The organism is Allorhizobium sp. DMC15, from assembly GCF_056314065.1.
Genome location: NZ_JBQUZB010000001.1, coordinates 1,065,142 through 1,175,720, shown reverse-complemented (window position 1 = coordinate 1,175,720; position 110,579 = coordinate 1,065,142). Strand labels below are relative to the sequence as shown.

The 110,579-nt window shown below is 61.3% G+C and carries 112 protein-coding genes, 2 tRNA genes and 1 pseudogene (1 of these 115 running past the window's edge); 59 read left to right on the top strand and 56 right to left on the bottom strand.

Going from position 1 to position 110,579, the window contains the following annotated elements:
- The first annotated feature begins 194 nt into the window (after window positions 1-194).
- From ACT53S_RS05720 to ACT53S_RS05710, 3 genes are all read left to right on the top strand, one after another.
- Window positions 195-404, top strand: coding sequence for a cold-shock protein (locus ACT53S_RS05720; RefSeq protein ID WP_062275478.1), 210 nt, complete (start codon window positions 195-197; stop codon window positions 402-404).
- A 238-nt stretch (window positions 405-642) separates the two neighbouring features.
- Window positions 643-888 (top strand): 30S ribosomal protein S21, encoded by a 246-nt coding sequence (gene rpsU / locus ACT53S_RS05715; protein ID WP_113379579.1) that lies wholly within the window; start codon window positions 643-645, stop codon window positions 886-888.
- A gap of 119 nt (window positions 889-1,007) precedes the next feature.
- Complete coding sequence (locus tag ACT53S_RS05710; protein WP_476066238.1) at window positions 1,008-1,238, top strand: hypothetical protein; 231 nt, start codon at window positions 1,008-1,010, stop codon at window positions 1,236-1,238.
- 137 nt (window positions 1,239-1,375) lie between these two features.
- Here ACT53S_RS05710 and ACT53S_RS05705 read toward each other — a convergent pair whose 3' ends face one another.
- From ACT53S_RS05705 to ACT53S_RS05690, 4 genes are all read right to left on the bottom strand, one after another.
- Window positions 1,376-1,936, bottom strand: coding sequence for a histidine phosphatase family protein (locus ACT53S_RS05705; RefSeq protein ID WP_476066237.1), 561 nt, complete (start codon window positions 1,934-1,936; stop codon window positions 1,376-1,378).
- Window positions 1,937-2,050: 114 nt separating this feature from the next.
- The gene (locus ACT53S_RS05700) at window positions 2,051-2,827 is read right to left on the bottom strand and encodes a VOC family protein (RefSeq protein ID WP_476066236.1); all 777 of its coding nucleotides are present in this window, start codon (window positions 2,825-2,827) and stop codon (window positions 2,051-2,053) included.
- A 32-nt stretch (window positions 2,828-2,859) separates the two neighbouring features.
- Window positions 2,860-3,345 (bottom strand): DUF1579 domain-containing protein, encoded by a 486-nt coding sequence (locus tag ACT53S_RS05695; protein ID WP_476066235.1) that lies wholly within the window; start codon window positions 3,343-3,345, stop codon window positions 2,860-2,862.
- A gap of 17 nt (window positions 3,346-3,362) precedes the next feature.
- A complete protein-coding gene (locus tag ACT53S_RS05690) occupies window positions 3,363-4,094 on the bottom strand; it encodes a DUF899 domain-containing protein (RefSeq protein WP_113379500.1) in 732 nt (243 codons plus the stop codon).
- Between the two features lie 50 nt (window positions 4,095-4,144).
- Here ACT53S_RS05690 and ACT53S_RS05685 point away from each other — a divergent pair, with 50 nt between their 5' ends.
- Both ACT53S_RS05685 and ACT53S_RS05680 read left to right on the top strand, forming a co-directional pair.
- On the top strand, window positions 4,145-4,591 hold the full coding sequence (locus tag ACT53S_RS05685) for a MarR family transcriptional regulator (RefSeq protein WP_476066234.1): 447 nt from the start codon (window positions 4,145-4,147) through the stop codon (window positions 4,589-4,591).
- A 66-nt stretch (window positions 4,592-4,657) separates the two neighbouring features.
- The gene (locus ACT53S_RS05680) at window positions 4,658-5,296 is read left to right on the top strand and encodes a glutathione S-transferase family protein (RefSeq protein WP_476066233.1); all 639 of its coding nucleotides are present in this window, start codon (window positions 4,658-4,660) and stop codon (window positions 5,294-5,296) included.
- Between the two features lie 112 nt (window positions 5,297-5,408).
- On the opposite strand, the gene ACT53S_RS05675 is transcribed toward ACT53S_RS05680, so the two are convergent.
- A complete protein-coding gene (locus ACT53S_RS05675; RefSeq protein WP_476066232.1) occupies window positions 5,409-6,365 on the bottom strand; it encodes a bifunctional helix-turn-helix transcriptional regulator/GNAT family N-acetyltransferase in 957 nt (318 codons plus the stop codon).
- A gap of 148 nt (window positions 6,366-6,513) precedes the next feature.
- Between ACT53S_RS05675 and ACT53S_RS05670 the strand changes: the two genes are divergently transcribed.
- A complete protein-coding gene (locus tag ACT53S_RS05670) occupies window positions 6,514-7,167 on the top strand; it encodes a pyridoxamine 5'-phosphate oxidase family protein (protein ID WP_476066231.1) in 654 nt (217 codons plus the stop codon).
- 122 nt (window positions 7,168-7,289) lie between these two features.
- Here the strand turns inward: ACT53S_RS05670 and ACT53S_RS05665 are convergent, their stop codons facing one another.
- Window positions 7,290-7,712 (bottom strand): organic hydroperoxide resistance protein, encoded by a 423-nt coding sequence (locus ACT53S_RS05665; protein WP_113379490.1) that lies wholly within the window; start codon window positions 7,710-7,712, stop codon window positions 7,290-7,292.
- A gap of 142 nt (window positions 7,713-7,854) precedes the next feature.
- Between ACT53S_RS05665 and ACT53S_RS05660 the strand changes: the two genes are divergently transcribed.
- The 4 genes from ACT53S_RS05660 to ACT53S_RS05645 all read left to right on the top strand — a co-directional run bounded on the left by ACT53S_RS05660 (window position 7,855) and on the right by ACT53S_RS05645 (window position 11,067).
- A complete protein-coding gene (locus tag ACT53S_RS05660; RefSeq protein ID WP_113379489.1) occupies window positions 7,855-8,313 on the top strand; it encodes a MarR family transcriptional regulator in 459 nt (152 codons plus the stop codon).
- A gap of 109 nt (window positions 8,314-8,422) precedes the next feature.
- Entirely contained in the window at window positions 8,423-9,304 is an 882-nt protein-coding gene (gene bla, locus ACT53S_RS05655) for a class A beta-lactamase (RefSeq protein WP_476066648.1), read from the top strand.
- Window positions 9,301-9,690: a hypothetical protein gene (locus ACT53S_RS05650; RefSeq protein WP_476066230.1), complete on the top strand. Its 390-nt coding sequence runs from the start codon at window positions 9,301-9,303 to the stop codon at window positions 9,688-9,690. Before bla ends, ACT53S_RS05650 begins: the two co-directional genes overlap by 4 nt.
- Window positions 9,691-9,759: 69 nt before the next feature.
- On the top strand, window positions 9,760-11,067 hold the full coding sequence (locus tag ACT53S_RS05645) for a DUF2254 domain-containing protein (RefSeq protein ID WP_476066229.1): 1,308 nt from the start codon (window positions 9,760-9,762) through the stop codon (window positions 11,065-11,067).
- A gap of 80 nt (window positions 11,068-11,147) precedes the next feature.
- Here the strand turns inward: ACT53S_RS05645 and ACT53S_RS05640 are convergent, their stop codons facing one another.
- From ACT53S_RS05640 to ACT53S_RS05625, 4 genes are all read right to left on the bottom strand, one after another.
- Entirely contained in the window at window positions 11,148-11,855 is a 708-nt protein-coding gene (locus ACT53S_RS05640; RefSeq protein WP_113379485.1) for a L,D-transpeptidase, read from the bottom strand.
- A gap of 157 nt (window positions 11,856-12,012) precedes the next feature.
- The gene (locus ACT53S_RS05635; RefSeq protein ID WP_113379484.1) at window positions 12,013-12,795 is read right to left on the bottom strand and encodes a L,D-transpeptidase; all 783 of its coding nucleotides are present in this window, start codon (window positions 12,793-12,795) and stop codon (window positions 12,013-12,015) included.
- 134 nt (window positions 12,796-12,929) lie between these two features.
- Window positions 12,930-13,187, bottom strand: coding sequence for a cysteine rich repeat-containing protein (locus tag ACT53S_RS05630; protein WP_476066228.1), 258 nt, complete (start codon window positions 13,185-13,187; stop codon window positions 12,930-12,932).
- 74 nt (window positions 13,188-13,261) lie between these two features.
- Window positions 13,262-13,564, bottom strand: a complete 303-nt coding sequence (locus tag ACT53S_RS05625) for a hypothetical protein (protein ID WP_476066227.1) — start codon at window positions 13,562-13,564, stop codon at window positions 13,262-13,264.
- A gap of 190 nt (window positions 13,565-13,754) precedes the next feature.
- Between ACT53S_RS05625 and ACT53S_RS05620 the strand changes: the two genes are divergently transcribed.
- The 3 genes from ACT53S_RS05620 to ACT53S_RS05610 all read left to right on the top strand — a co-directional run bounded on the left by ACT53S_RS05620 (window position 13,755) and on the right by ACT53S_RS05610 (window position 18,221).
- Window positions 13,755-14,474, top strand: coding sequence for a response regulator transcription factor (locus tag ACT53S_RS05620; RefSeq protein WP_113379482.1), 720 nt, complete (start codon window positions 13,755-13,757; stop codon window positions 14,472-14,474).
- Window positions 14,474-15,841 (top strand): sensor histidine kinase, encoded by a 1,368-nt coding sequence (locus ACT53S_RS05615; protein WP_476066226.1) that lies wholly within the window; start codon window positions 14,474-14,476, stop codon window positions 15,839-15,841. Before ACT53S_RS05620 ends, ACT53S_RS05615 begins: the two co-directional genes overlap by 1 nt.
- Window positions 15,842-16,094: 253 nt before the next feature.
- Window positions 16,095-18,221 (top strand): methyl-accepting chemotaxis protein, encoded by a 2,127-nt coding sequence (locus tag ACT53S_RS05610; RefSeq protein ID WP_476066225.1) that lies wholly within the window; start codon window positions 16,095-16,097, stop codon window positions 18,219-18,221.
- A gap of 80 nt (window positions 18,222-18,301) precedes the next feature.
- Here ACT53S_RS05610 and ACT53S_RS05605 read toward each other — a convergent pair whose 3' ends face one another.
- Window positions 18,302-19,897 (bottom strand): MDR family MFS transporter, encoded by a 1,596-nt coding sequence (locus tag ACT53S_RS05605; protein ID WP_476066224.1) that lies wholly within the window; start codon window positions 19,895-19,897, stop codon window positions 18,302-18,304.
- A 120-nt stretch (window positions 19,898-20,017) separates the two neighbouring features.
- Here ACT53S_RS05605 and ACT53S_RS05600 point away from each other — a divergent pair, with 120 nt between their 5' ends.
- The gene (locus ACT53S_RS05600; protein ID WP_476066223.1) at window positions 20,018-20,560 is read left to right on the top strand and encodes a MarR family winged helix-turn-helix transcriptional regulator; all 543 of its coding nucleotides are present in this window, start codon (window positions 20,018-20,020) and stop codon (window positions 20,558-20,560) included.
- A gap of 279 nt (window positions 20,561-20,839) precedes the next feature.
- Here the strand turns inward: ACT53S_RS05600 and ACT53S_RS05595 are convergent, their stop codons facing one another.
- The gene (locus ACT53S_RS05595) at window positions 20,840-21,043 is read right to left on the bottom strand and encodes a hypothetical protein (RefSeq protein WP_113379478.1); all 204 of its coding nucleotides are present in this window, start codon (window positions 21,041-21,043) and stop codon (window positions 20,840-20,842) included.
- A gap of 223 nt (window positions 21,044-21,266) precedes the next feature.
- The gene (locus ACT53S_RS05590; RefSeq protein WP_476066222.1) at window positions 21,267-24,542 is read right to left on the bottom strand and encodes an Ig-like domain-containing protein; all 3,276 of its coding nucleotides are present in this window, start codon (window positions 24,540-24,542) and stop codon (window positions 21,267-21,269) included.
- 304 nt (window positions 24,543-24,846) lie between these two features.
- On the opposite strand from ACT53S_RS05590, the gene ACT53S_RS05585 reads away from it, so the two are divergent.
- Window positions 24,847-26,229, top strand: a complete 1,383-nt coding sequence (locus tag ACT53S_RS05585; protein ID WP_476066221.1) for a TIGR03808 family TAT-translocated repetitive protein — start codon at window positions 24,847-24,849, stop codon at window positions 26,227-26,229.
- A 205-nt stretch (window positions 26,230-26,434) separates the two neighbouring features.
- Window positions 26,435-28,276: a putative bifunctional diguanylate cyclase/phosphodiesterase gene (locus ACT53S_RS05580; protein WP_476066647.1), complete on the top strand. Its 1,842-nt coding sequence runs from the start codon at window positions 26,435-26,437 to the stop codon at window positions 28,274-28,276.
- Window positions 28,277-28,340: 64 nt separating this feature from the next.
- On the opposite strand, the gene ACT53S_RS05575 is transcribed toward ACT53S_RS05580, so the two are convergent.
- Window positions 28,341-28,901 carry a DUF2087 domain-containing protein gene (locus ACT53S_RS05575; protein ID WP_113379476.1) on the bottom strand — a complete coding sequence of 187 codons (561 nt, stop codon included), beginning with the start codon at window positions 28,899-28,901 and terminating at the stop codon, window positions 28,341-28,343.
- A gap of 303 nt (window positions 28,902-29,204) precedes the next feature.
- Between ACT53S_RS05575 and ACT53S_RS05570 the strand changes: the two genes are divergently transcribed.
- Window positions 29,205-29,864, top strand: coding sequence for a glutathione S-transferase family protein (locus tag ACT53S_RS05570; protein ID WP_113379475.1), 660 nt, complete (start codon window positions 29,205-29,207; stop codon window positions 29,862-29,864).
- Between the two features lie 82 nt (window positions 29,865-29,946).
- Here the strand turns inward: ACT53S_RS05570 and ACT53S_RS05565 are convergent, their stop codons facing one another.
- Window positions 29,947-30,303: a DUF4406 domain-containing protein gene (locus ACT53S_RS05565; RefSeq protein WP_476066220.1), complete on the bottom strand. Its 357-nt coding sequence runs from the start codon at window positions 30,301-30,303 to the stop codon at window positions 29,947-29,949.
- Between the two features lie 118 nt (window positions 30,304-30,421).
- Between ACT53S_RS05565 and ACT53S_RS05560 the strand changes: the two genes are divergently transcribed.
- Window positions 30,422-31,177 carry a DeoR/GlpR family DNA-binding transcription regulator gene (locus ACT53S_RS05560; protein WP_476066219.1) on the top strand — a complete coding sequence of 252 codons (756 nt, stop codon included), beginning with the start codon at window positions 30,422-30,424 and terminating at the stop codon, window positions 31,175-31,177.
- A 12-nt stretch (window positions 31,178-31,189) separates the two neighbouring features.
- Here the strand turns inward: ACT53S_RS05560 and ACT53S_RS05555 are convergent, their stop codons facing one another.
- The 3 genes from ACT53S_RS05555 to ACT53S_RS05545 all read right to left on the bottom strand — a co-directional run bounded on the left by ACT53S_RS05555 (window position 31,190) and on the right by ACT53S_RS05545 (window position 34,948).
- Complete coding sequence (locus tag ACT53S_RS05555; RefSeq protein WP_476066218.1) at window positions 31,190-32,527, bottom strand: lipopolysaccharide biosynthesis protein; 1,338 nt, start codon at window positions 32,525-32,527, stop codon at window positions 31,190-31,192.
- Entirely contained in the window at window positions 32,524-33,819 is a 1,296-nt protein-coding gene (locus tag ACT53S_RS05550) for a GNAT family N-acetyltransferase (protein WP_476066217.1), read from the bottom strand. Before ACT53S_RS05550 ends, ACT53S_RS05555 begins: the two co-directional genes overlap by 4 nt.
- 121 nt (window positions 33,820-33,940) lie before the next feature.
- Window positions 33,941-34,948 (bottom strand): asparaginase, encoded by a 1,008-nt coding sequence (locus tag ACT53S_RS05545; RefSeq protein WP_476066216.1) that lies wholly within the window; start codon window positions 34,946-34,948, stop codon window positions 33,941-33,943.
- 72 nt (window positions 34,949-35,020) lie between these two features.
- Between ACT53S_RS05545 and ACT53S_RS05540 the strand changes: the two genes are divergently transcribed.
- The 4 genes from ACT53S_RS05540 (at window position 35,021) to ACT53S_RS05525 (ending at window position 39,613) form a co-directional block, all read left to right on the top strand.
- Window positions 35,021-35,755 carry a DUF3750 domain-containing protein gene (locus tag ACT53S_RS05540; protein ID WP_476066215.1) on the top strand — a complete coding sequence of 245 codons (735 nt, stop codon included), beginning with the start codon at window positions 35,021-35,023 and terminating at the stop codon, window positions 35,753-35,755.
- A gap of 574 nt (window positions 35,756-36,329) precedes the next feature.
- Complete coding sequence (locus tag ACT53S_RS05535) at window positions 36,330-38,660, top strand: right-handed parallel beta-helix repeat-containing protein (protein WP_476066214.1); 2,331 nt, start codon at window positions 36,330-36,332, stop codon at window positions 38,658-38,660.
- Window positions 38,661-38,790: 130 nt separating this feature from the next.
- Window positions 38,791-39,096, top strand: coding sequence for a hypothetical protein (locus ACT53S_RS05530; protein WP_476066213.1), 306 nt, complete (start codon window positions 38,791-38,793; stop codon window positions 39,094-39,096).
- A 136-nt stretch (window positions 39,097-39,232) separates the two neighbouring features.
- The gene (locus tag ACT53S_RS05525; protein WP_476066212.1) at window positions 39,233-39,613 is read left to right on the top strand and encodes a VOC family protein; all 381 of its coding nucleotides are present in this window, start codon (window positions 39,233-39,235) and stop codon (window positions 39,611-39,613) included.
- 24 nt (window positions 39,614-39,637) lie between these two features.
- Here ACT53S_RS05525 and ACT53S_RS05520 read toward each other — a convergent pair whose 3' ends face one another.
- From ACT53S_RS05520 to ACT53S_RS05510, 3 genes are all read right to left on the bottom strand, one after another.
- Entirely contained in the window at window positions 39,638-40,378 is a 741-nt protein-coding gene (locus ACT53S_RS05520; protein ID WP_476066646.1) for a COG3904 family protein, read from the bottom strand.
- A gap of 62 nt (window positions 40,379-40,440) precedes the next feature.
- Window positions 40,441-41,748 carry a hypothetical protein gene (locus ACT53S_RS05515; RefSeq protein WP_476066211.1) on the bottom strand — a complete coding sequence of 436 codons (1,308 nt, stop codon included), beginning with the start codon at window positions 41,746-41,748 and terminating at the stop codon, window positions 40,441-40,443.
- A gap of 135 nt (window positions 41,749-41,883) precedes the next feature.
- Complete coding sequence (locus ACT53S_RS05510; RefSeq protein WP_476066210.1) at window positions 41,884-42,495, bottom strand: DUF1349 domain-containing protein; 612 nt, start codon at window positions 42,493-42,495, stop codon at window positions 41,884-41,886.
- Between the two features lie 275 nt (window positions 42,496-42,770).
- Here ACT53S_RS05510 and ACT53S_RS05505 point away from each other — a divergent pair, with 275 nt between their 5' ends.
- Entirely contained in the window at window positions 42,771-43,928 is a 1,158-nt protein-coding gene (locus ACT53S_RS05505) for a diguanylate cyclase domain-containing protein (protein ID WP_476066209.1), read from the top strand.
- Between the two features lie 42 nt (window positions 43,929-43,970).
- Here the strand turns inward: ACT53S_RS05505 and ACT53S_RS05500 are convergent, their stop codons facing one another.
- From ACT53S_RS05500 to ACT53S_RS05480, 5 genes are all read right to left on the bottom strand, one after another.
- A complete protein-coding gene (locus tag ACT53S_RS05500) occupies window positions 43,971-44,990 on the bottom strand; it encodes an NAD(P)H-quinone oxidoreductase (RefSeq protein ID WP_476066208.1) in 1,020 nt (339 codons plus the stop codon).
- A 112-nt stretch (window positions 44,991-45,102) separates the two neighbouring features.
- Window positions 45,103-45,588 (bottom strand): GNAT family N-acetyltransferase, encoded by a 486-nt coding sequence (locus ACT53S_RS05495; RefSeq protein WP_476066207.1) that lies wholly within the window; start codon window positions 45,586-45,588, stop codon window positions 45,103-45,105.
- Between the two features lie 20 nt (window positions 45,589-45,608).
- Window positions 45,609-45,998 (bottom strand): hypothetical protein, encoded by a 390-nt coding sequence (locus ACT53S_RS05490; RefSeq protein WP_113379327.1) that lies wholly within the window; start codon window positions 45,996-45,998, stop codon window positions 45,609-45,611.
- Window positions 45,999-46,119: 121 nt separating this feature from the next.
- A complete protein-coding gene (locus tag ACT53S_RS05485; RefSeq protein WP_476066206.1) occupies window positions 46,120-47,922 on the bottom strand; it encodes a bifunctional diguanylate cyclase/phosphodiesterase in 1,803 nt (600 codons plus the stop codon).
- Between the two features lie 116 nt (window positions 47,923-48,038).
- Window positions 48,039-48,836 (bottom strand): pYEATS domain-containing protein, encoded by a 798-nt coding sequence (locus ACT53S_RS05480; RefSeq protein WP_142070181.1) that lies wholly within the window; start codon window positions 48,834-48,836, stop codon window positions 48,039-48,041.
- 127 nt (window positions 48,837-48,963) lie between these two features.
- On the opposite strand from ACT53S_RS05480, the gene betI reads away from it, so the two are divergent.
- The 3 genes from betI (at window position 48,964) to betA (ending at window position 53,055) form a co-directional block, all read left to right on the top strand.
- Complete coding sequence (gene betI, locus ACT53S_RS05475; RefSeq protein ID WP_476066205.1) at window positions 48,964-49,596, top strand: transcriptional regulator BetI; 633 nt, start codon at window positions 48,964-48,966, stop codon at window positions 49,594-49,596.
- Between the two features lie 112 nt (window positions 49,597-49,708).
- Window positions 49,709-51,172, top strand: a complete 1,464-nt coding sequence (gene betB, locus ACT53S_RS05470; protein WP_476066204.1) for a betaine-aldehyde dehydrogenase — start codon at window positions 49,709-49,711, stop codon at window positions 51,170-51,172.
- Between the two features lie 230 nt (window positions 51,173-51,402).
- Window positions 51,403-53,055 carry a choline dehydrogenase gene (gene betA / locus ACT53S_RS05465; protein WP_476066203.1) on the top strand — a complete coding sequence of 551 codons (1,653 nt, stop codon included), beginning with the start codon at window positions 51,403-51,405 and terminating at the stop codon, window positions 53,053-53,055.
- A gap of 4 nt (window positions 53,056-53,059) precedes the next feature.
- Here the strand turns inward: betA and ACT53S_RS05460 are convergent, their stop codons facing one another.
- From ACT53S_RS05460 to ACT53S_RS05440, 5 genes are all read right to left on the bottom strand, one after another.
- Window positions 53,060-53,359 (bottom strand): type II toxin-antitoxin system RelE/ParE family toxin, encoded by a 300-nt coding sequence (locus ACT53S_RS05460; RefSeq protein WP_142070187.1) that lies wholly within the window; start codon window positions 53,357-53,359, stop codon window positions 53,060-53,062.
- On the bottom strand, window positions 53,356-53,628 hold the full coding sequence (locus ACT53S_RS05455) for a prevent-host-death protein (protein ID WP_142070189.1): 273 nt from the start codon (window positions 53,626-53,628) through the stop codon (window positions 53,356-53,358). The genes ACT53S_RS05460 and ACT53S_RS05455 overlap by 4 nt, the downstream gene beginning before the upstream one ends.
- 63 nt (window positions 53,629-53,691) lie before the next feature.
- A complete protein-coding gene (locus ACT53S_RS05450; protein ID WP_476066202.1) occupies window positions 53,692-55,038 on the bottom strand; it encodes a virulence factor family protein in 1,347 nt (448 codons plus the stop codon).
- A 113-nt stretch (window positions 55,039-55,151) separates the two neighbouring features.
- A complete protein-coding gene (locus ACT53S_RS05445; RefSeq protein WP_476066201.1) occupies window positions 55,152-56,456 on the bottom strand; it encodes a phosphatidylglycerol lysyltransferase domain-containing protein in 1,305 nt (434 codons plus the stop codon).
- Window positions 56,457-56,687: 231 nt separating this feature from the next.
- The gene (locus tag ACT53S_RS05440; RefSeq protein WP_476066200.1) at window positions 56,688-57,827 is read right to left on the bottom strand and encodes an alpha/beta hydrolase; all 1,140 of its coding nucleotides are present in this window, start codon (window positions 57,825-57,827) and stop codon (window positions 56,688-56,690) included.
- A 355-nt stretch (window positions 57,828-58,182) separates the two neighbouring features.
- Here ACT53S_RS05440 and ACT53S_RS05435 point away from each other — a divergent pair, with 355 nt between their 5' ends.
- From ACT53S_RS05435 to ACT53S_RS05425, 3 genes are all read left to right on the top strand, one after another.
- Window positions 58,183-59,217: a TRAP transporter substrate-binding protein gene (locus tag ACT53S_RS05435; protein WP_142070195.1), complete on the top strand. Its 1,035-nt coding sequence runs from the start codon at window positions 58,183-58,185 to the stop codon at window positions 59,215-59,217.
- 71 nt (window positions 59,218-59,288) lie between these two features.
- Entirely contained in the window at window positions 59,289-59,828 is a 540-nt protein-coding gene (locus ACT53S_RS05430; RefSeq protein WP_113456197.1) for a TRAP transporter small permease, read from the top strand.
- Window positions 59,828-61,138 (top strand): TRAP transporter large permease, encoded by a 1,311-nt coding sequence (locus ACT53S_RS05425; RefSeq protein ID WP_476066199.1) that lies wholly within the window; start codon window positions 59,828-59,830, stop codon window positions 61,136-61,138. Before ACT53S_RS05430 ends, ACT53S_RS05425 begins: the two co-directional genes overlap by 1 nt.
- 17 nt (window positions 61,139-61,155) lie before the next feature.
- Here the strand turns inward: ACT53S_RS05425 and ACT53S_RS05420 are convergent, their stop codons facing one another.
- On the bottom strand, window positions 61,156-61,398 hold the full coding sequence (locus ACT53S_RS05420) for an Ada metal-binding domain-containing protein (RefSeq protein ID WP_113456195.1): 243 nt from the start codon (window positions 61,396-61,398) through the stop codon (window positions 61,156-61,158).
- 152 nt (window positions 61,399-61,550) lie between these two features.
- On the opposite strand from ACT53S_RS05420, the gene ACT53S_RS05415 reads away from it, so the two are divergent.
- Complete coding sequence (locus ACT53S_RS05415; RefSeq protein ID WP_476066198.1) at window positions 61,551-62,231, top strand: DUF2161 domain-containing phosphodiesterase; 681 nt, start codon at window positions 61,551-61,553, stop codon at window positions 62,229-62,231.
- Here ACT53S_RS05415 and ACT53S_RS05410 read toward each other — a convergent pair.
- Complete coding sequence (locus ACT53S_RS05410; RefSeq protein WP_113379340.1) at window positions 62,215-62,586, bottom strand: heme-copper oxidase family protein; 372 nt, start codon at window positions 62,584-62,586, stop codon at window positions 62,215-62,217. The two genes, ACT53S_RS05415 and ACT53S_RS05410, sit on opposite strands and share 17 nt — an antisense overlap.
- A gap of 450 nt (window positions 62,587-63,036) precedes the next feature.
- On the opposite strand from ACT53S_RS05410, the gene ACT53S_RS05405 reads away from it, so the two are divergent.
- The 10 genes from ACT53S_RS05405 (at window position 63,037) to ACT53S_RS05360 (ending at window position 71,388) form a co-directional block, all read left to right on the top strand.
- Window positions 63,037-63,276 carry a hypothetical protein gene (locus ACT53S_RS05405; RefSeq protein WP_113376690.1) on the top strand — a complete coding sequence of 80 codons (240 nt, stop codon included), beginning with the start codon at window positions 63,037-63,039 and terminating at the stop codon, window positions 63,274-63,276.
- Window positions 63,277-63,375: 99 nt separating this feature from the next.
- Window positions 63,376-63,624, top strand: a complete 249-nt coding sequence (locus ACT53S_RS05400; RefSeq protein ID WP_476066197.1) for a hypothetical protein — start codon at window positions 63,376-63,378, stop codon at window positions 63,622-63,624.
- A 102-nt stretch (window positions 63,625-63,726) separates the two neighbouring features.
- Window positions 63,727-63,975 (top strand): hypothetical protein, encoded by a 249-nt coding sequence (locus ACT53S_RS05395; protein WP_142068321.1) that lies wholly within the window; start codon window positions 63,727-63,729, stop codon window positions 63,973-63,975.
- A 102-nt stretch (window positions 63,976-64,077) separates the two neighbouring features.
- Window positions 64,078-64,326 carry a hypothetical protein gene (locus tag ACT53S_RS05390; RefSeq protein WP_476066196.1) on the top strand — a complete coding sequence of 83 codons (249 nt, stop codon included), beginning with the start codon at window positions 64,078-64,080 and terminating at the stop codon, window positions 64,324-64,326.
- Between the two features lie 116 nt (window positions 64,327-64,442).
- Entirely contained in the window at window positions 64,443-64,691 is a 249-nt protein-coding gene (locus tag ACT53S_RS05385; RefSeq protein WP_476066195.1) for a hypothetical protein, read from the top strand.
- 373 nt (window positions 64,692-65,064) lie between these two features.
- A complete protein-coding gene (locus ACT53S_RS05380; protein ID WP_162750446.1) occupies window positions 65,065-65,811 on the top strand; it encodes a phosphoadenylyl-sulfate reductase in 747 nt (248 codons plus the stop codon).
- Window positions 65,812-66,009: 198 nt separating this feature from the next.
- Entirely contained in the window at window positions 66,010-66,966 is a 957-nt protein-coding gene (cysD, locus tag ACT53S_RS05375) for a sulfate adenylyltransferase subunit CysD (RefSeq protein WP_113375595.1), read from the top strand.
- Between the two features lies 1 nt (window position 66,967).
- The gene (cysN, locus tag ACT53S_RS05370; protein WP_113375596.1) at window positions 66,968-68,446 is read left to right on the top strand and encodes a sulfate adenylyltransferase subunit CysN; all 1,479 of its coding nucleotides are present in this window, start codon (window positions 66,968-66,970) and stop codon (window positions 68,444-68,446) included.
- 146 nt (window positions 68,447-68,592) lie between these two features.
- Window positions 68,593-69,486: a MerR family transcriptional regulator gene (locus tag ACT53S_RS05365; RefSeq protein WP_476066194.1), complete on the top strand. Its 894-nt coding sequence runs from the start codon at window positions 68,593-68,595 to the stop codon at window positions 69,484-69,486.
- Window positions 69,487-69,681: 195 nt separating this feature from the next.
- The gene (locus tag ACT53S_RS05360) at window positions 69,682-71,388 is read left to right on the top strand and encodes a methyl-accepting chemotaxis protein (RefSeq protein WP_476066193.1); all 1,707 of its coding nucleotides are present in this window, start codon (window positions 69,682-69,684) and stop codon (window positions 71,386-71,388) included.
- A gap of 54 nt (window positions 71,389-71,442) precedes the next feature.
- On the opposite strand, the gene ACT53S_RS05355 is transcribed toward ACT53S_RS05360, so the two are convergent.
- Window positions 71,443-72,501: a LacI family DNA-binding transcriptional regulator gene (locus tag ACT53S_RS05355; RefSeq protein ID WP_476066192.1), complete on the bottom strand. Its 1,059-nt coding sequence runs from the start codon at window positions 72,499-72,501 to the stop codon at window positions 71,443-71,445.
- Between the two features lie 317 nt (window positions 72,502-72,818).
- Window positions 72,819-72,895: transfer RNA gene (locus ACT53S_RS05350), tRNA-Pro, on the bottom strand.
- Between the two features lie 426 nt (window positions 72,896-73,321).
- Between ACT53S_RS05350 and ACT53S_RS05345 the strand changes: the two genes are divergently transcribed.
- The 11 genes from ACT53S_RS05345 to ACT53S_RS05295 all read left to right on the top strand — a co-directional run bounded on the left by ACT53S_RS05345 (window position 73,322) and on the right by ACT53S_RS05295 (window position 84,172).
- A complete protein-coding gene (locus tag ACT53S_RS05345) occupies window positions 73,322-73,738 on the top strand; it encodes a hypothetical protein (protein WP_142070216.1) in 417 nt (138 codons plus the stop codon).
- A gap of 421 nt (window positions 73,739-74,159) precedes the next feature.
- Window positions 74,160-74,438: a hypothetical protein gene (locus ACT53S_RS05340; protein ID WP_476066191.1), complete on the top strand. Its 279-nt coding sequence runs from the start codon at window positions 74,160-74,162 to the stop codon at window positions 74,436-74,438.
- 438 nt (window positions 74,439-74,876) lie between these two features.
- Window positions 74,877-75,443, top strand: coding sequence for a sugar transferase (locus tag ACT53S_RS05335; RefSeq protein WP_476066190.1), 567 nt, complete (start codon window positions 74,877-74,879; stop codon window positions 75,441-75,443).
- An 86-nt stretch (window positions 75,444-75,529) separates the two neighbouring features.
- Complete coding sequence (locus tag ACT53S_RS05330; RefSeq protein ID WP_476066189.1) at window positions 75,530-76,447, top strand: NAD-dependent epimerase/dehydratase family protein; 918 nt, start codon at window positions 75,530-75,532, stop codon at window positions 76,445-76,447.
- An 84-nt stretch (window positions 76,448-76,531) separates the two neighbouring features.
- Window positions 76,532-77,431, top strand: coding sequence for a hypothetical protein (locus tag ACT53S_RS05325; protein WP_476066188.1), 900 nt, complete (start codon window positions 76,532-76,534; stop codon window positions 77,429-77,431).
- 385 nt (window positions 77,432-77,816) lie between these two features.
- Window positions 77,817-78,905: a polysaccharide biosynthesis protein gene (locus ACT53S_RS05320; protein WP_476066187.1), complete on the top strand. Its 1,089-nt coding sequence runs from the start codon at window positions 77,817-77,819 to the stop codon at window positions 78,903-78,905.
- Complete coding sequence (locus ACT53S_RS05315) at window positions 78,892-79,815, top strand: glycosyltransferase family 52 (protein WP_476066186.1); 924 nt, start codon at window positions 78,892-78,894, stop codon at window positions 79,813-79,815. The genes ACT53S_RS05320 and ACT53S_RS05315 overlap by 14 nt, the downstream gene beginning before the upstream one ends.
- Window positions 79,799-80,626, top strand: coding sequence for a glycosyltransferase (locus tag ACT53S_RS05310; RefSeq protein ID WP_476066185.1), 828 nt, complete (start codon window positions 79,799-79,801; stop codon window positions 80,624-80,626). Before ACT53S_RS05315 ends, ACT53S_RS05310 begins: the two co-directional genes overlap by 17 nt.
- Before the next feature lie 288 nt (window positions 80,627-80,914).
- The gene (locus ACT53S_RS05305) at window positions 80,915-82,060 is read left to right on the top strand and encodes a hypothetical protein (protein ID WP_476066184.1); all 1,146 of its coding nucleotides are present in this window, start codon (window positions 80,915-80,917) and stop codon (window positions 82,058-82,060) included.
- Window positions 82,060-82,917 carry a sugar nucleotide-binding protein gene (locus ACT53S_RS05300; protein ID WP_476066183.1) on the top strand — a complete coding sequence of 286 codons (858 nt, stop codon included), beginning with the start codon at window positions 82,060-82,062 and terminating at the stop codon, window positions 82,915-82,917. Before ACT53S_RS05305 ends, ACT53S_RS05300 begins: the two co-directional genes overlap by 1 nt.
- An 85-nt stretch (window positions 82,918-83,002) precedes the next feature.
- The gene (locus ACT53S_RS05295) at window positions 83,003-84,172 is read left to right on the top strand and encodes a polysaccharide biosynthesis protein (RefSeq protein ID WP_476066182.1); all 1,170 of its coding nucleotides are present in this window, start codon (window positions 83,003-83,005) and stop codon (window positions 84,170-84,172) included.
- A gap of 228 nt (window positions 84,173-84,400) precedes the next feature.
- On the opposite strand, the pseudogene ACT53S_RS05290 reads toward ACT53S_RS05295, so the two are convergent.
- The 11 genes and pseudogenes from ACT53S_RS05290 to ACT53S_RS05240 form a co-directional block, all read right to left on the bottom strand.
- Window positions 84,401-85,542 (bottom strand): annotated as a pseudogene (locus ACT53S_RS05290) (IS3 family transposase).
- 490 nt (window positions 85,543-86,032) lie between these two features.
- Window positions 86,033-86,737 carry an acylneuraminate cytidylyltransferase family protein gene (locus tag ACT53S_RS05285; protein WP_476066181.1) on the bottom strand — a complete coding sequence of 235 codons (705 nt, stop codon included), beginning with the start codon at window positions 86,735-86,737 and terminating at the stop codon, window positions 86,033-86,035.
- A complete protein-coding gene (locus ACT53S_RS05280; RefSeq protein ID WP_476066645.1) occupies window positions 86,734-87,789 on the bottom strand; it encodes a nucleotidyltransferase family protein in 1,056 nt (351 codons plus the stop codon). Before ACT53S_RS05280 ends, ACT53S_RS05285 begins: the two co-directional genes overlap by 4 nt.
- A gap of 25 nt (window positions 87,790-87,814) precedes the next feature.
- Window positions 87,815-88,429, bottom strand: coding sequence for an acetyltransferase (locus ACT53S_RS05275; protein ID WP_476066644.1), 615 nt, complete (start codon window positions 88,427-88,429; stop codon window positions 87,815-87,817).
- Window positions 88,430-88,461: 32 nt separating this feature from the next.
- Window positions 88,462-89,535: an N-acetylneuraminate synthase gene (gene neuB, locus ACT53S_RS05270; protein WP_476066180.1), complete on the bottom strand. Its 1,074-nt coding sequence runs from the start codon at window positions 89,533-89,535 to the stop codon at window positions 88,462-88,464.
- The gene (locus tag ACT53S_RS05265) at window positions 89,532-90,218 is read right to left on the bottom strand and encodes a PIG-L deacetylase family protein (protein WP_476066179.1); all 687 of its coding nucleotides are present in this window, start codon (window positions 90,216-90,218) and stop codon (window positions 89,532-89,534) included. The genes neuB and ACT53S_RS05265 overlap by 4 nt, the downstream gene beginning before the upstream one ends.
- On the bottom strand, window positions 90,215-91,120 hold the full coding sequence (locus ACT53S_RS05260) for a methionyl-tRNA formyltransferase (protein ID WP_476066178.1): 906 nt from the start codon (window positions 91,118-91,120) through the stop codon (window positions 90,215-90,217). The genes ACT53S_RS05265 and ACT53S_RS05260 overlap by 4 nt, the downstream gene beginning before the upstream one ends.
- Before the next feature lie 5 nt (window positions 91,121-91,125).
- On the bottom strand, window positions 91,126-92,277 hold the full coding sequence (neuC, locus tag ACT53S_RS05255; RefSeq protein WP_476066177.1) for a UDP-N-acetylglucosamine 2-epimerase: 1,152 nt from the start codon (window positions 92,275-92,277) through the stop codon (window positions 91,126-91,128).
- Window positions 92,274-93,440 (bottom strand): LegC family aminotransferase, encoded by a 1,167-nt coding sequence (locus tag ACT53S_RS05250; RefSeq protein WP_476066176.1) that lies wholly within the window; start codon window positions 93,438-93,440, stop codon window positions 92,274-92,276. The genes neuC and ACT53S_RS05250 overlap by 4 nt, the downstream gene beginning before the upstream one ends.
- A gap of 37 nt (window positions 93,441-93,477) precedes the next feature.
- On the bottom strand, window positions 93,478-94,476 hold the full coding sequence (locus ACT53S_RS05245; RefSeq protein WP_476066643.1) for an NAD-dependent 4,6-dehydratase LegB: 999 nt from the start codon (window positions 94,474-94,476) through the stop codon (window positions 93,478-93,480).
- 1,578 nt (window positions 94,477-96,054) lie between these two features.
- A tRNA-Gln gene (locus ACT53S_RS05240) sits at window positions 96,055-96,129 on the bottom strand.
- 170 nt (window positions 96,130-96,299) lie between these two features.
- Here ACT53S_RS05240 and ACT53S_RS05235 point away from each other — a divergent pair.
- A complete protein-coding gene (locus ACT53S_RS05235) occupies window positions 96,300-96,860 on the top strand; it encodes a type 1 glutamine amidotransferase domain-containing protein (protein ID WP_476066175.1) in 561 nt (186 codons plus the stop codon).
- 221 nt (window positions 96,861-97,081) lie between these two features.
- On the opposite strand, the gene ACT53S_RS05230 is transcribed toward ACT53S_RS05235, so the two are convergent.
- Window positions 97,082-97,405 carry a hypothetical protein gene (locus ACT53S_RS05230; RefSeq protein WP_476066174.1) on the bottom strand — a complete coding sequence of 108 codons (324 nt, stop codon included), beginning with the start codon at window positions 97,403-97,405 and terminating at the stop codon, window positions 97,082-97,084.
- 101 nt (window positions 97,406-97,506) lie between these two features.
- Between ACT53S_RS05230 and ACT53S_RS05225 the strand changes: the two genes are divergently transcribed.
- The gene (locus tag ACT53S_RS05225; RefSeq protein WP_476066173.1) at window positions 97,507-98,493 is read left to right on the top strand and encodes a hypothetical protein; all 987 of its coding nucleotides are present in this window, start codon (window positions 97,507-97,509) and stop codon (window positions 98,491-98,493) included.
- A 276-nt stretch (window positions 98,494-98,769) separates the two neighbouring features.
- Entirely contained in the window at window positions 98,770-100,614 is a 1,845-nt protein-coding gene (locus ACT53S_RS05220; protein WP_476066172.1) for a flagellin N-terminal helical domain-containing protein, read from the top strand.
- Here ACT53S_RS05220 and ACT53S_RS05215 read toward each other — a convergent pair.
- A complete protein-coding gene (locus ACT53S_RS05215; protein WP_476066171.1) occupies window positions 100,607-101,299 on the bottom strand; it encodes a helix-turn-helix domain-containing protein in 693 nt (230 codons plus the stop codon). The genes ACT53S_RS05220 and ACT53S_RS05215 overlap by 8 nt on opposite strands.
- Window positions 101,300-101,513: 214 nt before the next feature.
- Between ACT53S_RS05215 and ACT53S_RS05210 the strand changes: the two genes are divergently transcribed.
- Window positions 101,514-102,467 carry a DUF1499 domain-containing protein gene (locus ACT53S_RS05210; protein WP_476066170.1) on the top strand — a complete coding sequence of 318 codons (954 nt, stop codon included), beginning with the start codon at window positions 101,514-101,516 and terminating at the stop codon, window positions 102,465-102,467.
- 102 nt (window positions 102,468-102,569) lie between these two features.
- Here the strand turns inward: ACT53S_RS05210 and ACT53S_RS05205 are convergent, their stop codons facing one another.
- From ACT53S_RS05205 to ACT53S_RS05195, 3 genes are all read right to left on the bottom strand, one after another.
- Window positions 102,570-103,496 carry an MBL fold metallo-hydrolase gene (locus ACT53S_RS05205; RefSeq protein ID WP_476066169.1) on the bottom strand — a complete coding sequence of 309 codons (927 nt, stop codon included), beginning with the start codon at window positions 103,494-103,496 and terminating at the stop codon, window positions 102,570-102,572.
- A complete protein-coding gene (locus tag ACT53S_RS05200) occupies window positions 103,493-103,789 on the bottom strand; it encodes a cupin domain-containing protein (RefSeq protein ID WP_476066168.1) in 297 nt (98 codons plus the stop codon). Before ACT53S_RS05200 ends, ACT53S_RS05205 begins: the two co-directional genes overlap by 4 nt.
- Window positions 103,790-103,895: 106 nt before the next feature.
- Window positions 103,896-104,636 carry an SDR family oxidoreductase gene (locus tag ACT53S_RS05195; RefSeq protein WP_476066167.1) on the bottom strand — a complete coding sequence of 247 codons (741 nt, stop codon included), beginning with the start codon at window positions 104,634-104,636 and terminating at the stop codon, window positions 103,896-103,898.
- Between the two features lie 99 nt (window positions 104,637-104,735).
- Here ACT53S_RS05195 and ACT53S_RS05190 point away from each other — a divergent pair, with 99 nt between their 5' ends.
- Complete coding sequence (locus ACT53S_RS05190) at window positions 104,736-105,641, top strand: AraC family transcriptional regulator (RefSeq protein ID WP_476066166.1); 906 nt, start codon at window positions 104,736-104,738, stop codon at window positions 105,639-105,641.
- Between the two features lie 21 nt (window positions 105,642-105,662).
- On the opposite strand, the gene ACT53S_RS05185 is transcribed toward ACT53S_RS05190, so the two are convergent.
- Window positions 105,663-106,580, bottom strand: coding sequence for a helix-turn-helix transcriptional regulator (locus tag ACT53S_RS05185; protein ID WP_476066165.1), 918 nt, complete (start codon window positions 106,578-106,580; stop codon window positions 105,663-105,665).
- 98 nt (window positions 106,581-106,678) lie between these two features.
- Between ACT53S_RS05185 and ACT53S_RS05180 the strand changes: the two genes are divergently transcribed.
- The 3 genes from ACT53S_RS05180 (at window position 106,679) to ACT53S_RS05170 (ending at window position 108,476) form a co-directional block, all read left to right on the top strand.
- Window positions 106,679-107,428 carry an SDR family oxidoreductase gene (locus ACT53S_RS05180; protein WP_476066164.1) on the top strand — a complete coding sequence of 250 codons (750 nt, stop codon included), beginning with the start codon at window positions 106,679-106,681 and terminating at the stop codon, window positions 107,426-107,428.
- Between the two features lie 141 nt (window positions 107,429-107,569).
- The gene (locus ACT53S_RS05175; RefSeq protein WP_476066163.1) at window positions 107,570-108,022 is read left to right on the top strand and encodes a MarR family winged helix-turn-helix transcriptional regulator; all 453 of its coding nucleotides are present in this window, start codon (window positions 107,570-107,572) and stop codon (window positions 108,020-108,022) included.
- A 52-nt stretch (window positions 108,023-108,074) separates the two neighbouring features.
- Window positions 108,075-108,476 carry a DUF1398 domain-containing protein gene (locus tag ACT53S_RS05170; RefSeq protein WP_476066162.1) on the top strand — a complete coding sequence of 134 codons (402 nt, stop codon included), beginning with the start codon at window positions 108,075-108,077 and terminating at the stop codon, window positions 108,474-108,476.
- A gap of 18 nt (window positions 108,477-108,494) precedes the next feature.
- On the opposite strand, the gene ACT53S_RS05165 is transcribed toward ACT53S_RS05170, so the two are convergent.
- From ACT53S_RS05165 to ppdK, 4 genes are all read right to left on the bottom strand, one after another.
- Window positions 108,495-109,355 (bottom strand): sigma-70 family RNA polymerase sigma factor, encoded by an 861-nt coding sequence (locus tag ACT53S_RS05165; RefSeq protein ID WP_476066161.1) that lies wholly within the window; start codon window positions 109,353-109,355, stop codon window positions 108,495-108,497.
- Window positions 109,355-109,822 carry a carboxymuconolactone decarboxylase family protein gene (locus tag ACT53S_RS05160; protein WP_476066160.1) on the bottom strand — a complete coding sequence of 156 codons (468 nt, stop codon included), beginning with the start codon at window positions 109,820-109,822 and terminating at the stop codon, window positions 109,355-109,357. Before ACT53S_RS05160 ends, ACT53S_RS05165 begins: the two co-directional genes overlap by 1 nt.
- A 97-nt stretch (window positions 109,823-109,919) precedes the next feature.
- Window positions 109,920-110,180: an addiction module antidote protein gene (locus ACT53S_RS05155; RefSeq protein WP_476066159.1), complete on the bottom strand. Its 261-nt coding sequence runs from the start codon at window positions 110,178-110,180 to the stop codon at window positions 109,920-109,922.
- Window positions 110,181-110,184: 4 nt separating this feature from the next.
- A protein-coding gene (ppdK, locus tag ACT53S_RS05150) for a pyruvate, phosphate dikinase (RefSeq protein ID WP_476066158.1) crosses the window boundary here: on the bottom strand, window positions 110,185-110,579 show its end. The gene runs 2,272 nt beyond the window's last position; 395 of the gene's 2,667 nt are visible here — the last part of the coding sequence; its start codon lies beyond the right edge, outside the window; its stop codon occupies window positions 110,185-110,187.

Sequence of the window (110,579 nt, the reverse complement as noted above, 5' to 3'; positions counted from 1 at the left end):
ACTGCCGGATCGGCGAACCGGCCGGTGGCGGATTTCCGCTTGTCACCACGGGGCTTAGTCCCTATATTGCTGGCATCGAAGATTGCGAGTGACTTTGTCTACGCGCCTCAAGCGCACGCCAGATTTCCTTCAACGTCGATATACCGCCGGTCGAATGTCTCGCCGGCAAGCCCAACGATTGAAAGGAAATCGTTATGAACACAGGTACCGTCAAGTGGTTCAACAGCACCAAGGGTTTTGGTTTCATCCAGCCGGATGAAGGCTCTGCCGACGTGTTCGTCCACATCTCCGCAGTTCAGCGCGCCGGCATGCGCGATCTGGTCGAAGGCCAGAAGATCTCTTACGATCTGGTTCAGGACAAGCGTTCGGGCAAGAGCTCGGCCGACAACCTGCGCGCCGCTTAAGGATTTGTCGCTCGTCTCTGGAACCGTCTTTCAGTCGGTGGTCGGGGTTGAGTGACGAGGAAAGGTCGGGTGTTGCCCGACCTTTTTTGTTTTGTCGATGGCCTCGCTGAAGGTCGTCGGGCAGCCCATTCCTCCCGATTTTTTCGGGATCTTCGCCGGGGCCTGGCGCGTTTGCCTTTCGTACCCCTCCTCCGAAACTCGAGATAAATCGGGCCCCAAGCCCGGAAAGGAAACGATCGTGCAAGTTCTCGTTCGTGACAACAATGTCGACCAGGCACTCCGCGTGCTGAAGAAGAAGATGCAGCGCGAAGGCCTGTTCCGCGAAATGAAGGCGCGCAGCGCATTCGAAAAGCCGTCGGAAAAGCGCGTTCGCGAAAAGGCGGAAGCCGTTCGCCGTCAGCGCAAGCTGGCGCGCAAGAAGATGCAGCGCGAAGGCCTGCTGCCGGCCCCGAAGAAGGCCGTCATGCGCGGCGGCGCTCGTTAAGCTTTCCAATTCATCCGTGCGCCCTCGGGCGCGCGGGTCATTCCCGCCCCTGATCCGTCTTGTCGGGGCACGCCATCGCCGGATGGCCGCTATGCACACGGCTGCAGGAAGAACAGGACATGACCGCCACCAAAGATACGTTTTTCAAGCCCGAGAAGGTTTCGCCGCAGGACAAGGCGGCGACAACCGACAGCGTCGCCCGTTCGCTGATCGAGGCTGAAGCCGTGGCGCGCGAAAAGAAGACCGAAGCGCTCCGGGCTCTTAGAATGGAGCGCGAGGCACTCGAAGCCGAGAACGCCCCGCCGCCGAAGAAGCGCGCCGTGAAGAAGGCTGCCGTCAAGCGCGGATGAGCGCTTCGCCAAGGGTATCCAAGCCTGACCATGCGACGGAGGCCGTCGCGCACCTCCGATCCATGCCGGCCGACCCAACGCTGCATTGCCGCGCGCTCTGCGCTGTTGCTTCTGCGTGGCACCACCTCACTTGATCTTCAAGTCGTGGCGTCTCTGCCGATGACTGTTACGCCCCCGGCCGAATCGAGCGACACCAAGACCAGTTCACCACTTTGCGGCACGACCGCGGTCAGGCCGGTCACGTTCACCTGGTGGGTGACGAGCACCAACGGCGCCGTGGTCGGCAGACTGGTCAGCCAGTCGCGCAGTCGCATCGTCTGCTCGCGACCGTCTTCCGGGGCGCCGAAAAAGGAGTTGAGCAAGGGCTGCTCCGTCACTTGTCCCAGCGCCAGTCCGGTCGCGGTATCGAGACACCGACACCACTGGCTGGAATAGATCCGCGCCGCAGCGACACCGTTTTGCCGAAACAGATCCCCGATCCGGCGCGCTTGCGCCCGGCCTTCCTCCGACAGGTTTCGTTGCGTGTCGCAGGCGCCCAGGCGGAAGCCTGGCGGATCCCCGGCTCCAGGCGCCGAGGCATGACGGAGAAGGACCATCGCCTGCCCGTCGCGCAAGGCGCCCCAGGGATTCGTGGCTGCGTGCGCCCGAGTGGCGAGCGCCAAGGCGGCAATGGCGAGGACGTGGCGGCGTAGAAGCATAGAGATATCCTGCCTGGTGTCGTGGGAAACACGCTACCCTTACGCGCGCAGGAGATGTCGTGGATCAAGGCTGCCGACCACGGTTGCGTGATCGGCAAGGCCTGATGATGCGCGTTACCGCGCGGCGGAGGTCAGGTTGAAATAGGCACCCTGCGGATCCTGGCAGGCGGCGATCCAGGAGCCGCCGGGGACCTGGTGGGGGCCCATGAGGATCTCACCGCCGAGCGCCTTTACCCGGTCGATCGCCGCATCGATGGCCGGCACGATGAAATAGAAGCCCCAATAGGGCATGGGCATTTCCGGGCGTTTGGTCATCATGCCGCCTATGCCGCGATCCCCCAGCTTGAAGGTCTGGTAGATGCCCATGGCATCCATGTCGACGGCCATGTCCTTTTCCCAGCCGAAGCGGGCGGCGTAGAAGTCCCAGACTTTTTCCCAGTCACCGGCCATCAGCTCGTTCCAGCCGACCGTGCCGTTGCTGCCGGGGGTCGGCCAGCTGCCGGTTTCGCCATCCGGCATTTGCGGTGTCATGATGCAGACGACCGCGCCCTGGGGATCGGCGACCACGGCGAAACGTCCAATGCCGGGGATATCCTCCGGTGCGCGGTGGATCGCGCCGCCTTCGGCTTCGTATTGGGCGGCTGTCTGATCGACGTCATCGACGGCGATGTAACCGGTCCAGTTGGGTGGCAGGCCTCCCGCCGCCATTTCGGATGTCAGTTCCATCATGCCGGCCACACCGGAGGGGAAGCCCGGAACGGCAAAGGTGGTGTAGGTGAAGCCCGGCATCTCCATGTCGGTCGGCTCCCAGCCGAGCAGCGGGCCATAAAAGGCCTTGGCCGCAGCCGGATCGGGTGTCATCAGTTCATGCCAGATGAATGCGCCATGCATATGCAGTCCCTCTCGTTTCATCCTGCCCGGCATCAGCCGATGCGTTTTGCTTCGCTGCTCATGAAGGTCTTGAACGTGCCGTCCGGCTGGCGGACGCTGCCGGAGAACGTTCTCCTGTCATCATCGATGAAGTGGATGACATCGCGGTAAAGCTCGGTGCGGGACGGATCCTGCATGCTCGGGCCTTCGGCCTCCAGAACGAGGGTCTGGCCGTCGTCCTCCAGCCAGCCCTTGTAGACCCAGAACTTGTCCATCATCGAGCCGATCCAGCTGCCGACGTAGTGGCCAAGGCGCGGGTCGTAACCGAGGGTCATGATCATGGTGGCCGTGTCGTCCCCCATGCCCCCCTGTCCTTCGGCGACGACCCAGAGGCCGCCGACGGAGCGGACCGTCTCGGTCCAGCGCTTGAGGGTATCCTCTGGATCATAGCCCTCCATGCCCGTCGAGGTGATGTAGAGCCATTCGCCGACGAGACGATCGAGCACGCGATGATGCTCCGTAGGCTTCGGAAATTCCATGGTTTGTCCTCCCTAAGTTAGTGGCAGCAACCGGATTTTTCCGCGGCCTTTGGTGCATATTCGTCCTTGCGCTTGACGAAACTCAAGGTGCCGGTCTCGTTGCGTCCAAGCGGCGCGTGGTCGAGGATCATCAGGGTGCCGAGCGCCTCCTCGCCGCCACGGGCATATTGGGAATAGGTGTGAAAGATCTCGCCCTTGTCGTTGCGGTAGAAGGCCGACAGGCCGGGCAGTTCGTCGAAGGCCTGTTCGCTCGGAGTCTGGCGGAAATTGTAGTTCACCGAACCAGAGGCGAGCTGCTCTTTCGTGAAGGAGACGTGGAAGTCGTAGTTGAAATCGCTGCCTGCGGACGAAACCCAGGGGAAGTGCCAGTTCATCCGGCGCTTATAGGCTTCGATCTTCTCAAGCGGCGCGCGGGACACGGTGACGAAGGTGACATCGTGATTGTTCAGATGTGGCAGCATGCCGTCGATGTGATCGGCGAAGAATGAGCAGCCCTCGCAGCCGGCGTCCCAGTCGGGATGGAACATGAAATGGTTGATCATCAGCTGGCTGCGGCCATCGAAGAGATCGGCAAGCGAGACTTCGCCCTGCGGAGACCGAAAGCGATACTCCTTCTCCACCCGCACCCAGGGGAGCGCCAGGCGCTCGGCATTGACGCGATCACGCTGGCGGGTGAGTTCCTTCTCCTTTGCCAGTAAGGCCTTGCGGGCCTCGAGCCACTCCTCCCGCGAAACAACGGAATATTCCATTTTTTTGATCCTCCTCTTGACATATAGGTTGATATCAACATATTTACCCCATGTCAAATGGGCCACTGATTCCCTACTCCACCACCCTTCACGTGCGCGATACGTGCCTGTGCCTGCATGCCCAGCGGGCGGCGCGGGCGCTGGCGCGCCGCTTCGACGCGGCCCTGAAGCCCACCGGCCTGACGAACCAGCAGTTTTCCCTGATGATGGCACTGAACCGGCCGGAACCGCCGAGCATGGGCCCTGTTGCCAGGCTTCTGGCCATGGATCGCACCACCTTGACCGCCGCGCTGAAGCCACTTGCCGCCCGGGGATGGGTGACGGCGGAACCGGATCCGAAGGACAAGCGGGGCAAGAGGCTGAGCCTCACGGCTGCGGGTGCTGCCGCCTTGTCGAGTGCCGTGCCGATCTGGAAACAGGTCCATGGCGAGATAGAAGCGGGCATGACAGGGGATCCGCAGGCACTGCGCCTCGGACTGCTGGAGGTGAGTGCCTGACCGCCCGCCGCCTGGCAGCACGGGAGAGACGCAAGGAAACCGGGCGATGCGCCCAGAGAGGATCTCATGACAGCGATCACCCTGACGACTTACGACTGGGTCCCGGACCTGCCGCGCGGCTATGTGCGTGACCTCAGGATTCGCTGGGCGCTGGAGGAAGCCGGTCTGCCCTACACAGTGGCCAGTACCCCGTTTCGCGACCGCGATGCGCAACACCTCGCGCACCAGCCCTTCGCACAAGTTCCCTGGCTCTTTGACGACGGCATATCGATCTTCGAGAGCGGTGCCATCCTGCATCATCTCGGCACGAAGAGCGACCGGCTGATGCCGAGCGCCCCGGCGGATCGGGCAAAGGTGACCGCGTGGTTGTTTGCGGCGCTCAATTCCGTCGAGGCGGCAAGCCTGCCGTGGTCGATCCTGACGTTTTCGCCACCGGAAGGAGGCATTCCATCCTCGATCACCGGATTTTTGACGGCGCGGCTTTCGCGGATGGAGGCGGTTCTCCGCCCCGGCGCGTGGCTGGCCGGGTCGTTCTCCGTAGCCGACATTGCCATGGCGGATGTGCTCAGGCTCGTGGATCGTCTGGGTGGCCTCGCCGACCACCCCGCCTGCCGGGCCTATGTCGCCCGCGCCGTGGCGCGACCTGCGTTCCAGAAGGCGCATGCCGACCAGATGGCGCATTTCGCTGCAGCGGATCGGGGGTGACGGGGGCGCTCGATCGCCCCGCAACCGCGCCCCGTTGACGATGAAGGTCGTCAGCGCGACCTACGGCAGACGGCGATCCGCCCCCGCTGCCGAAGCCCCCGAAGCAACAGGTCTAGGCTGTCGAATGCGCCCCTGCCCCCAGCCTGACAAACCTTTGCTCCAGAACCTCGCTGCCCCATTGTGCGCCGCGGCGCTCCTCCGCGAGGCGGAAACCGTGCGCTTCGTAGAGATGGCGGGCGGCGCTCAGTCCGTCGAAGGTCCAGAGATGCGTTTCTCCAAAGCCGCATCTATCGACGAAGGCGAGCGCCTGAGCCAGCAAGCGGCGGCCGAAACCGGTGCCGCGAAGGCGGTCGTCGAGAATGAACCAGCGGAGATGCGCCAACCCGGACCCGAGATCCTGGCCGTCGATGGCAATCGAACCAAGAATGTAATCGGCGCGCGTGACGGTCCAGATCTCATTGAGTGGATGTTCTAGCCGGTTGCAGAAGTCCGAGAGGCCGCCGGCCACGACTGCCTCGAACGATCGGCCGAAGCCGGCGGTGCGTGCGTAATAGTCGATGTGCAGACCGGTGACCCCGGCGATCAAACCCGGACGATAGCCGGCAACGATCTCGACGCTGCCCTTGGCGTCGCCCTGCCCCGGTGCCAGCGCCTGTGCGTAGAACGAGAGACCATCGAGCACGGTGCGGTGATGCTGCGGATCCAGCCGGTCGAGAGCGCCGGCCACCTGGGCGCGCGCGAAGGCGTGGATTGCTGCGACGCGGCGACTGCCCTCCTCCGTCAATACCAACCGCTTGCTGCGCCTATCTGCCAGATCTGGGGTCTCGCGCAGATCGCCCGAGAGCACGAGTTTGCGCAACAGCCGGCTGACACTGGACTTGTCGAGGCGCAACAGATCGCAGAGCGCGGCAGCAGTGAGGCCCGGCTGCGATTCGATCTCGATCAGGGCATGCACGGAGGATGGCGGCAGGTCGGTGCCGGCAAGGGCGCCGCTCATAAAGCCGAGGGCGCGCACAAGTTTTCGCGATTCTGCGCGGATGTCATCGATCAGGACGGTTGAGATCGACATACAATGTCCTTTTGTTGCATGATGCAACTATATACTTCTGCGGCAGATCTTCCAACCCTGCCTCACGTGCGGTTGATGCAGAGGCACAGGCGTGTTAATGCTGAACATGAGGTACGTACCTCAGGAATAGCAAGGGGGGAGCGGTCGCATGGCAGAGGGTTATCAGGTACAACCGGATCACGCCGTCAGGGATGAGGCCCGGCTCAGGGCACTGTTCGAACCGACGCATGCGCTGGCGGTCACCAAGTGCCAGAACCGGCTCGGCGTGCATTCAGAGGCATTTATCCGCCGCTCGCCGTTCGTCTGCATTGGCACACAAAGCCCTGAGGGCAAGGCCGATGTCAGCCCGCGCGGCGACCCGCCGGGGTTCGTCGAAATCCTTGATGCGCGAACCATCGCCATTCCCGACCGGCCGGGAAACAACCGGCTCGACACGCTTTCCAACATCGTCGCCAATCCGTCGGTTGGACTGCTGTTTGTCATTCCCGGCTTCGACGACACGCTCAGGCTGAACGGTCGCGCGACGCTCAGCACAGAGCCTTCGCTTCTCGCGCGTATGGCGGTCAACGGAAAGCTGCCCAAGCTTGCGATCGTGGTTCATATCGACGAGGTCTTTCTGCATTGCGCCAAGGCCTTTCGTCGCTCACAGCTTTGGGACCCGGCCGCACAGCAGGACCGCCGGGAACTGCCGTCGCTGATGAAGTTCATTCTCGACGAAACGAGCGGAGCGCCGGAGGATGCAGACGAGATGCGCAAGCTCGACGAGGGCCTGGAGCAGGCGTATCAGAGCTCGATGTATTGAGGCGCATGCCATCAATCCGTGGGCGGACCGGACGCCCAGCCGCTGACGTTTCCCGACGCAAAAAGGCCGGCACAGTGGCCGGCCTTTCGCGGTGGATCATGTCTTTGCGTGTGCCCTGAGGCTTAGCGGACCGAGACCGGCACTTCGGTCGAGGTGCGCATGGCGTGGCTGTAGGGGCAGACGATATGGGCTGCCGCTGCGAGGCGCTCAACGGTCTCGCGGTCAAGGCCCGGGACTTCGACGGTGAGCTTCACTTCAATGCCGAAGCCGGTGCCGTCTTCGCGCGGGCCGATGCCGACATCGGCATGAACCTTGGCGTCTTCCGGGATTTTCACCTTTTCCTTGCCGGCGACGAACTTCAGTGCGCCCAGGAAGCAAGCGGAATAGCCGACCGCAAACAGCTGCTCGGGATTGGTGCCGGTCGCGCCGTCGCCGCCGAGTTCCTTCGGGGTGGTCAGCGTGACGTCGAGAACGCCGTTGTCGGTGACGCCGTGGCCGGAGCGGCCGCCAGTGGCATGGGCATGTGCGGTGTACAGGATTGCCATTTCGATGTTCTCCTTGTTTGCGAGGCGATGGTTACTTATATAGTCCACAATTCGATTGTGCGCAATTTATTTTTGCGCATTGCATGTCGGAAGGCTTTTCGCCATTGTCGTCAACACTCTATCGTCTGGAAGTGACCTTACCATGACCAGTGATCTGGACCTGGAAAAAGAGCTCAGGCTCGACAAACAACTCTGTTTTGCGCTTTACGGCGCAGCGCATGCCTTTACCCGTGCCTACAAGCCGCTGCTTTCGCCGCTTGGTCTCACCTATCCGCAATATGTGGTGATGATGGCGCTCTGGGAGCAGGATGACTTGCCGGTGAAGGGGCTCGGGGAAAAGGTCGGGCTGGATTCGGGCACGCTCTCTCCGCTCCTCAAACGGCTGGAGCAGATCGGCTATGTCTCGCGCCGGCGGGACGAGGCCGACGAACGCCAGGTCTTCATTACGCTGACTGCAGAAGGCCGTGCGCTGAAAGCGCGGGCGGTCGACGTGCTGCGCGCCATCGGCGGCCAGACCGGCTGCGACATCTCCGAGATCGAGACCCTGCGCGATAGCCTGAAGCGGCTGAAGATGCAGCTTGAGGTGATCGACGCGCCGTAAGGTTCCGAGCGCAGGGGCTGCACGATACTGTGGACGGTCACAATCTCGCCTGCTCTGCGTCGGCTTTGCGGTGCATGGGATCAGGCTCACAGCCTGGAGATTGCCGATGATGCCGCCGCCCCCTCGCCCGCGATTTTCCCTGACCGTCGCCCTTGTCCTCGCGGCGGCGACAGCCCTGGTGCAGCCCCTTGCTGCACGCTCCGCCGAAGACCCTGTCACGGCCGCCGCGCTAGGGATCGAGGCAAAGCTCGGCGCGCGACTGGGGCTTATGGTGGTGGATACCGAGACGGGCCGCCAGTGGCAGCACCGTTCCCGCGAGCGCTTCGCGATGGCCAGTACATTCAAGGCGCTGGCCTGTGCGGCTCTTCTTGATGCGGGCGAGACGGTGCAATCAAGGTCGATGACCATTGAGAAGCAGGATCTGCAGGACTATTCCCCCGTCACCGATCAAAGGGTCGGTTCGCAGATGACGGCGGCCGAGCTCTGCGCTACGACCTTGCGCACCAGCGACAACACGGCTGCGAACCTCGTCCTCGCCGCCTTGGGCGGGCCGAAGCGGGTGACATCCTTCCTGCGCTCCATCGGCGACACGGTCACGCGGCTCGACCGCACGGAGCCCATGGTCAACGAAGCGAGGCCGGGCGATCCGCGCGACACGACGACGCCCGAATCCATGGCGCAGAGCATCGGTGACCTGGTGCTGGGTGACGCCCTGAGCGCCGATGCACGCCGCCAGCTCACCCGATGGATGGAGGCCAATGACGTGGCCGACAGGCTGTTGCGGGCGGGTGTTCCGCAGGACTGGCGGATCGCTGACCGCACAGGCGCCGGCGGACACGGAACGCGTGGGATCGTCGCCGTGATGTGGCCACCGCAGCGCAAGCCGGTGATCGCTGCGATCTATCTCACTGAAACGGACGCTTCCCTGGCTGAGCGGGACGCGGCCATTGCCGAGATCGGACGGGCGATTGCGGCCGAGGTGGCGCGATGAGGGGCGGCAGTGACCCGGTGAACGGCAGCATCGGCCGGGCCGTCCGGCTGGCGGTGGCGCTGGCGTTGGGCCTTGTGGCGGTCACGGCCGCCCGGGCGGAAGACGAGGCCGGGGAGACACCGTCCACGCGTTCGGCCTGGCAGGTCGAAAAGTGCGAGGTCTTTCGGCAGGCTTTCACCGAGATCGTCGAACATGTCGGACGAGAGGGCGTGTCGGCATCGTTTCTCGAGCGCAATACCGAATTCATTGACAGCGGATGCCTTGCCGCCGTCGACGCCTGTCCGCAGACCGACAAAGACATCGAGATCGCCAATGGTCTGACGATCGCGACGATGAATGCGGGTGCGGCGAGTTCCTTCAGTCCGTTTCGCTGTCGTTCAAAATGAGGCTGCGCGACGCTTGCCCCCTCTCTCTCCGCAGCCGGATCGATTGCCGGACTGGCGCGTTGTGGAACAATGGACAAGACCCGCAATTTCCTCGCCCTGATGAAGGGCAAGCTATGGCTTATGCCGCTGATCCTCACCGCAGGATCCGCCCTCCTGGCGGTGATCCTGATCCTCTACGGCAACCGCCTCGCCTCCCCCGGCGAGGGAAAGCTGTGGTGGCTCTATAACGGCGATGCCGAGACGGGGCGGCAATTGCTGAACAGTCTCCTCTCCGGCCTGATGACCATGACCTCGCTGGTCATATCCGTCACCTTTGTGATCCTGACGCTCGCGGCAAACCAGCTGGGGCCACGGCTGATCTCGCGCTTCATGGCCGACCGGCAGATCCAGACGGTGCTCGGCCTGTTCATCGGCACGATCCTCTACTTGATCCTGGTTCTGCGCAGCGTCACTGATACGCTCGGCGCCGAAGGGGTGCCGCATCTGGCGATCACCACCGGCAGCGTGCTCACCGTGCTGTGCCTGTTGGCCCTTCTGTTCTACGTGCATAAAGTCGCGCGCTCGATCATTGCCGACAACATGGTGAACGCGCTCTACAGCGACATGCTGGAGACAATGGATAGCGTCCTACCACCGAGGGATAGGCCAAAACACGAGCCGCCCCTCGCCCGTTTTTCGGGTCCCGCGCACGCGATTTCGCTTGGAACAGTCGGGTATGTACAAGTGGTCGACTACGACGGACTGCTCGACCTTGCGGTTCGCCACGATCTCCGCATCGCTGTGCATGTACGGGCGGGACAATATCTGCTGGCGAAGGGCGAACACGTCAGCGTCTTCGCGGCCGAGGCACCGGAGGAGGATATTCTGACGGCCATGCGTTCGGCCTTCACCATCGGGTCCGAACGGACACCGGCGCAGGATCTCGAATTCGGCATCCGACAACTGACGGAAATTGCGGTCCGGGCGCTTTCGCCGGGGATCAACGATCCGTTCACGGCCCTTGCAGTCATCGATCGGATCAGCGCCATCATCGAAAGCCAGATCGGCAGGGCTGTACAGCCGACCGAATATCACGACGAGGAGGACACGCTGCGACTGATCGTCAGCCGGACCGATCTCCGGCGCTTGATGGATGCCGGACTTCGGCCCATCCGTCAGGCCGGTGCGGACCATCCGGCGATCCTCACGCGCATGGCGATCCGGCTCGCCGATCTTGCCGGTTCCGTCCGCATCGAGGCCGAGCGCACGGCGCTCGCCGCGCAGGTCGAGGCACTGGCCCAGGCTGGCGAGGCCTGCACCTGCATTGCCATGGACCGGGACGAAATCCGCGAGCATGTCCAGACAGCACGCAGCCGCATTGCCGATCGCCAGACATGACAAAGGCCCTGCCAGCGAAGGCAGGGCCTTGAAATATCCATCCATCACCGGCGTGAGGCCGTGTGCGGGACAGTCACCGACTACTGCCGGACGACGATCTTCGCCTTGGTCGGCACGCGTTCGTAGAGATCGATGATGTCGTGGTTCAGCAGGCGCACGCAGCCTGACGAGACGGCCTTGCCAATCGAGTTCCATTCCGGATTGCCGTGCAGGCGGTAGAGCGTGTCCTGGCCGTTCTGGAAAATGTAGAGCGCGCGGGCGCCGAGCGGGTTCATCAGGCCCGGCGGCATGCCGCCATTGCGCGAGGAATACTGCTCGAGTTCCGGCTGACGGGCGATCATTTCATCCGGCGGGGTCCATTTCGGCCACTTCTGCCGCCACTGGATGACGCCGGCGCCGCCCCAGGCGAAACCTTCTCGGCCGATGCCAACGCCGTAGCGCATGGCCGTGCCACCCGGCTCGACCAGATAGAGGAAGCGGCCGGGGGTGTCGACGACGACGGTGCCGGGGGCCTCACCCGTGGGGTCGATGACCTGCTGGCGGTAGAATCGCGACGGGATCTTCCAATAGGGAACCGCCGGAATGACATAACCGCCGTCGTAGATCTCGCCATACATGGCATCGAGTTCGGGGGTGCGGCCTGCGGGGGCTGCCGGAATGACCGGGCCATCAAGGCGGACACCAGGCGGGAGCGGTCTGGAGGTGGAGCAGCTGGCGAGCAGGCTCGCGGCGCCGAGACCCGTCAGGGACAACAGGGAACGGCGCGTCAGGGGATGTGCGGGGGACATGGGGTCAAAGATTTCCTGTGGCAAAGCGGCGGACATAAGACGCCGGGGGCGACGCTTTGTTCCGCGATGGTGCGATGCAAACAGGAAAGGAGCCGTTAACGCAACCGCCTGCCCCCTTCACGTTTTGGAGAGAGGGGAAGGTCGCAAATGAGTGTCGCTAAATGACAACAATCGGCGTGCGGTCCGGCACGCGGTCGAACAGATCGATGACATCCTGGTTGAACATGCGCACGCAGCCCGAGGACGTGGCCTTGCCGACCGACTGCCAGTCGGGCGTTCCGTGGACGCGGTAGAGCGTGTCCTTGCCATCCTGGTAGATATAGAGCGCGCGCGCGCCAAGGGGATTGTTCAGACCGGCAACCAGGCCGCCGCGCTCGGCGGAGACGGTCTTCAAACCCGGCTGACGCTCGACCATCTCGTCCGACGGCGTCCAATGCGGCCATTTCTGCTTGCGCTGGATGACGCCCCTGCCCGACCAGGCAAAACCGGCCTTGCCGAGACCGACACCATAGCGGATCGCCTTGCCGCCCGGTTTGACCAGATAGAGGTAGTGCGCCTTGGTATCGACGACGATGGTGCCCGGCGCTTCCGCAGTCTCGTAGGAAACCTCACTGCGCAGCATGCTCGCATTGACACGATCAAGCGGGATCGCCGGCAGCGTGTGGCCGTCGTCGGACATCACGCCATACATGACCCGGTGCAACGGGTTGGAGACCGGCAGTCCATAGGTCTGGTGGAACTGGGTCTGATAGAGGTCGCGCTTGCGCGGTGCCGTCTGATCGGCGGCCGGTGGGGTGCGGGCCGGATCGTACCAGACCGGGGCCACCTCGTCCTGGAAGACGTCGATGTTCATGCGGCTGGTATCCTGCACCAGAATGCAGCCAGACAGCGACGCCGTCAGCGCCGTGCCAAGACCGAGCGCCAGAGCACGTCGCGCCATCGAAGACTGCGGCCGCGCTGAAGAAGAGCTGGAAAGCTTGGACATGCTGCACCCGATCACATGGAAGTCGTTGGCCGCACCCTGTCAGGCGCGGCTGGCGCGAAGCTTATGTCGGGGTGCTGTCAGAACCGGGATCAGGGCTGGCGTGCAGCCTCGAGCGTCGTGCGGCATTCCGGCTTCAGGTCTGCGCGGTGGTCCGAGAGGCAGAGAAAGATGCGGCCCTCGCCGCGTTTCACATTCGCGCAGAAGCGTTCGATATCCGGGCGACAAAGGCGGGCGGCCTCCATCAGCTTGGCGCGGCCCTCGGGCGTGAGGGTCAGACCCTGCTGGGCAGCTGCGGACGCGGCCGTGGCGGCAAGAAACAAGAGGGCGGCGGGGATGAATGACGGCATGGGGGTCTCCAGAGAACGGGAACAGAGAGACCGGACGGCAAACTTGGGGAGAGAGCCGTCCGGCCGGGGCAGCATCAGCGGTGAACGCTGCCCGTGACGGTGGCGGATCCGCCGTTGGAGCCGCTGTAGATCTTGGTGCGGGTGCAGTTCTGGCGGTTTGGGTCGCAGGTTACCGTCGTGTTGGCATTGAGGCTTGCGCCTTTGGGCCCGGTGCGCACGGCACTGCGCGTGCAGACGCCACCACTGCAATTGCCGGAGGCGCTGAAATGCGAGGAGCCGTGAGGCGTGGTGACAGTGCGGTTGCGGCTCCAGGCTGCGGCTTCGGAGACGAAAGCGAGGCTCATCAGGGCGGAAAGCAGAAGAGCGGTCTTGGTCATGGAATCAGTCCTCGTTGCAGGTGAACGACGCGGCGGGGGCGCAGGGTGCGGGGCGGTGGGGTATAAGCGCCGCGTCGTCGAGGATGAGAATGCGGGCGGTATTTTTCCCGCCGATGAACCGAATGTAGCAATTTGTATCAAGGCGGCGTCGTGGCTTGATTTCAGCCAGAGGCGCCAGCATGCTTTGCCCATGTCGCACCCCGCCGCCTCCATTCTGCTCGTCGATGACGACCCTGACATCCGCGAACTCGTCGGCGCCCTGTTGGCACGCGAAGGTTTTACCGTGATCCCGGCCGAGAACGGCCAAGCCATGGATGCCTCTCTCACCCGCGGCCTGCCGGACCTCGTCATTCTCGATCTGATGCTGCCGGGAGAAGACGGGCTATCCATCTGCCGGCGGCTGCGCGCGACCTCGGCGGTTCCAATCCTGATGCTGACGGCAAAGAGCGACGAGACGGACCGGGTGGTCGGGCTGGAACTCGGGGCGGACGATTATCTGAGCAAGCCTTTCGGGCCACGCGAACTCCTGGCGCGCGTGCGGGCGTTGATCCGGCGGGCCGGACTGAACCGCGTGCTGCAGCAAACCAAAGTCCGGCGCTTCGCGTTCGACCGTTTCATCCTCGACCTCGATGCCCGCATCGTCACCTTCGAGGACCAGCCGGCGGGGCTGACAAGCGCCGAATTCGACCTGCTCGCCTGTTTCGTCGAGCATCCGCGCCGGGTGCTGTCGCGCGACCAGATTCTCGATTACACCCATGGCCGACAGTCCGATCCGCTCGACCGGACCGTGGACATCCTGGTGTCGCGGCTGCGGCGCAAGCTGGAGACGCTCGATCCGGAGAGCCGGTTGATCACCACCGTGCGCAATGGCGGCTATCTGATGACGGCCACGGTGCGGCAGGTGCCCTGATGGAACGGTTTGGCCTTTCCGCCCGATTGGTCGCGATCGGCGTCAGCGCGCTTCTCGTCCTCTGGCTGGTCGTGCTCGCCATTTCCTATCGCGGCAATGCGGAGAGCAGCCCGAACCCGACGCCGGAGCGACTTGCGGCGCTGGTGACTCTGCTGTCACGGACAGAGCCTTCCGCGCGTGACATGGTGCTGGCCGCCGCCGGAGGACCGCAACTGGCACTCTCGCTGCACCCAGCCGCGCAGACGGATGCACCGGCGGATGCACCGGCGGGCGAAGGCCGCGACGTGACCGCACGCGCCGACCTCGCCGCCTATCGCCAAGCCTTGGGGCCGGACCTTGTCTCAATCCGCATCGCCGACCTGCCAGACAACCGGCCGCGGCTTCTGAAGGTCTTCCGACGCGATCCCCTGCCGCTTTCCTTCGATATTCGCCTCTCCGACGGCACGATCCTGACGGCGGAGGGGCGGATGCCGCCGGGACTGACACTCTACGGACTGCCCGTCGGGCTGGGCGCGGGCCTTCTCGGCACCGTGCTGGCGCTGGTGGTGCTGGTTCTCGTGCAAAGGGAGATCCGGCCGCTGGTCACGCTGGCCAGGGCAGCGGACCGCATGGATCCGGGCGGGCCACCCGTCCCGCTTCCTTCGACGGCAGGCCGCAACCCGGATGTGCGCCGGCTGATCCTGGCCTTCGGGCGACTACAGGATCGGCTGCAGGCTCTGATGAAGACGCGGCTTGCTCTCATTTCCGGCGTGCAGCACGACGTCCGCTCCTTTGCGACGCGGCTTCGGCTGCGGGTCGAGGCGATCCCCGAGGCGCGCGATCGGGATAGGGCCATCCGCGACATCGAGGACATGATACGACTGCTCGATGACGCGCTGCTCAGCGCGCGCAGTGCGCAGGGAAGCCTCGACGAGGAACTGATCGACCTTGTGGAGTTCCTGAAGGGCGACGTGGGCGACATGCAGCGCAGCGGATTGCCGGTTACGCTTCTTTCTCTGCCGTCTGGCGAAGTGACGGTGCTCGCGGACCGGCTGGCGCTGCGGCGCATGGTCGGCAATCTCGTCGACAATGCGGTGAAATACGGCGAGCGCGCAGAGGTCGGCCTGTCTGTTGACGGTGCTTGGGCGGTGATTGCGGTTACCGACGAGGGGCCCGGCATGGAGCCCGGTCGAAGTCTCGAACTGATGGAACCCTTCGCCCGGGGCGAACCCTCCCGCGCACGACAGACAGGAGGAGCAGGGCTCGGCCTCTCGATCGTGCGGACGCTGGTGGAGGCGCATGGAGGCTCGTTGACGATGGAAAGTCCACATTCGCGCTCCGGGCGCGGCACCATCGCATGCCTGCGACTACAAGTTTTTGCAGTGTGACTTTTCGCAATGGAATTCGCCCATAGGTAGACGAAACCGGCTGAAACCCAAAAAAGATCAAGGTTCTCCGGCGAGAAACCTTCAAATTTTAAGTAAATCTTAGTCGTGAAATATGAAATTTGAGCATCGACTCAACCTGGGGGTAAGTTTGACGATGCTCAACAATGTGAAAATTGGCCATAAGATATTTGGCGGATTTGGTGTGGTCCTTTCGGTGCTCTGCGTTGTGGCAGGAAGCGGGATCTATGCCAACATGACCAACAAGGCGATGTTCGGTGACTACCGGAGCGCGGCGAAGCTGACGAACGGCGCAAGCACCGTTCAATCCGCGATGCTGGAAGCACGCCTCTCCTTTCGCAAGTATCGCGCGGCTCCTTCTGCCGAACTGGCAAAGGAAGTGTCGTCGGATCTCGACACGACGAAAGCTTCCGTCGACGCCTTGTCAGCGCTGTCAACCGATCCGGCTATGAAAACCTCCGTGGCGGCACTTCTGCCGCTGGTCGACACCTACAGAACAGCCTTCGGGCAGGTCGTCGACCTTCAGGCTCAGCGTGACGGCCTCGTCGACGACACACTCAACGTAATCGGGCCGGAAATGGCCGACAAGCTGGGTCAGGTTGGTGCAGCGCTCGAAAAGAGTGGCGATCTAACAACCGCAGACATCGTGGCGGATGCACGATACGCCGTCGCGACCATGCGGCTGGGGACGAACAAGTATCTGCTGAAAAACGACCCGGCGATCCACGATGAAGCGCTGAAAACGTCGAAGGCCGCAGAAACCGCCCTGGACCAAGCTGCCTCCTCGGTGAAGTCCGACGCGGATCGCAATGCAATCAACGCTTTGATCGCGAAGTTTGACGACTATTATGGCGCTCTGGACAAGATCGATGATGTCATTGCCAGCCGAAACGATCTTATCGACAACACGATGAATCCCGCCGGCGAAAGCCTCTCCACTGCCCTTGAGCAGATGAAGGCCGAGTTCAAGAAGGAACAGGATACACTCGGTCCGGAAATCCAGGCCACCATGGAAAATGGCGTGACGACCGGTGTCGTGCTCGGCGCGCTGGGTCTGATCCTGGCCAGCACCATCGCCTTCGTCATCGCTCGCGGCATTACCGGACCGATCGGCGCGATCACCAATGCCATGGGCGCGCTTGCCGACAACAAGCTGGATACCGAAATCCCCGGCCTCGATCACCGGAGCGAAATCGGTCTGATGGCAAAGGCTGTCGACATCTTCAAGCAGAATGCGATCAAGATCCGCCAGCTGGCAGCCCAGGAAGCGGCGCTGCAGGAAAAGAATGCCGACCTGCAGTCGAACATCGCGACCGTGGTCAATGCCGCCGTCGCGGGCGACTTCTCGCGCCGGATCACCAAGCGTTACGACAATCCGGATCTCGACGCCTTCGCAGCCAATGTGAATACGCTGGTGGAATCGGTTGATACCGGGATCGCCGAGACCGGCCGGGTGATCAATGCCCTGTCGCAGGGCGACCTCACCGAAAGCATGGAAGGCCAGTATCAGGGTGTGTTCGCCGAGCTGCAGAGCAATGTGAACGAAACCATGGCCACCCTGCGCCGCCTGATGGAAGAGGTGCGCCAGTCGTCGGATGCGATCAATGGCGGGGCGGACGAAATCCGCGATGCCTCGAACGATCTCTCCAAGCGCACCGAGACCCAGGCCGCCTCGCTGGAGGAAACCTCCTCGGCGCTGGAAGAAATCACGGTTGCCGTGAAGACCTCCACCGAACGGGCGCAGGAATCGAGCCGCATGGTGGCCGATGCCCGCCAGTTCGCCGAGCGCTCCGCGGGCGTGGTGGAAGACGCGACGGCGGCTATGGCCCGGATCGAACAGGCCTCGAACGAGATCACGCAGATCATCAACGTGATCGACGAGATCGCCTTCCAGACCAACCTCCTGGCACTCAACGCCGGTGTCGAAGCCGCACGTGCCGGTGAAGCCGGCAAGGGTTTTGCGGTCGTTGCCCAGGAAGTGCGTGAACTTGCCCAGCGGTCTGCAACGGCGGCCAAGGACATCAAGGCGCTGATCAACAAGTCTGGCGAGGAAGTGCAGACCGGCGTTCGCCTCGTCACCACGACGGGCGACGCGCTGCGCGAGATCCAGACGCGGGTCATCGGCATTGCCGGCCAGGTCACTTCGATTGCGACCGCGGCCCAGGAACAGTCGACCGGGTTGCATGAAATCAGCACGGCGGTGAACCAGATGGACCAGATGACCCAGCAGAACGCCGCGATGGTGGAAGAGGCTGCGGCCAGCACCAACCGTCTGGCCGACGAGACGGCGCATCTGAAGGCGCTGATCTCACGCTTCAAGGTTCACAAGGCCGGCATGGCTGCGAGCCGCCGCGCAGCCTAACGCTTGGTCATCCCCCCCATGGCAGAAGGCCCCCGCTCGTGACCGAGCGGGGGCCTTCTGCGTTGGGTGCTTCCTGAACTTCAGGCCTTTTTCTCACCCGCCGTCGGCAGGCGGACATTCGGCAGGAGCAGTGCTGCGATCAATCCGATGACCATCATGCCGGAGGCGGCGAGGAAGAGCGGCACGAAGGCGTCGGAATAGGCATTGGCGACGAGCGCGCGCGTGGCGTCCGGCAGGGTCGACAGGATTTCCGGCGTCAGGTTGCGGAAGTCCTGTCCATCCGGCAGTTGGATCGCGACATTGGACAGGCTTGTGCCGATGATCGCGCCGTAGATCGAAATCGCGATGGCAGCACCTCCCATGCGGCTGAGCGTCACCGTGCCGGTCGCGGCCCCGACATCGGATTTGGAGGCAGCATTCTGCACGCCGATGACGGGGACCTGCTGGCCAATGCCGACGCCGATGCCCTGCAGCAGCATGACCAGACCAATCAGGATCACGGGGGTTCCTGCATGGATGAACGAGAAGATGCCAAGGCTCACCACGCCGAGAGCGGTCGAGGCAATGCTGAACGGCTTGTAGCGGCCGGATTTCGCAATCAGGCGACCGGACGCCAGCGAGCCCACGGCGATGCCGCCGGTCGTGGCGATGAAGAGCAGACCGGCCATGGACGGTGACAGGCCGGTCGTGGTCTGCAGGAACAGCGCAATGTAATTGACCGAGCCGATGCCGATGGCGCCCGAGACGAGGGAGATGATCAGCAGCAGGTTGATCGTCGGCTTGGAAAACAGCGAGAGCGGCACGACGGGTTCCGGCGCGCGGCGTTCGACCAGCACCCAGCCGATGGCGCAGAGTGCACCGAAGGCGATCACGCCGAGGCTTTGCGGGGCGATGAGCGAGCCGAAGATCTGCGGGGTATCGGCCCAGAAGACGACCGAGGCGACGGCACCGGCAAGCAGGATGGCACCGGCATAGTCGATCTTGGGCTTCCGATGCGGCTTGCGATAGGGCAACAGGACCGCGAGACCGATCAGGACGGCGATGCCGATGGGCAGATTGACGAGGAAGATCGAGCGCCAGCCGAAGAGATCCGACAGCGTGCCGCCAAGAACCGGGCCGATGGCGCCTGAGATCATCAAGACGAGGCTGGCATAACTCTGGTAGCGGGCGCGTTCGCGTGGCTCGAAGAGATCGGCATTGATCGAGAAGATCGAGACCATGATGCCGCCACCGCCCAGCGCCTGCAGCACACGGGCGGCGATCAGCGTGTTCATCGAGACAGCAAGGCCGCAGACCAGAGAACCAAGGGTGAAGATGGCGATGGCGGCCATGATGACGTATTTGCGGCCGAAGAGATCGCCCAGCTTGCCGTAGAGCGGCATGACGGCACTGGTCGTCAGCAAATAGGCGGAACCGACCCAGCCGAAGCGTTCGAGATCTCCGAATTCGCCGACGATGGTGGGAAGTGCTGTCGAGACGATCTGGTTGTCGAGGGTTGCCATGAACATGGCCGACATCAGGAGCAGGTAGACGAAAAGGCGGAGCCGGGGATCGGTGACCAGCGGCCCCTCCCCGGCGGTGGCCGATGTGGGTGTGACGGTGGCGGGATGCGGCTCAAGCCGGGGGTGTGGGCCGGCAAGCGGGGCGGCGGATGGGGGATTGGTGCGGTTGTCCATGGATCGGGGGCTCCTGTCTACCGGCAAAATGTGCCTGCCGCATTTATATGTCAATAGCATATATCTGCTGAAAGCATGGATTTTGCTTGTCCCCGGGGCCGAAGCTGCTAATATGGGGCCATGCAGAACACACGTCCCTCACCTTCCACCGGCGAAAACCCAATCCAGGCACCCCTGGCGGCCTCGTCCCGGAGCGCGCTCGGCCTTGTCGGCCAGGCGATGACGCGGATGCGGCTCCTGATCGGCCGGCGCTTCATCGGCCGGATGGCGCTGAAGCGCATGGGGACCGGCCTGGAACTCTCCGATATCGACGCAATCGGGGTGATCAAACGGATCGGCAGCCAGGAAGAGGCGACCGTAGGGGCGATTGCCGAGCAGATGCGGATCGACCCGTCACGCGGCAGCCGCATCGTCGCGGATCTCGTGCGCCAGGGCCTGCTCGAACGGGCGGCCTCGCAGCAGGACGGACGCCGCAGCCTGGTCAGGATCACCGATGCGGGCCGCGGCGTGCTCGACCAGATCGAGGCGATCAAACGCGAGATGATCCTTGAGGCGACCGCAGGCTGGACCGCTGACGAGATCGACAGCTTCGCCCGGCTCTACCTCCGGTTCACCGAAGGGCTCGAGGCGCAATACGACAGGTTCGAACGGGACGAGGCTTAGGAGTTCTCCGCATTGTCCGGCCAGACGCGATCATGCTTCGGCGGGACATGCTGCAGCGTCTCCGGCTGCAAGGGTGCGCGGCTCCCGCAGAGCGGGCGACGGCGCGCACGGACGGTTGGTCGAGCACTAAGGTGTCGGCATGGTCCTGACAAAAACGACCCGGCCGGCATCTCCTCCCCCGAGAAAATGCCGGCCGGTCGTCACGGGGCTGGTTTCCACCGCCGATCCCGTTCCGCCAGGACAGGAACGGTCTTGCACCCCGCGCCGAAGAGAAGCCGGTCAGACCGCCTTTGGCCCCTGAAGGGCATTGTAGATGCGGCGCGCAAGCACCGCCGCGATCGGGACCGCAATGACGAGACCCGCAGCAAAGGCCGCCGCGATCTGCCAGCCGTGACGCATGTCGAGTGTCAGAACCGCGATGACCGCCGCGCCACCCGTCGCGCTGGCGACCAGGATGTAAAGAACAGCAGCAAGACGTAGCATGATCCGACCCTCCAAGATGTCTCCGGACGCTCCGGTGCAGGCTTGGCTGTCCGGCGTCCTTCGAGGATGAGAATAGCCGCCCGGCCGGCGAATTCCTTGATCTGGCGCAAATCGCCGGGGCTTCGGCATTAGACGATGGGCGAAGAAGACGGCGCAACGAAGAAAGGCGGACCAAAACCGGCCCGCCCATCCCGATGCTCGTTTTATCTGCAGGTCCGCGAGCTCAGAACCTGACGCGCAGGCCGAGATTGGCGCCGAGCGACTGGCTTCCGCCGCTCTCGACGGAATAGAGCAGCCTGGCGTCAAGGTTCCAGGTGCCGTCGGTGAGGCCGAGGCCAGCGGAGACCGAACCGAACAGACCGTTGCCGTCCAGCGCGGCGTAACCGAGTTTGACGCCAGCGGATGGCGACAGGGTCAGCCCGTTCGAAAGCTCAACCTCGCGGGCGAGGTCGAGCCCGAGATTGGCACGCAGTTGGCGCTCATGGAAGCCGTCGATGCCGAGGACACTTCCGACACCATCGGAGATCTCGTAGTCATCGACGGTTTCGTCGAAATAGACGACCCGCATGGCCGGGGTGAGGACGGTATCCGGCGCGATCTGCCAGTCCCCGCTCAGCGCCATGTCGGCCATCCAGCGGCGGGTATCGAAATCGCCGGTCCAGTCACCGGCTTCGATGTCGTTCGCCGATCCGCCATAACGAAGACTGGTGTCGAGGAAGATGTCGCGGGCGATTTCCACCGAGGCGTAAGGGCCGGCAAGCCAGCCGAGGCCTGTCAGCCGCTCGTCCTCGTCGGTCGGATCGCTCATGCGGTCGACATGCAGCGACAGGCCGAGGAGCAGCTTGTCGGAGACGAGGTAATCGGCGCCGAGGTTGAGCAGTCCGAAGGTGCCCCAGTCGCCGGTGCCGTCATCGCGATAGAGCGAGACACTGCCATCGAGCCAGATGTTGAAGTCGTCTCCGAGACCGGCCGTGGCACGGTCTTCGCCTGCCGCAATGCGACGCGCGGAGTCGACCGCCGCCAGGCTGGTGGCAAAGCCGAAGGTGGCGGCGCCCGTGGCATCGGTACCGTTGGCGGTGACCGTCACCGGCTCCGTCGCCTGGGCCATGCGCCGACGGTCTTTCAGGCTCGGCACATGGATCTGGTTGGCAAGCAGGCTCTGGCGCTTCCCGACGAAATCGCGCACGGCGCCGTCGACCGCGTTCGCAACCTGCTGGTCGTCCGCGGTGAGCGTATAGGTCACTGTGCCGTTGGCGACACCGATGGCGCTCGAGAGCTTGTAGGTCACGCGGGCATTGCCGGTGAAATAGATGCTGGGGGTGAAGCGCAGGTAATAACCGACGGGGGTGGAGGAGGACGTGGAGGCAAGTTCGCCTCTGACAATCTCGGCCGTGCCGGCGCCGGCCGGTTCGACGCTGACGACCCCGGCATCGGTGAAGGGACCGCCGGTTGCCTTGTTGTTCAAGTAGAGATCGGGTGGGCTCGCCCCCTCTGCCACGGTCACAGTTGTATCGGTGATGGTGACAGCGCGTTCGACGACGGACAGGGTGAAGTTGGCGGACCCCGTTTCGCCGCGGCTGTCGGTCGCCGTCAGGGTGAAGGCGTAGTCGCCGACCGTCGCGCCCTCCGAGAGCGGACCCGTGAGTGCACCGGTGGAGACGTTGAGGGTCAGACCGTCCGGTAGACGGCCGGATGTCAGGGTGTAGACGAGGCTGCCGGTGCCGCCAGAGGCGGAGATGAACTGGCTGTAGGCTTCGCCGGCCATGGCCCGATCGAGCGCGCCGCCATTCGGTATGAAGGTGATCGCCTCGGCGGTCGAGGTCACGGTGATCGAGACCGTGGCCGGCTGCGAAGTGCCGGCGGCGTTTGTGGCGGTGTAGGTGAAGCTGTCGGTGCCGATATAGCCTGATGTCGGCGTATAGAGGATCGTCGTGCCGGAGGCAGTGGCCGTGCCATGACTCGGGGCACTGGCGACCCCTACGCTGTCGGCCGCACCGCCGTCGAGCGAGAGCGTGATGGCGTTGTTGCTCGAGCCTTCTGCGACAGATGCGGAAACGTCCTGAGCCACCGGTTCGTCCGGCAATACGGTCAGGGTCAGGTCGACCTGGCCAAGGGCGCCGAGGGAATCGGTAGCCGTGACGCTGACGGTGAAGTCGCCGGTTACGGTCGGGGTGCCGGAGAGCGTGCCGTCTTCCGACAAGGTCAGGCCATCCGGCAGGCCCGTTGCCGTGAAGGTATAGGGCGCGGTCCCGAGCGTTGCGGACAGGGTCTCGCTGTAGGACGAGCCGACCTGGGCCTGCGAGAGGGTCTGGGGCGCGATCGCCAGTGTTGGCGCCGTAACCGTAATCGAGACGAGTGCCTGGCCGTAGCCGCCATCATTGAAGGCGCGGTAGGACAGGCTGTCGGAGCCGGAATAACCGGCGGTCGGAGTGTAGGTGATCGCAGTGCCCGAAACGGAGGCCGTACCATGCGCCGGCTGAGTGATCAGGTAGATGCGGTCGATGGGCCCGTTGTCCGACAGATCCAGCACAACTCCGCTGCCATTGGCCGCGACAGTCGCGCTGGTATCGGCAAGATCCGGGCGCGGCGGCGTCACGTTGATGGTGATCCGGGCGGGATTGGACGTGCCGTAGTCGTTGTAGACAACGTAGTCGATCGTGTCGGAGCCGTAGAAACCGGCACTCGGCGTGTAAAGGATCGAGGTGCCAGAAACGCGGGCGTTGCCGTGGTTCGGCCCGGAAATGATCCTGCCCCCCGTCGGCGAATGGGAACCGTAGAGCGTCAGCACATGGTCGGTCGCATTTGCAGGCACCGTGGTCGAATAGGTGCCCGCCGAGGGAATGGGCGCCGGAATGGTGATGCTGACGGTGGCTGGCGACGATGTGCTGCCGTTCTTCGTCGCCGTATAAGTGAAGCTGTCGGAGCCGTAATAGCCGGGATCGGGCGTGTAGACGAAATAGTGGGAGTCCACTGTCACTGTTCCGTGGGCGGGTTGCGACGCCACGGAAAGCGTCGCGCCGCTCTCCACCTGGGGATTGGCGATGTTGCCACGGCTGTCGGCCTCGTAGGTGACGCTGAAATCGGACACGGCGGGCGGGGCCGGAAGGACGGTGACTTCCCAAGTCCAGGTATCGGTGCCGGCATTGGTCCAGTATTCGCTGCCATCGAAGTCTACGAAAAGTTCCCTGTAGTCGTGGCGTATCGTTCCCGTATAGGTGCCCGGCGTCGTCGGCGTTCCGTACAATATCACGACCAGCCGCGGGCCGCTCTGCGTGACCGAGATCACGTCCAATCCCGGCACGGATCCGCTGAAGGCCGGTCCGGTCATGACATAATCGCTGTGCTTGTTCTGAATGTTGAATGCCTGACGGCCGGCAACGCCCGCCTGAAACGTGAGCGACACATCCGCTGCAGACGCCATGCTTACGGACGAAACGAGGGCTGCGAGCGACAGGACCAGCAGAATGAAGAACTGCTTGAGACGGAGCGAATGCGGCATGACAAGGAACCTGGGAAAGGACGTGACCGACCCAGCCTCTACTCATGCATCTCTACCCATCCCAGCCGGTCCGTCCGGCCAAAACTGGGACGGCCTCTGCGTCCGCACGCTTCGCAGATGCGGCCGAGATCTGCGAGCAGAATTCCTAAGCGATTGTTTCGAAATTGCGATTTCCAGATCACCCCAACCAGATTCACCATGAATGCGGATGGAATTGCGGTCCGGCTTGTCCCTTCCCAACCTATCCGCCAAATTTGGGCACATCCCGCCATGACGGCGCGGAGGCTGAAGGGCATCCTCATTCATGACCTTACTGGGCAGACGTCAGATGCTATCCGGGCTTGCGGCCGTCACCTTTGCGTCCACGCACGGGCTGTTGCGCCCTCAGACCGCCTCCGCCCAGACGCTCGCCTTGGCCGAGCTTAGAGGCGGTTTCGATGCGGCGGAGGCCGGCATCCTTCCCGGCGCCGAGGACGATCAGAGCCGCAAGCTTCAGGCCTTGATCGACAAGGCGGCGAAGGCGGGGCAACCGGTGTTCCTGCCCGCGGGGACCTACGAGGTCTCGAACCTGGAATTGCGGGAGGGAACGCGACTCTCCGGGGTTCCGGGCCTGACGCGGCTCACCTATCGCGGCGACGGGCACCTCATCGCGGCACAGGACGTCAAGCATGTGAGCCTTTCCGGCATCACCTTCGATGGCACCAATCGCTGGCTTGCCGATTACACCGAAGCCCTTTTGGCGTTTCGCAATGTCGGCTCGGTGGTGATCGAGGATTGCGCGGTGACCGGCAGCCGCAAATACGGGCTGCATCTCGCGCAATGCGGCGGGCGGATCGAACACTGTCTTGTGAGCGGCGCCGCCCTTGCCGCGATCTGGGCGATCGAGGGCCAGGCTTTCACGATCCGCAACAACGAGATCGCCGACTGCGGCAATGGTGGCATCCTGGTGCATCGCTGGACCAAGGGCGAGGATGGCACGGTCATCTCCGGCAATCGCGTGGCGCGGATCGGAGCGGCCGAGGGTGGCACCGGGCAGAACGGCAACGGCATCAACCTTTTCCGCGCCGACAATGTGATCATTGCCGCCAACCACGTGTCGGACTGCGCCTTCTCCGCCATCCGCGCCAATTCCGCTTCGAACGTCTCGATCACCGGCAACCAGTGTTTTCGCTCCGGCGAGACCGCGATCTATGCGGAGTTCGCATTCGAAGGGGCATTGATCGCCGACAACATGATCGACGGGGCGGCAAACGGCATCTGTGTGGTGAACTTCGACCAAGGCGGGCGACTTGCCACCGTATCGGGCAATGTGATCCGTCGTCTCGTCGACAAGGGCCCCTACCCCCAGGAGGTCGGTGGCTTCGGCTTCGGCATTTCCGTGGAGGCGGATACGATTGTGTCGGGCAATGTCATCGAAGACGCCGCGACCGCCGGCATGATGCTCGGTTGGGGTCCCTTTCTTCGCAATCTGACGGTTTCCGGCAATATCGTGCGCAAGGCACGCGTCGGCATGCGGGTGAGCGTTGTGGAAGGGTCCGGCAACGCCGTGATCACCGGCAATGTGCTCGACGACGTCGCGGAGGGGGCGATCCTCGGCTATCGCTGGGCGGATCGCTCCACCGGCGATCTGATCGAGGGCGGTGGCGGCTTCTCCCATCTGGCGATCTCGAACAACCGGACGATCTAGGGTCTGGGCCGGGCGCAAGGGCCTGGGCGGCACTGGCCTCTGGTCGCTATCCGCGGCAAAGAGCGCTGAAGGGCGGTTCAAAGCGGGGCATATTTACCGCTCCGCGTTAAGTCCGCGCAAACCAGTATTAGAATTGAAGTATCTTCGTAAGTGACGATTAAGTGTTATGCGCGTTAATGGCGGCAGTCCAAACCTTATGGTCGCCATGCTGTTGCAGTTGCAAAACACCATTCTCGAGAAGATTGCGACCGGACAGTCGCTGGCGGAGACAATCGATTATCTTTGTCGTGAAGTGGAAGCGCAGGCGCATGACGTCGTGTCGTCCGTCCTGCTGCTGGATGGCGACTTCCGCCTGCGCCACCTTGCCGGGCCCTCGCTCCCGCTCGAATATACCGATGCGATCGATGGCATCGAAATCGGACCGGGCCTCGGTTCCTGCGGCACAGCCGCCTTCACCGGACGGCCGGTGCTGGTCGACGACATCGAAACCCATCCCTATTGGGAGGCCTTCAAGGGTCTTGCCCTGCCGCTCGGACTGAAGGCGTGCTGGTCGACGCCGATCATCGCCGGAAACAGGGTGCTCGGGACCTTTGCTTTTTACTACCGCACCGCACGCGGACCGTCGGACCTCGAACAGGACATCGTGCGCGCCTGTGTTCATCTCTCCGCCATCGCGATCGAACGCGACCAGCGGATCGCAGAGCGCCGGCGCCTTGCCGAAACGGATGCTCTGACCGGGCTACCCAATCGCAGCCGCTTCAATGAGATGCTGGTTCGTGTGGCACAGCGACCGCAGGTCTGGAGCCTTGTGCTCATCGACCTCGACAATCTCAAGATGGTCAACGACACCTTTGGCCACGCCGCTGGCGACGATCTGATCCGGGTTGCGGGACACCGGATCAAGGAAACCGCGCCGGAGGGCATGGCGTTTCGCCTCGGCGGCGACGAATTCGCCGTCATCGTTCCCTGTATCGACACGCTCCGCCCGAGCGATCTCGCCGCGCAGATCATCGCTCGCATCAAGGAGCCGGCTGATTGCGACGGTCACCTGATCTACCCTGCCGCCACGCTGGGCGGCGCCGTGGTGATGCCCGGTGAAGCGCACGATCAGGTTCGGCAGAACGCCGATTATGCGCTCTACCACGCCAAGGACCGGGCACGCGGGCAGTATGTGCAATATCATAGCGCGCTCGACACGGCGATCGTCGAACGCTTCCGCTCGGTGCAGGAGGTTAGCCTGGCGCTGCGCGAGGACCGGATCGACGCGCATTACCAGCCGGTCGTGGAACTGGCGACCGGGCGCATCATGGGCTTTGAGTCCCTCTGCCGCATGACGACGCGCGATGGCGAGATCATTCCGGCAGCCCAGTTTCACGAGGCGATGAAGGATGCTCATGTCGGGCTCGACATCACCGAACGCATGCTGGAACGAATTGCCGCCGATTGCAGCCGCTGGCGGGGGATGGGCCTGCATGTCGCACGCGTCGGCTTTAACCTCACGGCTGCCGATTTCCATCGCGGCGGCCTGACGCGGCGCATTACCGATGCCTTTGCGCGCCATGGACTGCCGCCGGCCACGATCGTGGCCGAGGTGGCGGAGACCGTCTACCTCTCCCAGAAGGGCACCGTCGTCGCGGACGAGATCCATGCCATGCGGGATGCCGGCATCAAGGTGGCGCTCGACGATTTCGGCACCGGCTTCGCCTCGCTGACACAGCTGCTCACCGTGCCCATCGACATCATCAAGATCGACAAATACTTCGTGCGGCGCCTCTCGGAAGCGCATGCAGGCGCCATCATCACCCGGGGCCTGCTGGAAATCGCAAGAGGTCTCGGGATCTGGGTGGTCGCCGAGGGTATTGAAGAGCGCAGCCAGGCGGAACAACTTCTCTCGCTCGATTGCAAGGCCGGCCAGGGCTATTACTTCGCCCGCCCGATGGACCGGCATGCCGTGGAGGCCCTGATTGGCATCGACAATCACATTCCGTCCTGGAGCAGCCTGCTGTCCGATGACGACGAGAACCAGCCGCTGAGCGCGACTGGCTGACTTTGCCTCCCCTTGAGAACCGGCCGCCGGGCACGGCACCGCGCACCCGGCGAGGTCATGATCGTCAGTGCCGTACCTCGCTTCGACCCGACGTTACCAAACGGATCAGGGCCCGCGCCTCCGGCGGCGGACGCTTCTCGACGCGCCGGTACAGCCGGCAGTCCCGCGTGCGTGTCAGGAGCCCCATATTGACCAGTTCACGGCGGAGCAGAACGTGGTCGCCGAAATCATTGTGGCGCATCAGCACAGCATTGACCTCCTTCTCCACCAGATCCTGGCTTGCCGGCAGATAAGACCACATGACCCAGAGGGCCAGTTGCTGCTGGTTGAGCTTGCCCGGCCAGCGGATGAGCCGGTCGGTTCCGGCGAAGCACCGCGCCGTCAACTCGACGCGGCGGAAATCGACAGCCGGCTCCGCTTCGATCACGGGCGGGTTCGCCAGACGGTCTTCTGCGGCCCGGCTCGCCTTGAAATGCTGGTAATTGCGAAAGCCGACGGCGCGGGTCAGCATGTTCAACAGCTCGACATGGCCGGGCAATTGCGTCCGGGCTTCCAGTTCGCGCTTCAGGTTTTTGGCCAGCGCCGACAGATCGGGCGCAGAAAAGGCATGTGTCGTCTTCGACATCTCAATTCTCCTGGTCGTGCCCGGTCATCAAGGACCAACAGGGCCGGTGGTCACCGACTTCCGACGGGGCACGGGAAAACGAGCTTTCGTCGATCAGAAGAAGAAGCAGGTTTAGCTCCCCTCGTCGGGGCGGTGACGCCTGGGTGAACTGCAGACCCTGGAGCCGCAGAGATACGCGCGACCGGGGGGCGCTGTCAATCGCCCCATAAGATCAGCAAATTTCATCGGTCCGATCAGGCCAAACGGCTTTTCCCGCCGATGGCTCCGCGCTAGCCTCCGGCACATCACTCGAGGGAGAGCTGCATGCTGAAGATCTACGGCGTCTACAAGTCGCGCGCCACGCGCATTCTCTGGCTGATGGAGGAACTGGGGACGCCCTTCGAACTGGTGCCGGTTCTGCAGGCCTACAAGCTGAAGGATCCGATGGCCCCGGATGCACGTCTTAACACCCGGTCGCCGGAATTCCTTGCCGTCAATCCGATGGGCAGCATTCCGACGATCGAGGATGACGGGCTGGTTCTCAACGAGTCGCTTGCCCAAACGCTTTATGTGGCCAAGAAGAACGGTGGACCGATCGGCCCGCGCGATCTCCAGGAAGAAGCACAGATGCTGCAATGGTCGCTGTTTGCCGCGACCTCGATCGAGACGGACGCGCTGAAGATCTCGATGGCGAATGCCGAGGGGCGGCTGTCGACCGAGGCGGGCCAACAGGAAGCCAAGGTGATCGCCCGCATTCTCGCTCGTCCCTTCGGCGTTCTGGAGAAGCATTTTGCCCACAACGACTATGCCGTTGGCGGCCGTTTCACCGTGGCCGACATCAACCTGGCGGAAATCGTGCGTTACGCCCAGGCCTATCAGCCTCTGTTCGACGCCCATCCGAAGCTTGCCGCGTGGCTTGCGCATGTCCAGGCGCGGCCCGGCTTCAAGGCAATGTGGGAGAAGCGGATCAACGAGGTGGAGTGAGAGCGACGGTCGCGCTCACCCACGCTTCTTCGGCCGCCTGCCCTTGGCGCTTTAGATGCACGACCGGGTGCCGGCCTGCGCCTCAGCTGCAACCCGGCACGTCCTCCAGCCGGTACCAGACCGGGATGCCGCGTTCGGTGGCGATGCGCACGTCGTTGTCGGCACCTTTGGAGGCACCGGGAAGGCGCAGCACGCCGTCGCAGAGCTGCAGCAGCCGGCCGGCAACGGGGTGGAAGATCTCCTCGTAAAGCGCATCGCCGATCGCCTTGCCACCGGCGGCATGCCAGACCGGCAGCGCCACCCATTCGCCGATCATCGGCACGTGTCCCGCCTGGAACAAGGTATAGGACGGCGCTTCGAGCGCCTTCAGATTGGCGGCCATCTTTTCCGGGTCATCGCCCGTACCGGACCGGTAGGGGCCGGCGATCAAAATCAACATGTCATTCTTCCTTTTCGTTCGCTTGAGGCGGAAACATGCACATATCCGCATGATTCTGCTGGATTGTCGAATCTATTTCGATATTATCACGCAATATCGTGAACAAACGGGCGAAACCATGCTGACAGAACAGAGACGACGGCTCATCCTCGACGTGCTCACCCGCGACGGGCGGGCCGTGGCGGCGGAACTGGCGCGGCTGTGGGAGGTCTCGGAAGATACCATCAGGCGCGACATGCGCGACATGGCATCCGCGGGTCTGCTGAAGCGGGTGCATGGGGGCGCGCTGCCGGTCGCCGCCCCTTTGCCCGACCTGTCCACCCGCCGGGGACTGGCGACCGACGAGAAGCGGCGGCTGGCGGCAGCCGCCGTGCGGCTGATCTCGCCCGGACAGGTGGTCTTTCTCGATGGCGGTACGACGACGGCGGAAATCGTGCGCCAGATCCCGATCGATATGCCGCTCACCATCATAACCCATGCGCCGACGATCGCCGCCGAACTGGAGCGGCATTCAGCGATCGAAGTCGTGCTGATCGGTGGGCGGCTCTACCGGCATTCGATGGTCGCTGTCGGGCCGACGGCGCTTTCAGCCATCGAACGGATCCGGCCGGATGTGTTCATCCTCGGGGCGACGGCGGCCCATCCGACCGATGGGCTGTCGACGGGCGACCATGAGGAGGCCGCGATCAAGCGGCGGATCGTGGAGCGCAGTCGGGCGGTCTATTGTCCGCTGACGCAGGACAAGCTCGATCGGATCTCTCCGTTTGTCATCGCCTCCTTGAGCGATGTTACGGGACTGATCGTGACAGACGATACACCGGAGCAGACGCTCGATGCCTATCGCGCCTGCGGCGCGCAATTGATCCCGGCATGAGGCCGGCGCCGTTCAGCCCATGGCCGGAATGCGCGTAAACGGTCGCACCAGCACCCAGTAGCCGGTGTGCTGCCGGACGAGCCACGTCACCAGGACGAGCCGGATCGTCTGGACGAGGACCATGGCGGCAGCGGCACCGGTGATGCCGAATACAGGCACGAGCACGAGCATCAGCAGCAGGCAGATCACGACCGAGAGTGAGACGATGACGAGGCTCAGGCGATAACGGCCCTGAACGACGAGCAGCTCGGCCGCCTGGCCGGTCGCCGCACGAATGACATGGGCGAGCCCGAGCAGAACGATGCAGGGATAGGCCGAGACGAAGGCCGGACCAAACAGGTGCAGCAACGGATAACCGGCAACAATGGTCAGCGCCACCGACGGAATCGTCAGCCAGAAGGTGGCGTTGGTGGAGCGGGTTATGCTAGCCTGCAGTCCTGCCCTGTCGGCGGCAGCGAGCGAGAGCGAGAAGCCGCGGGCAGCGACGAGCATGAAGCCATATTGGACAAAGGCCGCCAGCGACAGGGACCGCTGGGCTGCGAAGTAGAGAGAGGCCTGATCCGGCGGGAGAAGGAAACCGAGGAGAAGCACGTCGATCCAGACGAAGAGTTCCTCCGCCGCCATGGCCGGCATCATGAGCACAGAGGCCAGAAGCCAGAAGCGACGCCGTCCGGCTGTGCTTGACCTGAGGTTCGTCTTTGGCAAGCGCGCGCGCAAAAGACCGGCCTGAAGCACGAGGATCGCGGTCGATGCGAGGACCACGAGGCAGAGAACCGTGACCGCATCGAGCGTGAACCCCATGGAGACGGCAAGGCCGACCCCCAGCATGACAAGCACGGGTCGCAGGATGAAGCCCGGCACGGTGGAAAGGGCATACCAGCCAAAGGCACGGGCGATCCCGGTCAGGTAGGTTTCAAGCGAGAGCACCGGAAAGCCGAGCGCGAGCACCGCGAGCGGCAGCAGGAAATCCGGCGACACGAGGTTGGGCAGAGCGAGGAGAAAGGCCATGGCCGCGACCGCCAGCAGGCCGGAGCCGAGCAGGACAGCCCAAAAACCGGTCGCGAGAAAGCCGGCAAGATGGGCCTGTTTGTCCCGCCGGCCATAGCGCGGAATGAAGCGCGCGGCGGAATCGTAGAAGCCGAGAACACCAACCTGACCCACGACACTGACCCAGGTCCACAGGATCACATAGACCCCGTATTCCGGCAGCGCCATGACGCGGGCGAGCACGATCTGCAGGCATAACCCGACACAGGCGGCGGCGATGCGCACGACGATACCGACGAGCGCGCTGCGCAGTCCGGTGTCACGCCAGAGATCGAAGACCCTTCGCCGGATCGTCGCGATCATGGCATTGCACAGAACACGAGACTGAGGGGACCGGCATTGCGTCCGATGAGCTGGTTGATGCTGCGCATGGCGGAAACCATGTGCTTGCGGATTTCCGGCCCGACCCCGTGAAAGATGGCCCGCAGACGCGGCCGCAGACCAAGCTTCCAGTGACGGCAGTAGAGGTGACCGAGACTGGTCAGCGGGAGATAGCAGGTGACGAGCGGTTCCGTGGTGTTGGTCCAGCTCGATTTGTAGGTGGAGGGATCGTTGAGGAAATCGAAGCGGCGGATTCCAGTCTCGATCGCCCAGCGCTGGGCGCTTTCCATCTGGACCTTGCCGGGGGAGTGTTTCTGCAGGGCCAGATCGATGGCGCCCAGGAAGCAATAATAGTCCTGGCGGAAGCGCATGCCGATCTCCAGCGCGATCGGCGTGTCGTCCAACAACAGGGCATGGAGGAAGACGCGCCCTTCCTCCTCGCCTCGATCATGGCCGAGTGCTGCCAGAAAGGCGGCAAAGCGCGGGTCGAAGACATCGCTACCGAAGCGGCCGGTGTCTCGCAACCAGTCCTGTTTCAGGGCGAGGCAGAGAGCCAGGTAGGCGTCATAGTCGGCCTCGCCGGGTACGAGCACCCGATAGTCCAGGCGACCCAGCTTTTCCAGACGGTTGCGGCGGCTGTTGCGCTGGAGGCGCTGTTTCTTCGGCAGGGTCCGGTGGTGGCTGTCCCAATCGGAAATGCCTGTGAGATCCATGATCGAGGATTGCTGCGCGGTGCCGGGCGTATAACCCCGTCCAGCGAGCAGGCGTCCGAGCAGGCCGTTCTGCGGCACGTGATCGAAGCAGACCGCATCCTGACCGCCGTGGCGACAGATCGCGTCGAATACCGTCCGCGCCAGCGAAAGATCGACGCAAGCGGCATCGTATAGCACGGTCGTGTACTGGTTCATCGGGGCCGTGAGCGGCAGGAGCACCGTCAGCGAACCGCCGGCGCGGCGCTTCATCAGCGGCCAGAGCATGACGCAGTCAGCGCCCTGCCACAGCATGTAGACCATGGGCACAGCTGCGCCATCGCCCTCTTTGGTCAGAAAGCTGCGGCACCAGGTCATGCACCAGTCGAAGCTCTGGAAATAGCCGAAGGGATCGGGTGAGCGCTTCTCCAGCGCCCGCCAGGCCGCTTCAAGCCCTGCAAGCTCGCCGAGCGTTTCGAAGCAGACGAGCTCGAGCGAGCGGCCGTTCGCATCGATGGTGGTCCGCCACGGACGTCGACCAGCGATACCGGCCGTTCGGTCTGGTTGCCTGCTCGAAAGATCCATGAAATGCGGCCTCGTCGTTTGTGCGCGATGGGTCGAGCGACAAGTCTACCACGACAAGGGTTAAACCTCCATTGAGGCAAAACGGGTTCGCGGCAACCTTGCCTTGCGCTTCGAGGACCGCTCAGGCGAAGAGCACGTCCGTCACCCGTACCTGGCCGACCTCGATGCCGTTCCAGTTGCGCATACCAAAGCTCGACAGCCGCAACAGCGCGGCCTGCTCGGCGCTGTCGCGCTCGAAGTGGCGCGCCAGAAGGGCCGCGATCATGGCTTCGGCGGCGCGGGTGGCGCCATCTTCCGCCTTGACGGCAAAGGAGAGGCCCTTCTCCGGCAGCACGGCGCAGAAGACACCCTCGGCGCCGGTCTTGGCGAAGATTTTTCCAGGAGCCACCTGCATCAGCCTGGTGCAGAAACGCCTGGTGCCGGCGACGTAGAAGGGCTCGGCCATGCAGGCTTCGATGAGCCGGCGTGCCGCGGCGGCGCGGATTGGGGCGAGCCCTTGGCCCATGCCGAGCTTGGCGAAGCCCTGGGCCAGTCCTCTCAGGGGCACGGCATAGGTCGGGATGGAGCAGCCGTCGGTGCCGCAATTGTCGGGGCCGAGGACTGCGCCCGTCAGGTCCTCCATGATCGCGCGGATCGAATGCTGCAGCGGATGGTCGTAGGTCGAATAGCCCTTCGGGTCTTCGCCCATATGGGCGCAGGTGCAGACGAAACCGGAGTGCTTGCCGGAACAGTTGTTGTGCAGGGCGGTGGGATGCGTGAGGGTGCGGGCCTGGGCAATGATGGTCTGCTGATCGAAGGACCAGTGGGCGCCACATTCGAGATCGGCTTCGCCGCGACCGGCAGCCTTCAACATTGATGCGGCGGTTGCGACATGCTCCGGCTCGCCGGAGTGGGACGAACAGGCGAGAGCCAGTTCGCGATCACCGAACCCGAAAGCATCCGCGGCGCCGCTTTCGACCAGCGGCAGCGCCTGCATGGCCTTGCAGGCGGAGCGCGGGAAAACCGCGGCCTCGATATCGCCGGCGGAAAAGACGACCTGCCCTTCCGCATCCACGACGACCGCCAGACCGCGATGGCGGCTCTCGACGAGTTGACCGCGCGTGACCTCGACCGTGACGGGATTGTTCATGACCTGCCTCAAATTGCCAATATTGTCTGCTGCTTCTTAAAGCATGCATCATCATCCTGTTCGAGGTCGGGGTTGAAAATTCTGCTGCGCGCCGCCGCCGTCATCCTGCTCGTGTTCGTGTTGCCGACGCTCGTCTCCGCCGGCCTCTGGGCAACGCGAGAGCATCCGCAAGGCTGGAGTTCGGCCAAATGGAGCTCGTCCGGTCTGTTGCCGTCAGCCGAGGACAGCCCGGAGGCGGCGATCTACGTATTCTCCGCCATGACCGGGGGCCTGAAGGGCGCGATTGCCAGCCATGCCTGGATCGTGACCAAGGAGAAGGGTGGCGCCTATCAGCGCTACGACAAGGTGGGCTGGGGTTCGCCGATCCGGCGCAACCACCGTGCCCCCGACGCCTTCTGGTATTCCAACCCGCCCAGGCTGGTCGTGGAGATCAAAGGCGAGAGGGCCGAGCGGCTGATCCCGGCGGTGGAGGCGGCGATCGAGGACTACCCTTATGGCCAGCCCGGCGGCTACCGGATTTATCCGGGGCCGAACTCGAACACCTTTGTCGCGCATGTGCTGCGCGAGGTGCCGGAACTCGGTGCCGTGCTGCCACCGGACGCGGTTGGGCGGGATTATCTCGGCAGCGGCACCTTCTACGCGCTGGACGAGGACGGGCGCGACCTGCATGTGAGCCTTGGCGGTCTCGCCGGCTTTTCGGTGGGAGCCCGCAGCGGGCTGGAGGTGAATTTCCTCGGCCTCGTGGCCGGCGTCGATCTCGGGCGGCCAGCGCTGAAAGTGCCGGGCTTCGGGGCGGTCGGCTTCTGATTGTCGAACGCCCGGAATCAAAAGAGCCACCCGCGAAGGTGGCTCCCATGAGTTTTAGTCCTTGTTCGGACCCGGATGGAAAACCATCCTGAGGAAGGCTGGATCAGGCCGAGGGCTGCCCCGTCAAAACCGCACCCTTTCCAAAGTCACAAACGCAGACCGAAATCTCACTAGACATTGGATCACCTTCCTTTCGTTACGTTGCCGATGAATGAAAGGTAGGGTGCGCACAGGGATTCGACAAGGCACGTTATGTGACGTTTTGTTTGGATAATTGTGTTGCGTTGCGGCGGGATGAGAGCATAATTCGCGCGCCGGTGATCCTCTGATCCTGCTGCTCCACGATCTGCTTTCGCAACATTTGAAATTGATACCGGCTGCATCGCGTTTTGCAGCTCCGGATCGCCACTCCAAATGCCAATGGTCGCGAGCCTTCCGCGACATGCTCCCTTGAAAAGACGTAATATTCGCCGCTTTTGGGCCCAAAGTTGGACCATTGGATGCGGCTCCATTCTTTCTTACACGTCATGCCCTCAGCACGGCTTTGCCGATCTTCCCGCCGGGGCGAACAAACATGACGCGCGCAACTACCCTCTTGTACAAAAGCCGGACGGCGGTGCTTCTTGCTTCGGCATCCCTGTGGGCGACCGGATCCGGTGCGTGGGCGGAAGATGTTTTCGCCAAGCGCTGGGACCCGTGGATCGAGACGGGTGCACAGGTCAGTTCGGCGCGCACAATCGGCGACGCCAACCTCTTCATGCCGCTCGCGCAGGATAGCGACACCCTGTTCTTCGCCGATATCAGAGGCATGTTCGACAGCCAGGATGCCGCCGAAGGGAACTTCGGTCTCGGCCTGCGCCAGATGCTGCCTTCCGGCTGGAATATCGGTGCCTACGGTTATTTCGACCTTCGCCGCTCCTCCTATGGCAACACGTTTCAGCAGGTGACGCTGGGTGCCGAGGCGCTGAGCGAGCAGTTCGATCTGCGCACCAACGTGTATCTCCCGGTCGGGCCGAGCGAGGTCTACATGGGCGGGGGGACCTCGACGTCGGTGGGTCCGTGGGTCTCCGATGCCGTGGTCAGCGGCGGGACGCTGGCGATCCGGCACCAGGCGGTCCAGACCACCACGACGCGCTACGAAGTGGAGAAGGCGCTGGCTGGTGTCGATGCAGAAGTGGGCGTACGGCTTCCGGTCTTCGAACCCGGCTCCGGCTTCGATCTCAGGGCCTTTGCCGGCGGCTATTATTTCGACGGGTCGGACGTCGACCCGATCGCCGGACCACGGGCGCGGCTGGAACTTGTGGCGGACGACCTGGCCGGGCTGCCGGGCGTCAAGCTGACCGGGGGCGTGGTCTACCAGCATGATGATGTGCGCGGCGATCAATGGATCGCTCAGGCGCGGCTGCGCGTACCACTCCAGCCACCCTCCGAACCGCGCGACAGAGGCGACGTGATGGAGCGACGCATGACCGATGCCATCGTGCGCGATGTCGACATCGTGTCGAACACGGCCGACGCAACGCGGGCGACGGACGAGACGCTGACCACGACAGAGGCCGCCATCAGCGACTGGAACGGTGCGTCTGTCACGACCTTCACCCAGATCGACGGTGTGACCCAGACCGGCAGCGATTTGCAGGCGGCCCTCGATGCCGCCGGGACCGGTGGGGTCATCCTGATCAACGGAACGGTTTCAACCGCGGCAGGCATTACGCTGAATGCGGGACAGACGGTGCTGGGCGGCGGAACGGTGCTGAGGCTCAGGGGTGCGAGCAGCGGCACGGAGGTGGACTGGACGGCCGGTGGCGGTTCGGGCGGCATCAGCGGCTCCAGCAGCACGCTTGTCCAGCTGGGGCAAGACAGCTTCCTGGGCGGTGTTGCCGTGGAAAACCTTTCAACCGCCGGCGGCTCGGTTGCCGTGAACGCGGCCAATGGCGCCGTGCTTCAGAACGTGGACGTGACGTCGGAGACAAGCGGCATCCGGGTCTCGGGTGTTACCGGATTTACCGTCGACGGCGGATCCGTCACGGCTGGTGGCGGCCATGCGCTGGACCTTTCGTCAAGTTCCGGCCTCGACATCCAGAACATCGAGATCGTGCAGAACGGAAACCGGGCGCTCGGCATTCGCGCAGACAATGTCAGCGGCCTGATCAAGGGCAACAGGGTCACGACCAATGGCGACGGTGACAGCAGTTATGTCGACACGGATGCGCAGGCGCGGTCGGCCCATGCGTTCTCAATCAACAACAGCGCCGGCCTTACCGTGGCCGACAACACGATCACGACCAATGGCGTTCAGGCCAACGGCTTCTACATTACCAACAGCGGCGGCATCGAGATCTCTGGCAATACGGTGACGACCAATGGCTACATGTCGCGCGGCATCAACCTGATCACCAGCGATGGCGCGGTGATCTCCGACAACGTGATCAAGACCAACACGACCAATGATGCCAACTGGTATGTCGGAACGATCGCCTTCGGGGTCCTCGTCGACCACAGCAGCAATCTGACGATCTCCGGCAACGACATCACGACGCAGATGCGGGGCGCAGCGGGCATCAATCTGCGCTATGGCGCCAACAATACAATCAGCGACAACCTCGTTACGACGAATGGCTCCAGCGCCAGTGCGGTCTATTTCGTTCGCTCGACCGACGCGGTCATCCGCGGCAACACATTGACGGCGACCAATCTCAGCGGCTCTTCCGGGATCTCCTTCGGCATCTATTCCCATCGCGGTCTTGCGGAGAATAACACCATTACCTCGCCGGGAGGCGCCGGCGTCAGCCTCACCTACGCAGACGATGTGACGGTTCGAAACAACCAAATTGTCGGTCAGGGCAATTCGGGCGTCTATACCTCGGACTCAAACAACACGACGGTCTCGGGAAATACGCCGTGAGCCTTGAGCGTGCTGCGGACGGGTGATCATCCGAGGGCACGCACGAATGTCGGACGGTCTGCGGACACGATAAGTGTTGACCAGCCCGTTACCGGCGACGACACTCCTTTCACAACGGGAGGAGAACACCATGGAAGACACCATCCGCTGGCGCAACATGCAATCGGCGCCGAGGGACGGCAGCCGTATTCTGGTGACGATCCGGCCGTCCGAACAGGGGCCGGGTGCGGTCGATCTCGTCTACTGGTCGAATGGCGACCGGTATGGCAGCGATGGCTGGCGCTCCTCGGATTCGACGCCGGGCGCGATTATCGCCTATGCGGAACCGGAATTGAAATGCTGGATGCCCCTGCCCGGCGCCGATCCGGACGCCATGACCCGCCCGCCGGCCTGGGAGGGCGAAGACGAGGCGGAACTGGACGGATCGGGGATCTGAGTTTTCGCCACACCCCAACCGTCGCCAGTCCTGCCACAAGACAACGCCTCGGATCGGCCCGTAACAAACCCGAACCCTGCGGCAGGCGGGGCGGTTGCGGATCGCATAATTGAGCCCCTTTGCCGCGGAGACCAGCATGTTCACCCATATCATGATCGGCAGCAACGACCTCGAGCGATCGAAGCGCTTTTACGACGCCACCTTCGCGGCGCTGGGCGGAGAACCGGGGGATATAGATGCGCGAGGCCGTCTGATCTACAGCCATAAGGGCGGGCGGCTGATGATCACGACACCGATCGACGGCAAGCCGGCAACGGCGGCCAATGGCGGGACGATCGGCATTCTGGCCGATAGCCCCGAACACGTGCGCGCCTGGCACGACGCCGGGGTGGAGACTGGCGGCAGATCGATCGAAAGCCCGCCGACGCTCAGGCCGAACGGCCAGTTCGTCGCCTATCTGCGTGACCCGGATGGCAACAAGCTCACTGCCCGGTCCCTGCCCGCTGAGAAGGCGTGAGCTGCTGCACGCCTTGCGCGGCACTCATTTTTTCACCGTCTTCTTGGCTGTGGCGACGGGGGTCGTGACCAGCTTGAAATCGGCCATTTCCTGCGGCGTCAGGTAGTAGAGCCGGTCGGGCGGCGTTTCCAGCGCGTGGATCCAGAGGCCGTCGGCGATGCCCATCTCGTCGAGATGGCGGGCGATACGGGCGGTGGTGCGCTGTGCTTCCGACATGGCCTGTTCCGGCGAGGGTCGCTGATCGCCGTTGCCGTTGAACACCTGATGCACGCCGAGGATGGCATTTTCCGCCGCCTCGCGGGCGACGCCGCCGGCAAAGACCAGCGGGCAGGAGGAGGCACAGAGCGCCTTGGTCGCCACGCGGGTGTCGAGGCCCTTTTCGCGGATCAGCTTCGACATGGCGAGCGCATCCTGCACCGAGCCACCGGGAGAATTGAGCGAGACGGCCTTCACATATTCGCCGCGCGCGGCAATCTCGGCGGCGAAGCGATCGGCAGCGCCGAGATCGATCGAACCCTCGGCCTTCAAAAGCCCGCCGGGCTGCAGGTCGAAGCGCATGGGCTGGCGCAGCACCTCGGGCGCGCTTTCCGGCTCGACCGGTGGCGCCTGGGGCACGCCGTCCGTCAGCGCCGGCGGCAGCACGGGTGCGTCCGTGGTCATCGGGTCATGGCCGGGAAGGCTTGCGTTTTCGAGGCTCATTTCCCTGATATCGACGACGAGAAAGGCCCCGGCGGCCGCCAGCAGGCCGAAGAAGGCGCCGCGCATCAAGAGGCCGTCATCCGCCCGCAAAAAGGCGTCCCTCAGCCGCGGAAAGAGAGCGGCGGGTCTCACGCGGGCGGCCCCTTGCGCGGCGTCTTCGCCGCCATGTCGAGGCTGGTGATGTTGGGCGCCGTGCGCTCCCGCTCCTCCTCAGCCTCGGCCGCATCAAGAGCCTGCTCCACATCGATCCCCCGGCTGCTCAGCGCGCGCTGGACTTCGAGCGCTTCCAGAAGCTCGGCGGCGGTGATGCGCTGGGCGAAGGGCAAGCGCTCTTCCTGCCGACGGATCGCGCCATGCACGACGGCGAGGATGAAGACGAGAACGGCGGGCAGAAGATCGATGGAGATCGCGCCGGCCCAGGCGGGGATGAAATCGGCGGCATAGCGCAACACGGCCTCGGCCGAGGACAGCGGCACGAAGCGGCGCTCGGCGACCGGTTCGCGCGCCAGAATATCGTCCGCCGCCTGCGACAGGACCTGCGACTGGGCAGTGACGGAGGCGCGGATGGTCTGCATCACCTGATCCTGGCGGTTCGCGAGATCCGCCGCCTGGCCATCGGCGACCGGGGCGATGAAGCCGAGCGAGAGGTCTTCCGCCGCGCGCTTGACCGAGGGAGCGATCGAGGTCTGTTCCAGCGAGGTGATGACGCCCGAGAGCGCCACGACTTCAGCTGAAAATTCGTCGCTGCGGGGTGCAATGGCACCGGGGGCGGAGACGAGCTTGCGCATGGTTTCGAGGTGGCCGCGGCCCTGATCGAAGAGGGTCGTGACCCGTTCGCGCGAGGCGGTGATGCCGGTTTCCAGTTCCTTCAGCTGGGCGGACATCTGGGTGAGCAGCTGCACGACGCTGCCGGAGCCGGTGGTGCCGGTCAACGCGCCGTTCTGGCGCTCGTCTTCGGCGAGCCGGGCGAAGCGTTCGGAGGTGCGCTGGATATCGGGCAGCAGACTTTGCGCCGCAAGCGCGTTCTGATGGGCTTGGTCGAGGTCGGCGGTGTAATCCTCCACCGTTTCGGCGAGATGCTGTTCGAGTGCTGCCGAACCGGCAAGGGCCGCCGCATTCAGCCAGCTCGACATGGCGATGATCATGGCGCAGCCGAGCGCCATGACGCCGAGCATGGCCCCGCGCGCTGCCGGGCCCGTCACATGCGGATAAAAGCGCGCCATGTAGGACCAGAAGGCATAGATGGCGACCGAAACCGAGGCCGAGTAGATGATCGCGGCGAAGAAGACAGCTGTGGCGGAGCCGTCGAGAATGCTGCGCACGCCGAGATAGGTATAGACGCCGGAGGCCAGCGCCAGCACGGCGAGCGCAAAACGGGTCATGGTTTCGACGGCTAAGACGCCATCCTGCAAACGATGCGAAGCGCCAAGCGCCATGAAGACCTCCAGCCGATAAGAAGCGTTAACAAGCGCTTAAGAAGGGGGCGGAATCAAGGCTGATGGACGTGCGGGCCAGGCTGACAAAAGAGGACGGCAATCCGGCCGCAAACACATCAAGCCGCGCATGAAGAGCTAACTTAGATCGTGGAGGTCTTTTCCCAGTGCCGGGCCGAGGTGCCATTCTGTAAAGCGCACCTGCAAACCGGCCCGTTCCGGCGTACAGCACATCGGGCCAACAAGATATTTCTCGGATTTCGGGAACGGGCTCAGACGCACCAGTGGCCAGGCTTTGCCGTCGCTGGATGCCTGTATTCTCAATACTCCGGCCTGGACCGTTACCCTTACCCAGAAATCCGATGGATCGCCTGTGAACTGCCCCGTCGCCCAGTCCGATGCCCCATCGGTCAATACGCTCCCGAGCAGTCCATGACCGTCGGAAAACTCGATCCCCGTCTTGACCCAGCGACTTTCGTCGATCCGCACCATGAGACCGGCTTGGTCGTAGAGGTGCTGGAATTGCGCTTGAACGCGGACCTGGGCAGTGAAGCCATCGGCGGACTCGAAGGCGTAGAAATGCCCGGTATCGCGGACAAAACCATAGTGTGTCTCGCGCCAGAAATCGGTGTTCGCGCCGGTCGTGATGCACAGCTCGTCATCCGTAACCGAGACGCTTGGCGGTCTGTTCAGCCAATGGCCATTTTTCAAATTTTGCACGTGCAGCTCCTGATGAGGTCGGGGTGACATACTGATGGAGAATGTCGCGTCAGGATAGCGGAGGTTGCGTCCTTCCGGCCGCCATCCTCAACACAAACTTCGCGCACATTGTCCATCCGCGGGCATGTCTCCACCATCCGGTCGAAGACCAAACCCGCATGCACAATCGGGGCGGCGCCATCGGGGAAGCAGGCCAAAGCGCGTCCCTCAGTGAAGCGAAGTGCCTCAACATACCAGATTTCGTCGTCCGGCCTGACCGAATCTTAAGCTCCCTCGCCTACTCTCCGCTCAGTTCCGGGGCCTCGATGGCCCCCACTCATCCGCGTGAGGGTTTTGGCGTGCGCTACAGAGAGACGGACGAGGTGTTCAAGACGCTCGTGTCGGAGCTGCACTCGACGCTGACCCCGACGACGATCATGGGGATCACGATCCTTGCTGTTGGGCTGTTCGCCCACCAGAGTCTTGGCAATACGCCCCTGTTGATCGCCACCATCGGTGGGGCCATAGCCTCGCTTGGTAAGATCGCGGTTTCCCTGGCTCATCGACGCGCGGATGCCAGGAAACGCTCGACGGTTGCGGATGCGGCCTACTGGGAAAAGCTGCAGGGGTTTTTCATCTTTGTCATTGCGGCCTGCGTGGGGATGATCGCCACCATAGCCTTTTCCTACCCGGACCTCGCGGTCCACATGCTGGCCGCCGTGCTGACCTTCGGATACTGCGCCGGGGTGACGGTGAGGATTTCCGTAAGGCCGATGATCGCGGCGACCGCGATCCTGCTTGCCGCTTTGCCCACCTCCGCGGCGATCATCGTATTCGGCGATACGGCCCACTGGATCATGGGTCTGCTGGCGGTGATCTTTTTGGTCGCTGCCATGCAGAGCATGCTGCATGTCTATCGGACGACCGTCAGGCAAATCCGCCTGTTTCTCGACATGGAGCACCAGGCCCGGCGCGATCCGCTGACAGGGCTCTTGAACCGCACGGCACTGAGCGAGGCCTATCTGGCCCTCGGCAGGGCCGACGATGTGCTCACCTGCGTGCACTGCTTCGACCTCGACGGTTTCAAGGACATCAATGATCGCTTCGGGCACGCGGTGGGCGATGCCTTGCTGAGAGGGATTGCAGAGCGGCTGCGGGACACTCTGGAGCATCCCGATATCGCGGTGCGGATCGGCGGGGACGAGTTCGTCGTCCTTCAACCCGATGTGCGCGACCCCGCCCATGCCGACGCTCTGGCGCGCCGGATCGTGGCTCTTCTCGGCGTGCCCTACCCGCTTGCCGATACGGAGATCCGCATCGGCATCAGCCTGGGTTATACGATGGCCCTTAGCGGATCTATGGATCTGGACCAGATGATGGTCACGGCGGACAAGGCGTCCTACCGCGCCAAGCGAAACGGCGGCGGGATCGACCGCGAGATGCCGGCGACGGCGGAGCTGGGGAAGTTCTCCGTCGCGGCATGACTGCGCGGGTCAAGCGACCGGCGGTCTGCAGCGCCGCGCGCCTTACCCCAGTTTCAAGACGATCTTGCCGATATGGGCCGAGCTTTCCATAAGCCGGTGCGCCTCAACGACCTCTTCGAAGGGCAGGACCGCGTGGATGACCGGGGCCACCTCGCCGCCTTCGACCAGCGGCCAGACTTCCGCCAGCAGTTCATCCCGGATGGCGCGCTTTTCCTCCGCCGTGCGTGGACGCATGGTGGAGCCGGTGACGGTGAGACGCTTGACCATGATCGGGGCAAGATTGGCTTTGTCGACCGTCGACCCGCCAAGGAAGGCGATGATGGAGAGGCAGCCGTCCTTGGCGAGGACCTGCAGGTTGCGGTCGAAATAGGAAGCCCCGATCATGTCGAGCACGACGTCGACGCCCTTGCCGGCGGTCTCTTCCTTGACGATCTCGACGAAATCCTCGGCCTTGTAGTTGATGGCCCTTGCCGCGCCGAGATCCATGCAGGCGGCGCATTTTTCCGCCGAGCCTGCGGTGGTGTAGACCGTGGCGCCGAAAGCCTTGGCCAGCTGGATGGCGGTGGTGCCGATGCCCGAGGAGCCGCCATGGATGAGCACGGTCTCGCCTTCGGTGAGGCCCGCCATCTGGAAGAGATTGGCCCAGACGGTGAAGAAGGTTTCCGGCAGGGCCGCCGCCTTCACGGCGTCATAGCCCTTGGGGACGCTCAGCGCCTGGGTGGCGGGGACCGTGCAATACTCGGCATAGCCGCCGCCGTTCGCCAGCGCGCAGACATGGTCGCCGATCCGGACATCGGTCACACCCTCGCCGAGCGCGACGACTTCGCCTGCGATTTCGAGCCCGAGAATCGGGCTCGCATCCTTCGGTGGCGGATAGGTGCCCTGGCGCTGGGCGACATCCGGCCGGTTGACGCCCGCCGCTTCGACCCGGACCAGGATTTCACCGGACCGCGGCTGCGGCAGGGGGCCGGTCGCGAGCCGCATCACCTCGGGGCCGCCATGAGTGGGCAGATCGACGTAACGCATGGTGGACGGCAGAGAGGGGGTCGCGGGCTGGGACATGATCGGCACTCCTGGGAGAGATGGCAGAGGCTGGATGGGTCCGGCATAGAGCCTCTCAATTGCGATGAAAAGGAGGCCCTTTGCCGCCCGCGACAAATGGTGGCGATCGGGGTCAGTCCGGCTGCGGCGCGATGGTGCATTCCATGAAGGTGGCGATCGGGGTCTGTTCGTAGCGGCCGAAGGGGCTGCGATTGCGGAAGCCCGCGCGCTCGTAAAGGCAGCGTGCCTCGACATTGCGGACGCCGACTTCGAGAAGCACGGCGCGGAGGTTCCGCTCCCAGGCGGATTGGAGAATGGTGGAGACGAGATGGCGGCCGACGCCCTGCCCGGCATGATCAGGGTCGACAATCATGCGCTTGAGTTCGGCGGTGCCATCGCCCAGATCGAGAAGGGCCGCACAGCCGAGAGCCCGGCCGGTATCATCGCGGGCGACGAAGAGGGTGATGCCGGGTCGGGACAGGGTGGCGGGGTTCAGGGGCTGGCGGAAGGCACCGGGATAGAGGCGGGCCGCGACGGCGTCAGATATCTGAAGCAAAGTCGCAATGGCGGGCTGGTCGGGTGGTTCGATGGCGACGGTGATCGCCAGCGGCTTGCCCATTCCGGACGAAGGTGCGCCGCTCAGCTTAGCCCCCTGACGGCCTTCAGCTCGGGATAGGGGTAATAGCGCAGGCGGGGATCGCGGCAGCGGGGATCGTTGACCTTCGCACCGAGAAGTCGGTTGTTGCCGAAGGAGAAACCGACCACGTCCGGATGCCGCTTACGCTCGGTATGCCAGGCACGAACGCAAAACGCGTAGGTCTTGGCTTTCGGATCGAGCAGGACAACGCTGGAAATCTGCGGATCGACGAAGTTCCCAATCGTGCCAACGCTCTCCCTGATAACGCGGACGAGTTCGCTTTTTACGCTCGCCGAGGGCGGCACCTGAGAATCGGCAACGGACTGGGACAGCTCCGTCTGGCAACCGGCAAGCAGGATGAGCGCCGAGAGAGTGGCAAATCGCTTGGTCATGGCAAAATTGTTCCGTGTTGAGACCACTCAATCTTGCGCATCTTTAACGCGAAAGCAAACCCCTTTTCAATCGCCATTCTGACGCCAGCAGGCTCGACATGCCCGCGTCGCCCCTCTCCGATCAGCCTTCCCCGAAGACCCCGATCACCAAGCCTTCCGCACTTTCCTTCGCCTGCTTCTTCAGCTCGGCAATCGCCGCGCTGATGCGATTCACGTCGTCGATGACAAGGCCCGGGGGGAGTTCGATGACGCCGATCGAGCAGCGCATCAATGGGAAATCGCGCACTAAGCCCTGGCGATCGAGGCCCTTGATGCGGCCGGCCTGGCGGTCGGCTTCGGAATAGAGGTCGACAACGTCGTCGTGGAAATCCGAGAGCAGGCGATCGAGGATCTCGTTGAGTTCGGCGCGCGTCCAGTCGGTTACGCCGATGAAAAAGTCATCGCCGCCGACATGGCCGAGGAAATCGCCTTCCGAGAAGAAGTAGCGGCGCAGGAGCGCGGCAAAAAGCGAGATGGCATGGTCGCCGTGGTGAAAGCCATAGTGATCGTTGAACGGCTTGAAGTGGTCGAAATCGCAGTAACAGAAGAACCTCGGCGTGTCGCCGTCACGGGCTGCGTCCTGCATGAAATCGCCGATGGCGCGGTTGCCCGGAAGTCCCGTCAGCGGGTTCTGGTCCTGGGCGGTCTTCAACTGCTTTTCGTTGATGATGCGGATCAGCGAGGCGGCGGAGACGACACCGGCATAGCGCATGTTCTCCGTCAGGATGACGCAGTCAGATCCTTCCATATTGGCAAAAATCGCCATCAGCCGCTCGGCATCGGCATCCAGGCCGACAATTGGGGCGCGATCAACAAAATGGGAGATCGAGCGCTCGTAAACCTTGTTCTTCAGCAAATCGCGGCCGAAGGGCTGGTAGATATATTCCTTCAGATGGCGCTCGTTGATGATGCCACGCGGCTCGCCATTGGCGTTCAGGACGGGAAAGAAGGATTGGCCGGGATTGCGGCGGAAGAGATCGAAGACATTGTCGATGTTCTCATGCTCGAACACCGTCGGCAGAGTTTCGATCTGGCGGCGGATGAGGATCTCGTCGAGTGACTGGCTGGAGCGACGGACCTTTCCGACATCCTGGAGATGCGGAAAAGCGGCTTTCAGCTCTGTGGTGAGTGTCGTCGGGCGGGCGATGAACCAGCCCTGGACGAGATCGACGCCGAACTCCCGGCAGGCGATGAATTCGCCTTCGGTCTCGATGCCCTCAGCGATGACGCGTACGCCCAGCACGTGGCAGAAGTTGACGATGTTTTTGACCAAGTGACGCTTGCGCGGATTGCTGTCGAGGCCTTCGATGAAATGGCGGTCGATCTTGACGTAGTCGACGGGAAAATCGCAGAGCAGCTTCATCTCGCCGTGCCCCACACCGAAATCATCGATGGCGAGCTTGAAGCCGGAGCGACGCAGACGGTCTACGAGAGCGGAGAATTCCGGCACGCGGGTGTTGTCGAAGCGCTCGGAGAGTTCGAAGCAGACGGAAGACGGCGGGATCTGCGCCTTGCGCAATTGGTCGAGCAGCGTATCGACAAGCGCATTGCCGTCGGGGATCAGGCGGACATCGAGATTGAGGAAGAGTGTCGAACCGGCGCGATCGGGCAAGGTGGCGAACTTGGCCAGCGCGCGGCTTGCAACCATCTGTTCCAGCGGCAGGAGGTGGCCAGTTTCGGCCGCCTTGTCGAGCAGGTCCAGCGGACTTTGAAAGCCCAACCGATCGTGCCCGCGCAGCAGGCTCTCATAGCCGAAGACGGCACCAGTTCCGACTTCGACGATCGGCTGCAGGGCGTTTTCGACGACGAGCTTGGCTAGCGTCAGCAGCTGATCATTGGCGAACCGGCGCACAACAGCGCCTTCCTCGACCGCCCCCAATGCCATGATCTTCTCCAATATACCTTTGTTTTTTATGGCAAGATCGTGGCAAGCAATCGTCAAAAAAGCCTTTCCCGGATGTGACAGTTCGATGAAACTTGCAGTGCCGCCAAGCCGCCGCGCTAGAGCTCGCGGATGATGCGGGGCGCGCCCTCGAGGCGCGACAAATCCAGCTCCAGCAGGGTTTTTGTGCCTTCCACCCAGGCGCCGACGGTGAAGCCGCCATAGGCCAGGGTATCCAGAGCGGCGACACCGTCGACCGGGTTTACCGTTAACTCCGGACTGGGGAATGTCGGGTGGAGGAAGAAGCGAACCTTCTGTGTGAGGGGGCGGTCGATCCCATAGACGGCGAGTTTGACGTTGACGAGCCTCGCCTCCTCGGAGCCTACAAATTCGGCGGCCAGCTTGAACCCGTCCTTCTCGTCCCGTCCGCCAAAGCGGCCCTTGTTGGGATCGTCGCGCTGCGTGACCGGCTTCAGCTCCGGCATCGGAAGCGGGGCGATGCGCAGGCTCTTCTTGGACTGGGTCTCCGGCGGGGCGATGCGGTTCAGTGTTTCCTTGACGCGCTCCAGCTCCTCCCGGAGTGCCGCGACATCGGCCGTCGCCTTCATCATCGCATCGGCAACGACCTTGGTCTCAGCGAATTCGACTTCGACGCCGTAGAACTTGCCCTTGAGCAAAGGACCGACGCGCGAGAGGAGCAAAGCGACGAAGGCGGCACCCAGATATTTCAGGTAGATATCGACGACCTTGCCGTCGCCGCTGCCCTCACCGCCGAGGAAGCGAGAGCCTACATCCAGCGCAAGAAGCGCAATCGGGATCAGCGCCAGAGCGATCATGCCGCGACGCCACAGCCTGTCCATCCCGGTTTCCGGGGTCCTAATCTGCTGGGGGCCCTGCCCGCCCGGCTGTCTGCTCATCTCACCATCCCCGTTGAACGAAGCAGGATGCCAGAAATCCCCGTTTGAAAAACCCGCAAAAACGAAGGATTTTTTATTGATTGATCAGTCAATCAAAATTATCATCCGGCAAGACAGGGGAAAAGACATGCCGAAAGTGGGAATGGAGCCAGTGCGCCGTAAGGCGCTTGTCGATGCCGCGTTGAAGACGATCGGCCATCACGGCTCGCTGACTGTCACCATGTCGGAGATCGCCCGCGAGGCGGGTGTGTCGGCAGCACTCGCGCATCACTATTTCGGCTCGAAAGATCAGCTGCTGATCGAGACGATCCGTTCGCTGCTGCGCCAATTGCGCGCCGATGCGGGGGCGGCTCTGGCGGCGGCACAAACGCCGCGAGCGCGGATTTCGGCGGTCATCCGCGTTTCCTTCCAGGCGGACCAGTTCGATCCTCAGGTGGTTGCCGCCTGGCTTGCCTTCTACTCTGAAGCACAGCGTTCGGAAGAGGTGCGCCGGCTGCTCGCGCTTTATGCGCGGCGGCTGCATTCGAACCTGATGTCCGGGCTGAAGCCGCTGTGCGGTGCAGCCGACGCGCGGCGGATTGCCGATGGCGCAGCGGCGATGATCGACGGGCTCTATATCCGGCAATCTCTCAAAGCCGCACCGCTGTCGATTGATGCCTCTGTCGCATTGGTCGAGGATTATGTGGCGGGGCAGCTCGCCGCCCACCCTCCCCTTGAGGGGGAGGGTCGGACCGCAGGTCCGGGGTGGGGTGAGCCATGAGCGCCGACGACCGAACGAATCGACATCAGAAGATCACCCCCACCCGCCGCTTTGCGGCGACCTCCCCCCTCAAGGGGGAGGTGGAGAGAAACCACCCGTCTGGAGACAGGACATGAAAGCCCAACCGCAAGCCTCCCACTTCATCGACGGGGAATATGTCGAAGATACCGACGGTACCGTCATCGAGAGCATCTATCCAGCAACCGGCGAGGTGATCGCCAGGCTGCATGCGGCCACACCTCAGATCATCGAAAAGGCGATTGCCACTGCCAAGCGGGCGCAGAAGGAATGGGCGTCGTGGAGCCCGGCAGCGCGCGGTCGCGTTTTGAAGAAGGCGGCCGAGATCATGCGGGCGAAGAACCGCGAGTTGTCGGAGCTGGAGACGCTCGATACCGGCAAGCCGATCCAGGAAACGATCGTTGCCGACCCGACATCGGGCGCCGACAGTTTCGAATTCTTCGGCGGCATCATCGCGACTGCGATGAACGGCAGCCAGATCCCACTCGGCGGCGACTGGGCCTATACCAAGCGCGTTCCGCTCGGCGTCGTCGTCGGCATCGGCGCCTGGAACTATCCGCAGCAGATCGCCTGCTGGAAGGGTGCACCGGCGCTTGCCGCCGGCAATGCGATCGTGTTCAAGCCGTCAGAAGTGACGCCACTCGGCGTCTTGAAGATCGCCGAGATCCTGATCGAGGCCGGCGCACCGAAGGGCGTCTACAATGTCATCCAGGGGGATCGCGAGACCGGCCCGCTGCTCGTGTCGCATCCCGATGTCGCCAAGGTGTCGCTGACCGGCTCCGTGCCCACGGGGCGCAAGGTGGCGGGGGCGGCTGCTAGCCAACTGAAGCATGTGACCATGGAACTCGGCGGCAAGTCGCCGATCGTCGTTTTCGACGATGCCGATATCGACAGCGCGATTTCGGGCGCCATGCTCGGCAATTTCTATTCGACTGGCCAGGTCTGCTCGAACGGCACCCGCGTCTTCGTGCACACGGCGATCAAGGAAACCTTCCTTGCCCGCCTCAAGGCCCGCACCGAAGCGATCCTGATCGGCGATCCGCAGGACGAGGCGACGCAGATGGGGCCGATGGTCTCCTATGCGCAGCGCGAAAAAGTACTTGGCTATATCGAGAAGGGCAAGGCCGAGGGTGCAAGGCTCATCACCGGCGGCGGCATTCCCAACACGGTTTCGGGTGAAGGCTACTTCATCCAGCCGACGGTGTTTGCCGATGTCACCGATGACATGACCATCGCCCGCGAAGAGATCTTCGGGCCGGTCATGTGCGTGCTGGACTTCGACAACGAGGCGGAGGTGATCGAGCGCGCGAACGCCACGGAATTCGGTCTCTCGGCCGGTGTGTTCACCGCCGATTTCTCCCGCGCCCACCGCGTGGTCGATCAGTTGGAAGCCGGCACGCTCTGGATCAACACCTACAATCTCTGCCCGGTCGAAATTCCGTTCGGCGGGTCCAAGCAGTCCGGCTTTGGCCGCGAAAATTCGGCAGCGGCGCTGGAGCATTATTCCGAGCTGAAGACAGTATATGTCGGCATGGGCAAGTGCGAGGCGCCGTATTGAGTTTTCACCTCCCTCTTGAGGGGGGAGGTCGCGTGGCACGCGCGGGTGGGGGTGACGGTTATGAGGTTATCCATTTCTAGGGATCACCCCACCCCGGCACTGCGTGCCGACCCTCCCCCTCAAGGGGAGGGTGTTTGAGACGCCGCCGTCGCGCGGTCAGCTCTCCTCCTCAGGGGACCATGGCGAGAGCTGAACAGGTGCACTAGGGCTAGATTGTTTTGGGGATAGGCATGAAAAGCGCAGATTTCGTCATCATCGGTTCCGGCTCCGCGGGCGCGGCCATGGCTTACCGGCTTTCGGAAGACGGCAAGAACACCGTCATCGTGCTGGAATTCGGCGGGTCGGACATCGGGCCCTTCGTGCAGATGCCGGCGGCGCTGGCCTATCCGATGAACATGGACCGCTACAACTGGGGCTATATGACCGAGCCGGAGCCGCATCTCAACAATCGCCGGATGATTGCGCCGCGCGGCAAGGTGATGGGCGGGTCCTCGTCGATCAACGGCATGGTCTATGTGCGCGGGCATGCAGAGGACTTCAACCGCTGGGAGGAGCTCGGTGCGACCGGCTGGGCCTATGCGGATGTGCTGCCCTATTTCAAGCGGCAGGAGACTTCGCATGGCGGCGAAGAGGGCTGGCGCGGCACCGACGGACCGCTGCATGTACGTCGCGGCGAGGTCAAGAACCCGCTTTACCGTGCCTTCATCGAGGCCGGACGGCAAGCGGGCTTCCCGGTCACGGAGGACTATAACGGCCGGCAGCAGGAGGGATTCGGCCTGATGGAGCAGACGAGCTGGCAGGGGCGGCGCTGGTCGACGGCGAACGCTTACCTCAAGCCCGCGCTGAAACGGCCGAATGTCTCGCTGATCCGCTGCTATGCCCGCAAGGTCGTGATGGAAGGCACCCGCGCCGTTGGCGTCGAGGTCGAGATCGGCGGGAAGATCGAAGTGGTGAGGGCGAACCGCGAGGTGATCGTTGCGGCATCGGCCTTCAACTCGCCAAAAATCCTGATGTTGTCAGGCATCGGCCCCGCCGCGCATCTCAAGGAGATGGGCATTCCCGTCGTGGCGGATCGTCCGGGCGTCGGGCAGAACCTGCAGGATCACCTAGAATACTACCACCAGTTCAAGTCGAAGCTGCCGATCACGCTGCATTCCAAGAACAACTGGTTCTGGATGGGGATCGTCGGCGCGCAATGGCTGTTCTTCAAGAAGGGCTTGGGCACCTCCAACCAGTTCGAGGCGGCAGCCTTCATCCGCTCGGCGGCGGGCGTCAAATGGCCCGACATCCAGTATCACTTCCTGCCGATCGCGATTTCCTATGACGGCAAGTCGGCCGTCGGCGGCCACGGTTTCCAGGCGCATGTCGGCTACAACATGTCGAAGTCGCGCGGCTCGGTGACGCTGCGCTCGCCCGATGTGAAGGACGCGCCGGTGCTGCGCTTCAACTATATGAGCGATCCGGAAGACTGGGTGAAGTTCCGCCATGCGGTGCGCGTCACCCGCGAGATTTTCGCCCAGAAGGCCTTCGATCCCTATCGCGAGGCGGAGATTGCGCCGGGGCCGAATGTGCAGTCGGACGAGGAAATCGATGCCTATCTGCGGGAGCATCTGGAAGGTGCATACCATCCCTGCGGAACCTGCAAGATGGGTCGCACGGACGATCCGATGGCCGTTGTGGACCCGACTACGAAGGTGATCGGCGTCGAGGGACTGCGCGTGGCGGATTCTTCGATCTTCCCGCATGTGACCTATGGCAACCTCAACGGCCCGTCGATCATGACGGGCGAGAAGGCGGCGGATCATATTCTCGGAAAGCAGCCCCTGCCCCGCAGCAATCAGGAGCCTTGGGTCAACCCGCGCTGGGAGACGAGCGACCGGTAAGGGTTTATCGGTAGTCGTCTTCGCGCTGGTGGCGGATGGCGAGGATTTGAACGTCACCGTTTTCCGCGAGCTGATATAGCGCGACATAACCGGCGCGTCCGAATGCTATCGGTAGTTCTCTTAGCTGCTGGCCATCGTGCTCAATCTTCCGGCCCGTGTTGGGAAAATCGACCAGACCCGCGACACCGCTGACAATCGCATTCAACGCGCGCTCTGCGGCTTTCACGTCTCGGTCGAGCAGGAAGTCGTAAAGCCTGTTGAGGTCCGCCCGAGCCTTGGCATTGTAGCGGACCTTGCGGCTCATTGGTTCAGCTGTGCCTTTTTCTTTTCGAGCTTTGCACGGAGTTCGGCATGCACTTCGTCAGCGTCATACCAGATGCCTGTCCGTTGGGCCTCTTCCAGGCCTGCCAGCCCCCCCGCAATGAACTCCGCCTGTTCCCGCCGATACTCCACCTCCGCCCGTGCCGAGCGATCGATGAGGTCGGCGACGGTTTCGCCTTCGCGCAGCACGCTTTCGGCGGCGGCGTGGAACTCCGCGTCGTCGAGGACGGATGGCTTGACGGTCTCGTTCATGGCTGAACTCCCTGATCTCAAGCCATCATAACGCGAAAAGGCCGATGTGATAAGGCGTGGAGGTCAGGGGGCGACGATGCGAGCCACGATATGGTCGGCGATCAGCTCGTAATTCTCATCGAAGTGATGGCCGCCGGGGCGGGCGATAAGGTCGATACCGTCCTTGACGCGCGGCGAAAGCGCCGGGCAGGCAGTGTCCTTTTCCTCCAGTCCGTAGACGCACTGGATCCTAGTGGGCTCGACCGCAGCGAGGTGATAGACGGGGTCGCCGTGCTCGCCCGATCCGGCAGCACCGAGCCAGCCGGAGACGGCGATTTCAAAATCCGCCTGGTGCGACAAGGCGAGCAGCGAGAGGAGTGTCACGGACTTGCGCTCCTGATCGGGCAGCAGGCCATAGACCTTCGGCAGGATATTGGCGCCGAAGGAATAGCCGATCAGCACGACCTTTGAGACGCCCAGGCGCTTGCGGTAATGGGCGATGATTTTGGAGAGGTCGGCGGCAGTCTCTTCCGGCGTCTTCTCGCTCCAGAAATAGCGCAACGCGTCGACACCGATGACCGGCACACCCTCTTCGTTGAGGCGGGCTGACATCCGCTGATCGATCTCGCGCCAGCCGCCATCGCCGGAATAGAAGATCGCGGCGGTGTCATGTTTCGGTGTGACGATGTCTTCGACAAGCGGCAGGTCGAGGGCCGCGTCATCCGGTGTCAGCCGGTCGACAAGGGCGGCGACTTCCAAAGCCAGCACACTTGCCGGACCTGCTGCGTCAGACCTCAGGAGGATCTCGGCATTCGCAGCCTTGAGGCTTCGGGCATGGACACTGCCGGAGGGATCAGCAGACGCGGACAGCACGATGCGCACCGGATTGGGCAAGGCGCCATCGCCGAGGTCGTAAGCGTAGCCACCCGCAGTCTCACGATAGGTCGCGGAAGTGCAGAGCCGCTTCGGCAGAGCCACCGCTTCCTTGGGATCGATTGCCAACGTCTCGCCAATTGTCTCGGCAAAGCTTGCGTTGGGCGTTTGGGCGGCGATCGCCAGTGCCAGCGTTGCGCCTTCACCGAAGCCGACGATCCGCGGAGGTCGATAGAAGGCGGCATCGTGACGACGGTGGAGTTCTCGTGCCAGACGCTCGATGTCGGCGGGCAGGAAGAGACATTCGCGCTCCGTCTCTCGCGACAGGGCCGCCCGCCACGTGCGCAGGTCGACGCCGATCCCAATTGCACCGCCGAGCGCTGCCGCATCGAGTGCCGTCTGTTCCATGACATCCCAGCCATCGGCATCGGAGATCACGAAAACCACACCGATGAACCGGTCGTCGTCCGGCATCAGGATGTTGTGCTGCGGGAGGCTGACAACGTCATCCGTCGCAAGGCCGGTCCGCACTTCAATGGCGGCAAGCGCAAGGAGCATGACAGTGGCAAAACGCAGGAAGGTCGCTACTGTGTGCGAGGTCCTATGTCCGGCGCGGAATTTCCGGCGGCAAGGCCAAAGGTGGTGCGCAGTCGCACAGAATGCCACGGCGCTCATCTTCGCCACAGGCCCTTTGCACCGCCGCCGATCAGCAGCGTCACATCAATGACCGAGGCCAAAGGAAAGCCCTGCCCGGCAACAGCGATGTAGCGCGGGCGCCATTCGGGGTCGAACTTCTCCTTGAAGGTGCGCACGCCGCGGAAATTGTAGAAGCGCTCGCCATGCTCGAAAACCTGCCGGGCAAGGTGGTTCCAGGCCGGGGCGCGATCATGGACAGAAAGACCGGCAAGGGGTGCCATGCCAAGGTTGAGGGAGCGGAATCCTTGATCCTTCAAGGTTTCCATGATCCTCACGAAGAGCAGGTCCATCATGCCGCGATGCACGCCCGGCACATGGCGCATGAGGTCGATGAAGGCGTTGTCGCCAGAGGCCTCGATCATGACGCTCGCAAAGGCAACGATGCGCCCCTGCAGGCGAATAACGGCAATCGGGCTGGCGGCGAGGTAGTCGGGATCGAAGATGCCGAGTGAAAACCCCTTTTCCGCTGCCTGATGGGCCGACAGCCAATTGTCGGATACGGCCCGCAATTCGTCCATGGCAAGGTCCAGGCTCCCAGGCGCGAACCATTCGAAAGTGAGGCCATCGCGTTCGGCACGGTTGATCGAGCGTCGCAATTTCAGCCATGTACCGCCGGCAAGCGAGAAGCGGGAGAGATCCACCACCGCCTGTTCACCCAGCTTCAAAGCCTGGAGATGCATCTCGACGGCGATCGGCAGAAAATCGGCTGAAACCTGGTAAAAGACCGGACGGCAACGGCGGCGCCTCGCCTCAGCGACGAAGGCGGCGACAAGTGGCGCCCAGAGCTGCTTTGGCCCGACGGGGTCGAACAGCGCGATCAGCGAGCGTCCCTGGCGGGCATACATCAGAAAAGCCTCGCCGCAATCGGAAACCAATACCTGCTTGTCGCCTAATCGAACCAGGCCCGCTGCTGCTTCCGGCTGACGCGGGAGAATGGCAATCGCACGGTCGATGTCCCTGGCGTTCCCCACTTTCGGTCCGCGGTCGGGCCGTCGGATGAAGCCCCGCGAGGCGATGACGCCAAAGAGCAGCGACAGACCCAGCGTTCCCTCCGTTGCACCAATGCCATGGCGCGCCAACACCAGATGCCAGCCGAAATTGAGTAAACCCTCATCGAACACGAGCGGTGAGATCAGCGCGAGGCCTGCACCCGCCACGAGCCAAAGACCGGCACGCGGTGCGCGCAACGCGAGGCGGCACAAGAGAGACAGGCCAATGGCGGTCAGCGGTTTGGTGCGCGAACGTGCCGCTGGAGCAGCCGCCAATTCAACGTCGGACATGGAAGAAGTCATTCAAGGGACCAGGACTGGATGGAGACGATCGCTTATTAGCTTTCACGCATGGATTGAAGCTTGTGCCACCAACGGGTAAACGAGTCGGTAAACCGACGGATAAATTGCGCAGAACATGAGAATTCGTGCCCGGTCAATGCGACGGAGCAGCGGGCAGGACGGCATTCCCCGCATTTTGCTCGGGATTGATCGGAAACCAATCCCGTGCACAGACAGATGTCACCGTCGGCGCAACACGGTCGCGGCCAAGGAGAACGGGCTGGACACGGTCCTTGCCGCTGCATCGAAGACGAAGGCGCCGGCATCACCGAGCGTTGCGTTCGCAGCCGGTTTGCTCAAAGCGCTGGCCAGCTGCTTCACGTCGAAGAAGCGGTTGTGGTTGGTCGCGTCGACCGATTCCAGTGACGATATATCCACGATTGTCACGCCCGCTTTTTTTGCCGCCGCCGCCACATCGGGATCGCGGACATCGAGCGCGCCGACACGCTGGGTGCCAGCACCGAGCAGGCTGGAGACCTGGAGTGCACGGTCGTCGGCGGCAACGAGGATGACGATCGGGATACGCACGCGGCCGATCACGTCGAGCTGTGCGGCAAAAACATCGGCATCGATATCCGGGGCGGCCATGATGACGCGCAGCCGGTCCAGCACGTCGGTTCGACCTTCGAGTTTCAGCTGCCGCAGCGCTTCGACCGTCAACCAGCCCCCCATGGAATGGGCAAAGACATCCACTTCACCCTTGCGCGCGGTGACCAGGTCGGCCAGCAGATTGGCCAGGGCGTCACGCGAGTAGGTCGCCGATTCCTTGTCTGCGACATAGGCCGGCAAGGCGGCATAGGAGGGCCAGGAGAAGACGATCGGCAGGCCGTCGACATTGCTGTCCGTCTTCAGCTGGGCGAGACGATAGAGAGCCTCCTGGAAATTGTAGTTGTAGCCATGAACGAAGACGACGGGCGCTGCGGCCTTCGGCCCACGGACGGCGTTCAGCAGATCGGCGCGGTCGAGGACCGATTGCGAGACGACCGCAAAATCCGTGCGGGGGTCGACGGTCTTGCGTTTTGGCCATTCGATGTTGGCCGGTTTGTGATTGGGCGGGATCGAAACGTCGAAGCGGGCGTAATTCGGCTGCCGTGTCTTCTCGACACCAAAGACGTTCTTGCCCGGCTCGGTGCGGTCACGGGTGGTGACGGTATAGAGCGTCTCAACCCTCTCGGGCTTGAAATCGGTCAGTGCCACAGAGGACAGTGTCTCAGGTCCGGGGCGGCCAGCGCATGCGCTCAGCAACTGTACGGAGACGAGGCACAGGACGGCGAGAGAAGACCGGCTTACGAAGTGTCGACCGGAAGGGGCGCTCGTCATCTGATCCATCCTTATCACGCTTGGCAGTCACGGCCCGTCCTCATGACGACCTGGCGGCGAGCTATAATGCGGCAAGGGTGGTTCGCCAAGAGCGAGGAACCGGAGGCATAGCCATGACCTGCGCGATCAACACGGGTGGATGGGATGCGCCACATATATTTATCTGGTTATGATTTTCCCCGAGATTGTTATTTGCGCGCGACAACCTGTTCTGCAACCATAACCATCAAGGGAGAGATTGCCGGCTGGAGGAGCCGACCGTCCTCACGGTCGACCGGCACATCCGGTATCGTGGGGCGGATGCCGGCAGCGGCGTTTTCCCGTCGTTTTTTCAATATGTTTCTGGGAGGAGACCATGTTGCGCCATTTCCTGCTTGCCGGCCTGTCCGGAATTGCCCTTTCCGCTGCGGCCTTCACCGCCAATGCCGCTGACGTGACGCTCAAGCTGCACCAGATGCTGCCGCCACAGGCGACGATCCCGGCCAAGGTGCTCACGCCTTGGGCCGAGAAGATCAAGGCGGATTCCGGCGGCCGGATCGAGGTCGAGCTCTATCCCGCCATGCAGCTCGGCGGCAAGCCGGCCGACCTCGTGGACCAGGTCAAGGACGGCGTCGTCGATCTCACCTGGACGCTGTTCGGTTATACACCGGGCCGCTTTCCGAAGTCGGAAGCGTTCGAGCTTCCGTTCATGGTGACGACAGCCGAAGCGACCTCCGTCGCCTTCCAGGACTATTACGAGAAGCACCTGAAGGACGAGCTCACCGACTATCACGTGCTCGCCGTGCATACGCATGGTCCGGGGCTTATTCACACCATCGCGTCAAAGCCGGTGCAGAAGCTCGAGGACATGAAAGGGCTGAAGCTGCGCGGTACGTCCAAGGTGATCAACCAGATGCTGGAAGCCATGGGCGCCTCTGCCGTCGGCATGCCGGTCACGGCCGTTCCGGAGAGCCTGTCGAAGAGCGTCATCGACGGCTCGGTCGTTCCGTGGGAAGTGACGCCGGCGATCAAGATCGCCGAGCTTGCGCCGAACCACACCGCATTTTCCGGCAGCACGGGTCTCTACACCGGCACCTTCGTCTTCGCGATGAACAAGGACAGCTACGACGCGCTGCCTGATGATCTGAAGAAGATCATCGACGACAATTCCGGCAAGGAACTCGCCCGCCTGTTCGGCAAGGCCATGGATGAAGGCGATGTTCGCGGCAAGGACATTGCGGACAAGGCCGGCAACACCACCTTCACCCTGGACGAGAGCGAGACGGCACGCTGGAAGGCTGCCGGCGAGGCCGTCACCAAGGCCTGGATTGCCGAGATGGACGCCAAGGGTCTCGACGGCACCGGCCTCTACAACGACGCCACGGCGCTGATCGCCCAGTACAGCAAGTAACAGGGTTCTTCCTCTCCGGGCGTCTGTCGGAAACGCCCGGAGCTTTTTTTCCGCCTGCCCGAGGACGACCGATGGACCAGCCCGCCTCTCCCGCCTTTCTCCGTTTTGAAAAGGCGACCTATACCCTTGCCCAGGGATTGGTCGGCTTTGGCGGCTTTTGCCTCGTGGTTGCCTGCCTTCTCACGGCGGCATCGATTGTCGGTGGCCTGACGATCCGTCCGCTGCCGGGCGAGATCGAGGTGGTCGAAATCCTTTGCGGCCTCGCCGTCTTCGCCTTCCTGCCCTATTGCCAGCTGAAACGTGGGCATGTCGGCGTCGACCTGCTGATCTCCGCCTTCGGCCCGAAGGCTATGAACTGGACGCAGCTGATCGGCGACGTGATCATCGCCGTGCTGATCGGTCTCGTCACCTGGCGGCATGTCGTCGGGACGCTCGACAAACTCGACAATGGCGAAACGACACCGCTGCTTCTCTTTCCCGTCTGGTGGGGCTTTGCCATCGGTGCGGTGCTGCTGATTGCCAATCTCTTCGTCTGTCTGTTCATCATTTATGCCGACATCCGTGACATTCGCGATCGTCGTGCCATTGTCGCATCGCTTGGAGCCCATTGATGAGCAGCGTCGAAATCGGCCTCTGGTCCTTCCCCGTCCTCATCCTTCTGATCTTCCTGCGCGTGCCGATCGGCGCCGCCATGCTCGGCACCGGCATCGTCGGCACCTATCTCGTGCTTGGGAAATGGACGCCGATCCTGGCGCAGATGAAGGTGCTCGCCTGGAACACCAATGCGAACTATTCGCTGTCGATCATCCCGCTTTTCCTGCTGATGGGGCAGTTTGCGGCGCGTGGCGGGATGAGCCAGGCATTGTTCAACGCGGCCGCCGCCTTTCTGGGGCATCGAAAGGGCGGCGTTGCGATGGCCGCTGTCGGCGCCTGTGCCGGATTCGGCTCGATCTGCGGCTCGTCTTTGGCAACCGCTGCGACCATGGCGCAGGTGGCGCTGCCGGAGTTGAAGCGCAACGGCTATGCGGGCGGCCTCGCCACCGCGACGCTGGCGGCCGGCGGCACGCTCGGCATTCTCATTCCGCCCTCCGTCGTGCTCGTCATCTATGCGATCCTGGCCGAGCAGAATATCGCCAAGCTCTTCCTCGCCGCCTTCGTGCCGGGGATCATCGCGGCAGTCTCCTATCTCGTGGTCATCGCCATCTACGTGCGACTGAAGCCGGAAAGTGCCGGCCATGCGGCCCGCATCCCCTGGGGGGCGCGCATTCCTGCCCTCATCGCGGTCTGGCCGGTGGTGACGATCTTCTTTCTCGTCGTCGGCGGCATCTATCTCGGCTGGTTCACGCCGACCCAGGCTGCGGCCATCGGGGCTGCCGGTGCGGGTCTTGTTGCCTTCGCCAATGGCGGGCTTGACCGCCGGTCGCTGTTCGACTGCTTCAAGGAGACGGCCGTCTCCACCGGCATGATCTTCTTCATCATCCTCGGCGCCTCCGTTTTCAACTCCTTCCTCGCCTTCTCCCGCCTGCCGCAGGTGGGCGCGGAATGGGTGACGGCGCAGGGCTTTGCCCCGATGACGGTGCTGATCATCATCCTCCTTCTCTACATCATCTTCGGCTGCATCATGGATTCGCTCTCCATGATCGTGCTGACCATTCCGATCTTCTTTCCGATGGTGACGGCGATGGATTTCGGCATGAGCCCGGAGCACTTTGCGATCTGGTTCGGCATCCTGGTGCTGATGGTGGCCGAGATCGGCATGATCACACCGCCGGTGGGGCTCAATCTCTTCATCATCTCGGCGATGTCGCGTGACGTGCCGATCCGCGAAACCTACAAGGGGATCGTGCCCTTCGTCACCGCCGACCTCTTCCGGATCGTGCTTCTGACCGCCTTTCCGATCATATCGATCTTCCTCGTGTGAAGATGCGGTCGACTTGATCACCAGCTCTCCGGGCTATCGGGCCGGCAGCGCAGACAGGCCCGGAAGCCGCCAGCATGGGCGGCTTCCGCCGTTTCGAGGCAGACAACACTTCGGGGTCGAGCCGGGCGCGAGGGACAGGACGGACGGCAGAAGATGCCGGTGGACAAAACGCCATAGACAAAGCCGCCATCCTGCGAGGCATCGCGGTCGACGATGGCCTGCCATTGCTGCGGCGTGGGTGGCGGATTGCTGGTGCGCATGGTGGCTTCTCTCCGGTGATGGCACAGAGGATGCCAAGTTCTTCAGACGTGGCCACCCGAAAGCTGCGGACGCCTCCCCCATCGTTTTCCAGTGTCGCAACAAGGCAAAGCCCTGTAGGTCTCGATGGATTGCCGATTCAGTGCCGGGGCCCATGGAAACGTCGCTCTACCCTCCCGTCAAAGCCTTTCTGGAAGGCGCCGGTTACACCGTGAAAGGCGAGATCGGCGGTTGCGATCTCGTGGGATTGAGCGACGGGGATCCGTCCGTCGTCGTCATCTGCGAGCTGAAGATGAGCTTCAATCTCGAACTGATCCTGCAGGCGGTGGATCGGGCGGCGGTTGCCGACGAGGTGTGGATCGCGGCGCGCATTTCGGCGAAGGGCAAGGGCCGCGAGAGCGACAAACGCTACCGCGATCTCTGCCGACGGCTTGGCTTCGGCATGCTCGGGGTCGCCGACAATGGTGCGGTCAGCGTGATTGTCGGCTCGGTCACGCCGATGCCCAGGACCAATCCGAAGCGGCGGTCGCGGCTGATGCGCGAACATCAGAAGCGCAAGGGCGATCCTGTCGTCGGCGGCAGCACGCGCATGCCCCAGATGACGGCCTATCGGCAGCAGGCGCTCGGCTGCGCGTCCGCCCTCGCCTCGGGCCCGTTGACGGTCAAGGAGATCAGGGCACAGGTTCCCGACGCGGGAAAGATCCTGCTCTCGAATGTCTATGGCTGGTTCGAGCGGCTCGACCGGGGCGTCTATCAGCTGACCCCGGCCGGGCACGCGGCGCTTTCGCGCTGGAACCCGAGCGCCGATGGCCCGGCGTCTACGCCCTGCGGGTAAACAGGATCACCGCGAAGAGCAGGACGCCGGCAAAGGTGACCAGCGAAGACACGGCAACCACCGGCTCGAGCGACGGGTTGCCCGTCAGCATCAGGAAGAGCGAGGGCGCCATGACCAGGATGCCGATGGTGTAGAGCATATATTGGACCTTGGCGACGCGGCTTGCGGCCTGGATCGGGTTGAGCGCGTAGTAGATGCCGAAGATCGCCATGGTCACCCAACCGAGCAGGTTGATATGCGCATGGGCACCGGTCGCCTCGAACTGGTGCGTGATCGACATGTAAAGGCCGACACAGATCCCTGCGATCAGAAACAGGATGGCCGTGCGGAAATACCAGACAGACAATTGCGGCATGTTGAACTCCCCTCCAGTGATGCTGCGAGCTTACCACCGGCGCGTTGGGGCGCAATGATCTGGCGATTGTCAATTTTCGGGACATGGAACGGACAAGCGCAGAGGCCGACGAGTCGCCTGCTGAAAGTTGAGAGGCGGTATCTTTTTAGAGGGACCAGACGGGCCGGACCCACTCGGCAACCGCTCGCAAGAGGCACAAGCACTCTCACAAAAGGGTGAAAGAAATAAAAAATAATGGTTATATGTCATAGTTAAATGACTGTGAAATGACGCCCTAAGCCTTTGAAACTCAACGCTCAAAATTTCAAGTACCAAACTGGATACCGGGTACTTTCACCGAACCAATCAGTTCGATTGTGCGCAAAGGGGTATTGAATTCCCCCACGTTATGCGCCAAATCATACTCATCGAACCGAACAGTTCGATCGAACAGTTCCAAGGCAAACAACCATGAAGACCATCGCAGCAGCACTCCTGACCACCATCGCAGCCGCTTCGGCCGCTTTCGCGATCGAGCCCCTCCCAGGCTCAATCACCTATGGCGGTGCGCAGCCAAGGCTCGAACAGGCACCCGCCGGTTCGAACTTCTTCCACACCTTCTATCTCAACGGCACAGAAGTCCACGAGATCTACAAGGTGAACGCAGACCGCTCCGTCTCCCTCGTCGCAAGGTCGCTTTCCAACGACTGACGCGCCAGACGGTGCACATCACAGGTAACGCATACCCTGACATTCAACCATGAGCTGAGAAGCTGAAGTCCGGCTCAATTCAAGATAAGGAATACCACCATGAAGACCATCATCTCTGCAGCCCTCATCTCCATCGCCGCCGGCTCGGCCGCTTTCGCTTCCGTCCAGCCGATCCCGGGCTCGATCACCTACGACAACGCCAATGTTCAGCTGGAAAAGGCACCTGTTGGTTCGACCTTCTTCCACACCTTTGCCAACGGTGACGGCCGTGACGTTCGCGAAGTCTACAAGGTCAACGCCGACAAGTCGGTGACCCTCGTCAGCCGCGCCGTTTCGAACGCTTCCTAATCAACGCGCCTCCCAAGACGCAAAGACGTCCGGCGGCAGGCTCGGTCCCCTCTCCCCGCCCCATCGAGCCGCCGCCACACCACACCCTGAAAGGATAAGACCATGAAGACCATCATCTCTGCAGCCCTCATCTCCATCGCCGCCGGCTCGGCCGCTTTCGCTTCCGTCCAGCCGATCCCGGGCTCGATCACCTATGACAACGCCAATGTTCAGCTGGAAAAGGCACCTGTTGGTTCGACCTTCTTCCACACCTTCTCCAACGGTGACGGCCGCGACGTTCGCGAAGTCTACAAGGTCAATGCCGACAAGTCGGTGACCCTCGTCAGCCGCGCCGTTTCGAACGCTTCCTAATCAACGCGCCTCCCAGGACGCAAAGACGTCCGGCGGCAGGCTCGGTCCCCTCTCCCCGCCCCATCGAGCCGCCGCCACACCACACCCTGAAAGGATAAGACCATGAAGACCATCATCTCCGCAGCCCTGATCTCGCTTGCAGCCGGCTCGGCCGCTTTCGCTTCCGTCCAGCCGATCCCGGGCTCGATCACCTACGACAACGCCAATGTTCAGCTGGAAAAGGCACCTGTTGGTTCGACCTTCTTCCACACCTTCTCCAACGGTGACGGCCGCGACGTCCGCGAAGTCTACAAGGTCAATGCCGACAAGTCGGTGACCCTCGTCAGCCGCGCCGTTTCGAACGCTTCGTAATCCGGAGCAATCGATAACAGCGCCTCCCAAGACGCAAAGACGTCCGGCGGCAGGCTCGGTCCCCTCTCCCCGCCCCATCGAGCCGCCGCCACACCACACCCTGAAAGGATAAGACCATGAAGACCATCATCTCTGCAGCCCTCATCTCCATCGCCGCCGGCTCGGCCGCTTTCGCTTTCGTCCAGCCGATCCCGGGCTCGATCACCTATGACAACGCCAATGTTCAGCTGGAAAAGGCACCTGTTGGTTCGACCTTCTTCCACACCTTCTCCAACGGTGACGGCCGTGACGTTCGCGAAGTCTACAAGGTCAACGCCGACAAGTCGGTGACCCTCGTCAGCCGCACGCTCTCCAACGCTTCCTGATCTTCAGGGTGCGTGGGGGCCCCGGGACCTAGGTCTCGGGGCCTTTTTTTGTGTCTAGGGAAGAGAATGACTGATGGGTCTAAGCCCCTGTCAACAAGCCTGCCGCCGGCGGCATCAGGGATGCGCAAAACCTGTTTTCACGGTCGCAAATTAATATCTATTGATTTTATGGAAAATAGACGATAGTGAGCGTCAGCCAAGATCCAGCCTGTTCCGCTGGCCGCACTGTCGCACGCGATCGACGGGACGATATCGCGCATATGCGTGTTCGCGTAGAGAGATTTGCTCTCCTAATCCGCCCAGTTGAAAGGCGATTCCTGTCCTGAGGCTGCGTTCGCGGCGATAATCCGGAACAGTCAGCAGGATTATCGTGATGCCTTCATCCAGTGCCGCAGAATTTGCCATCTCCCTCGACAGCCAGCTTGCCTCGCTCAGCCTTGAGGAACGCCTGCGCATGGTCGCCGGGCTCGACGGCCGCGCCGTCTTTACCACCTCGCTCGGCATCGAGGACCAGGTGATTACCGCAGCGATCGGTCTTGGCCAGTTGCCGGTCGAGGTGTCGACGCTTGAAACCGGTCGTCTGTTTAAGGAAACAGTCGATCTCATCGCCGAAACCGAAGAGCGCTTCGGCATGACGATCAAGCGCTTTCATCCGCGCCAGGACGATATCGACGCCTATGCGGCGAAGTATGGTTTGAACGGCTTTTATGAAAGCGTCGAAGCCCGCCATGCCTGCTGTCATGTGCGCAAGCTGGTTCCACTCGCCGAGGCGCTTGCCGGCGCCCGCTTCTGGATCACGGGCTTGCGCCGCTCCCAGTCTGGCAACCGTGCGGCCACGCCCTTTGCCGAATACGACGCCGAACGGGACCTGATCAAGGTGAACCCGCTGGCTGACTGGTCGATCGAGGACATCAACGCCTATGTCGAGGCCGAAAGCGTTCCGACCAATCCTCTGCACAAGCGCGGTTACCCGTCGATCGGCTGCGAGCCCTGCACGCGCGCCATCAAGCCGGGTGAGCCGGAGCGCGCGGGTCGCTGGTGGTGGGAGAATGACGAGAAGCGCGAATGCGGCCTGCATGTTCCGGAGGCTGCGTCGTCTGCGATCCCGACGCCAGCTTGAACTGATTTCGCTTAGGTAGCTGCCCCTCATCCGGCTGCCGCCACCTTCTCCCCGCGAGCGGGGAGAAGACACGTGCGGCACCCTCGGCGGCAAACCGCCTTCTCCCCGCCTGCGGGGAGAAGGTCCCGGCAGGGGGATGAGGGGCAGATCTCATTGATAGACGTCGGGGCGACAAGCCCAACGAAAGAAAAGAAGACCATGCACGTACACACATCCGAATTCGATCCGCATTCCAAGGATCCCGTGACCAAGCCGCCGCTCGACCCGCATCTGAAGGCGCTCGAGAACGAAGCCATCTATATCTTCCGCGAAGTGGCTGCCGAGTTCGAAAAGCCGGTCATGCTCTATTCGATCGGCAAGGATTCGTCCGTTCTTCTGCATCTGGCGCGCAAGGCCTTCTTCCCCGGCCGCGTGCCCTTCCCGCTGCTGCACATCGACACCGGCTGGAAATTCCCCGAGATGATCGCCTTCCGTGACGCGACGGCGGAAAAGTTCGATCTTGACCTGATCGTGCACACCAATCCGCGCGGCAAGGAAGAGGGCATTGGCCCCTTCACCCATGGCTCGGCCTATCATACCGATGTGATGAAGACGGAAGCGCTGCGCCAGGCACTCGATGCCGGCAAGTATGACGCGGCCTTTGGCGGCGCGCGCCGCGACGAGGAAGCAAGCCGCGCCAAGGAGCGCATCTATTCCTTCCGCACGCCTGACCACAAATGGGATCCGCGCAACCAGCGCCCGGAACTTTGGAACATCTATAACGGCATGATCCGCCGCGGCGAGAGCGTGCGCGCCTTCCCGCTGTCGAACTGGACCGAAGTCGACATCTGGCGCTACATCCAGGCCGAAAACATCGAGCTGCCGCCGCTCTATTATGCGAAGAAGCAGAAATATGTGGAGCGCGACGGCATGCTGATGTGGGCCGAAGACCCGCGCTTCGAGGCCTTGCCCGGCGAACAGATCCAGGAAGGCATGCTGCGCTTCCGCACCCTGGGCTGCTGGCCGCTGACCGGCGGCATCCGCTCCCATGCGACCACGCTCGACGAGGTGATCGCCGAACTCGAAATCGCCACCGTCTCCGAACGTCAGGGCCGCGCCATCGACCGCGACCAGGCCGGATCGATGGAAAAGAAGAAGCGCGAAGGATATTTCTGAGATGACCGCTGTCGCCAATACCGCCCTTGCCGCAGAGGCACCTCACACCGAAGCCGCACCTGTCATCCGCGACGCGCGTCCGCTGCGTCTGATCACCTGCGGCTCCGTCGACGACGGCAAGTCGACGCTGATCGGCCGCCTGCTCTGGGACACCAAGGCCGTCAAGGAAGACCAGGCCGCGACCCTGCGCCGTGATAGCGGCCAGCAGAATGATCTCGGCCTCCCGGATTTCGCCCTGCTGCTCGACGGCCTGCAGGCGGAGCGCGAACAGGGCATCACGATCGATGTCGCCTATCGCTATTTCGCCACCGACCGCCGCTCCTTCATCGTGGCCGACACCCCCGGCCACGAGCAGTATACCCGCAACATGGCAACCGGCGCCTCCACGGCGGATCTTGCGATTCTGCTGGTCGATGCCCGCGCCGGCCTGCTTGAGCAGACCCGTCGCCATGCGACCATCGCCTCACTGATGGGCATCAAGCAGTTCGTGCTCGCTGTGAACAAGTTCGACCTCGTTTCCTACGACAAGGCCGTGTTCGACCAGATCAGCACCGAGTTCAAGGCACTGGCGCTGTCGCTCGGCGTGCGCCAGGTGACCGCGATCCCAATGTCGGCGCTGAAGGGTGAAAACGTCGTCTATTCCGGCAAGGCGGTGATCCCGTGGTATGAAGGCCCGACGCTGGTCGAGACGCTCGAACTCGCCACCCTGCGCTCCGGCCAGTCGACCGGTTTCCGCCTGCCCGTGCAGCGCGTCTCGCGTCCGGGCGAAAGTTTTCGCGGCTATCAGGGCACGGTCGCCGGCGGTGCGGTAAAGCCCGGCGACAGCGTCGCGATCCTGCCTTCCGGCCAGGTCGCCAATGTCAAGCAGATCGTCACCTTCGACCTCGTGCGCAACGCAGCCGTTGCCGGCGACGCGATCACGCTGGTTCTCGACCGTCAGGTGGACGTGGCACGCGGCGACATGATCGTTTCGCTCGATGCGCAGCCGCAGACCGGCCTTGCCTTCGATGCGCAAATCGTCGCCCTGCAGCCGGATGGCATCGTGCCCGGCAAGCGTTACTGGCTGAAGGCCGGTTCGCGCCGCCAGCGCGTGCAGGTGCAGCCGGTGCAGCAGCTGGATCTCAAGTCCGGCAAGTGGCAATCGGCCGAGATGCTGCAGATGAACGCCATCGGCAAAGTGCATCTCTCCTTCGACGAGACCGCGATCTTCGACCCCTATGAGCAGAACCGCGGCACCGGCGCCTTCATCCTGATCGACCCGGACACGAACAACACCGTTGCCGGCGGCATGATCACGGCAAAGCGCACGGATCTCGGCGGGCTGAACGCCCATGAGGGCCGGGTCATCCTGTCGCTGCCGGCAGATCTCGCCGAACAACTGCTTGCCACCGAACTGCTTGCGAGCCGCCGCGACGAGGTCGAGACCCGCCGGGTCACCACGACCGCAGCCCGTCAGCTGCTTGACGATATCGACGGCTGAGCTGTCGGCCTCAAGCACGACCCCAGATCCTGGCCCGCCCTTCGGCGGGCCATTTTTTCTTGATAGATATCAAGAATAGCCGATACACTTCCGTGCAAGTTTTTTTCGGTATTCTAATACACAAATGGAAGGAGGCTTGCGACAGGATGAATGTGAAGCCGTGCGGGGAGAATGATGGCCAGACGCTGTTGAGCCTCGCTGAGGTGCTTTGCGTCAGCGGCGTCAGCAAGCTCGTTCTCCATGCCTGGGAACGCCGTTACGGTCTGGAGCCCATACAGCGCAGCGAAACAGGGCGGCGATTCTACACCGCCGAACAGGCGGAACGGCTGCGGCTCCTCAAGGTCTGCAGCGATGCGGGACATCGGATCGGCACGCTGATAGGGCTGTCTCTCGATGATCTCCAACGGATTGAAATGGCGGAGATCGCGCGCGGGCGCAACGCGCCGCTGATTGCCGCGATCCGGACCATGAACGGCGAAGACTTTCGCAGCACGCTGCTGACACGCTTGCAGGCTGAGGGGCCGGAGATGTTTCTTGAGGCTACCATCCTCCCCTTGTTGCGGGAGATTGGAAGCCTCTGGTCGGACGGCACTCTCTCTATCGCCGCTGAACATCTGGCAACTGCCAAGATAAAACGGATCCTCGGGACCCTTCTCGACGACTGTCCTGTCGCGCCAGACGATGCACCCCGCATGATTACGGCGACGCTGAGCGGCGAGGAGCACGATATCGGTGCGCTCGGGGCAGCCCTTGTGGCCCGCCTGCATGGCTGGAACAGCCTGTGTCTCGGATCCAACATGCCTCCGGAAGAGGTTGCAGCGGCGGCAGCGGCCCGTGGAGCCCGATGCGTTTGCGTGAGTGCTGTCAACGGCAAACCGGCGCGGCTGGAAACGACCCTGCGCATATTGCGTGGCCTGCTTGCGAAGGATGTTCTTCTGGTGACGGGCGGAGTGGCCTATGGCGCCCTCAAGCCCCCAGCCGACGTGCTCTACCTGCCGCATTTTGACGCCTTCCGGCACTTTCTGCAAAACAATCGCTGATCCGTCCTGCCGAGGATCAATCGCCCGCAACACCCTGCGGATCATTGCGGCTGCGCGCCTGACCGAGGCGCCAAAGATATACAAAATAGCGTCGTATTAGGATATTCTTTATTTCCTGTCGATATTTTCCTCAATTCTAACGTAACCGCCGGCGACGAACTTCATCTGCGTCCGGCCAGTCGAATAGGATGGAACATGGGAATTGCCTCGTTCATGAACGCGAAGACCACCGCCAAAACGCTGGCGTTGGAAGCATTACAGGCGAATGTGATGGTCGCAGATGCGAAGCTGAACATCACGTACATGAACCCGGCCGTGATTGACCTGCTCAAGGAGGCGGAAGCCGACCTGAAGAAAGAACTGCCGAAATTCAGCGTCGCCACGCTGATCGGCAGCAATATCGACGTCTTTCACAAGAACCCGTCGCATCAACGCAACATGCTGGCGACGCTCAAGCAACGGCATAGCGCGACCATCACCGTCGGTACGCGCGTGTTCGACCTTCTGGTGACGCCGCTGAAGGAAGGGGCCAAGACGGTTGGCTTCGTGGTGGAATGGGCGGACGCCAAGGCGCGATTGCTCAATCTCGATTATGCAGCACAGATCGCGGCCATCAGCCGTTCGCAGGCGATCATCGAGTTCACCGTCGACGGTCGCGTGATGACCGCGAACGACAATTTCCTGAAGCTGATGGGCTATAGCCTGAACGAGATCGTCGGACTGCACCACAGCACCTTCGTCGACAAGGAGCACAAGGCTTCCGAGGACTACAAGGCGTTCTGGACGGCGCTGCGCGAAGGGCGATACCAGGCTGCCGAGTTCAAGCGCAGGACCAAGGACGGCCGCGAGGTGATCATCTCCGCCTCCTACAATCCGATCCTCGACATTCACGGCAAGGTGGTCAAGATCGTGAAGTTCGCCACCGATGTCACCGAACGGGTGAAGACGGTGGGCGCACTGGGCGAGGCTCTGAAGCGGCTTTGCTCCGGCGATTTCGGTTTTCAGCTCACAGAACCTTTCGCACCGGAATTCGAATTCCTGCGCCATGACCTCAACCGCTCGGTCTCGCAGCTCTGCGATACCTTCAAGGAGATTTTCACGAGCGTCGAGGTGATCGGCCAGGGAACCCGCGAAATCGGCCAGGGCGTGGGGGACTTGTCGAAACGGACCGAGGCCCAGGCCGCCAGCCTCGAGGAAACGGCGGCAGCGCTGGAAGAGATTACCTCCAACGTGACCGCTTCGGCGCAGCGCGCCCAGGAGGCCCGCGACGTGGCCGGCAATGCCAAGGCCAATGCGGAAACATCCGGCGATGTGGTGGCGCAGGCCGTGGATGCGATGAGCCGGATCGAAGAGTCCTCCTCCAAGATCTCCAACATCATCGGCGTGATCGACGAGATCGCCTTCCAGACAAATCTTCTGGCGCTGAATGCCGGGGTAGAGGCCGCGCGCGCCGGTGAAGCCGGCCGCGGCTTTGCGGTTGTGGCCCAGGAAGTGCGGGAACTCGCCCAGCGCTCGGCCAAGGCGGCAAAGGAGATCAAGGACTTGATCCACAATTCCGCAACCGAGGTTTCGACCGGGGTGAAACTGGTGAGCGACACCGGCGGGGCGCTGCGCACCATTTCCAAGCTGATCGTCGACATCAACGACCACGTGGTTGCGATCTCCACGGCAGCCCGCGAGCAATCGACGGGCCTCGCAGAGGTCAATGTCGCCGTCAACGGGATGGACCAGACAACGCAGCAGAACGCCGCCATGGTCGAAGAGAGCAGCGCGGCTGCATCCACGCTCGCCAGCGAGGCGATGAAACTGCGCGGCATGATCGGCCAGTTCAATCTCGGCAAACAGCAGCACCAATCCGGCGGATGGAGCGAGCAGCACCGTGCCGTGGGCCGCGCGGCCTGAGGCCCTTCGGGGCCTGGATCCGCGACAAACCGCCCGCTCCCGCTACACCGCCGATCAGCACATCGGCGGCTGTGGTGTCGTGCGCGCGGTGGACTGGCGCGGGATGAGCTGGAAGCCGAGATCGATCACCGTTGCCGGCTGGCGGCCGTCGCCGGTGGCTCGGATCAAGAGATCGGCGGCACGATAGCCGATTTCGTAGCGCGGCAGGCGGACCGACGTCAGCGACGGATAGGCCACGCCCGCATAATCGAAATCGTTGAAACCGCAAATGCCGAATTCGGTGGGCACGCGGCGTCCGCGCCGCTGGCATTCGAACAGGGCGCCAAGCGCGAGGTCGTCGCTGTGGCAGAAGGCGGCATCGGCCTGTGGGAACGCTGTCAGCAGCCGGTCGAGCAGATGGGCGCCAAGACCGACGCTGGTGTAGCTGTCGATCGACAGGACGAGATCGGGATCGAAGAGCCCTTCCGCCTCCAGAACCGCCTTAAATCCATCCAGACGGCGCTGCGCCCGCGTGTCCCAGCGGGCGCCCAACATGGCGATGCGCCTGTAACCCTGTTCGAGCAGGTGGCGGGTCGCCGCTTCCGCCGCCTGCCTGTGATCGATACCGACAGCCATTTCCGCCGGCGTGTGGCTGACATCCATAATCTCCACCACAGGACAGGGCGCACGCCGCAGGAGTTCATCAAGCGCCGGATCATGCTGGAGGCCGACGTGAATAATGCCGGCTGGGTTCTGGGAGTAGAAAAAACGGAGCTTGCGCGCGTCATCCTCCCGGCCATCGCCGGGATTGGCATACTGGATCCGCAGATCGGTGGAGCGCACCCTGTCTTCGATGCCCCGCATCACGGCGATGAAGGCATAGCTGGTCAGACCCGGTGTCAGAACCCCGATCAGGCCGCTGTCCTTGCTGGCCAGCGCGCGCGCGGCCATGTCCGGCACATAGCCCATCTGCTCGACGACCCGCAAGATCGTCTCCCGCAAGGCAGGCGATACCTTTTCAGGCTCTCGCAACGCACGCGACACGGTGATCGCGCTCACGCCAGCGGCCTGGGCGACATCCGAAAGCGTTACCTTTTCCTGGCGGTGCCGCCGCCGTCTGGTGCCTGGAATCATGTTGTCAGCTTAGCAGATTCTTCAACCGATAGTAGATCGAATTCTCATCTATCGATATACCGGAACAAACGCCCGGAAATGTAGGTTATTCTTAAATAACCGCAGGTGCAACAGCTTGCCCCGACAAAACCCAAGGTGGACGAGCATTTCGCTTTGTTATTTACTACAACTATAAGTGGGATTTACCAGTTTGCCCTGCACAGGCGCGCGGACGCCCGCAGCCTTGAACGGCCGGAGGAAAGGTACAGATCGGGGAACCGGACGTTCCGCACCCAGCGCAAGAACGAAAAAACCCCGCCGAAGCGGGGTTTTCAAGCTGGTCGGAGTGGAGTGATTCGAACACTCGACCCCCACGTCCCGAACGTGGTGCGCTACCAGACTGCGCTACACTCCGTGACCAGCGGCGCCTCTATAGACCAGCGTTTTTCCGAGTACAAGCAGGCTCGCGACAAAATCACGACAGAAAGTCGAATTTTTTCACGAAGGCAGTGGAAAAGCCCGCATTTCCAGGGATTTGGTAGCAGGTGACGCGGATTGCCGAGTGCGCGCGGCGGTCTCACTTCGCTCGGCGGGATGTCGGCGCTGACGAATGGGCGGCCTCAAAACCCGCTCAAACCGCCGGGATGGGGCGTCGGCGCTCCGGGGGCCGGCCCCAGTTCGTTGCGCGGACGCATCAGGCAGAAATTTTGCAGTGCGTTGGGTTGAGGAACAATTTCCCCTCCGGCGTTTTCTCGCTAAAGGCAGGATGGATCGCGCGACCGGCAGCGCGCCGCAGACCAAGGCCGGCAGACGCACATTCAGGGTGCAAGGGGCAGCGACAATGACATTCCGCAACATGCTGACGGCGGGCCTGGTGGCCGCTTTCGGATTGGCAGCCGCAGGCTGCACGACCACGGGCGTTCCCAAGAACGAGGTCGAGGCGCGCTGGAACGGCCAGCAGGCCGGCGCCTTCTTCGCGCGGTTCGGACCTCCCGTCACCGATACGGCCGCCGGCAATGCAACGCTTTACACCTGGCGCGGCGGCAACAAGACCCGCGTGATCCCGGCCACCTACGAAGATCTCGGCAATGGCAAGAAGGGCAAGCTTCTGACCCAGGCGCGCACGCAGTATCTGCGCTGCGAGGTGCAGCTGACCGTCTCGCCGGACTATGTCATCCGCGGCATCCGCACCGTGGTCGATCGGCCCGGCGTGGACGGCGGCAAGAGCTATTGCGCAGAATTCCTGGCGGCCGACTGAACGTTTCAGCCCGACATTTCAAAGCCTCCGGTCCATTCATGGGCCGGAGGCTTTTTCGTGCCGCTTTGGCAATCATCACAAATGGGAGAGAGGCCGGCTGCATGCCGGATACCGTCGGTTCGCCCGCAACGGGAGGACGCCGTGGATGACGCCCTCCCCCGATACGCGAGACTGAAACCGATGCGCTTCTCGACGCTGTACCCTGATGGAAGCGAAATGGTTATACCGAGATCAGGGTTAACACTATCCTTACATCGCGCAGAGTTTATGGTTAATTTTCCGTGACTTGAGCTGACCGGTTGCGTGGGGTTCGGCAGCGACCGAGGAGCGCTTGCCAAAGAGCAAACCGGGAGGAGAACGGCCCAGAAAGTGAGGAAAGTCCGCCCTCAAGGCCGGATTCTCTCTTGACGATGTTCTCTTTATGTTCACATCATCTTACATGACGCAGGCACTGGACACTCTCGGAAAAGCACTCCGCCACAACATGCTGGTGGTCGTCACCTGTCGCGACTGCGAGCGCCAGGCGCGCTTCCTCGCCCGCGACCTCGCCACCTTCTATGGCCACGGCAGAGACCCCTTTTCACTGAAATTCCGCTGCACGGAATGCAACAAACACAATTGCAAGATCACCCTGATGGACAGCCCTTACGACCGCACACCGGAAACGATCGTCTGGCGACCGGTCAAAGTGAAGCTTTAGGGGTTTAGTGTTCAGGGGGCCTTGTCGTTGTCCGCATTTTGCAGGCCTCCGAAACGATAAAAATTCCCGATCACCTCAGATGCCGTTACGACAGTTTGGTACGACAGTTTGTGACGACTGTCCGGGGGTATATTTGCGCAGCTCCAAGGAAAGCTGATCTGCGGGCGAGATGGCCGCGAACCGTACGGGTTCCACTCAAATCCAACCGTCTAAAGATATGCGCCAACATGAAACGTAAAACGCGCCCCCGGAGCACCGTAACCTCCGGCACCGACACGACCATTTTGGCGGCTTGGGCGGGCGCGTGATGAGACATCTTGAACCCAAACTGAAACGTCCGAGCCAGGGCAGACCTCATATGCGTTAGGGCTAGCGATGCGAAGCCAATTGCCCTATTGCCCAGAGGCATATGGAAATCTGAATGCCGGACCGGTGCGCATGTTTATGAAGAGAGCGTTTGATATTGCTGTTTCGGTCATCGCTGCCATCGTTCTGGCAGTTCCGATGATCGTCGTGGCGCTAGCGGTGCGCCTGACCTCGAAGGGACCAGCTCTCTACTGGTCCAAGCGCGTTGGCCGTGACAATCACCTGTTCTCGATGCCGAAATTCCGGACGATGCGGATCGATACACCCGTTGTAGCGACCCACCTTCTCACGGACCCGGCAAAACACCTCACGCCGATTGGCAGCTTTCTGCGGAAATCCAGCCTCGACGAGTTGCCGCAATTGTGGTGCATCTTAAAGGGCGACATGAGCCTTGTCGGGCCGCGGCCAGCCCTGTTCAACCAGGACGATCTCGTGGCTGCGCGTACGGCTGTGAATGTACATAAGCTGCCGCCAGGATTGACGGGATGGGCACAGGTCAATGGTCGCGACGAACTGGCGATCCCGGACAAGGTGGCACTCGATGCGGAATATCTGAAGCGAAGAAGTTTTCTGTTCGATCTGCGCATTCTCGTGATGACGGCGATGAAGGTCGTCGGTGGATCCGGTGTTCAACACTGAACCCCGCCCCCTTTGCCAACCTCGCCGTAAGAAGCAACTCGTCAGCGTATGCTTTGAGGACGTGAAAACAAAGTGGAGCAGACATAATGGGAATGACCTTGGTAACCGGCGCCTCAGGATTTGTCGGCTCGCACCTCATGAAGGAGATGGCTCAGCGGGGTCTGCCGGTTCGTGGCGTCACGCGCGGGACGGTGCCGGGGCTGGTTACGGTGCCAACCTACGGTCCTGAGATGGATTGGAGCGCCTGCCTCGAAGGGATCGACACTGTGGTCCATCTTGCTGCGCGCGTTCATGTCATGCGGGAAACTGCATCTGACCCGCTTTCGCTGTTTCGAGAGGCCAATGTCACTGCCACGGTCAATCTGGCACGCCAAGCCGCGGAGGCCGGCGTCCGCCGCTTCATCTTCGTCAGTTCCATCAAGGTGAATGGTGAGCGCACCGAGCCAGGCAAGCCCTTCACGGCTAACGACCCGCCGAACCCGCAGGACCCATACGGCATTTCGAAGGCGGAGGCGGAAGCGGCGCTATTGGCCTTGGGTCGTCAAACCGGCATGGAGATTACGATCATCCGCCCTCCCCTTGTGTACGGCCCGGGCGTCAAAGGTAACTTTCGCAGCTTGATGAAATGGGCGGCGAGCGGACTGCCCTCGGTCTTTGGGGCTGTAAAGAACAAACGTTCCTTTGTGCATGTGGCGAATTTGTGTGATCTTCTGATCACGGTGCTGGATCATCCAAGGGCCGCGAACCAGGTGCTTTTGGTAAGCGACGGCCTGGATGTCTCGACCCATGAACTTGTGGCGCAGCTGGCGCTTGAGGCGGGACGCCGCATTTGGAGCTTGCCGGTTCCACTCTCAGCGCTCCACTTTCTCGGCAGCGCTCTCGGCCACGATAAGCTCGTTTCGAGGCTTACCGACAATCTTCAAGTAGATATTGACGCGACCTGCCTCGCACTTGACTGGAGAGCGGAAATGAACAAAACCGCAACAAACCCTCCGTTTAAATGATGGGATATCTGCACCGGCGATTTCGTATTGGACAGAATCATATCGATCGCACAACCGCCTATCAATTTCTGAAAAGGATAGGACATGTCAAACGGCAATCGAGAGTATAACGAGCCTGATAAGCTTGATTTTGTTACTTTTCTCGTAACAAATTGGAGATGGCTCGTCGCTGCTCCAATAATTGCCGCGCTGCTAACTGCCGCATGCCTCAAGTTATTTTCCTCACCTGTCTATGTTTCCGAGGCGGTCATCAGAATCATGGTAACCGATGTGCCGAGGCTCAGAGATGAAAACGTCATAGAAACCGCTATCATTAACAGCGGATTGCAAGATCAATTTGATGGCTCGATAGAAGACGCGATACATCAGGTAACCAAAAGAGACTTGAAGGTGATGTCGGTCGGGCGAGCACCTAATATTGGTCGCAGTTTGTATCGAGTCAGCCTGACCTACAAAACTCCGGATGGTTCCCAGGCTCTTCTCGAAAGCATAATAAAATCGTTTATAAATGACTCCATCCCCAAAGGAGAAAAGAGAGAAGCAATTAAAGCACGAATAAACGCGTTGAAAACAGAGATATCCGATATAAGTGCGGTTATAGTACTGCCAGAGCAAAATTCTGACACGGCTGATGAAGCGGAAAAACCCTCAGGGCGGCCAGAATCCGACGTCAACTTTGACCTGAAAAGAGTTTCCAGCTCTCTCGCCAAGCGATACTACGAGCTGACACAGCTTTATGAAGATTTGTCTGGCTCCGTTTCCGCGGCCGATGTGGTTCAGGGAGTCAACCCTGCCACTGGTGCGCGTTTCCTTAGTGACGCAATTCTCATTATCACCGCGATGGTAGTGGCAACCATGGCCACGGCCCTAACCCTGCTGATACGCCAGAGTTTCCGGACAGAGTTGAATGACGAACAACAGTTAAAAATCATCAACAAGATTAGACATACCTTCGGCCTCAAGCCTATCATAAGAGAAGGATGACAGAGCGGGCTCGAGAAATCCAAGCTAGGACAAGTGAATTTGCTGTCTGAATTCGGCTTATATGATATGTATCGAAGATGCGCCCCCTCCGGATTAACGGGCTCTCAAGGAGACAGTTTCTCAGGCTTGATGTTCGAAAGAGTTCTGATGCGAAAAGGCCGAGTTACCGAAGTACGTATCAAGTCTGGCTTTAAAGAGCAATTCCGAACGAGCCTCGCTCACATGTCACAGCCTCTCATGCATCGCCCCGCCAGAGAGAATGTTGGCATTGAGGGTACCGCGACCTATTCCGAAACAAAGATCTACACTCACCACATAGCTGCCGATGAGGAGAGCTATTGATGGCAGGGGATCTGCGAACCAGCCTGAATCCGCAACGCATGACTTGACCTACATTGCTCTTTCGTCCCTGGCGCGCGCCGCTGAACAGCAAGAGAATACAAAACGGAATGAGATGATGGATTATAGCCCAGAAGACTGTTTCATGATCACCGGCGGTACCGGATCATTCGGAAACGTGATCGTGAAGCGCCTGCTTTCAACCAAAGCCGGTGAAATTCGCATATTTAGTAGAGACGAAAAAAAGCAGGAGGAACTCCGTTTCCTGTATCCGGACCCGCGGCTGAAATTTATTATTGGCGACGTCCGAGATGCAGATGCTGTGAGTCGCGGGATGCCCGGTGTCAGATACGTCTTCCATGCCGCAGCTCTGAAGCAGGTGCCAACATGCGAATTTCATCCGTTGGAAGCCATCAAGACAAACATACTGGGCGCTGAAAACGTAATGCAGTCTTGCATCGATCACTCAGTGGAACGTTGCGTAGTACTAAGTACCGATAAAGCAGTATACCCCATCAATGCAATGGGAATGAGCAAAGCGCTGATGGAAAAAGCTATGGTAGCGAAATCTTACATTAGCAGGAAAACAGTGTTTTGCGCCACTCGCTATGGCAATGTGATGGCCTCGCGCGGTTCGGTGATCCCTCTTTTTCTCAACCAAATGCGCAGCGGCAAATCGGTTACGATCACAGATCCACGAATGACGCGTTTTTTAATGTCATTGGAAGATTCTGTCGACTTGGTTGATTATGCATTTTTGCACGGTCGTCCCGGGGACATCTTCGTCCAAAAGCAACCAGCTTCAACCGTTTACGAACTCGCTCAAGCCTTGGCGAAGATACTCGGCATCCCTTTCAACTACACTGAGATCGGCACGCGCCATGGAGAAAAGGTTTACGAAACCTTGATATCGCGAGAGGAAATGATCCGATCAAAGGAGCACGATCGCTATTTCGAAATCTCTCGAGACGAGCGGGATTTGAACTACTCATCGTACGAATACAAAGGGAACCCCGATCTATCACTCATCAGTGATTATACATCAGACAACGCCGCGCGCCTTGAGGGAGCGGCCCTTGTCGATTTCCTTGTCGCGAAACTCGGCAGGAAGTACTTCCAGAATGATAGTTTTTGAAGCTCGCAACTCCTACGAATTACTGGTCTCCTTTCTCTTTGGAAAATATCTGGTGACCCGCGACGGTGAAAGTGTCGGGATCTTGGGTTTGAATACCGACAAGAACCTGAACGTTTCAGCGATCGCAGACTGCGGCGTCGACATAAAGATGATCTCTGCACCGCGCAGTAGCCTGGGCACCAAAGTGCTAACAACGCTATTGAGACATCGGCCGTTCAACCCTTGGCGTATAAAGCGTGTATTCCTATTTCACGAGATTAGCCCCCTGTTATTGGCCCGCCTGTTCGGGGCGGAAATCAATGCAGTAGAACATGGAGAGATTAACTACCGAAACGTCAGACACGTTTACGCAAACTTATCGCATTTCCATCCCTATCCGCTCATAAAGCGCCTGTTCGGCCAACATTTTGTGGGGGATGGAACTATTTTCACCAAAATATATCTTAAAGATCCAGCAGGATCACCGACGGCCTTGATGAAAAAAGTCGTACCGTTACTACTGGAAACCTATTACGATGCCTTGACTCCTTCAGAAAAAACAGCCCTTTCACTCGTTTTCCTTCAGAATTCAACCGATCTCTCAAAGAATACCGCAAAGTCCATACTCGTTACGCAGCCTTTTAGCGAGCTCGGAATAATGACTGAGATACGAAAGATCGAGATGTATCGGTCAATGGTAAACACCGACGACTGCGATTTGTTGATCAAGCCACACCCCAAGGAGACAACAGACTATGCACGCGCCTTCCCTGGCGCCACCATTTTGGACCAAACGGCACCGTTTGAATTAATTTGGCTCGCGGGCCTCCGGAATACGGTCATTTTTACCGTAAACTCAAGCGTAGGAAGGATGCCTGGAATGAATGTTGTAACCCTGGGAGACAGCTATCTCGATGAATTCAAACACTGATTCCATATCATTCTCTGTCCTGATGAGTGTGTACACCAACGACGATGATGCATTTTTCGATCAGGCATTATCGAGTGTGCTAAAGGACCAAACACTAACGCCGACACAGGTCGTCCTAGTTGTCGATGGACCTATTCAACACTCAAAGGCATTGATTATCGAGCGACACAAAGAAGCATTTCCGACCGTTTTGGACGTTGTAAGACTTCCGCATAACTTAGGCCAGGGTCCGGCACTTAATGAGGGGCTTAGGCGATGTAAAAACGAATATGTTGCGCGAATGGATGCAGATGACGTTTCTTTACCGGATCGTTTTGAGAAACAAATTCGGTTCATGACCGAAAATCCCGATGTAGATCTCAGCAGCGGCTTCATTGAAGAATTCAACTCGCAAGAATTGGTTAAAATTAGAAAGTTACCTCTATATAGTCCGGATCTGGAGAGATACTCTAAAACCCGCTCGCCAATTAACCACGGGGCCTGCATTTACAAACGATCTCTCGTAGAAGCCTGCGGTGGATACAACAAATTCCATCAGGTTCAAGACTACGCTTTATTCGTAAAGATGATGAAAGCCGGAGCTAACCTGATGAACCAGCCCGATATTTTGGTAAGAGTCAGACTCCTTGACAACTATGCGCGGAAGTCAGGGCTGAAATATTTTACCGAAGAGGTTCTACTTGCCTGGTACTTTTTCCAGATAGGCCATATTGGAGTTGCAGGTCTCGTACGCAATCTCGCGGTAAGAGCCCTTCCACGACTGCTTGGAAGTCGCGCCATGGGTTATTTGTACAATCGCGTCCTCAGATGACATTCAGAACCTTCCGAATTGGCAGATGTGTCGAAGGCGGATACCGCCTGCCCCCCTTCATCACGTTGCCTCAGAAAACGCCCTGCAGCAGACGAAGATAAATGCTCAAAAGTGTCGACGAATGAGACGCCATAGCTACCGTCCATATCGCATTTGGTGCTAAAGTAAGCATGGCTGCGAAGGAGAGGCGCATTCCAAACTCAATCTTTGTTCCCGAATCACTACAATGTCTAAGCTACCTCTCGCGCACCAGTCATAAAAAGCTCGAGAATCGAGCACGAAGGAACGATGGAATATTCTAAAAAATATTTTCGCTTAATTTCTAAGCATCCGCGTCATATCCTCGTGCTTTCAGCGGCATCACTAATCTATTCAGCCGGCCTTTCAGAACACTTGCTTATATCAACCGGGTGCCAAATATTTATAATAATTTACGTAATAATCCTGGGGATGCTTTTCGGATCATTGACGGAATTTGTTATTATCTCAATCTCTACATTAATATTGAGTATTTTTCAAGGAAATCAGTCTATATTTTTGGCCGTATTGATCTGCACGATCTCCATATCGTCAAAGATGGATAAGATTGCGGTTGCGCACGCCACAATACTATACAGCTTTGCATATTCGGCGCTTAGTGCGGCTTATTTTTACGGCGACTTCGATTTTATTTATGAGCCAAAACTTTACGACAGCTATTTCTTGGCAGGAAACAGGCTTCTTGGTCTCGACGGAAGCCCCGCATATCTGTCCGTACTGGCCGGACTAGGCGCCATCTTGTGCTGCTTTTATATACAACGAAAAGTATTGGCCGCTCTACTTTTAATATTCTTTATTGTAATAGTTGCGCTTACAGCAAGCCGGACTGCGGCGCTCGGCGTCACATTGGGAGCGACAGCGGCACTTCTGCGGAGGAGCGGCTTCAGTTGTGCAGTCACCACAATAGTCGCGCTACCGCTAATCATCACAATTTCTTACTCCCTGCGACCATGGCTGTCCAGCCACCACCTTCTTCTATTAGAGCTATTTACTAGCCACAGAGTTATCAATTGGTCCAACCTACTTATACACTTCGGAACACTTGATATTTCGTCGATTTTACTTGGCGCCGGCAAGCCGGAGCCTATCGTAGATCCAAGTGCGACTCAAAGCATATCATCTGCTTTCTCTTATAGTTACGTAACGTACACAGAGTCCGCAATACTTAAGTTCCTGTTTTATCATGGCGCCATTGCTTACACAATAATGAGTATATTTATCGTGCACAGGTCGAGCCATCTCGAAAAATACAAAGATCGAATTCTATTTTTCTATTTTTTGTTCTGCGGTATATACATAGATGCGATTTTTAGTATTCAGTACATTCACTTGGCATTTGTATTATTTTGCCTTACCGCCCGCATGCCAAACGAAGCTGAAAGAGGGGCTTTGTGATGAAGGTCGTAATTCTTGGCTCCTCCGGAATGTTGGGAGGCGCGTTATATTCAATCCTATCTGGAATACATGAAACAATCGGCGTCGCGCGAAGGGCCGGGCCGTATACGGACTGCGTGTGCGACTTGCTGAGCCCCACACTTTCGTCCTGTCTAGATAGAATTGAGGCCGATGTGGTAATAAATACCGCCGCCATCACAGATCTGGCAACCTGCCATCAACACATCGATCAGGCTTACAGGCTTCATGTCCATTTACCGCAGCAGCTATCAAGACGCCGCGAAAAGCAAATATATATCTCCACCGATTCCGTTTTCGACGGAATGAGCCCCCCCCCTCTGGGTTACGACGAATTGTTTACGCCCTCACCGCTCAATGTCTACGCATTGACCAAACTTCTTGGCGAAGCTCCGATACTCGAAGCCGGAGGGCTTGTTATCCGGACAAACATATATGGCTTCAATCGGTTCCTGCCCGGTCGCAGTATATTCGAGTGGGCTATGTCACGCTTGCGCGATAACGAACCGATGGTCGGCTACCAAGACGTTGTATTCAACCCTGTGAACATCTGGCAACTGTCGCGCAGTTTGGAATTCTGTCTTCGCGAGGATATTTCCGGCTTGATAAACATCGCGGGGGACACAGCAATTTCAAAGGCTGACTTTCTCAGTGCGATCATTCGGATCAATCGACCCGGTTACTCGTGCCTAGACTACCAAGACGCCCCGTCTAGCCAAATCGTCAGACCAAAGCAAACAGTTCTCGACGCAAGGAGATCTTACCGATTGGGGTTGCCGACAATAAAATTAGAGGACGGACTTCTTGAAGTAAGTTCTAGGTTCAGAGGCGACAACTGAGATTGGAAGAATTAGAATTCTTATGATATACTCGATCAGGCTAGTTAATTTAGCAATGCGATTTGCGGCTCTAGGCGCCCGATTCTTGCTTTTTTTCATACTAGCGATCTACCTCCCCCCTGAACAAGTTGGTTTGTTCGGAATCATTTCAGCAACCGTTAGTTATGCTGCCGCTTTTATTGGAATTGACTTCTATCAATACTCAAACAGAGAATTGCGGCACGCTCCGGAAAAATACCATCTGTCGATAATATACTCTAGCATGCTACTCTATTCTGTGATGTACATTGTAGCAATTCCCTTTTTTTGCCTTGCCTTTTACTTCAACGTCATTGAATGGAGTTATTTTTATATAGCCATCGGAATATTGATTTTCGAACATGCAGGACAAGAGCTCTACAGAATCCTCGTGATGATCGAAAGGCCCATCACAGCAGGCGCGGCATTATTTTTGCGGCTTGGATTCTGGGTGTTCGCCCTGACCTGTGCGATGTATCTAAACTCAGCATTTCGTAACATCGAGACAATTCTTTGGGCTTGGTGGCTCGGCACTATCTCCGCATTTTGTTTAGCGTTCAGACCAATACTCGCCATGAGAAACGGTCGGCGACTCATCGGTATGGGAAAAGCGTGGATTATCAAGGGCCTGAGAGCGTCGATACCGCTACTAGTTGGAACGCTCTGCCTGCGTGCCACCGTTGTCTTAGACCGGTACTTATTTGAAATGGAAAATTCGAGAGAGCTACTAGGTGTATACGTATTTTTCGCAGGCATGGCAGCAGCGCTTCCGACAATGCTAGAAGCCGGAGTCTTCTCTTTCCGGTCGCCAAAGCTAATTAGTGACGCTCAAACTTCGACGAGCGGCCAGCTCAGATCAACGGTTCAAGACATACTACGTGAAACGATAATTATTTGCGTCGCCTTCTTGGTGACTTCTGTATTGTTATTTCACATTTTTATGAGCGATACAAATAATAATATTTATTTCGATAATATCGAAATATTTATAATCTGCGTTTTCTCTCAGATTATGCTTTCTGTATCCATAGTTTTTAATTATACTTTATATGGCATGCGGCTGGATAGGCATATAATTATCGGCAACGCATTTGGTTTTTTGTCATTTTTGATTTCATTTTACTTTCTCTCCTTTGTCACGGCAACCTTAGCCATCCCACTTGCTCTAGTTTGTTGCAATACTATTGTTCTATCATATAAATGCATTGTTTATATGAAATATTCGCGCTCGAAATAAGGCTTACTGATCAGCAACGGGCTTTCAGATTCTGTTGACTATAAGTTATGCATCCATGTCTTGCGCGTGTAGCATGACCTAGTGTCTTTCTTCCGCCACGGCGGGTGAGATACCTCCGTTTGGCTTTTGACTTGCCCTCGAGATATTCGGCCATTTTCCCTGAGGTTTCCACTTGTTACTCTTGTACCAAACCTTGGACCGCCGGAAGCTGGAGTTTTCCGGCTCTGATCACGATGACTGGCTGGTTGCGCCGCCGGGTTTATGCAGGGCGACCGGGACGTTATAACCAATCGCTGAGTGAGGGCGTTCCTCGTTGTAGTATCGACGCCAAGTCTCCAACTTTTCGCGGGAAACCGCATGGGTCAGGAACCAGTGGGCGTTCACGCATTCGGACCGCAGCTTGCTGATGAAGTCTTCGATGAAGCCGTCGTCAGTGGGTTTGCCCGGGCGTGAGAAGTCCAGGGTGACGTTGTTGGCATAGGCCCAGGGGTCGAGATCACGGGAGATGAATTCGCTGCCGTTGTCCACCCTGATCGTCTTCGGATAGCCGGTCTTCTGGCAGATGCCTTCCAGTGTCTGGACGACATCCTCACCGCGATAGGTGAAGCGTGCGTCGGCGGCGGGGCAGTGGCGCGAGTGCGTGTCGACCACGGTCAGGATGCGCAGCTTCTTGCCAGTCGCGAGCTGGTCGTGAACGAAATCCCCTCTCGGCGTTTGCCAGCAAACGCCTGCCAGGGCAGGGCATTGCCCAGACATCATTCGGCCCGACAGCCTCCTGGCGATCGTCTCGGAGCTTTGCCTTAACCCGGCGCTTGGGATGCTTGTTGCGCAGTTGAAGCCCTGACTCGCTGTAAATCCTGCGTGTCTTCTTCATGTTGATCTCCCAGCCATCGCGGCGCAAGTGCACATGGACACGGCGGTAGCCATACCGCACGCGTGTCTCGCAAATCCCCTTGATACGTCGTTCGAGTGGGACCTGTCCGGTGCGGCGAGACTTGTAGTGGTAGGTCGATGTATCGAACTTCAGGACCGTGCAGGCCCGTCGGATGGATATGCCCCAGTCCACCAGCATCCCGTCGATCAGCTTGCGCTTGCGAACAGGCCTTAGAGCTTTCGGCGCATAAAATCTTGCAGCATCTCCCGGTCCAGCGTCAGATCGGCCACGATCTTCTTCAGCCTGGAATTCTCATCTTCCAGAGCCGTCAAGCGAAACATCTCATCGGCAGCAGACCCGCATACTCTTGACGCCAAATGAAATAGGTCGCCTGGCTGATCCCAGCCTTCCGGCAGATCTCTGCCACCGGCACACCGTCATCGCCCTGCTTCAAAATAAACGCCTTCTGCGGGTCTGAGAACTTCGATGCCTTCATGCTTGCGCTCCTTCTCCCAGCCGGGAAACAACGCGGATAACTCCAGTTATGAACCGCCTAGTTTCTGGGGAGCAGGTCACCGGATATAGTTCCTCAGATTCAGAGAACCTGTATGTCCGCTATGGGCAGCTACAATTAGCAGCGCCGGATGTGGCCGCTCGCCGCTGACAAGGGTTCTCCTTCTCGTTCAAATAGATCCGTCGATCCTCCGCCTGATCAATAGCCGGAAGTGATTGTGACCACACAGCGCGGTGCGCAATCTTATCCGGCCTAGTCCCAGAAAATTTCGGTGCCTCTGTTGCGTCCCCAACTTGGATTACTACCAGTGGATCAACGCATCGCGGTCCTTCTGCGTGAGCGCTGGGGGCCTCCTCCAGACGTGCACGAAACCAAACAAAGTGTAGCGGTATCTATCGTGGGGTGCGCCACAGTCATGCGATCTTGGAGTCCAATCACGGCCGCCTAATCTCGCTTCGAATCTGTTGGGATACTATGGAGCCAGCCAGAAACGTCCGCCCCATACTGCAAGTTGGCGCTCCGCTGCCTCGAAATCTTGCAGCGTGTCGATGTCGATCGAGCGATCCAACGGCATCTCATAACCTAGCCCATCTTCGAATAGCAGACGCCCTTCGTCTCGAAACCGTTTCGCGTCGACAAAGTAGAAAGCTCCGTTTAACAACATTGCCTTCGGCAGATCTTGTCGGCGTAAACCCGCTGGTGGCAATGGCAGGAGGCGCTCCAGCCGACCGGTATCATCTTTGCTATACATTAGCCAAGGCGATACCGCCGCTTCGCAGACCGACACACAGCCGCCCGCGCCGGGCACGCTCTTCCACAATGAGAAACCCGCATCCAAGTCGGCCCCGGTGCGGAACGGCGACGTCGGCTGCAGAAGCACCGCGCGGTCAAACTCCGTTATCCGTTCAAGTACATGTGCCATGACATCGACGGATGTGGCCGTGTCTGAGGCAAGTGACGCAGGACGCATGAACGGCACCTCGGCCCCGGCCTCCTTCGCTGCACTGGCTATTTCGTCATCGTCGGTTGACACCACTACGCGCGCTACACATTGCGCTTGCAGCGCTGCACGCACCGTCCACGCGATCAACGGCCGCCCCCCCAGCAGGCGCACGTTTTTTCGAGGAACCCCCTTGGACCCGCCTCGCGCGGTGATTACCGCCAAAACGCCGCTCATTTCCTGAACACCGTCTCGAACTCGGCACGGGCGCGGTCGAGGTCCTCGATGCGACCGATGTCCATCCAGTATTCCCGAACCGCGAAAACAGAAACCTTGTGTCCTGCATTCTTCATCCGGGTGATCAGTTCCGGCATGTCCAGTGGCTCGTGTTGACGGATATGGTCGAAGACTAGCGGCGAGAGCGAGTAGATTCCCGCATTCACTAGGTGCCGGTATATCGGCTTTTCTTCCATCGAGACCAAGGTGGTGCCATCTGCATTCAAGACGCCATAGGGTACCTGCATATTGAACTCGCGGGCACAGATCGTCACCGTCGACCCCGTTTCCTTATGAAAATCCATCATCGTTCCAAAGGATGTTGTTGTTAGGATGTCGCCGTTCATCACGACGAAAGGCGAGTCGGGACGCTGCGGCATCAGCGAGAGCGCCCCGCAGGTTCCCATGGGCTTCGTTTCCTCAATGTAGTCGATCTCCACGCCTAGTGACGACCCATCACCAAAATGATCGCGAATCACATGCCCAAGGTAGTTCAGCGATAGGGTGAATCGGCTGAAACCCTGGTCTTGGAAGCGGGTTACGATTCGCTCCAGCAGAGGCTTGTCGCCCACCGGGATCATCGGCTTCGGCATCGTCTCCGTCAATGGGCGCAGCCGCAAGCCTAGCCCGCCCGCCATAAGCACCACACGCGTCGGGCGAGGGTGGACGCTCGTCACGGTTTCGCGCAGCGCCAAGGAAACTAGCTTTCCTTGTGTGTCGATCACGGGAATGTGGTTCAGGCCGCGTTCCCGCATGAGACGTTGAGCCGCGGAAGCGCTTGCCCCCTTCTGCAGCGTCGTGGGGTTGCGGTGCATGACCTCCGAAACAGGCGCCTCAAGCCCAACACCGCGGAGGAGCCCGCGCCGAATATCGCCATCGGTTACGGTAGCGATCAGCACCCCACTGTCGTCCGTCACCAAAGCGATCTGCCGCGCACCGCTGTCGATGACTTCCATTACCAGCCGCAGGCTGGCATGCGGCAGCACAATCATCTTCTCAAGATCGGTTATCATCAAGCAATTACCTCTTTGGTAATCGTCACCCCAAGGGACGGGCCGGATTGCCAACAACGGTCACTCCAGGCGGCACATCTTTCGTAACTACAGCCCCGGCCCCGATGATCGCGCCATCGCCGATCCGTATGCCCTGAATTACGACTGCTGCCGCGCCTATGTGCGCACCGCTGCCAATTGTCACATCGCCTGACAGAGTCGCCCCCGGCGCAATATGCGCATGGCTCTCAATCAGGCATCCGTGATCGACAATGCAACCCGTGTTTACCAGCGCGTTTTCTCTGATCGTCACACCTGCCTGAAGGATTGCGCCGGCTAGCACCTGGGCGCCTTCCTCCAGCGTTACATCCTCGGCGCAGACCACCGAAGGGTGTATCACTACCGGAAAGGTAAAACCGTGCCCCCGCGCTGTGTCAAAGACCTTCCGCCGCAGCGCCGTTGAACCGACAGACCCCAGCCCGTTGACCAGCGCCACCTGTGATGGGTCGAGCTTTTCCAGCGTGGCATCGTCACCCAACCATGGGCATCCCTCGGGCCACTCCCGCCCCGGCGCATAAGGCGCGATACAGCCTTCGGCGCGCAAGCCACAGGCCGTTAGCAGCCCCAAGAGGGACCGCGCATGTCCACCAGCGCCCAACATCATCAGCGTAGTCTTCCGGACCGAGGTCACGCTCAAAGCGCCTCTCCCTCAGCTACCGCACGAGTGTTGATCCTGCCAACGATGTCCCACAGCGCCATGGGCGATATTCCGTCGCCGGGGCGCTTCACCACAATATCGTCCAGCGTCAATAGTTGGCCCTTGTGGAGGTCGCGTGCCGCCAGCAAGCTCTTCCGCACTACAGCGCGGTTCGCCACCTCGGCGGCGCCCGGCTGCTTGATGCCAGTTCCTAGCGCGCGTTCCACAACCCGCACGCCGTTCACCAGCGCACTTAGTTCGTCCGGTTCGAGCGACGCCGCGTGGTCTGGACCAGGCAGGGTGCGGTCAAGCGTGAAATGCTTCTCCAGGACGCAGGCGCCGAGTGAAACGGCGGCCAAGCTGACCGCGTGACCCACAGTGTGGTCGGAATAGCCGACTCTGAGCCCGAAGGCGCGACGCATAGTCTCCATTGCCCGCAGGTTGGTGTCCTCTACCGCCGCGGGATATTCCGTCGTGCAGTGAAGTAGCGTCACGCGCTCCGCCAGCAGGGGCCATACGGCAGGATCCAGCAAAATTTCCGCGAAATCGGCGCGGCCTCTAGGTTGGCCCTCGCGGCACATTGCAAATGCCAGAACGCCAAGCGCCTCCTCAACTTCCGACAGGCTGCCCATACCGGTGGAGAGGATAATCTTGACACCCGACCGTCCCGCGGCCAACAGCAGCGGTGCATTCGTTAGTTCACCAGAACCGAGTTTGATCTCGGGCAGTGCAAATGTCTGGGTTAGTAGCGTAAGACTATCTAGATCGAAGGGGGTGGATAGGAACCGTACACCCTTATCTGCGCAGCGCGCCATAATCGTTTCGTGATCCGAGATTGAAAGTTCGAGCCGCTGCAGCATAGCCAGTTGGCTTTCGGTACCGCCAGTGGTGCGGGTCTGGTAGTCAGCCTTCTTTGCGTTCGCCGAGGCCAATTTTGTCGCCTGAAAGGTTTGAAATTTAACGTAATCGGCCCCGGCTTCTGCAGCCCTATTTACCAGTTCAAGCGCCATGGCTAAGTCACCGTTATGATTTACGCCGGCCTCAGCAATAATCATGGTCGACGATGTCATTGGGTGCTCTCCTTGCTGATACGTTGACGCAGAAGCATGAAGGCCTCTGCTGCAATGAAGCCTGACGCCGCTCCGCGCAATGTGGCCAACGCGCGAATCCCCAGGAAGCTGCGTGGGAAGGGGTGTTCAGAGAACTCGCTCTCGAAGATGCTCGCAATCTCAATCTTCCGGTCTATGGTATCTGAGATGTCAACGAAGACATTGGGCCGGAAACCGGGAGAATCCGGAGACAGGTCAAAATCCGTTTCGGACTGCGTTTCGTAGACGTAAACACGCTCAACGGATCCATAGCGGAACCACTTCGATACCGAGATTGCCGCGTCAAAGACGACCGCATGGTCAGAATGCGCATCGCGGCGATGCGGCAGGTATATATCGGTAGGCTCAATCCGCCTTGTTGCTTCGCTGATTGCGCCAACCAAATCCCCCAATGGAATAGCATCCAGTGTCGTCGTCGGGAAATTCAACTGGATGGTCTCGGTGAAGCCATAAGCCTCCGATACGCGATCAATCTCGGCGGCACGGCTTGCCACCCGCTTGGAAGTGAAGCCTCGTGTCTCGTCGATGCCAGTCACTATTAGCCAATTGATCTCGTCGCCTTCGGCACGTGCGCGCAGCAAAGTGCCACCGCAACCAAGCGTCTCATCGTCAGGGTGGGGAGCAATCACCAAAAGGCGTTTCACAGATAGTCTCCCTCGCGCAGTTCGGGGTTGTTTTCGATGTGAAGCAAGCGCACCGCTCCACCTGCTATCCCCATGCCAGTCTTTACGACAGGGCCGCGATCATCCACTCCCAGCACTTTGCCTGGTTCAGCATTTTGCGGCACCATCTCGGTTACGATTTCACAGCGCCACAGCTTTACTAATTGGTCACGATAGCGGAACTCTGCACCGATGTAAGGGCGTGTAAGGGCGCGCGTGAGGTTATAGACGGACTCGGAGGACATGCGCCAGTCGATCAAACCGTCTAGCGCGCTACGCTTGCGCCAACTGGTGGCCCGGGAGTGATCCTGTGGTACGGCACGTAGATCGCCCGCTATTAACCGGTTGATGATATCATCAATCTGCCTCGACAGCTGCGCCAACACCTTGTTGTACAAGCTCTGGGCATCGTCCTGCGACGTAATCGCCACCGTCTCCTGGCTGAGAATTGGTCCACTATCAGCGCCCTCGTCCATCACGAACAGCGTCGAAGCGGTCTGCTCCAATCCCAGAGCGAGCGCCCAGATAAGCGGGTGACGGCCCCGGTTCTGCGGCAGAGCCGCCGCGTGAAAGCCCACGATGCCACTGCGAGGGATAGTGAGGATCTCTGGCCCCAAGAGCCGCGACCAGCCAATGGTAAAGACGATCTCAGCTCGGACGTGACGCAGGAGTGCGGCCAGCATCTTGGCGTCGGTTTCCTCTGCGTAGTGCACCGGTACTCCCGCATGTGTCGCGATGCTCGCTATATCAACGAAATCCGCATTGAACGTGCTTCCGCGTAGAGTAAGCACGCCGCTGACGACGATCTCCGGCCGAGCCAACAAAGCTTTCAAAGCGACTGCGCTCGACTGCACACAGCCAATGAAGAAAACAGGAATGCGCAAGTCTATCATAGCTCGTGGAACCGCTTGAACAGGATCCCGTCAAGGTCGACTCCGCGTAGCACCTCAGCGATCTTTGCAGAGGCTCCAGGCGCTCCATACGGAGTTTCGCGCCGCGCTGCGATAGCACGCAGCTCCGCGCTGCGAGCTTTAGCGATGGCAGCGAGGATACCCTCAGTCGTATCATCACAATCTACCACCGCTGGGCCGCGCAGGCGTCCGCGTTGTCTATTGCCAATATTCACAGTGGGCACGCCGACATAGGGCGCTTCCAGTAACCCGCTGGAAGAGTTTCCGATCACCGCATCGGAAATAGCCATCAGGCTCAGGTAGCGTCGCATGCCCAGCGAGGCTACCTGAACGGCTTGTTCGTGTCGCTCAGCGCAGAATGCCTGCACTCTCTTGTTAATCTCCTGTCCCAAGGCATCGGCATTGGCGCCGGTGAAAACGATGCGCGTAGCCTCTTGTGCGTCCAACGCCTCCAGTAGATTAGTGATAGAGGCCGCGCCGTCGGCATCCAGCGTCAGCGGATGATAGGTCACAAGCAGTATAGGTGCGTCAAGCGTCAGCCCGAGCAAGCCCGCGATCTCTTCACGCGTCACAGGTTTCAGTGACGCCACGTTGTCAAGTCCTACGGCACCAACATTATATACGGCTCTAGGCTGCTCGCCCATCTGAATCACCTTGCGCCGAAAGGCTTCGGCGGAAGTGAAATGCAAATGTGACATCTTGGTGATAGAATGCCGGATAGCCTCGTCTATTAGTCCTTCGGTCGCCTCCCCACCATGGATATGCGCGATTGGGATCCGCAAGATCATGGCGCTTTGCGCTGCCGCTAGTGCCTCATAGCGGTCACCCAGCAGCACGACGATATCCGGTGCAAGCCGGGCCAGCGCGGCTGTCAGGCCAATGACCCCCAGCCCTATGGACTGCCCTACGGCACGGGGGCTGTCTGAAGCCAGCAGCATGTCCACCTCAGCGTCGATCTTGAACCCTGCGGCACGGATTTCCTCAATCGTGTCGCCATGGCCGACTGCCAGGTGTGCGCCGGTTACGATCAGTTGTAGGGTTACATTAGGCGTCCGATCTAAGATCGCCATCAGGTTGCTCAGCAGCCCGAATTCGGCTCGGGTCCCGGTAATGACACAGATCTTTCTCATGTAGCTCCCAAGTAAGCTGAGGATGGGATGTTCAACACTCGCGCTTCAAGATGCTCGGCGCAGGAGAGGTCACTGCGCGGGTTGTTCGCATACATCGTCAGCCGATGCATCAGGGTCCAGATCGGACGGGACATGACGCCTGCATCGTTCAGCACCGACAGAATGTGATCGCGCGCCTCGGCGCGGGAGGGGTCTAACACGAGCGTCACTAACCAGTTATTCGATACCGTGTCCTTCGGGGCAGCGAAAAGCGTTACCCCATCCAACCCGCTAAGCGATTCTGCATACGCGTCGAACAAAACCTGCTTCTGCCTGAGCCGCGTTTCCAGCTGTTCCAGCTGCGCGACGCCCAGTGCCGCGTTTAGGTTAGGCATGCGGTAATTGTAGCCCACCTCGTCATGCAGGAAGGCCCAACGATGCGGGAGTTTAGCGGTCGTGGTCAGGTGTTTGGCTCGCTTCGCGAGAGCGGCGTCGTTGGTTACGATTGCGCCGCCACCGCCTGTGGTGATGATCTTGTTTCCGTTGAAGCTGACCGCTCCGACGGTGCCGAGACTGCCACATGGTCGCCCTTTGTAGCTGCTGCCAAGGCTCTCAGCAGCATCTTCAACCACGACCATTGGCCACTCTTCCACGACGTCGTTCAGCCTGTCCATGTCGACCGGACAGCCGAAGGCATGCATCGGGACAACAGCGGCAATGCGGCGGCCAGTCAGCTTGTTCCAGGTCTGACCGCTCTGGACTGTGGCGACCTGTTCTAAATGGGTGCGCAGACGCAGCGGGCAAAGGCCCATAGTATCATAAGCACTGTCGACGAAATGCGGCACCGCACCCAAGTGGCTGGCGGCGTTGGCGGTGGCCACAAAGGTCAGTGCTGGTACCAGCACCTCGTCGCCGGCCTGGACCCCTGCCACAATCAGGGCGATTTGCAAGGCAGCTGTACCATTGGCCATCACTACGCCATACCCGCAGCCAGACAGGCGCGCCACCTCGCGCTCGAAGGTATCGACGTAAGGGCCGACTGAGGACACCCAACCGGTATCGATGCAGTCCAGGAGCAACTCGCGCTCGCGGCCGTGGAATTCTGGCACATGTAGCGGTACAAAACTATCCTCGGTACCGATAACCCTCCTGATGCGTCGCACCAGTTCTTCCGCAAATTCCATGTTAGTTCCCACCTACTGGCCGCTAGCCAGACAGATTTTAGATGTTGTATTCACCGGTTTTATAGGCGGCCAGATTGGCCGGGTCTTGGAACCATTCGGCCGTTTTAGCAATGCCACGAGCAAAACCATCCCGCCCGCCATGCTCCGGCGCCCAGCCGAATAGGCGGCGTGCCTTATCGACTCCGGCAAAAAGACGCTCGACCTCACTGTCAGCCGGTCGCAATCGCTGCTCATCGGACACTATGTCGATCTCAACCCCCATGGTTTGCGCAATCAAGTTAACTGTGTCCATGATGGAGATCTCAAAATCGGAGCCGATGTTAGTGGCCTCGCCAACGCAAGCGTCGCATTCCATCGCCTGAATGAATCCGTGCGCAGTGTCGTGAACGAAGGTAAAGTCGCGTGTTGGATGCAGAGCGCCGAGCTTAATCTTACGCTGACCGGCGGCGATTTGGCTGATGATGGTCGGGATTACCGCGCGGGCGGACTGGCGCGGCCCGTAGGTGTTAAATGGGCGCAGAACAGCCACCGGAGTGCCGAAGCTCTTGTGGAAGGATAGGGCCAACTGGTCGGCCGCGACCTTCGTTGCGGCATAAGGAGACTGGCCGTTGACTGGATGTTCCTCAGTAATCGGCACGAACTGCGCCGTACCATAGGTTTCGGATGTTGAGGTGGAAATTACCCGCTCAGTGCCGAGCCGCCGCGCCGCCTGCAGCACGTTTAGAGTGCCAGTGACATTAGTCGCGACATAACTGTCCGGCGAATGGTAGCTAAAGGGAATGGCGATCAGCGCGGCCAGATGCAAAACTGCGTCACACCCTTCCATGGCGCTGGCCACGCCATGCGGATCGCGGATGTCTCCCGCCACCACTTCGAAATTTCCTTTCACATCCTCTGCAGAATGGTCCAGCCAGCCCCACGAATTCACCGAATTGTACATAACGAAGGCGCGTGTATCGTATCCTGAACGAACCAGCGCCTCTGTCAGATGCGATCCGATGAAGCCATCAGCGCCAGTTACCAGAACCTTTTTCAATCTCATCTTTTCAGTTTCCCCTTGCGGCTACGCGCCACGTGCCAATCGAAAAGAGCGACCGATTCGCCGCATCCCTTTGGACATATTGGCACCTTAGTGCATGACCATTCAGCACGTCACAGAGCGGAGAGTGCAAACAATTCAATCTCTCGCAGGCGCTCCTCAATTTCAGAGTTCTGTCACTCACTTCCGATATCATGCCTCAACAAATGCGACGCTGTAAAACAGTGGGAGCCAGCATGCGAGGGAGGCGTAATTCCCGCAACGACTGGTGGACATCGGCGTCTTGCCCTTTTATGAGTGTGCCGGAGACTTCCAAGCGTTACGCTGCAAGACGAATTTCCATCATGGATCTGGAACATCTGGAATCCTCCTCTAACACCATACCCTGAGCCTCCAAAACGTAGAGTTTTCTCTTAACATTTCAGGTCGCGGTATCGGCGCCTCCAGTGCGGCCACCCAACATGCCAAGGCTCTTTGTTCCGGATGCGCCCTCTTCGCCAAAGTTGCATCTCAGGGCCATATCAACAGCGTCTTCGGAACATCCCTTCTCTGGGGACACTTAGCGGTCCCAACGCCGGTGCAGAAACACCAAACCAGGGCTTGACCAGTGACCCTATCTCGAAATGCCACCGGCTATGTCGACCCTTAACTGCTTCGCGCCTTCATCGGAAGCATCTTCTTGTCCTTCTCCAGTTGAAACCTTCGGGCGGCGGCTGCGGCGGCACATTCTGATCGTTCGCTAACTGGCCATCCGAATTGATCTCACCGGCTCCAAGGTGGAACTCGTTTCCGCATCGGCGGCCCCGTGTCCGCTTCCGTGGCGCCGGTGATCGATCCCGGTCAATTCAACAGGAGATTTGATTGTGACGCTCAGAACACCTCGATCGCCGATCAGACGAACCATGCCGGCGCCTTTGACATTGTACAGATGTCCCCCTCGCTCCGCACTCTTGTGGATGGTCTGGCGGAAGCGGCTTTGTCTGCGTTCTCACTCCCGCAAGACCATGAGCGCGCGCGAGATCGCGCTCCTCGGTGGGGCCGATGACAGCATCGCGTCCCTGGGCGGCGAGAAGCCGATAAGCCCAGCCGGATGCAGTTTCCCCGCGACGATTGCTTTCGGCACTCCCCGCCGATCCGGACTTGATGGCGTCGAGCCAGTCACTCTTTTCCCGCGCAACCTGAATCAGAATCTGTCGTGCGACGTCGGCTGGTTTCAGCTTGGTCTTGAGGTCCAGCTGAAGGCGATGGCTGGCGAGTGTGACCTCGGGCGCTATCCTCCTCGCCCGGTGTACTCCTTGGTGTCGAGGCTCAATTCAAGCCTCACCCAATCACGGCGCCCCGTTCCAATCGGCAAACGGCGGCGCCACCAGTAGACCGAACCGCGTTTGAACACGTGTTGGATTGTTGTCATGCTAAACCCTTTTTGAAGAGGGCGAGCAGGATCATTAGTCTTTCCGGGCGACAGTCTTGTGTGACAGTCCGTGACGACAATCGTCTACAACAGTGCCTCCAATTCAATTCCCAGCGAAACCCAATCGCTGGAAACCCTTGGATTGCGCTTGATAGAAGTGGAGGTGGCTGGGGCGCCAGGATTCGAACCTGGGAATGCCGGTACCAAAAACCGGTGCCTTACCGCTTGGCGACGCCCCAACAGGATTTGGGCGACGAGGTGGCGCCGCAAATCGCGGCCTGATTAGCAAAGGGAAAGCGGCGCGGCAACACCTGTTGGTCGGGTCTCGACAGATTTTGGCGGAACGATGGGGCGTGGCGCTCGTTTTCTTTGTATCCACACGACAGAAACGCCGACGAAAGGACATTCCATGCCTTCCATCACTTCCGCCCGCATCCTCATTCTCGCCACCCATGGCTATGAGCGCTCCGAATTGCGCGTACCGCTGGATCAGCTCACCGCCAAAGGCGCCAAGGTTTCCATCGCCTCGCTGGAAAAGGCACCGATCAAGAGCTGGGACGAGGACAACTGGGGTGACACCGTCGATGTCGACCTGACACTGGACGCGGTCAAGATCGACGACTTCGACGCCATCGTGCTTCCCGGCGGACAGATCAATCCGGACCTGCTGCGCAAGGAGCAGAAGGCGGTCGCGCTGATTTCGGCCTTCGTCCAGTCCGGCAAGACGGTCGCCGCCGTCTGCCATGCGCCCTGGCTGCTGATCGAGGCCGGTGCGGTCAAGGAACGCAAGGCGACGTCCTATGCATCGATCAAGACCGACATGATCAATGCCGGCGCAGACTGGCGGGACGAAGCCGTCGTCACCGACCAGGGCATCATCACCTCGCGCAATCCTGGCGATCTCGATGCCTTCGTGGAAAAGATCGTCGAAGAAATCGAGGAAGGTCGCCATCAGCGCCGCGCCGCCTGACGGCTTCGCAACGATCTCCCCAGTCTGGCTTGCCACCGCTTCGGCCGCTGCGGGGTTCACCTTTAAGATCGACAGGCCCGATGACTATCGTCGGGCCTGTCGTGTGTCTGCACGAAGCGATCAGCCTGACGGCCAGTCAGGAAAGGCCAATCAAGTGGGGCACAGTCAGTCGGGCACAGTCCATCCAGCGCCATCGGGCCGGGTCGGGCGTGCCGGACCGGTCAGCCCGGAACCGCCGGCACCTCCCGGCGCAGATCCGGCTCATCATGGACGAAGGAGAGTTGCAGGGTCGCCATGCGTTCGGCCTTCGGATCCCCGCCGGCCGCCGCCGGTGGGTCGACCTCTATCCCCGCCTCAGCCAGTGCCGTAGCCAAATCCCGGAAAGCGCCGGCCGGAAGGGTCAAACGGATGGTGTTCATCAGGTTGGAATACAGTCTCACGTCATCGATCCAGCCGCCCAGCCGGTTTACCGTGTCGAAGACCAGCTGGGTGGCCTGCTTGCGCTCCACGCGCGTTACCGCCGTCATCATGATCAGCTTGCCCATCGGCGCACCTCCGTTACGCTACCAGTTTGGGGGGCGGCGGTGACAAATCAAGCCCTTTGTGGAATAGGCTTTGCCGGCAAGCGGAGCGACGGACGACAGGCATGAAGAAAGTACGGCAGCATGGCGGGCAGCAGAAGCGACGGGCGGGCCGAACGGCTTCCGGCGCCGTGTCCCGACCCGTCGACGCGACGCCGGCAGGCGCGCAGCCGGCACGTGCAGCCAAGTCCGTCAATAGTCCTGGCGGTGGTGACGCATGGACAGGACGGGACCGGTTTCGCGCCGGCATCGCCACCCGCGCCTTCAAGCTCGCCCTCCTCGTCTTCCTCGCCGGCGTGCTGCCGGTCGCACTGTCCCTTTCCATTCCCCACGATTTCGCCTTCTTCGAACTCGGTTTTCTCTTCACGCTGTCGATCTACGATCTCGTGCTGGCGATGCTCGGTCTGTCGGTCGTTGTCGGCATGGCGGAGCGCGGACGCGACATCGGGTATATTGCGCTTGCCTTTCTCGGCGTCTTGCTGCCGATGCTGATGCTGTTCGACACGATCTTTCCGATCATCCTGCAGAGCCCACTGGGGGACGAACTCTTTCTGATCGCGCCTGTTGCCGTGCTTCTCTCCGGTGTCGCCCTGTGGCTTCCGAGGGGTTACCGCATCTTCGGCGCCACGCTTGCCGCAGCCGTCGTGGCGCTGTCGCTGTCGCTGTTCATCGGGCTCGACGATTTCGGCATCGGCATCAAGGAATTCGCCCTGACCGCTGTCATCGGCGCGCTGTGGATCCTGCTGTCGCCGGGCCTGCTGCTCAGGCCCTTTCGCGGCGCCTGGCTCGTCATCCCCGCCCGCATCATCGGCTCCTGGCTGGTGGTGATCGCCATTATCGTCACGGTTTCGCTCTATGTACCGCTTGCACCCGAACAGCAGCCGCCGCTCGGCGATCCGTCGGCGCCGGATGTCATGATGCCCGGCATCGGTTCGCTCGACGCGCCCAGCCTGCCGCCCCTCGATCCCGCGATAGAAGAGGGGCTGGAAGACGCACCGGGCGGCGACGGTTCCGACCTGTTTCTGCCGCGCGAGGAAGACGCCGGCCCCTGAGCGATGCGTCTCAAGGGCAACGGCCCCCAGATTGTCGCCCAATTCATATCAGCGAAGAGGTTGCACGCAAGGTGTTCGGCTGGGCACGTGCCGCAGGCCGAACAAGCTGCGCTGCGCCGGAACCGATTGCGGTTGCAGCACTCGAAAATCACCCCCTCCGTATTTTTACCGTGGCACGCGGAAAAGTCCGTTAACTTTTCGTGAACCATAGTCGGGCCGCGCATGGGGACCAAAAACCCTGAAGCTAAGATACCGTAATTTCAGGATATTCTTTTCATGGCCAGCCTTTTGACGAATAGCGGCGCGATCGCCGCCCTGCAGGCCTTGCGCTCGATCAGTACCGAGCGGGCCGGCTCGGAGAACAAGGTCAGCTCGGGACTGCGGATCAGCGAGGCGGGGGACAATGCGGCCTACTGGTCGATCTCCACCACCATGCGGTCAGACAGCATGGCGCTTTCGGCGATCAGCGACACGCTGGGCCTGGGTGCAGCGAAAGTCGATACGGCTGCCGTCGGCCTTGCCTCTGTGATCAAGGTGCTGGACCAGTTCGAAGCGAAACTGGTGGCAGCCAAGGAGGATTCAGTCGATCTCGCCAAGATCCAGGCGGACCTGCGGCAATACCAACAGGCCGTCGTCGACATCGCACGATCCTCGAGCTTCAACGGGCAGAACTGGCTGCATACCGATATCGCCGACATCTATGACGACGAGCTCACGGAAACCCAGATCCGTTCATCCTTCACGCGGGGCACTAAGGGTGATGTGAAGGTCGACGCCATGGGATTCAGCCTGGCGAAAACCTCGCTCTTCAACAAGGCCGGCGGCGGAATGCTGCAGCCGGATATCCGCGATGTCGGCACCATCGGGGGAATGCGATTTCTGACGAATTACGACTGGGATGATGCGACGGCGCACAACGCGCCGGACGGAACGCAAGGCTGGATGCTCCCGAAGGCTGCCGTCGGGTCACGTGCCTCGATGTCCTTCTCATTCCCGGCCGGTTCGCCGCTCGACTTCAACACGCCGGGTGCTCAAATCAGCTTTACCTTGACCCTGGACAAGGAAGCATCGAACCCGAACAATTTGTCGGGTTCGGCAGGGCAGTTACAGGAACTGCCGGGCCCTTATGACGGCGGATACACCGTGCCGATCATCATCACCAAAGCGGAGGTGGATGCCTACAACTCCGGTCTCGGCGGCGTGATCTCCACCAACACGGAATTTGCCGGCCTGCTCAATCAGATCCTCTCGCCACACGGGGCCTCGGTTTACGCGAATTATTCCACCCGGCTGCCGTCCGGCATCAGCGTTCATAATCCCGTGCTGATGGACATCAGCACCAAACAGGTTCACGGCAACGGTTCCTATGTCGGCATCAGCAATCTGACGGCCACCGGTGTCAGCAGCGGTGGGCTGGTCGATGGCGAAAGATACGGCACGCGCGGCTCCGGCATGGCGCTCGATTTCAAGCCTTTCACTCTCTTCGAGGTGGCGAACGACGACGACGGGGTCGAGGTGAGCTTCCGGTTTTCCCTGAACGGCGCATTGCCGGCCTCCTATTCGTTCAACCGGACGACGGTCAACGATGTGCTCGGACGCAACGACGGTAAGGTCGAGACGGCGCAGGAGATGGTAACCCTTCTCTCGTCCCTCCTCGCTGCAGACTGGCCGGGCCTCATCATCGATGTCGGCTCGGACGGGCAGGTCATTCTGAAATCTGATCCGTCCATCGACAGAAAGTGGGGCTCCGGACCCAACATCTCCTTTGACAAGGTGCGCGTCAGCATCGAGCCTCTGCCGACCCTGAGCTTCCTCGGGATCGACGTGGAGCAGAACCCCGAGCAAATCGACAACTATCTCGCCTATATCGATGCCGCCCGCGGGCGGATCGTCGATGGCGCCGCGAGCCTCGGCGCCCTGAAAGCCCGGATCGAACAACAATCGGAGCTGGTGCTGAAGCGGATCGAAACCTCGGACAAGGGCGTCGGGCGCCTGGTGGATGCCGACATGAACCGGGAAGCGACGCGCCTGAAGGCGTTACAGACCCGTGAAAAGCTCGGGACGCAAGCGCTGCAGATCGCCAATGCCCGACCGGACACAATCCTGCAGCTCTTCAGGTAGGACCGCTCCCCTCGTTGCCGTTCACCTGGTTGCCGAGCAGCAGGACGACGAGATGAACGAGGTTTTTCGCCCCGAACCGCTCCTTGAGACGATCGAGACGGTGCTCGATCGTGCGATGGGACAAGCCCAGCCGGACGGCGATTTCTTTGGCCGTCAGCCCCTCCATCAGCAACTGCACCACGGCCTCGTCACCCACCTCGAAACTGGCGAAACGCTTGGGGGCGTCGAGCAGGAAGCGGGCATAGGAGGACGAGATGACCCATTGCGATCGGCCGGTCGTGCGTTGCGGCAGCAGGATGCGGTCATAGCCGAGATTGATACCGAACAGCTTGGTCTTGACCAGTTCGATCGACGGCTGCTGGTTTTCGATCACCTGGCGCAGCCGCGGGATGACCGTATCGGCCATATAGGTCTGATCCGCGAATTCGCCGATCAACTGGTCCCGAAAAACGTGATTCAGGTCGAAGAGGGTCGTGGTGAAGCCGGAATGCCGAATGGGCGTCATGCGCCAGCGAAGCGGATCCGTTCCCTCGATCCAGAAGACGGTGAGCCGCATCTTGATCGACAGAAGGGACTTCGCGCCGTCATAGATGAGTTGCGGTTCTGCCGGCGTTTCTGCGTCGGTGGCGATCCAGGCGTCGAGCATTTTCCGGCTGACGGCGGCAAACGGGGTTTCCTTGGGCATGCAAATCACGGGTCACTTAATAACGCTCCCTTAAACCCTGCAGCGTCCGAACTTGACAAGTCTCAAGCAACCATCTGTATCGCCATCCCCAGATTTGCGTCCTATCCTTGCAGATCGGAGGCGGTTTCGTCCGGCCGCTTTCGGGATATCGACGCCTTCCGGCCGAGCCGTTACACAGGGTGTTTATGGTCCTCCTGATTCCGGTGTTGCCCGCATGATCGTCCGCTACGACCGTCCCGTGTCCCGCTCCGCATTTCTTGCGCGGCGGCTCGCGCTGTTTGCGCTGGTCATGCTGGCGCTGGTGGTGGTGGCGCATCGGTTCGGGATGTTGAAGACGCCGGATTTCATAGCGCTGGTGCTGGTGGCGGCCCTGCCCGCTGCACTTGCGGTGCCGCTGGCACTGATTGGTCTTGCGCGGCTCTGGCAGATCGGGGCGCTGGGCGGCGTTGCCGCCGTGCAGGCGCTTATCAATGCAGCTCTGCCGCTCGCACTACCCGGATACGGCTATTTTCTCTACACGAACCGGCCGGTGCTGACAGAAGTGTCGACCGATCTCGGCGACCGTCCGGCCTGGGTCTCCGCTCCGGAGGCCAACCAGCAGTTTCTGCCGCGCCCGCCGCTTTCCCCTCTCGCTGCCGCGCTGCAGACGGAGCGTTATCCGGGCTTGACCGGGCGACGCTACGAAGGGGCGATCGACCGCGTCTACGAGGCGGTGCGAAAGGTAGCGGCGGCCAACCGGCTGGTGGTGACTGCGAGCCGCGGCGAGGAATACGCGCTGCCGGATCTGCAACTGCGTCCTTCCGAGGACGGCACGGCCGCGCCTCCACCCGGGGCCGCCATGGGGACGCCACCGGCTGAGGAAGCCTTGCCCGAGAGCGGCCCCCTGCCAATGCCGCGACCCGATGCAATCTCGGCCCTGATCGACGCTGCCGAAACCGACGCGGCCGAACCGGCGGGTGAAGCACGGCTCCAGCTTTCGACCAAAACCTTCGTGTTGGGTTTGCCCTTCGATGCCGTGGTGCGGTTGAAGGAAGAGGCGGAGGTCACGCTGGTCGATATCCGCGTCGCGTCCCGCTACGGGCCGCATGATCTCGGCATCAGTGACGAGATTGCGGAAGGGTTCCTGCATGCGCTGGATGCCGAGCTTCTGGGGATTGCGGGGAACTGAGGGGTTGTCTGGCTGCCGTTGGCCTTGTGCCGAGCGCTCCCCCCTCTGCCCTACCGGGCATCTCCCCCTCAAGGGGGGAGAACGGAGAGACCCGCTGCCAATCTAACCCGGCCAATACTCTCCCGACAACCTTGGTGGACCATCCGTGGCAATCATGCCCTTCTCCACCAGATCCTCGATATGGGCGAGCACGGAGAGTGCAGCGGCGCCATGCAGGCGGGGATCGGTCGCGGCGTAGATGACCTTGACCATTTCGGGGATCAGCCGGTCGCCCTTTCGGATCCGCTCCAAGACGGCATGCTCGCGCTGCCGGCGGTGGGTGCGCAGCGCGCGCACGAAGGTCTGGGGATCGCTGACCGGACCGCCATGGCCGGGCAGATAGAGGGTGTCCTGCCTTTCCAGCAGGCGGTCGAGCGAGGTCATGTAATCGCTCATTGCGCCATCCGGAGGGGCTACGATCGAGGTGGCCCAGGCCATGACGTGGTCGGCGGAAAAGAGGATGCCGGTGTCTTCAAGCGCGAAGGCTGCATGGTTGGCGGTGTGCCCGGGCGTGTGGACGGCGGTGAGGCGCCAGCCGTCGCCTTCGACAATCTCCCCGTCCGCCAGAGTGCGGTCGGGTACGAATTCGGTGTCGGAGCTTTCGGCGAAGGGGTTTACCTCGCCCTCGAAGAGCGGACGAGCCGGCCGATGCGGGCCTTCGGCCACGATGACCGCGCCGGTATTGTCCTTGAGCCGCCGGGCGAGCGGGGAGTGATCACGATGGGTGTGGCTGACGGCGATATGGGTGACTTCCCTGCCCTCGAGGGCTGCCATCAGGGCTTCGAAATGCGCGTCATTGTCCGGGCCCGGATCGATGACGCAGACGGATTTATGCCCGACGATATAGGTGTTGGTGCCGTGGAAGGTGAAGGGGCTGGGATTGGGCGCGGTCAGGCGCTGAACGTCGTCGGCCACGGTCACCGCCACGCCATGCTGCGGCTCGAAATCGGTGATGAAGCGTGGCGCTGCCTGGTCTTCGGCGCCACTCATTTGTACTCGATCTCGATGAAGCTCATCGGCTCGTTGCCACCATTGATGACATTGTGCTCGACGCCGGCATCGCGGCGATAGGCCTCGCCGGCCTTCGACGTCACGCGGCGCTCGCCTGCGGCGTCCTCAATCAGGAAATGGCAATCGGTGAGCGGCACGACGACATAACCGAGGCCATGGGTGTGATGGCCGGTCGCGGCACCGGGCTCGAAATCCCAGCGAGTGATGCGGGTGACGGCATCATCGAGGACAATCGTCGGGATGGCGGGCGGGCGGGCGGAATAGCCGGGCATAAGGTCTCCGGGAGGTGGCGTCGCGGAATGCGACGCCCAGATTTATACCCGGGCCAGGGCCTGCGGCAACCGCCTGGGCCCAAATGTCGATGCGGGTCTCAAGCGATCAGGCTGCCGCGAGCGCTACGGCATCCGCCCCCGCCGGGTAGCGCTGCTGCGCGGTTCCGTCCGTGACGGCATGCCAGACCGCTTCGGCGACATCGCTTTCGCGGGTCACCACCGTGGGAGACGCGAAGGCCTCGAAGATCGGACGGGCGAAATCGAAATAGGCGCCGGGGAGCAGATCCATGGCATCGATATCGGTATTGGCGGCAAAGCGGGTCGTCGGCGCATAACCCGGCTCGACCAGCTTGGTGCGGATGCCGAAGGTCGCGAGCTCATGGGCGAGCGACTGGGTGAAGCCCTGGATCGCCTGCTTGCTCGCCGTGTAGGCGGCGGCGAGTGGCATCGGCGTGAGCGTGACGCTGGAGGTGACGTTCACGATGATGCCGGCGCCCCGTTCGCGCATGCCGGGGATCGCAGCCTGGGTTACGGCCATGGTGCCGAAGGTATTGGTTTCGAAGACCTTGCGGATATGGTCCATCGGCGTCGCCTCGAACGCGCCGACCACGCCGATGCCGGCATTGTTGACCAGCGCGTCGATCGGTCCTGCGGCGTCGAAGGCGGCGCGTATGCTGTCTGCCTTCGTCACGTCGAGCGGCAGGATGCGCAAGCGGTTCGACGGGGAGAAGACGTCGTCTCGGGGCGTGCGCATGGTGGCGATCACCGTCCAGCCCTGGTCGAGGAAATGCTGTGCGATGTGCTGGCCGTAGCCCGACGAGCAGCCGGTGATGAGAATGGTCGGCATGGGAGGCTCCTGTGTGTACGTTGTTGACGCCTCCGGTTTAACCAAACTAGATTGGACTATCATCGATCATCAGTCCGTATTTAATTCGAGATAGTCCAGATGCGTGATCCACTCTCCGACATCATTGCGCTTTTGAAGCCGCGCGCCGTCTTCTCCAAAGGCATCACCGGCGCCGGCCGGTGGGCGGTCCGCTATCCGCCGTTCGGGCATCCGGGTTTCTGCGCCATCACAAAAGGGCGTTGCCGTCTGGCCGTCGATGGCGAGGCACCCATTATTCTCGAAGAAGGCGATTTCCTGCTCCTGCCGGCCACGCCCGCCTTCACCATGGGCAGCGTCGAGCTCGCGTCGCCCACGGCGATCGACCCGCAGACCCTGCTTGCAGCACCCGATGGCGAAAAACGGCACGGCCGGCCGGACGGCGAGCCGGACATGCGCCAGGCGGGCGGCTATTTCTCCTTCGATGCGCCCGATGCCTCGCTGTTCGTGTCACTTCTGCCGCGCATGATCCATGTGCGGGGGGCCGCGCGACTGACCCAATTCGTGCACCTGCTTGGGGACGAAGCGACACGCGCCGATGTCGGGCGTGATCTCATCCTGGAACGGCTTGCGGAAATCCTGCTGATCGAGGCGCTGCGCAGCGCGCCGGCCGAACATGGCCCGCCCGGACTGCTGCGCGGCCTGGCAGATGCCCGCATCGCGCAGGCGCTGCAGCAGATGCATGCGGAAGTCGATCGGCCCTGGACGGTGGAGGCGCTGGCGCAGCACGCGGCGATGTCACGCTCGGCCTTCTTCGATCGTTTCCAGCAGACGGTCGGCATGCGCCCGATGGAATATCTGACGACGTGGCGCATGGCGCTGGCAAAGGACTTGCTGCGGCGCCAGGAGCTTAGTCTGGATGCGGTGGCCGAGAAGATCGGCTATGGTTCGGCCAGCACGTTCAGCACTGCGTTCAGCCGGCATGTGGGCGTGCCGCCGGGGCGATTTGCCCGAACGGCAGCGGCCTGAAGTCGAGTGAGACGGACGGTGTCACACGGCGATGGCGCCCGCCTGTTCCCGCTCCTCACCGGCGAGGAAACGCGAGGGCGGCACACCGACAAAGCGGGTGAAGGCCGTGGAAAAGGCGCTGGCCGAGCCATAGCCGATGCGTTCGGCGATCTCCTGCATGCCGAGAGCCCTTCCGCGTAGATGGTCCTTGGCGAGCGCCATGCGCCAGGCGAGCAGATATTCCATCGGCGGCAGGCCGACGGCGGCGCGGAAGCGCTTGAAGAAGGCGGAGCGGGAGAGAGCCGCTTCCTGAGCCAGGCTTTCGATCGTCCAGTCGCGAGCGGGATCGGCATGCAGACGACGCAGGCTTGCCGCCAGACGTTCGTCGGCAAGACCGCGCAGGATGCCGGTTGGGGCGTTTTCGCTCGGCACGACGCGGAGCGCTTCGAGCAGGATCACATCGAGCAGGCGGGCGAGAACCATATCGCGGGCCGGACGCGCCGCGCGGATCTCGTCTGTCAGCAGGCCGACCAGGGTCGAGAGGCGTTCGGCGCCGCGCACATGCAGAAGGCTTGGCAGGAGCGAGACCAGAAGATGGGCATCGGGTGAGCCGAAATAGAAATGTCCCACCAGCAGGCGGGCATTGGCTGGCGCTTCGAGAGCGCCATGGCAGACTTCGCCGGGCGCGACCGGGATGTCTGTAGCGATGCTTCCCCTCTCCGGTAGCCCCAGTACATGAAAATCGAAAAGGGCGGGTACGAGCACGAAATCCCCGGCCACTATCTCCATCGGCGGCAGACTGCCGACGGTGAGACGGGCGGCGCCATCCAGCACGACGCAGTAGAAGGGCTCGCCGGTCAATTCGCGCGAGACCTGCCAGGCGCCGAAGCCGCGGGCAATCTTGCCATGCCCCGCGCGCGGGCGCAGCAGCGAGACGATTTCGGCCAAGGGATCGCTCAAACGACACTCCTGATAAAGAATGGGACACTCTACATGATAGATGATTTCTCGGCGCCCGGATAGCCTGTGATCAGTTCAACAGATAGGAGATCTCGACCATGAACAGCATCCTGATTACCGGCGCTTCGGCCGGCTTTGGCCTTGCCACGGCCAACCTTTTCCTCGAGCGCGGCTGGCGGGTGATCGCCGGCATGCGGACCCCACGCACCGATCTTCTTCCGGCCTCGGACCGACTTCAGGTGGTGGCCCTCGATGTCACCGATCCCCAGAGCATCCAGGCGGCCGTCGAACAGGCCGGGGCAATCGACGTGCTGGTCAACAATGCCGGCATCGGCTGGATGAATGCGGTGGAGGGCACGAGCGGCGAGACGGCGCGCGGGCTGTTCGAGACCAACATGTTCGGACCCATGGCCCTGATGCAGGCTGTGCTGCCGCAGATGCGGGCACGGCGTTCGGGCGTGATCGTCAATGTGTCCTCCAGCGTGACGCTGAAGCCGCTGCCGCTGCTTTCGGCCTATACCGCGAGCAAGGCGGCGCTCAATGCGCTGACGGAGGTTTCGGCACTTGAGCTTGCAGCCTTCGACATCCGGGTTCGCATCGTGTTGCCCGGCCGCGCCCCGACCACGGGATTCGGCGATACGGCCCGCGCCAAGATCCAGGCGCAGGGCGGTTTTCCGGAGCCCTATCTGCCGGTGGTGAAGGCGGTGATGGACGCCTGGGCGAGCGAGAGCGAGGCTGAGGTCACGCAGGCAATCGACGTAGCGGAAGCCGTGTGGCAGGCGGCGACCGACCCGGCTTCGCCACTGCGTATCCCGGCCGGTGCGGATGCCTTGGCGCTCGCGGGCTGAGACCTGGCTATGGCGGGAGGAGGTGAGAGATCGTCTCCCCCTGCCCCGCCTCATCTGTAGAAGAACAAACATGTGGCACCAAACTGATTGACTAGGAAACCATATTGATTTAGTTTCCTAGTCAATCAAATGGAGCGCCTCATGTCGTTACCCTCGGAACTGAGCGCCCACCGGGGCTACTGGCTGCGCATGGTGTCGAATGCCGTGTCCCAGGCGTTTGCCCGCAAGCTTGCCGCAGAAGATGTGACGGTGGCGGAGTGGGTATTGATGCGGTCTCTGCACGGCTCTGCCGAGACGACGCCGTCGAGCCTTGCCGACCAGATGGGCATGACGCGCGGCGCGATCACCAAGCTCGCCGATCGGCTGATGGCGAAGGGGCTGGTTGCGCGCAAGGCGCATGAGGAGGACAAACGGGCGCATTATCTCTTCCTGACCGAAGAGGGTGCGGCCCGCGTGCCGAAACTCGCGGACCTTGCAGACCAGAACGACGCCGCCTTCTTCGGCGTTCTCGGGGCCGATGATCTCGCCGCCCTCGACCGGCTACTGCGGCTGCTCGTGGAGCGGCATGGCCTCCGAGACATTCCAGTGGACTGACTGTCCGGCATCGCCCCAACCAAATATCCGACCCAAGAAGAGGAGACCCGCCATGGACGCGGAACGCATTTCCATTGCCGAAACCTGCCTGAAAGCCGCCCATGACGGGAGCCTGAGCTTTCCCGAGATCGTCGGCCGGCTGATCGCCGCCGGCTTTGAAGGATATACAGTCGACTACCGCCGCAACGAGCAGACCTATTACTTGCCCGACGGTGACAGCGTGCAGCTTGCGATGCCGGCGCATGATGGCCCGATCTGCGCTGACTTCGACGCCAACGAGATCGAGCGGCTGGTGCGCTGGGCGCAATCGGGAGCGGCCGAGTACAGCTACCACGACTTCAGCCGACAGGCCCAGGCGGCGGGCTGTGCGGGGTATTTGGTATCGTTTCTCGGGCGGCGCGTGGTCTATTTCGGACGCACGGCCGAGACGCATGTGGAGCTCTTTCCACGGTAACGGAGGACATGCCTCCCCTTAGTGGAGGTGCCTGAGCTTGTCGGGGTTGCGCATGACATAGATGGCTGTGATGGCTCCGTCTTCGATCTGCAACGCCGTCGTCTGCAACTCTCCGTCCGCCTCCTGCGTGAGGAAACCCGGCAGGCCGTTGACCAGGCCGACGCGCAGGAGTTCGGACCCCTGCGGCCAGATCTTTTCCGCGAGATAGGTGTGGACCTTCATGACGGCGGCATGGCCGAGGATCGGGGCGATCGCAGCCGGCCGCTTACCGCCGCCATCGGAATGCAGGCCGACATCGGCCGCGAGCATGGCGGAAAGCGCCGTCATGTCGCCGCTGCGCGACGCCTTGAAGAAGGCCTCGGCAATTTCGAGCCCCTGCCTCGGGTCAACGACATACCGCGTGCGGGTCTCACGGACATTCCGGCGAGCCCGTGCCGCGAGCTGCCGGCAGGCCGCGACATCGCGATCCAGCGTCACCGCGATTTCCTCGAAGGGCTGGCCGAAGACATCGTGGAGCAGCAGGGCCGCCCGCTCCAGCGGCGACAGCCGCTCCAGCGCCAGCATCAGCGGCAGGGTGACGTCCTCCGCCTCGTCCTCGTCCTCCACCACAGGCTCCGGCAGCCAGGGGCCGATATAGGTCTCGCGCTGGTGGCGGGCCGATTTCAACTGGTCGAGGCAAAGCCTTGTGACGACGCGGCGGAGAAAGGCTTCCGGCTCGCGGATCTCTTGGCGGTCGGCCCTCATCCAGCGGATGAAGGCCTCCTGCAGCATGTCTTCGGCATCCGTGACCGAGCCCAGCATGCGATAGGCAAGCCGCATCAGCTTTCGCCTCAGGGGATCGAAACTCGCTGCCGCATCTGTGGGCTCGGAGGTCTGCATCAGGCGGCTACTCCCTGAGCCTGGGTCGCCGGGGTTTCGATCCAGAGATCGAAGCCGACGGCGAGCCGGTTCCAGCCGTTGATGACATTGATCATCAGCGTCAGCTTCACCTGCTCTTCCTGGGTAAAGGCCGCCTCCAGCGCCTGCCGGGCGGCGAGATGCACATGGCCTTCGGATAGTCTCGTCAGCGCTTCCGTCCAGCCGAGAGCGGCGCGCTCGCGCTCCGTATAGCAGGGCGCCTCGCGCCAGGCGACCAGGAGATGGATGCGCTGCTCCGTCTCGCCCCTGGCGCGGGCTTCGGCCGTGTGCATGTTCAGGCAATTGGCGCAGGCATTGATCTGGGACGAACGGATCTTGACGAGTTCGACAAGGCTCGGCTCAAGGCTGCCGGCCACATCGACGGACACCGCCATCCACTTCTTCATCAGCGCAGGCGCGGCGGCAAAGGGATCAAGTCTAGCAGTCATGACATCGTTTCCTTCTGTTGGGTACGACATCATGACGAGCGGGGGATGGTCAATGTGACATGGGGCGGGGATATTTTGTTGGCGGCAGTCTTCCGGCTCAGGAAAGAACATCCGCCGTCAGCGAAATCCCCAGCGCCTTCATCACCGCAAGCGTGGTCTTGAGCGTCGGATTGCCCTCGTTCGAGAGCTCATCCACCTCGGCAACTCCGGCCATTCCTTTAGCCCGGGCGACGACACCGAGTGCATGTGCGATGTATGCGGCATCATCGGTCCCCAGCGCTTCGTTGACGAAGACCGCGATGGCTTCCGGTGAAGTGAGGTCTTCGGCTGGATCGTAGTCAGAAACAATCTCAGCCATCCCCTCACCCTCTTCCCTTGATCGCCGCCTGGGCCGCCGACAGCCTTGCAATCGGCACGCGGAACGGCGAGCAGGACACATAATCCAGGCCGACATCCTCGCAGAAGTGGATTGAGGTGGGGTCGCCGCCGTGTTCGCCGCAGATGCCGAGTTTCATGTCGGGGCGGGTTTTGCGGCCGCGTTCGGCGGCGATGCGGATGAGTTCGCCGACGCCGTCGAAATCGAGCGACACGAAGGGATCCTGCACGATGATTCCCTTCTTCTGATAGGTCGGGATGAAGCGGGCGGCGTCGTCGCGGGACATGCCGAAGGTGGTCTGGGTCAGGTCGTTGGTGCCGAAGGAGAAGAATTCGGCGGCCTCCGCGATGATATGGGCGCGGATCGCGGCGCGCGGCAGCT

Excerpts from the sequence above, each read along its gene's own strand:
- ACT53S_RS05720 (WP_062275478.1), top strand. The coding sequence starts at position 195 with ATGAACACAGGTACCGTCAAGTGGTTCAACAGCACCAAGGGTTTTGGT.
- ACT53S_RS05710 (WP_476066238.1), top strand. The coding sequence starts at position 1,008 with ATGACCGCCACCAAAGATACGTTTTTCAAGCCCGAGAAGGTTTCGCCG.
- ACT53S_RS05705 (WP_476066237.1), bottom strand. The coding sequence starts at position 1,936 with ATGCTTCTACGCCGCCACGTCCTCGCCATTGCCGCCTTGGCGCTCGCC.
- ACT53S_RS05700 (WP_476066236.1), bottom strand. The coding sequence starts at position 2,827 with ATGCATGGCGCATTCATCTGGCATGAACTGATGACACCCGATCCGGCT.
- ACT53S_RS05695 (WP_476066235.1), bottom strand. The coding sequence starts at position 3,345 with ATGGAATTTCCGAAGCCTACGGAGCATCATCGCGTGCTCGATCGTCTC.
- ACT53S_RS05690 (WP_113379500.1), bottom strand. The coding sequence starts at position 4,094 with ATGGAATATTCCGTTGTTTCGCGGGAGGAGTGGCTCGAGGCCCGCAAG.
- ACT53S_RS05685 (WP_476066234.1), top strand. The coding sequence starts at position 4,145 with ATGTCAAATGGGCCACTGATTCCCTACTCCACCACCCTTCACGTGCGC.
- ACT53S_RS05680 (WP_476066233.1), top strand. The coding sequence starts at position 4,658 with ATGACAGCGATCACCCTGACGACTTACGACTGGGTCCCGGACCTGCCG.
- ACT53S_RS05675 (WP_476066232.1), bottom strand. The coding sequence starts at position 6,365 with ATGTCGATCTCAACCGTCCTGATCGATGACATCCGCGCAGAATCGCGA.
- ACT53S_RS05670 (WP_476066231.1), top strand. The coding sequence starts at position 6,514 with ATGGCAGAGGGTTATCAGGTACAACCGGATCACGCCGTCAGGGATGAG.
- ACT53S_RS05665 (WP_113379490.1), bottom strand. The coding sequence starts at position 7,712 with ATGGCAATCCTGTACACCGCACATGCCCATGCCACTGGCGGCCGCTCC.
- ACT53S_RS05660 (WP_113379489.1), top strand. The coding sequence starts at position 7,855 with ATGACCAGTGATCTGGACCTGGAAAAAGAGCTCAGGCTCGACAAACAA.
- bla (WP_476066648.1), top strand. The coding sequence starts at position 8,423 with ATGCCGCCGCCCCCTCGCCCGCGATTTTCCCTGACCGTCGCCCTTGTC.
- ACT53S_RS05650 (WP_476066230.1), top strand. The coding sequence starts at position 9,301 with ATGAGGGGCGGCAGTGACCCGGTGAACGGCAGCATCGGCCGGGCCGTC.
- ACT53S_RS05645 (WP_476066229.1), top strand. The coding sequence starts at position 9,760 with ATGGACAAGACCCGCAATTTCCTCGCCCTGATGAAGGGCAAGCTATGG.
- ACT53S_RS05640 (WP_113379485.1), bottom strand. The coding sequence starts at position 11,855 with ATGTCCCCCGCACATCCCCTGACGCGCCGTTCCCTGTTGTCCCTGACG.
- ACT53S_RS05635 (WP_113379484.1), bottom strand. The coding sequence starts at position 12,795 with ATGGCGCGACGTGCTCTGGCGCTCGGTCTTGGCACGGCGCTGACGGCG.
- ACT53S_RS05630 (WP_476066228.1), bottom strand. The coding sequence starts at position 13,187 with ATGCCGTCATTCATCCCCGCCGCCCTCTTGTTTCTTGCCGCCACGGCC.
- ACT53S_RS05625 (WP_476066227.1), bottom strand. The coding sequence starts at position 13,564 with ATGACCAAGACCGCTCTTCTGCTTTCCGCCCTGATGAGCCTCGCTTTC.
- ACT53S_RS05620 (WP_113379482.1), top strand. The coding sequence starts at position 13,755 with ATGTCGCACCCCGCCGCCTCCATTCTGCTCGTCGATGACGACCCTGAC.
- ACT53S_RS05615 (WP_476066226.1), top strand. The coding sequence starts at position 14,474 with ATGGAACGGTTTGGCCTTTCCGCCCGATTGGTCGCGATCGGCGTCAGC.
- ACT53S_RS05610 (WP_476066225.1), top strand. The coding sequence starts at position 16,095 with ATGACCAACAAGGCGATGTTCGGTGACTACCGGAGCGCGGCGAAGCTG.
- ACT53S_RS05605 (WP_476066224.1), bottom strand. The coding sequence starts at position 19,897 with ATGGACAACCGCACCAATCCCCCATCCGCCGCCCCGCTTGCCGGCCCA.
- ACT53S_RS05600 (WP_476066223.1), top strand. The coding sequence starts at position 20,018 with ATGCAGAACACACGTCCCTCACCTTCCACCGGCGAAAACCCAATCCAG.
- ACT53S_RS05595 (WP_113379478.1), bottom strand. The coding sequence starts at position 21,043 with ATGCTACGTCTTGCTGCTGTTCTTTACATCCTGGTCGCCAGCGCGACG.
- ACT53S_RS05590 (WP_476066222.1), bottom strand. The coding sequence starts at position 24,542 with ATGCCGCATTCGCTCCGTCTCAAGCAGTTCTTCATTCTGCTGGTCCTG.
- ACT53S_RS05585 (WP_476066221.1), top strand. The coding sequence starts at position 24,847 with ATGACCTTACTGGGCAGACGTCAGATGCTATCCGGGCTTGCGGCCGTC.
- ACT53S_RS05580 (WP_476066647.1), top strand. The coding sequence starts at position 26,435 with ATGCTGTTGCAGTTGCAAAACACCATTCTCGAGAAGATTGCGACCGGA.
- ACT53S_RS05575 (WP_113379476.1), bottom strand. The coding sequence starts at position 28,901 with ATGTCGAAGACGACACATGCCTTTTCTGCGCCCGATCTGTCGGCGCTG.
- ACT53S_RS05570 (WP_113379475.1), top strand. The coding sequence starts at position 29,205 with ATGCTGAAGATCTACGGCGTCTACAAGTCGCGCGCCACGCGCATTCTC.
- ACT53S_RS05565 (WP_476066220.1), bottom strand. The coding sequence starts at position 30,303 with ATGTTGATTTTGATCGCCGGCCCCTACCGGTCCGGTACGGGCGATGAC.
- ACT53S_RS05560 (WP_476066219.1), top strand. The coding sequence starts at position 30,422 with ATGCTGACAGAACAGAGACGACGGCTCATCCTCGACGTGCTCACCCGC.
- ACT53S_RS05555 (WP_476066218.1), bottom strand. The coding sequence starts at position 32,527 with ATGATCGCGACGATCCGGCGAAGGGTCTTCGATCTCTGGCGTGACACC.
- ACT53S_RS05550 (WP_476066217.1), bottom strand. The coding sequence starts at position 33,819 with ATGGATCTTTCGAGCAGGCAACCAGACCGAACGGCCGGTATCGCTGGT.
- ACT53S_RS05545 (WP_476066216.1), bottom strand. The coding sequence starts at position 34,948 with ATGAACAATCCCGTCACGGTCGAGGTCACGCGCGGTCAACTCGTCGAG.
- ACT53S_RS05535 (WP_476066214.1), top strand. The coding sequence starts at position 36,330 with ATGACGCGCGCAACTACCCTCTTGTACAAAAGCCGGACGGCGGTGCTT.
- ACT53S_RS05530 (WP_476066213.1), top strand. The coding sequence starts at position 38,791 with ATGGAAGACACCATCCGCTGGCGCAACATGCAATCGGCGCCGAGGGAC.
- ACT53S_RS05525 (WP_476066212.1), top strand. The coding sequence starts at position 39,233 with ATGTTCACCCATATCATGATCGGCAGCAACGACCTCGAGCGATCGAAG.
- ACT53S_RS05520 (WP_476066646.1), bottom strand. The coding sequence starts at position 40,378 with ATGCGCGGCGCCTTCTTCGGCCTGCTGGCGGCCGCCGGGGCCTTTCTC.
- ACT53S_RS05515 (WP_476066211.1), bottom strand. The coding sequence starts at position 41,748 with ATGGCGCTTGGCGCTTCGCATCGTTTGCAGGATGGCGTCTTAGCCGTC.
- ACT53S_RS05510 (WP_476066210.1), bottom strand. The coding sequence starts at position 42,495 with ATGTCACCCCGACCTCATCAGGAGCTGCACGTGCAAAATTTGAAAAAT.
- ACT53S_RS05505 (WP_476066209.1), top strand. The coding sequence starts at position 42,771 with ATGGCCCCCACTCATCCGCGTGAGGGTTTTGGCGTGCGCTACAGAGAG.
- ACT53S_RS05500 (WP_476066208.1), bottom strand. The coding sequence starts at position 44,990 with ATGTCCCAGCCCGCGACCCCCTCTCTGCCGTCCACCATGCGTTACGTC.
- ACT53S_RS05495 (WP_476066207.1), bottom strand. The coding sequence starts at position 45,588 with ATGGGCAAGCCGCTGGCGATCACCGTCGCCATCGAACCACCCGACCAG.
- ACT53S_RS05490 (WP_113379327.1), bottom strand. The coding sequence starts at position 45,998 with ATGACCAAGCGATTTGCCACTCTCTCGGCGCTCATCCTGCTTGCCGGT.
- ACT53S_RS05485 (WP_476066206.1), bottom strand. The coding sequence starts at position 47,922 with ATGGCATTGGGGGCGGTCGAGGAAGGCGCTGTTGTGCGCCGGTTCGCC.
- ACT53S_RS05480 (WP_142070181.1), bottom strand. The coding sequence starts at position 48,836 with ATGAGCAGACAGCCGGGCGGGCAGGGCCCCCAGCAGATTAGGACCCCG.
- betI (WP_476066205.1), top strand. The coding sequence starts at position 48,964 with ATGCCGAAAGTGGGAATGGAGCCAGTGCGCCGTAAGGCGCTTGTCGAT.
- betB (WP_476066204.1), top strand. The coding sequence starts at position 49,709 with ATGAAAGCCCAACCGCAAGCCTCCCACTTCATCGACGGGGAATATGTC.
- betA (WP_476066203.1), top strand. The coding sequence starts at position 51,403 with ATGAAAAGCGCAGATTTCGTCATCATCGGTTCCGGCTCCGCGGGCGCG.
- ACT53S_RS05460 (WP_142070187.1), bottom strand. The coding sequence starts at position 53,359 with ATGAGCCGCAAGGTCCGCTACAATGCCAAGGCTCGGGCGGACCTCAAC.
- ACT53S_RS05455 (WP_142070189.1), bottom strand. The coding sequence starts at position 53,628 with ATGAACGAGACCGTCAAGCCATCCGTCCTCGACGACGCGGAGTTCCAC.
- ACT53S_RS05450 (WP_476066202.1), bottom strand. The coding sequence starts at position 55,038 with ATGCTCCTTGCGCTTGCCGCCATTGAAGTGCGGACCGGCCTTGCGACG.
- ACT53S_RS05445 (WP_476066201.1), bottom strand. The coding sequence starts at position 56,456 with ATGTCCGACGTTGAATTGGCGGCTGCTCCAGCGGCACGTTCGCGCACC.
- ACT53S_RS05440 (WP_476066200.1), bottom strand. The coding sequence starts at position 57,827 with ATGACGAGCGCCCCTTCCGGTCGACACTTCGTAAGCCGGTCTTCTCTC.
- ACT53S_RS05435 (WP_142070195.1), top strand. The coding sequence starts at position 58,183 with ATGTTGCGCCATTTCCTGCTTGCCGGCCTGTCCGGAATTGCCCTTTCC.
- ACT53S_RS05430 (WP_113456197.1), top strand. The coding sequence starts at position 59,289 with ATGGACCAGCCCGCCTCTCCCGCCTTTCTCCGTTTTGAAAAGGCGACC.
- ACT53S_RS05425 (WP_476066199.1), top strand. The coding sequence starts at position 59,828 with ATGAGCAGCGTCGAAATCGGCCTCTGGTCCTTCCCCGTCCTCATCCTT.
- ACT53S_RS05420 (WP_113456195.1), bottom strand. The coding sequence starts at position 61,398 with ATGCGCACCAGCAATCCGCCACCCACGCCGCAGCAATGGCAGGCCATC.
- ACT53S_RS05415 (WP_476066198.1), top strand. The coding sequence starts at position 61,551 with ATGGAAACGTCGCTCTACCCTCCCGTCAAAGCCTTTCTGGAAGGCGCC.
- ACT53S_RS05410 (WP_113379340.1), bottom strand. The coding sequence starts at position 62,586 with ATGCCGCAATTGTCTGTCTGGTATTTCCGCACGGCCATCCTGTTTCTG.
- ACT53S_RS05405 (WP_113376690.1), top strand. The coding sequence starts at position 63,037 with ATGAAGACCATCGCAGCAGCACTCCTGACCACCATCGCAGCCGCTTCG.
- ACT53S_RS05400 (WP_476066197.1), top strand. The coding sequence starts at position 63,376 with ATGAAGACCATCATCTCTGCAGCCCTCATCTCCATCGCCGCCGGCTCG.
- ACT53S_RS05395 (WP_142068321.1), top strand. The coding sequence starts at position 63,727 with ATGAAGACCATCATCTCTGCAGCCCTCATCTCCATCGCCGCCGGCTCG.
- ACT53S_RS05390 (WP_476066196.1), top strand. The coding sequence starts at position 64,078 with ATGAAGACCATCATCTCCGCAGCCCTGATCTCGCTTGCAGCCGGCTCG.
- ACT53S_RS05385 (WP_476066195.1), top strand. The coding sequence starts at position 64,443 with ATGAAGACCATCATCTCTGCAGCCCTCATCTCCATCGCCGCCGGCTCG.
- ACT53S_RS05380 (WP_162750446.1), top strand. The coding sequence starts at position 65,065 with ATGCCTTCATCCAGTGCCGCAGAATTTGCCATCTCCCTCGACAGCCAG.
- cysD (WP_113375595.1), top strand. The coding sequence starts at position 66,010 with ATGCACGTACACACATCCGAATTCGATCCGCATTCCAAGGATCCCGTG.
- cysN (WP_113375596.1), top strand. The coding sequence starts at position 66,968 with ATGACCGCTGTCGCCAATACCGCCCTTGCCGCAGAGGCACCTCACACC.
- ACT53S_RS05365 (WP_476066194.1), top strand. The coding sequence starts at position 68,593 with ATGAATGTGAAGCCGTGCGGGGAGAATGATGGCCAGACGCTGTTGAGC.
- ACT53S_RS05360 (WP_476066193.1), top strand. The coding sequence starts at position 69,682 with ATGGGAATTGCCTCGTTCATGAACGCGAAGACCACCGCCAAAACGCTG.
- ACT53S_RS05355 (WP_476066192.1), bottom strand. The coding sequence starts at position 72,501 with ATGATTCCAGGCACCAGACGGCGGCGGCACCGCCAGGAAAAGGTAACG.
- ACT53S_RS05345 (WP_142070216.1), top strand. The coding sequence starts at position 73,322 with ATGACATTCCGCAACATGCTGACGGCGGGCCTGGTGGCCGCTTTCGGA.
- ACT53S_RS05340 (WP_476066191.1), top strand. The coding sequence starts at position 74,160 with ATGTTCACATCATCTTACATGACGCAGGCACTGGACACTCTCGGAAAA.
- ACT53S_RS05335 (WP_476066190.1), top strand. The coding sequence starts at position 74,877 with ATGTTTATGAAGAGAGCGTTTGATATTGCTGTTTCGGTCATCGCTGCC.
- ACT53S_RS05330 (WP_476066189.1), top strand. The coding sequence starts at position 75,530 with ATGGGAATGACCTTGGTAACCGGCGCCTCAGGATTTGTCGGCTCGCAC.
- ACT53S_RS05325 (WP_476066188.1), top strand. The coding sequence starts at position 76,532 with ATGTCAAACGGCAATCGAGAGTATAACGAGCCTGATAAGCTTGATTTT.
- ACT53S_RS05315 (WP_476066186.1), top strand. The coding sequence starts at position 78,892 with ATGATAGTTTTTGAAGCTCGCAACTCCTACGAATTACTGGTCTCCTTT.
- ACT53S_RS05310 (WP_476066185.1), top strand. The coding sequence starts at position 79,799 with ATGAATTCAAACACTGATTCCATATCATTCTCTGTCCTGATGAGTGTG.
- ACT53S_RS05305 (WP_476066184.1), top strand. The coding sequence starts at position 80,915 with ATGGAATATTCTAAAAAATATTTTCGCTTAATTTCTAAGCATCCGCGT.
- ACT53S_RS05300 (WP_476066183.1), top strand. The coding sequence starts at position 82,060 with ATGAAGGTCGTAATTCTTGGCTCCTCCGGAATGTTGGGAGGCGCGTTA.
- ACT53S_RS05285 (WP_476066181.1), bottom strand. The coding sequence starts at position 86,737 with ATGAGCGGCGTTTTGGCGGTAATCACCGCGCGAGGCGGGTCCAAGGGG.
- ACT53S_RS05280 (WP_476066645.1), bottom strand. The coding sequence starts at position 87,789 with ATGATAACCGATCTTGAGAAGATGATTGTGCTGCCGCATGCCAGCCTG.
- ACT53S_RS05275 (WP_476066644.1), bottom strand. The coding sequence starts at position 88,429 with ATGTTGGGCGCTGGTGGACATGCGCGGTCCCTCTTGGGGCTGCTAACG.
- neuB (WP_476066180.1), bottom strand. The coding sequence starts at position 89,535 with ATGACATCGTCGACCATGATTATTGCTGAGGCCGGCGTAAATCATAAC.
- neuC (WP_476066177.1), bottom strand. The coding sequence starts at position 92,277 with ATGAGAAAGATCTGTGTCATTACCGGGACCCGAGCCGAATTCGGGCTG.
- ACT53S_RS05250 (WP_476066176.1), bottom strand. The coding sequence starts at position 93,440 with ATGGAATTTGCGGAAGAACTGGTGCGACGCATCAGGAGGGTTATCGGT.
- ACT53S_RS05235 (WP_476066175.1), top strand. The coding sequence starts at position 96,300 with ATGCCTTCCATCACTTCCGCCCGCATCCTCATTCTCGCCACCCATGGC.
- ACT53S_RS05230 (WP_476066174.1), bottom strand. The coding sequence starts at position 97,405 with ATGGGCAAGCTGATCATGATGACGGCGGTAACGCGCGTGGAGCGCAAG.
- ACT53S_RS05225 (WP_476066173.1), top strand. The coding sequence starts at position 97,507 with ATGAAGAAAGTACGGCAGCATGGCGGGCAGCAGAAGCGACGGGCGGGC.
- ACT53S_RS05220 (WP_476066172.1), top strand. The coding sequence starts at position 98,770 with ATGGCCAGCCTTTTGACGAATAGCGGCGCGATCGCCGCCCTGCAGGCC.
- ACT53S_RS05215 (WP_476066171.1), bottom strand. The coding sequence starts at position 101,299 with ATGCCCAAGGAAACCCCGTTTGCCGCCGTCAGCCGGAAAATGCTCGAC.
- ACT53S_RS05210 (WP_476066170.1), top strand. The coding sequence starts at position 101,514 with ATGATCGTCCGCTACGACCGTCCCGTGTCCCGCTCCGCATTTCTTGCG.
- ACT53S_RS05205 (WP_476066169.1), bottom strand. The coding sequence starts at position 103,496 with ATGAGTGGCGCCGAAGACCAGGCAGCGCCACGCTTCATCACCGATTTC.
- ACT53S_RS05200 (WP_476066168.1), bottom strand. The coding sequence starts at position 103,789 with ATGCCCGGCTATTCCGCCCGCCCGCCCGCCATCCCGACGATTGTCCTC.
- ACT53S_RS05195 (WP_476066167.1), bottom strand. The coding sequence starts at position 104,636 with ATGCCGACCATTCTCATCACCGGCTGCTCGTCGGGCTACGGCCAGCAC.
- ACT53S_RS05190 (WP_476066166.1), top strand. The coding sequence starts at position 104,736 with ATGCGTGATCCACTCTCCGACATCATTGCGCTTTTGAAGCCGCGCGCC.
- ACT53S_RS05180 (WP_476066164.1), top strand. The coding sequence starts at position 106,679 with ATGAACAGCATCCTGATTACCGGCGCTTCGGCCGGCTTTGGCCTTGCC.
- ACT53S_RS05175 (WP_476066163.1), top strand. The coding sequence starts at position 107,570 with ATGTCGTTACCCTCGGAACTGAGCGCCCACCGGGGCTACTGGCTGCGC.
- ACT53S_RS05170 (WP_476066162.1), top strand. The coding sequence starts at position 108,075 with ATGGACGCGGAACGCATTTCCATTGCCGAAACCTGCCTGAAAGCCGCC.
- ACT53S_RS05165 (WP_476066161.1), bottom strand. The coding sequence starts at position 109,355 with ATGCAGACCTCCGAGCCCACAGATGCGGCAGCGAGTTTCGATCCCCTG.
- ACT53S_RS05160 (WP_476066160.1), bottom strand. The coding sequence starts at position 109,822 with ATGACTGCTAGACTTGATCCCTTTGCCGCCGCGCCTGCGCTGATGAAG.
- ACT53S_RS05155 (WP_476066159.1), bottom strand. The coding sequence starts at position 110,180 with ATGGCTGAGATTGTTTCTGACTACGATCCAGCCGAAGACCTCACTTCA.